The 97816-nt window shown below is 68.2% G+C and carries 103 protein-coding genes and 4 pseudogenes; 49 read left to right on the forward strand and 58 right to left on the reverse strand.

Annotated elements, in window-relative coordinates; all coding sequences use genetic code 11:
• Positions 1–533: 533 nt before the first annotated feature.
• Positions 534–1808: a tyrosine--tRNA ligase gene (gene tyrS, locus B0F77_RS17290; RefSeq protein ID WP_086664026.1), complete on the reverse strand. Its 1275-nt coding sequence runs from the start codon at positions 1806–1808 to the stop codon at positions 534–536.
• A 67-nt stretch (positions 1809–1875) separates the two neighbouring features.
• Between tyrS and B0F77_RS17295 the strand changes: the two genes are divergently transcribed.
• On the forward strand, positions 1876–2313 hold the full coding sequence (locus tag B0F77_RS17295) for a hypothetical protein (RefSeq protein ID WP_086664027.1): 438 nt from the start codon (positions 1876–1878) through the stop codon (positions 2311–2313).
• 11 nt (positions 2314–2324) lie between these two features.
• Positions 2325–3365: a toll/interleukin-1 receptor domain-containing protein gene (locus B0F77_RS17300; protein WP_158102729.1), complete on the forward strand. Its 1041-nt coding sequence runs from the start codon at positions 2325–2327 to the stop codon at positions 3363–3365.
• On the opposite strand, the gene B0F77_RS17305 is transcribed toward B0F77_RS17300, so the two are convergent.
• Genes B0F77_RS17305 through argC form a run of 9 tightly spaced genes read right to left on the reverse strand, consistent with a single transcriptional unit; the run spans position 3357 to position 11237 of the window.
• Positions 3357–3956 (reverse strand): DNA-3-methyladenine glycosylase, encoded by a 600-nt coding sequence (locus B0F77_RS17305; RefSeq protein ID WP_245848334.1) that lies wholly within the window; start codon positions 3954–3956, stop codon positions 3357–3359. The genes B0F77_RS17300 and B0F77_RS17305 overlap by 9 nt on opposite strands.
• Positions 3946–5337 (reverse strand): argininosuccinate lyase, encoded by a 1392-nt coding sequence (gene argH, locus B0F77_RS17310; RefSeq protein ID WP_086663942.1) that lies wholly within the window; start codon positions 5335–5337, stop codon positions 3946–3948. Before argH ends, B0F77_RS17305 begins: the two co-directional genes overlap by 11 nt.
• Before the next feature lie 12 nt (positions 5338–5349).
• Entirely contained in the window at positions 5350–5604 is a 255-nt protein-coding gene (locus B0F77_RS47200; protein WP_245848335.1) for an argininosuccinate synthase, read from the reverse strand.
• 4 nt (positions 5605–5608) lie between these two features.
• Positions 5609–6094, reverse strand: coding sequence for an arginine repressor (locus B0F77_RS17320; protein WP_086663943.1), 486 nt, complete (start codon positions 6092–6094; stop codon positions 5609–5611).
• A complete protein-coding gene (gene argF, locus B0F77_RS17325) occupies positions 6091–7023 on the reverse strand; it encodes an ornithine carbamoyltransferase (protein WP_086663944.1) in 933 nt (310 codons plus the stop codon). Before argF ends, B0F77_RS17320 begins: the two co-directional genes overlap by 4 nt.
• Positions 7020–8177 (reverse strand): acetylornithine transaminase, encoded by a 1158-nt coding sequence (locus B0F77_RS17330; RefSeq protein WP_086663945.1) that lies wholly within the window; start codon positions 8175–8177, stop codon positions 7020–7022. The genes argF and B0F77_RS17330 overlap by 4 nt, the downstream gene beginning before the upstream one ends.
• Positions 8174–9043 carry an acetylglutamate kinase gene (argB, locus tag B0F77_RS17335; RefSeq protein WP_086663946.1) on the reverse strand — a complete coding sequence of 290 codons (870 nt, stop codon included), beginning with the start codon at positions 9041–9043 and terminating at the stop codon, positions 8174–8176. The genes B0F77_RS17330 and argB overlap by 4 nt, the downstream gene beginning before the upstream one ends.
• Positions 9040–10212, reverse strand: coding sequence for a bifunctional glutamate N-acetyltransferase/amino-acid acetyltransferase ArgJ (argJ, locus tag B0F77_RS17340; RefSeq protein WP_086663947.1), 1173 nt, complete (start codon positions 10210–10212; stop codon positions 9040–9042). The genes argB and argJ overlap by 4 nt, the downstream gene beginning before the upstream one ends.
• The gene (gene argC / locus B0F77_RS17345; protein WP_086663948.1) at positions 10209–11237 is read right to left on the reverse strand and encodes an N-acetyl-gamma-glutamyl-phosphate reductase; all 1029 of its coding nucleotides are present in this window, start codon (positions 11235–11237) and stop codon (positions 10209–10211) included. Before argC ends, argJ begins: the two co-directional genes overlap by 4 nt.
• 109 nt (positions 11238–11346) lie before the next feature.
• On the opposite strand from argC, the gene B0F77_RS17350 reads away from it, so the two are divergent.
• The 3 genes from B0F77_RS17350 to B0F77_RS17360 are packed head-to-tail and all read left to right on the forward strand — an operon-like array spanning position 11347 to position 15006.
• The gene (locus B0F77_RS17350; protein ID WP_158102730.1) at positions 11347–12903 is read left to right on the forward strand and encodes a sensor histidine kinase; all 1557 of its coding nucleotides are present in this window, start codon (positions 11347–11349) and stop codon (positions 12901–12903) included.
• On the forward strand, positions 12900–14354 hold the full coding sequence (locus tag B0F77_RS17355; RefSeq protein WP_086663950.1) for a sensor histidine kinase: 1455 nt from the start codon (positions 12900–12902) through the stop codon (positions 14352–14354). Before B0F77_RS17350 ends, B0F77_RS17355 begins: the two co-directional genes overlap by 4 nt.
• 10 nt (positions 14355–14364) lie before the next feature.
• Positions 14365–15006 carry a response regulator gene (locus tag B0F77_RS17360; protein ID WP_086663951.1) on the forward strand — a complete coding sequence of 214 codons (642 nt, stop codon included), beginning with the start codon at positions 14365–14367 and terminating at the stop codon, positions 15004–15006.
• On the opposite strand, the gene sthA is transcribed toward B0F77_RS17360, so the two are convergent.
• A complete protein-coding gene (sthA, locus tag B0F77_RS17365; RefSeq protein WP_086663952.1) occupies positions 15007–16422 on the reverse strand; it encodes a Si-specific NAD(P)(+) transhydrogenase in 1416 nt (471 codons plus the stop codon).
• 83 nt (positions 16423–16505) lie between these two features.
• Here sthA and B0F77_RS17370 point away from each other — a divergent pair, with 83 nt between their 5' ends.
• The gene (locus B0F77_RS17370; protein ID WP_086663953.1) at positions 16506–17549 is read left to right on the forward strand and encodes a 2OG-Fe(II) oxygenase family protein; all 1044 of its coding nucleotides are present in this window, start codon (positions 16506–16508) and stop codon (positions 17547–17549) included.
• Here the strand turns inward: B0F77_RS17370 and B0F77_RS17375 are convergent.
• On the reverse strand, positions 17515–18519 hold the full coding sequence (locus tag B0F77_RS17375; RefSeq protein WP_086663954.1) for a hypothetical protein: 1005 nt from the start codon (positions 18517–18519) through the stop codon (positions 17515–17517). The genes B0F77_RS17370 and B0F77_RS17375 overlap by 35 nt on opposite strands.
• A 144-nt stretch (positions 18520–18663) precedes the next feature.
• On the opposite strand from B0F77_RS17375, the gene B0F77_RS17380 reads away from it, so the two are divergent.
• Positions 18664–19332, forward strand: a complete 669-nt coding sequence (locus tag B0F77_RS17380; protein ID WP_086663955.1) for a DNA alkylation repair protein — start codon at positions 18664–18666, stop codon at positions 19330–19332.
• A 10-nt stretch (positions 19333–19342) separates the two neighbouring features.
• Positions 19343–19906, forward strand: coding sequence for a GNAT family N-acetyltransferase (locus B0F77_RS17385; RefSeq protein WP_086663956.1), 564 nt, complete (start codon positions 19343–19345; stop codon positions 19904–19906).
• Here B0F77_RS17385 and B0F77_RS17390 read toward each other — a convergent pair.
• The gene (locus tag B0F77_RS17390; protein WP_086663957.1) at positions 19875–20369 is read right to left on the reverse strand and encodes a hypothetical protein; all 495 of its coding nucleotides are present in this window, start codon (positions 20367–20369) and stop codon (positions 19875–19877) included. The two genes, B0F77_RS17385 and B0F77_RS17390, sit on opposite strands and share 32 nt — an antisense overlap.
• A 327-nt stretch (positions 20370–20696) precedes the next feature.
• On the opposite strand from B0F77_RS17390, the gene B0F77_RS17395 reads away from it, so the two are divergent.
• Complete coding sequence (locus tag B0F77_RS17395; protein ID WP_143466787.1) at positions 20697–21032, forward strand: hypothetical protein; 336 nt, start codon at positions 20697–20699, stop codon at positions 21030–21032.
• On the opposite strand, the gene B0F77_RS17400 is transcribed toward B0F77_RS17395, so the two are convergent.
• The 5 genes from B0F77_RS17400 to pheS all read right to left on the reverse strand — a co-directional run bounded on the left by B0F77_RS17400 (position 21004) and on the right by pheS (position 26215).
• Positions 21004–21468 carry a hypothetical protein gene (locus tag B0F77_RS17400; RefSeq protein WP_086663959.1) on the reverse strand — a complete coding sequence of 155 codons (465 nt, stop codon included), beginning with the start codon at positions 21466–21468 and terminating at the stop codon, positions 21004–21006. The two genes, B0F77_RS17395 and B0F77_RS17400, sit on opposite strands and share 29 nt — an antisense overlap.
• Complete coding sequence (locus B0F77_RS17405) at positions 21465–21854, reverse strand: hypothetical protein (RefSeq protein ID WP_086663960.1); 390 nt, start codon at positions 21852–21854, stop codon at positions 21465–21467. The genes B0F77_RS17400 and B0F77_RS17405 overlap by 4 nt, the downstream gene beginning before the upstream one ends.
• 3 nt (positions 21855–21857) lie before the next feature.
• The gene (locus B0F77_RS17410) at positions 21858–22298 is read right to left on the reverse strand and encodes a hypothetical protein (RefSeq protein ID WP_086663961.1); all 441 of its coding nucleotides are present in this window, start codon (positions 22296–22298) and stop codon (positions 21858–21860) included.
• A gap of 366 nt (positions 22299–22664) precedes the next feature.
• Positions 22665–25142, reverse strand: coding sequence for a phenylalanine--tRNA ligase subunit beta (gene pheT, locus B0F77_RS17415; RefSeq protein WP_086663962.1), 2478 nt, complete (start codon positions 25140–25142; stop codon positions 22665–22667).
• 5 nt (positions 25143–25147) lie between these two features.
• Positions 25148–26215: a phenylalanine--tRNA ligase subunit alpha gene (gene pheS / locus B0F77_RS17420; protein WP_086663963.1), complete on the reverse strand. Its 1068-nt coding sequence runs from the start codon at positions 26213–26215 to the stop codon at positions 25148–25150.
• 135 nt (positions 26216–26350) lie between these two features.
• Between pheS and B0F77_RS17425 the strand changes: the two genes are divergently transcribed.
• The gene (locus B0F77_RS17425) at positions 26351–28129 is read left to right on the forward strand and encodes an HSP90 family protein (RefSeq protein WP_086664028.1); all 1779 of its coding nucleotides are present in this window, start codon (positions 26351–26353) and stop codon (positions 28127–28129) included.
• Between the two features lies 1 nt (position 28130).
• Positions 28131–30833, forward strand: a complete 2703-nt coding sequence (locus B0F77_RS17430) for a hypothetical protein (RefSeq protein ID WP_086663964.1) — start codon at positions 28131–28133, stop codon at positions 30831–30833.
• On the opposite strand, the gene B0F77_RS17435 is transcribed toward B0F77_RS17430, so the two are convergent.
• Positions 30834–31718 (reverse strand): S41 family peptidase, encoded by an 885-nt coding sequence (locus tag B0F77_RS17435; RefSeq protein ID WP_211293842.1) that lies wholly within the window; start codon positions 31716–31718, stop codon positions 30834–30836. It lies immediately after the preceding gene.
• A gap of 60 nt (positions 31719–31778) precedes the next feature.
• On the opposite strand from B0F77_RS17435, the gene B0F77_RS17440 reads away from it, so the two are divergent.
• Positions 31779–32918, forward strand: coding sequence for a cytochrome P450 (locus B0F77_RS17440; RefSeq protein WP_211293843.1), 1140 nt, complete (start codon positions 31779–31781; stop codon positions 32916–32918).
• Here the strand turns inward: B0F77_RS17440 and B0F77_RS17445 are convergent.
• From B0F77_RS17445 to infC, 4 genes are all read right to left on the reverse strand, one after another.
• Positions 32906–33763, reverse strand: coding sequence for a TrmH family RNA methyltransferase (locus B0F77_RS17445; protein WP_086664029.1), 858 nt, complete (start codon positions 33761–33763; stop codon positions 32906–32908). The two genes, B0F77_RS17440 and B0F77_RS17445, sit on opposite strands and share 13 nt — an antisense overlap.
• The gene (gene rplT, locus B0F77_RS17450; protein ID WP_086663967.1) at positions 33760–34149 is read right to left on the reverse strand and encodes a 50S ribosomal protein L20; all 390 of its coding nucleotides are present in this window, start codon (positions 34147–34149) and stop codon (positions 33760–33762) included. The genes B0F77_RS17445 and rplT overlap by 4 nt, the downstream gene beginning before the upstream one ends.
• 75 nt (positions 34150–34224) lie before the next feature.
• On the reverse strand, positions 34225–34419 hold the full coding sequence (gene rpmI / locus B0F77_RS17455; protein WP_086663968.1) for a 50S ribosomal protein L35: 195 nt from the start codon (positions 34417–34419) through the stop codon (positions 34225–34227).
• A gap of 50 nt (positions 34420–34469) precedes the next feature.
• On the reverse strand, positions 34470–35084 hold the full coding sequence (gene infC / locus B0F77_RS17460; protein ID WP_086663969.1) for a translation initiation factor IF-3: 615 nt from the start codon (positions 35082–35084) through the stop codon (positions 34470–34472).
• Positions 35085–35369: 285 nt separating this feature from the next.
• Between infC and B0F77_RS17465 the strand changes: the two genes are divergently transcribed.
• Positions 35370–35711, forward strand: a complete 342-nt coding sequence (locus B0F77_RS17465; RefSeq protein ID WP_086663970.1) for a DUF1844 domain-containing protein — start codon at positions 35370–35372, stop codon at positions 35709–35711.
• 27 nt (positions 35712–35738) lie between these two features.
• On the opposite strand, the gene B0F77_RS17470 is transcribed toward B0F77_RS17465, so the two are convergent.
• The 6 genes from B0F77_RS17470 to B0F77_RS17495 form a co-directional block, all read right to left on the reverse strand.
• Positions 35739–36395 carry a hypothetical protein gene (locus B0F77_RS17470; RefSeq protein WP_086663971.1) on the reverse strand — a complete coding sequence of 219 codons (657 nt, stop codon included), beginning with the start codon at positions 36393–36395 and terminating at the stop codon, positions 35739–35741.
• Positions 36392–36982 (reverse strand): hypothetical protein, encoded by a 591-nt coding sequence (locus B0F77_RS17475; RefSeq protein WP_086663972.1) that lies wholly within the window; start codon positions 36980–36982, stop codon positions 36392–36394. Before B0F77_RS17475 ends, B0F77_RS17470 begins: the two co-directional genes overlap by 4 nt.
• A gap of 25 nt (positions 36983–37007) precedes the next feature.
• Positions 37008–37568: a hypothetical protein gene (locus B0F77_RS17480; RefSeq protein ID WP_086663973.1), complete on the reverse strand. Its 561-nt coding sequence runs from the start codon at positions 37566–37568 to the stop codon at positions 37008–37010.
• A gap of 103 nt (positions 37569–37671) precedes the next feature.
• Positions 37672–38052 carry a RidA family protein gene (locus tag B0F77_RS17485; RefSeq protein ID WP_030481733.1) on the reverse strand — a complete coding sequence of 127 codons (381 nt, stop codon included), beginning with the start codon at positions 38050–38052 and terminating at the stop codon, positions 37672–37674.
• Positions 38053–38063: 11 nt separating this feature from the next.
• On the reverse strand, positions 38064–38810 hold the full coding sequence (locus tag B0F77_RS17490) for an IclR family transcriptional regulator (protein WP_086663974.1): 747 nt from the start codon (positions 38808–38810) through the stop codon (positions 38064–38066).
• Positions 38810–39775, reverse strand: coding sequence for a sugar kinase (locus B0F77_RS17495; RefSeq protein WP_086663975.1), 966 nt, complete (start codon positions 39773–39775; stop codon positions 38810–38812). Before B0F77_RS17495 ends, B0F77_RS17490 begins: the two co-directional genes overlap by 1 nt.
• A gap of 97 nt (positions 39776–39872) precedes the next feature.
• Here B0F77_RS17495 and B0F77_RS17500 point away from each other — a divergent pair, with 97 nt between their 5' ends.
• The 4 genes from B0F77_RS17500 to B0F77_RS17515 all read left to right on the forward strand — a co-directional run bounded on the left by B0F77_RS17500 (position 39873) and on the right by B0F77_RS17515 (position 46330).
• Positions 39873–41153: an amino acid deaminase gene (locus B0F77_RS17500; protein WP_245848337.1), complete on the forward strand. Its 1281-nt coding sequence runs from the start codon at positions 39873–39875 to the stop codon at positions 41151–41153.
• A 13-nt stretch (positions 41154–41166) separates the two neighbouring features.
• Entirely contained in the window at positions 41167–42750 is a 1584-nt protein-coding gene (locus B0F77_RS17505; RefSeq protein ID WP_086663977.1) for an N-acyl-D-amino-acid deacylase family protein, read from the forward strand.
• Positions 42747–44144, forward strand: a complete 1398-nt coding sequence (locus B0F77_RS17510; protein WP_086663978.1) for a GntP family permease — start codon at positions 42747–42749, stop codon at positions 44142–44144. The genes B0F77_RS17505 and B0F77_RS17510 overlap by 4 nt, the downstream gene beginning before the upstream one ends.
• Before the next feature lie 98 nt (positions 44145–44242).
• Positions 44243–46330, forward strand: a complete 2088-nt coding sequence (locus B0F77_RS17515) for an alpha-galactosidase (RefSeq protein WP_086663979.1) — start codon at positions 44243–44245, stop codon at positions 46328–46330.
• Between the two features lie 59 nt (positions 46331–46389).
• Here the strand turns inward: B0F77_RS17515 and B0F77_RS17520 are convergent, their stop codons facing one another.
• Positions 46390–47547 carry a hypothetical protein gene (locus B0F77_RS17520; protein ID WP_086663980.1) on the reverse strand — a complete coding sequence of 386 codons (1158 nt, stop codon included), beginning with the start codon at positions 47545–47547 and terminating at the stop codon, positions 46390–46392.
• A gap of 72 nt (positions 47548–47619) precedes the next feature.
• Positions 47620–48774 carry an FAD-dependent oxidoreductase gene (locus B0F77_RS17525; RefSeq protein WP_086663981.1) on the reverse strand — a complete coding sequence of 385 codons (1155 nt, stop codon included), beginning with the start codon at positions 48772–48774 and terminating at the stop codon, positions 47620–47622.
• A gap of 75 nt (positions 48775–48849) precedes the next feature.
• Between B0F77_RS17525 and B0F77_RS17530 the strand changes: the two genes are divergently transcribed.
• Genes B0F77_RS17530 through B0F77_RS17545 form a run of 4 tightly spaced genes read left to right on the forward strand, consistent with a single transcriptional unit; the run spans position 48850 to position 53125 of the window.
• Positions 48850–49446, forward strand: a complete 597-nt coding sequence (locus B0F77_RS17530; RefSeq protein WP_086663982.1) for a TetR/AcrR family transcriptional regulator — start codon at positions 48850–48852, stop codon at positions 49444–49446.
• 51 nt (positions 49447–49497) lie between these two features.
• The gene (locus B0F77_RS17535; protein WP_086663983.1) at positions 49498–50751 is read left to right on the forward strand and encodes a hypothetical protein; all 1254 of its coding nucleotides are present in this window, start codon (positions 49498–49500) and stop codon (positions 50749–50751) included.
• The gene (locus B0F77_RS17540; RefSeq protein WP_086663984.1) at positions 50748–51953 is read left to right on the forward strand and encodes a vWA domain-containing protein; all 1206 of its coding nucleotides are present in this window, start codon (positions 50748–50750) and stop codon (positions 51951–51953) included. Before B0F77_RS17535 ends, B0F77_RS17540 begins: the two co-directional genes overlap by 4 nt.
• Positions 51950–53125: a vWA domain-containing protein gene (locus B0F77_RS17545; protein ID WP_086663985.1), complete on the forward strand. Its 1176-nt coding sequence runs from the start codon at positions 51950–51952 to the stop codon at positions 53123–53125. The genes B0F77_RS17540 and B0F77_RS17545 overlap by 4 nt, the downstream gene beginning before the upstream one ends.
• 9 nt (positions 53126–53134) lie before the next feature.
• Here B0F77_RS17545 and B0F77_RS17550 read toward each other — a convergent pair whose 3' ends face one another.
• The 3 genes from B0F77_RS17550 to uvrA form a co-directional block, all read right to left on the reverse strand.
• Positions 53135–53602 carry an SRPBCC family protein gene (locus B0F77_RS17550; RefSeq protein WP_086664030.1) on the reverse strand — a complete coding sequence of 156 codons (468 nt, stop codon included), beginning with the start codon at positions 53600–53602 and terminating at the stop codon, positions 53135–53137.
• A gap of 129 nt (positions 53603–53731) precedes the next feature.
• Complete coding sequence (locus B0F77_RS17555) at positions 53732–53920, reverse strand: hypothetical protein (protein ID WP_086663986.1); 189 nt, start codon at positions 53918–53920, stop codon at positions 53732–53734.
• On the reverse strand, positions 53917–56796 hold the full coding sequence (gene uvrA, locus B0F77_RS17560) for an excinuclease ABC subunit UvrA (protein WP_086663987.1): 2880 nt from the start codon (positions 56794–56796) through the stop codon (positions 53917–53919). Before uvrA ends, B0F77_RS17555 begins: the two co-directional genes overlap by 4 nt.
• 224 nt (positions 56797–57020) lie before the next feature.
• On the opposite strand from uvrA, the gene B0F77_RS17565 reads away from it, so the two are divergent.
• Positions 57021–57773: a maleylpyruvate isomerase family mycothiol-dependent enzyme gene (locus tag B0F77_RS17565; RefSeq protein WP_086663988.1), complete on the forward strand. Its 753-nt coding sequence runs from the start codon at positions 57021–57023 to the stop codon at positions 57771–57773.
• Between the two features lie 47 nt (positions 57774–57820).
• Here the strand turns inward: B0F77_RS17565 and B0F77_RS17570 are convergent.
• Positions 57821–58780, reverse strand: a pseudogene (locus tag B0F77_RS17570) (acyltransferase family protein); the annotation flags it as partial.
• Between the two features lie 138 nt (positions 58781–58918).
• Here B0F77_RS17570 and B0F77_RS17575 point away from each other — a divergent pair.
• The 4 genes and pseudogenes from B0F77_RS17575 to B0F77_RS17590 all read left to right on the forward strand — a co-directional run bounded on the left by B0F77_RS17575 (position 58919) and on the right by B0F77_RS17590 (position 61873).
• A complete protein-coding gene (locus B0F77_RS17575) occupies positions 58919–59596 on the forward strand; it encodes an MBL fold metallo-hydrolase (RefSeq protein ID WP_086663989.1) in 678 nt (225 codons plus the stop codon).
• Positions 59597–59827: 231 nt separating this feature from the next.
• Positions 59828–61078 (forward strand): ATP-binding protein, encoded by a 1251-nt coding sequence (locus tag B0F77_RS17580; RefSeq protein ID WP_086663990.1) that lies wholly within the window; start codon positions 59828–59830, stop codon positions 61076–61078.
• A gap of 35 nt (positions 61079–61113) precedes the next feature.
• A pseudogene (locus B0F77_RS17585) lies at positions 61114–61305 on the forward strand (MBL fold metallo-hydrolase); the annotation flags it as partial.
• Between the two features lie 121 nt (positions 61306–61426).
• Positions 61427–61873 (forward strand): beta family protein, encoded by a 447-nt coding sequence (locus B0F77_RS17590; RefSeq protein WP_086663991.1) that lies wholly within the window; start codon positions 61427–61429, stop codon positions 61871–61873.
• A gap of 116 nt (positions 61874–61989) precedes the next feature.
• Here the strand turns inward: B0F77_RS17590 and B0F77_RS17595 are convergent, their stop codons facing one another.
• Positions 61990–62394, reverse strand: coding sequence for a type II toxin-antitoxin system VapC family toxin (locus tag B0F77_RS17595; protein ID WP_086663992.1), 405 nt, complete (start codon positions 62392–62394; stop codon positions 61990–61992).
• Positions 62387–62665 carry a type II toxin-antitoxin system Phd/YefM family antitoxin gene (locus B0F77_RS17600; RefSeq protein WP_086664031.1) on the reverse strand — a complete coding sequence of 93 codons (279 nt, stop codon included), beginning with the start codon at positions 62663–62665 and terminating at the stop codon, positions 62387–62389. Before B0F77_RS17600 ends, B0F77_RS17595 begins: the two co-directional genes overlap by 8 nt.
• A 61-nt stretch (positions 62666–62726) precedes the next feature.
• On the opposite strand from B0F77_RS17600, the pseudogene B0F77_RS49800 reads away from it, so the two are divergent.
• A pseudogene (locus tag B0F77_RS49800) lies at positions 62727–62834 on the forward strand (MBL fold metallo-hydrolase); the annotation flags it as partial.
• Between the two features lie 4 nt (positions 62835–62838).
• Here the strand turns inward: B0F77_RS49800 and B0F77_RS17610 are convergent.
• Positions 62839–63414 (reverse strand): DUF7711 family protein, encoded by a 576-nt coding sequence (locus B0F77_RS17610; RefSeq protein WP_143466788.1) that lies wholly within the window; start codon positions 63412–63414, stop codon positions 62839–62841.
• Positions 63415–63424: 10 nt separating this feature from the next.
• On the opposite strand from B0F77_RS17610, the gene B0F77_RS50880 reads away from it, so the two are divergent.
• Together B0F77_RS50880 and B0F77_RS49815 are read left to right on the forward strand one after the other, a co-directional pair.
• Positions 63425–64402: an amidase family protein gene (locus B0F77_RS50880; RefSeq protein WP_086663994.1), complete on the forward strand. Its 978-nt coding sequence runs from the start codon at positions 63425–63427 to the stop codon at positions 64400–64402.
• Positions 64403–64444: 42 nt separating this feature from the next.
• On the forward strand, positions 64445–65095 hold the full coding sequence (locus B0F77_RS49815; protein WP_245848338.1) for a hypothetical protein: 651 nt from the start codon (positions 64445–64447) through the stop codon (positions 65093–65095).
• Here B0F77_RS49815 and B0F77_RS17625 read toward each other — a convergent pair.
• Positions 65092–65634, reverse strand: a complete 543-nt coding sequence (locus B0F77_RS17625; protein ID WP_086663995.1) for an NADPH-dependent FMN reductase — start codon at positions 65632–65634, stop codon at positions 65092–65094. The genes B0F77_RS49815 and B0F77_RS17625 overlap by 4 nt on opposite strands.
• Positions 65635–65695: 61 nt before the next feature.
• Between B0F77_RS17625 and B0F77_RS17630 the strand changes: the two genes are divergently transcribed.
• The 3 genes and pseudogenes from B0F77_RS17630 to rnhA all read left to right on the forward strand — a co-directional run.
• Positions 65696–66286 (forward strand): TetR/AcrR family transcriptional regulator, encoded by a 591-nt coding sequence (locus B0F77_RS17630; protein ID WP_086663996.1) that lies wholly within the window; start codon positions 65696–65698, stop codon positions 66284–66286.
• Between the two features lie 4 nt (positions 66287–66290).
• The gene (locus tag B0F77_RS17635) at positions 66291–66668 is read left to right on the forward strand and encodes a DUF1801 domain-containing protein (protein WP_086663997.1); all 378 of its coding nucleotides are present in this window, start codon (positions 66291–66293) and stop codon (positions 66666–66668) included.
• A gap of 11 nt (positions 66669–66679) precedes the next feature.
• A pseudogene (gene rnhA, locus B0F77_RS17640) lies at positions 66680–67117 on the forward strand (ribonuclease HI); the annotation flags it as partial.
• Positions 67118–67367: 250 nt separating this feature from the next.
• Here rnhA and B0F77_RS17645 read toward each other — a convergent pair.
• Both B0F77_RS17645 and B0F77_RS17650 read right to left on the reverse strand, forming a co-directional pair.
• Positions 67368–68159, reverse strand: a complete 792-nt coding sequence (locus B0F77_RS17645) for a helix-turn-helix transcriptional regulator (protein ID WP_086663998.1) — start codon at positions 68157–68159, stop codon at positions 67368–67370.
• Positions 68159–68851, reverse strand: a complete 693-nt coding sequence (locus B0F77_RS17650) for an SDR family NAD(P)-dependent oxidoreductase (RefSeq protein WP_086663999.1) — start codon at positions 68849–68851, stop codon at positions 68159–68161. The genes B0F77_RS17645 and B0F77_RS17650 overlap by 1 nt, the downstream gene beginning before the upstream one ends.
• A gap of 102 nt (positions 68852–68953) precedes the next feature.
• On the opposite strand from B0F77_RS17650, the gene B0F77_RS17655 reads away from it, so the two are divergent.
• The gene (locus B0F77_RS17655) at positions 68954–69367 is read left to right on the forward strand and encodes a PPOX class F420-dependent oxidoreductase (protein WP_086664000.1); all 414 of its coding nucleotides are present in this window, start codon (positions 68954–68956) and stop codon (positions 69365–69367) included.
• Between the two features lie 572 nt (positions 69368–69939).
• Here B0F77_RS17655 and B0F77_RS17660 read toward each other — a convergent pair.
• Positions 69940–71076, reverse strand: coding sequence for an aminotransferase-like domain-containing protein (locus B0F77_RS17660; RefSeq protein WP_086664033.1), 1137 nt, complete (start codon positions 71074–71076; stop codon positions 69940–69942).
• A 74-nt stretch (positions 71077–71150) separates the two neighbouring features.
• Between B0F77_RS17660 and B0F77_RS17665 the strand changes: the two genes are divergently transcribed.
• From B0F77_RS17665 to B0F77_RS17675, 3 genes are read left to right on the forward strand one after another with little or no spacing between them, the layout of a single operon-like run.
• Positions 71151–71606 carry a GyrI-like domain-containing protein gene (locus B0F77_RS17665; RefSeq protein ID WP_086664001.1) on the forward strand — a complete coding sequence of 152 codons (456 nt, stop codon included), beginning with the start codon at positions 71151–71153 and terminating at the stop codon, positions 71604–71606.
• A gap of 37 nt (positions 71607–71643) precedes the next feature.
• Entirely contained in the window at positions 71644–71955 is a 312-nt protein-coding gene (locus tag B0F77_RS17670) for an ArsR/SmtB family transcription factor (protein WP_086664002.1), read from the forward strand.
• A 4-nt stretch (positions 71956–71959) separates the two neighbouring features.
• On the forward strand, positions 71960–72841 hold the full coding sequence (locus B0F77_RS17675; RefSeq protein ID WP_245848340.1) for an SRPBCC domain-containing protein: 882 nt from the start codon (positions 71960–71962) through the stop codon (positions 72839–72841).
• Between the two features lie 127 nt (positions 72842–72968).
• On the opposite strand, the gene B0F77_RS17680 is transcribed toward B0F77_RS17675, so the two are convergent.
• The 4 genes from B0F77_RS17680 to B0F77_RS17695 form a co-directional block, all read right to left on the reverse strand.
• Complete coding sequence (locus B0F77_RS17680; RefSeq protein WP_158102731.1) at positions 72969–74555, reverse strand: TIR domain-containing protein; 1587 nt, start codon at positions 74553–74555, stop codon at positions 72969–72971.
• Between the two features lie 283 nt (positions 74556–74838).
• Positions 74839–75702 (reverse strand): helix-turn-helix domain-containing protein, encoded by an 864-nt coding sequence (locus tag B0F77_RS17685; protein WP_158102732.1) that lies wholly within the window; start codon positions 75700–75702, stop codon positions 74839–74841.
• A gap of 165 nt (positions 75703–75867) precedes the next feature.
• Positions 75868–76050, reverse strand: coding sequence for a DUF397 domain-containing protein (locus B0F77_RS17690; RefSeq protein WP_086664005.1), 183 nt, complete (start codon positions 76048–76050; stop codon positions 75868–75870).
• 156 nt (positions 76051–76206) lie between these two features.
• Entirely contained in the window at positions 76207–77034 is an 828-nt protein-coding gene (locus B0F77_RS17695) for a hypothetical protein (RefSeq protein WP_143466789.1), read from the reverse strand.
• 63 nt (positions 77035–77097) lie between these two features.
• Between B0F77_RS17695 and B0F77_RS17700 the strand changes: the two genes are divergently transcribed.
• Positions 77098–77838 carry a class I SAM-dependent methyltransferase gene (locus B0F77_RS17700; protein WP_086664007.1) on the forward strand — a complete coding sequence of 247 codons (741 nt, stop codon included), beginning with the start codon at positions 77098–77100 and terminating at the stop codon, positions 77836–77838.
• A 3-nt stretch (positions 77839–77841) separates the two neighbouring features.
• On the opposite strand, the gene B0F77_RS17705 is transcribed toward B0F77_RS17700, so the two are convergent.
• Positions 77842–78057 carry a hypothetical protein gene (locus B0F77_RS17705; RefSeq protein WP_086664008.1) on the reverse strand — a complete coding sequence of 72 codons (216 nt, stop codon included), beginning with the start codon at positions 78055–78057 and terminating at the stop codon, positions 77842–77844.
• Positions 78058–78085: 28 nt separating this feature from the next.
• Positions 78086–79147: a DNA polymerase IV gene (locus B0F77_RS17710; RefSeq protein ID WP_086664009.1), complete on the reverse strand. Its 1062-nt coding sequence runs from the start codon at positions 79145–79147 to the stop codon at positions 78086–78088.
• A 10-nt stretch (positions 79148–79157) separates the two neighbouring features.
• Here B0F77_RS17710 and B0F77_RS17715 point away from each other — a divergent pair, with 10 nt between their 5' ends.
• Positions 79158–79604 (forward strand): NUDIX hydrolase, encoded by a 447-nt coding sequence (locus B0F77_RS17715; RefSeq protein ID WP_245848341.1) that lies wholly within the window; start codon positions 79158–79160, stop codon positions 79602–79604.
• Here the strand turns inward: B0F77_RS17715 and B0F77_RS50885 are convergent.
• The 3 genes from B0F77_RS50885 to B0F77_RS17730 form a co-directional block, all read right to left on the reverse strand.
• Positions 79591–80742, reverse strand: coding sequence for an endonuclease (locus B0F77_RS50885; RefSeq protein WP_086664035.1), 1152 nt, complete (start codon positions 80740–80742; stop codon positions 79591–79593). The genes B0F77_RS17715 and B0F77_RS50885 overlap by 14 nt on opposite strands.
• Before the next feature lie 71 nt (positions 80743–80813).
• Positions 80814–81728 carry an NADP-dependent oxidoreductase gene (locus B0F77_RS17725; protein WP_211293845.1) on the reverse strand — a complete coding sequence of 305 codons (915 nt, stop codon included), beginning with the start codon at positions 81726–81728 and terminating at the stop codon, positions 80814–80816.
• A gap of 81 nt (positions 81729–81809) precedes the next feature.
• Positions 81810–82313 (reverse strand): DinB family protein, encoded by a 504-nt coding sequence (locus tag B0F77_RS17730; RefSeq protein WP_086664011.1) that lies wholly within the window; start codon positions 82311–82313, stop codon positions 81810–81812.
• Between the two features lie 55 nt (positions 82314–82368).
• On the opposite strand from B0F77_RS17730, the gene B0F77_RS17735 reads away from it, so the two are divergent.
• From B0F77_RS17735 to B0F77_RS17750, 4 genes are read left to right on the forward strand one after another with little or no spacing between them, the layout of a single operon-like run.
• On the forward strand, positions 82369–83508 hold the full coding sequence (locus B0F77_RS17735; protein WP_245848343.1) for a GNAT family N-acetyltransferase: 1140 nt from the start codon (positions 82369–82371) through the stop codon (positions 83506–83508).
• 58 nt (positions 83509–83566) lie between these two features.
• Complete coding sequence (locus B0F77_RS17740; protein ID WP_086664013.1) at positions 83567–84232, forward strand: YqeB family protein; 666 nt, start codon at positions 83567–83569, stop codon at positions 84230–84232.
• Positions 84220–84816, forward strand: a complete 597-nt coding sequence (locus B0F77_RS17745) for a TetR/AcrR family transcriptional regulator (protein WP_086664014.1) — start codon at positions 84220–84222, stop codon at positions 84814–84816. The genes B0F77_RS17740 and B0F77_RS17745 overlap by 13 nt, the downstream gene beginning before the upstream one ends.
• 4 nt (positions 84817–84820) lie before the next feature.
• On the forward strand, positions 84821–85963 hold the full coding sequence (locus B0F77_RS17750) for a cysteine desulfurase-like protein (protein ID WP_086664037.1): 1143 nt from the start codon (positions 84821–84823) through the stop codon (positions 85961–85963).
• Here the strand turns inward: B0F77_RS17750 and B0F77_RS17755 are convergent.
• Positions 85956–87557 carry a hypothetical protein gene (locus tag B0F77_RS17755; RefSeq protein ID WP_086664015.1) on the reverse strand — a complete coding sequence of 534 codons (1602 nt, stop codon included), beginning with the start codon at positions 87555–87557 and terminating at the stop codon, positions 85956–85958. The genes B0F77_RS17750 and B0F77_RS17755 overlap by 8 nt on opposite strands.
• Before the next feature lie 91 nt (positions 87558–87648).
• Here B0F77_RS17755 and B0F77_RS17760 point away from each other — a divergent pair, with 91 nt between their 5' ends.
• Both B0F77_RS17760 and B0F77_RS17765 read left to right on the forward strand, forming a co-directional pair.
• Positions 87649–87834, forward strand: coding sequence for a hypothetical protein (locus tag B0F77_RS17760; protein WP_086664016.1), 186 nt, complete (start codon positions 87649–87651; stop codon positions 87832–87834).
• Positions 87821–88741, forward strand: a complete 921-nt coding sequence (locus B0F77_RS17765) for a YihY/virulence factor BrkB family protein (RefSeq protein ID WP_245848345.1) — start codon at positions 87821–87823, stop codon at positions 88739–88741. The genes B0F77_RS17760 and B0F77_RS17765 overlap by 14 nt, the downstream gene beginning before the upstream one ends.
• Here the strand turns inward: B0F77_RS17765 and B0F77_RS17770 are convergent.
• The 4 genes from B0F77_RS17770 to B0F77_RS17785 all read right to left on the reverse strand — a co-directional run bounded on the left by B0F77_RS17770 (position 88712) and on the right by B0F77_RS17785 (position 91500).
• Positions 88712–89077, reverse strand: coding sequence for a TolB-like translocation protein (locus B0F77_RS17770; protein ID WP_086664018.1), 366 nt, complete (start codon positions 89075–89077; stop codon positions 88712–88714). The genes B0F77_RS17765 and B0F77_RS17770 overlap by 30 nt on opposite strands.
• Complete coding sequence (locus B0F77_RS17775) at positions 89074–89511, reverse strand: nitroreductase/quinone reductase family protein (RefSeq protein WP_086664019.1); 438 nt, start codon at positions 89509–89511, stop codon at positions 89074–89076. The genes B0F77_RS17770 and B0F77_RS17775 overlap by 4 nt, the downstream gene beginning before the upstream one ends.
• Before the next feature lie 414 nt (positions 89512–89925).
• Positions 89926–90087 (reverse strand): hypothetical protein, encoded by a 162-nt coding sequence (locus tag B0F77_RS47925; protein WP_158102733.1) that lies wholly within the window; start codon positions 90085–90087, stop codon positions 89926–89928.
• Between the two features lie 84 nt (positions 90088–90171).
• Entirely contained in the window at positions 90172–91500 is a 1329-nt protein-coding gene (locus B0F77_RS17785) for a helix-turn-helix domain-containing protein (protein ID WP_086664021.1), read from the reverse strand.
• Between the two features lie 97 nt (positions 91501–91597).
• On the opposite strand from B0F77_RS17785, the gene B0F77_RS17790 reads away from it, so the two are divergent.
• On the forward strand, positions 91598–92353 hold the full coding sequence (locus B0F77_RS17790) for an EI24 domain-containing protein (RefSeq protein ID WP_086664038.1): 756 nt from the start codon (positions 91598–91600) through the stop codon (positions 92351–92353).
• Here the strand turns inward: B0F77_RS17790 and B0F77_RS17795 are convergent.
• Positions 92343–94295, reverse strand: a complete 1953-nt coding sequence (locus B0F77_RS17795) for a beta-propeller domain-containing protein (protein ID WP_086664022.1) — start codon at positions 94293–94295, stop codon at positions 92343–92345. The genes B0F77_RS17790 and B0F77_RS17795 overlap by 11 nt on opposite strands.
• Before the next feature lie 63 nt (positions 94296–94358).
• Positions 94359–95165 carry a S1 family peptidase gene (locus tag B0F77_RS17800; protein WP_086664039.1) on the reverse strand — a complete coding sequence of 269 codons (807 nt, stop codon included), beginning with the start codon at positions 95163–95165 and terminating at the stop codon, positions 94359–94361.
• 170 nt (positions 95166–95335) lie between these two features.
• Here B0F77_RS17800 and B0F77_RS17805 point away from each other — a divergent pair, with 170 nt between their 5' ends.
• The 4 genes from B0F77_RS17805 to B0F77_RS47930 all read left to right on the forward strand — a co-directional run.
• Positions 95336–95710: an FKBP-type peptidyl-prolyl cis-trans isomerase gene (locus B0F77_RS17805; RefSeq protein WP_030466535.1), complete on the forward strand. Its 375-nt coding sequence runs from the start codon at positions 95336–95338 to the stop codon at positions 95708–95710.
• 143 nt (positions 95711–95853) lie between these two features.
• On the forward strand, positions 95854–96381 hold the full coding sequence (locus B0F77_RS17810; RefSeq protein ID WP_086664023.1) for a YbaB/EbfC family nucleoid-associated protein: 528 nt from the start codon (positions 95854–95856) through the stop codon (positions 96379–96381).
• A gap of 35 nt (positions 96382–96416) precedes the next feature.
• Positions 96417–96719, forward strand: a complete 303-nt coding sequence (locus tag B0F77_RS17815; protein ID WP_086664024.1) for a type VII secretion target — start codon at positions 96417–96419, stop codon at positions 96717–96719.
• The coding region (locus B0F77_RS47930) for a WXG100 family type VII secretion target (RefSeq protein ID WP_425435669.1) at positions 96719–97816 on the forward strand (1098 nt) is incomplete at its 3' end. The genes B0F77_RS17815 and B0F77_RS47930, both read left to right, overlap by 1 nt.

The following is a 97816-nucleotide window of genomic DNA, read 5'->3' on the forward strand; positions in this document are numbered from 1 at the left end:
CAATCTATCTACTCAAAGGAATTACCTCGACGAGGAGGTAATTCATATATTACTGGCTGTGTTTCGGCACGCTGTTGAGTTCTCAAAGAACACGCGCACATCATCACGGTCCGCCATGCAGCGGCTCGATCCGAGGCTGTGTCGTACATAAGCTTGTGTTTTGAAACTTCGACGCCCTTGGCCTCTGAGCTCAGACGAGCTACCAGCTGGGTCTTCATCGTTTCGCGGTCACCCACTCTACCACAGTCAGTGGAAGCTTGGTTCGTGACCCTCGTCGCGCTCCGTTCCGGTGTTCCCGGCCCGTTCCGCGCTGACATGGAGAAAGTTACACGCACGCCAACTCAGGGTCAAATCGGGGGCAACCCTGCGCCCCGCGATTAAGAAACCGCAGGTCAGCAGCCCCATACAGGACCCATGGACACGCTATCGCAGGGCCACTACCGCGCACACTGTGACCGCCGTCACTCCAAGAAAGATCGAAGGCCGCCGATCCGCAGCGGGATCGACGGCCTTCAGACACCAGAACGTGCAGGTCAGAGCTCTACCTGGACGCTCGCGTTGTTGCGCTTGCCGCGACGGAGGACCAGCCACTGGCCGTGGAGCAGGTCCGACGCGGCCGGCTTCCACTCCTCGTCGGTCACCTTCGCGTTGTTCACGTAGGCACCGCCCTCGTTCACCGTCCGCCGCGCGGCGCCCCGGCTCTCGGCCAGGCCCGACGCGATCAGCAGGTCGACGATCGTGGGCTCGTCCGCCAGCTTCACCTGGCCCTTGGGCGCCTCGGCGAGTGCCGCCTCCAGCACCGACGCGTCCAGGTCACGCAGTTCGCCCCGGCCGAACAGCGCCGACGACGCGAGGATGACCTGCTGCGTGGCGCGCTCGCCGTGCACCAGGTCGGTGAACTCCTGCGCGAGCCGCTTCTGCGCGGCACGCTGGTGCGGCGCCTCGGCGGTCAGCTTCGCCAGCTCGTCCAACTCCTCCCGCGAGAGGAACGTGAACAGGCGCAGGTAGTTCAGCACCGTGACGTCGTCGACGTTCACGAAGTACTGGTACCAGGCGTACGGCGAGGTCATCTCCGGGTCGAGCCACACGCGCCCGCCACCGGTCGACTTCCCGAACTTGGCGCCTTGGGCGTCGGTCACCAGCGGGCAGGTCAGCGCGTGCACCGCCTTGCCCTCGACCCGGCGCACCAGGTCGACACCGCTGACGATGTTGCCCCACTGGTCCGAGCCGCCGACCTGCAGCGAGGTGCCGTAGCGCCGGTTGAGCTCCAGGTAGTCGTTGGACTGCAGCAGCACGTAGCTGAACTCGGTGTACGACATGCCGTCGGACTCGAGCCTGCGCTTCACCGTCTCCCGCGACAACATCACGTTCATCGAGAAGTGCTTGCCGATGTCGCGCATGAACTCCAACGCGCTGACCTGGGCCGTCCAGTTCAGGTTGTTCTCGACGATCGCACCCGTGGGCGAGTCGTCGAACTCGACGAACCGCTCCAGCTGGCCGCGGATCCGGTCGGCCCACTCGGCGATGGTGTCGAGCGGGTTCAGCGTGCGTTCACCGGTGTCGCGCGGGTCGCCGATCATGCCCGTGGCACCGCCGGCCAGCACGATCGGCCGGTGGCCCGCCATCTGGAAGCGCTTGAGCATGAGCAACGGGACCAGGTTGCCCGCGTGCAACGACGGCGCCGTCGGGTCGAAACCGCAATAGAGGGTGAGCGGACCGGCGTCCAGGTCCTTGCGGAGTGCGTCGAGGTCGGTGGACGTCGCGATCAGGCCGCGCCAGGCCAGTTCGTCAAGGATGTGCTCGCTCACGTCACTCATTGTCGCCTACCAGGTCTAACGGGTTTCGACCCGGTGCCGGTCCGGGTACGTCAACGCCATGACGGAGCCACGTGACGAGTTGCGGCGGCCCACTGAGCGCATGCCGCGCGTGAACGACCCTGTCGTCGAGGAACGCGTTGTGGAAGAGCGCGACGACTACCGCAAGGTGCGGACGGTGCGGACCGTCTGCGCGGTCATCGACATCGTGTGCTGGACGTTCGCCATCGTGCTGTTGGTGCACATCTTCCTGGTGGTGGCGGGCGCGAACGCCGGCAACGGCTTCTTCCAGTTCGTCGCCGGCTGGGCGAGCGGGATCACCCTGGGCCTCGACGGCCTGTTCACCCCGGACAGCCAGGCCGTGGCGGTCCTGTTCAACGAGGGCCTGGCCGCGGCGCTGTGGCTGATCCTCGGCGCGTTGCTGACGAACCTGATCACGCGCCTGGCGCTGCCGGTCGACCACCGGCGTGCCTGGTACCGCCGGTCCGTTCGGCCGTAAAGAATGGCGGGGTGACCGAGTACGAGTTCGACGTCGCCCTGTCGTGCGCCGAGAAGGACCGGGAGCTGGTGCTTCCGGTCCTCCGGTGTTTGAAGGACCTGGACGTCGAGGTCTTCTACGACAAGGAACGCGAGGGCGAGTGGTGGGGCCTCGACCTCGTCGAGTACTTCTCGGAGGCGTACTCCCGCCGCGCGAGGTACGTGCTCGTTTTCACCTCGAAGCACTACGTGGACAAGTGGGCACGACTGCAACGCCGCGTCACGCTTGAACGCGCGTTGGAGCAGCACACCGAGTACATGTTGCCGATCCGCATCGATGACACCCCGGTACCGGGGCTCCCGTCGACCATCGGCTACCTCGACCTGCGCGTGCACGAGCCAGACGTCATCGCGGATGCCGTGGTGCAGAAGCTCGCACAGCACCGTGCGGAGTTCACGGCACAGACACTGATCACGCCCACATCAGTAGCAGCGCTCGCCCGGGAGAAACCGCGCGGGTGGGAGTACCTGCTCTACGTCACCGTTGTCTCGCAAGGACTTGGCGAGCTGGAGTCGAAGTACTGGGAACACTTCCTCCGCTACGCGCCGCGCAACGGGACCGTCGAGCACGGCACCGGGATCACGCTGATCCGGGACCGCAACGTGATGCTGAGCGAGATCATCAAGGTCGCCGTGGAGACGGTGTTCACCGCGGACACCCAGGAGGCCGCGTTCGGAGAGCCGGGGGTGCCGGGCGACCCGGACCGGATCGTGCACCTCGGCGAGCTGTTCGTGCGCACGTTCGACGAGATCCTGGAGTGGGCCCGCGGGATCCACGGGACCAGCTACGCGAGCGAACCCGCGCGGATCGCCGCCCGGCTTCAGGCGCAGTTCGCGGACCAGCAGCTCCGGGCGATGCACGCGGTCGCGTCGGACCTGCGCGAGGTCGCGGACACGTTGGTCGAGCGGTTGACCGCCGGCGAGCAGATCAACATGACGATGCCGCTGGTGTTCGAGGTGGATCCCGAGCTGGAGCGGAAGTTCAAGACGGCGTTGGAGAAGCTCTCACGCTGAGCGGCGCTTGCCGCCTCTCTTGTAGGTCGACACGGCCGGAGAGTCGATCCAGAACCGCCACGGCACGTCCATCGCCACGGCGACACCAACGCGCGGGCCCGAACGGACCGATGTCGCCGGTTCTCCCGCATACAACCGCACGGGCGAGTCAGCCGATGTGAGGTCCACGCCGTTCTGCGAGCGATCCAGCCCGAGGACCTTGCACAGCCGTGCGGGTCCTTTGGCCAGTTCGGCGGCAGAACGCGAGGCCGGGCGTCGAGAGAACGCGACGTCCTCACCGGCCACGACCTCACCGGCGCGCAGCAGCACGGCGCCAGGAACGCCGTCGGTCAAAGACACGACGTTGGCGCAGAAGTGCATGCCGTAGACGAAGTAGACGTACAGGTGACCGGCCGGGCCGAACATCACCTCGTTGCGCGGGGTCATGCCGCGGTAGCAGTGGGACGCCGGGTCGTCGCCGCCCCGGTACGCCTCCACCTCGACGATGCGCACGCGCACGTCGTCGGCTTCCAGGAACGAGCCGAGGAGGAGCTGGGCCGCGTCGACCGGGTCGACCGCCAGCTCCTCCCTGGTCAGCAGCCTAGAACTCACGCGCGGCAGCAGCCTTGGCGACGAGTGCGTCCAGTTGCTCGCGAACGCGTGAAGGAGCCGTACCGCCGTGTGCGTTGCGCGAAGCGATAGAGCCCTCGACGGTCAGTACCGAGCGCACCTCAGGGGTCAGCGCAGGCGAGATGTCGGCGAACTCGGCGTCGGTCAGCTCTTCCAGGCCCACGCCGCGGGACTCGGCGGCACGCACGCACGCACCGGCGGCCTCGTGCGCCACGCGGAACGGAACACCTTGGCGCACAAGCCATTCCGCGATGTCGGTGGCCAGTGTGAACCCGGCGGGAGCCAACGAGGCCATGCGCTCGACGTCGAACTTCAACGTCGCCACCATGCCCGCGAAGGCCGGCAGCAGGAGCTCCAGCTGCTCGACCGAGTCGAACAGCGGCTCCTTGTCCTCCTGCAGGTCGCGGTTGTAGGCCAGCGGCTGGGCCTTCAACGTCGCCAGCAGACCCGCGAGGTTGCCGATCAGGCGGCCCGACTTGCCCCGCGCGAGCTCGGCGACGTCCGGGTTCTTCTTCTGCGGCATGATCGAGCTGCCGGTCGACCACGCGTCGTCCAGCACCGCGAAGCGGAACTCGGCGGTGGTCCAGATGATGACCTCTTCGGCGATGCGCGAGAGGTTCACGCTGATCATCGCCAACACGAACGCGATCTCGGCGGCGAAGTCACGGGACGCGGTGCCGTCGATGGAGTTCTCGACCGGCGCGTAGAAGCCCAGGTCGGCGGCCACCTTCGCGGGGTCGAGGCCGAGCGACGAACCGGCCAGCGCGCCCGAGCCGTACGGGGAGAACGCGGCGCGCTTGTCCCAGTCGTGCAGGCGGTCGACGTCCCGCAGCAACGCGTGCGCGTGTGCCAGCAGGTGGTGGGACAGCAGCACGGGCTGTGCGGACTGCAGGTGCGTGCGACCCGGCATGACCGCACCGAAGTTCGACTCCGACTGCGCTGCGAGAGCGTCCACGACGTCCAGCACACCCGCGGCGACACGGCGTGCGCCGTCACGCAGCCACATGCGGAACAGCGTCGCCACCTGGTCGTTGCGGGAACGGCCGGCGCGCAGCTTGCCGCCCAGCTCGGTGCCCGCGCGGTCGATCAGGCCGCGCTCCAACGCCGTGTGGACGTCCTCGTCCTCCAGCACCGGGGTGAAGGCACCGGACTCGACGTCGGCCAGCAGCTCGTCCAACGCCTTCTGCATGCCGGCCAGCTCGTCGTCCGACAGCAGACCCGCCGCGTGCAGCACACGGGCGTGCGCGCGCGAGCCGGCGATGTCGTACGGCGCGAGCCGCCAGTCGAAGTGCGTCGACAGCGACAACCGGGCCATCGCCTCGGCCGGTCCCGACTCGAACCGGCCACCCCACAAAGAACTCATTGCACGCAACTCTCAGCTAGCGAAGTCGTAAAGCGATTCTTCCGAACGGGCGACGAGACCCACGACGCGCCCCTCGTACAGCGCGACGTCGACCTCGCCGTGGCCCGACGGCAAAGCCATCCGCGCCACCCGCACGGCGACCGAGCCCAGGCTCGACCGCACCACACCGGCGCGGAAGTTGATCTCACGGACCGCCTCGGCCACGGAGACGGTCTCGCCGTCCACCGCGACCGGCACCCCCGCGTCGAACGTCAGGACAACGTGCACGGGCTCATTCATCGACGGAGCCAGAGGACAGGGCGGCGATCCGCTCGGCGAGCTCGGCGCCGGTCATCGGCTCGCGGGCCACGACCAGGATCGTGTCGTCGCCCGCGATCGTGCCGACGACCTCGTGCAACGCGGCGCGGTCCAGTGCGGAGGCCAGGAACTGCGCCGCACCGGGAGGCGTGCGCAGGACGGCGAGGTTGGCCGACGAGTCCGTCGAGACCAGCAGCTCGCCGAGCACGCGCGCCAGCCGGGTGGTGCCGCCCTGGACGCCACGCACGGGGCTGCCGTCCTCGGGGATCACGTAGATCGGCGCACCGCCGTCGGGACCGCGCAGCTTCACCGCGCCGAGCTCGTCCAGGTCGCGCGACAACGTGGCCTGGGTGACCTCGATGCCTTCCGCGGCGAGGAGTTTCGCGAGCTCGGACTGGCTGCGGATGACGAGCTGGCTGACCATCTCGACGATGCGGCCTTGACGGGCGGTGCGGGTCATGACGACTGCTCCAGCAACCACACGAGCAACGCCTTCTGCGCGTGCAGACGGTTTTCGGCTTCCTGCCACACGAGCGACTGCGGTCCGTCGAGCACCTCGTCCGTGATCTCCCAACCGCGGTGTGCCGGCAGGCAGTGCAGCACGGTCGAATCAGGCTTTCCGGTCGCCTCCAGCAACGAGGCGTTCACCTGGTACGGGCGGAACGGACCGACGCGGTCCTTGCCGTCGTTCTCCTGGCCCATCGACGTCCACGTGTCGGTGACCAGCACGTCCGCGCCGTCGACCGACTCACGCGGGTCGGTGATCAACGCGACCGAACCACCGGTCTCGGCAGCGCGCTTCTTGGCGTCTTCGAGGAACTGTGGGTTCGGCACGAAAGAAGCCGGTGCACCGATGCGAACGTGCATACCGGCCGTGGCACCACCCAGCAGCAGCGAGTGCGCCATGTTGTTGGCGCCGTCGCCCAGGTAGGTCAGCGTCAGACCGGCCAGACGACCATAACGGCGGCGAATCGTCTGCAGGTCGGCGAGCACCTGGCACGGATGGAACTCGTCGGTCAGCGCGTTCACCACGGGAATCCGCGAGACGGAAGCCATCGCTTCCATGCGCGCCTGGGCGAACGTCCGCCACACCACGGCGTCGACGTACCCGGACAGGATGCGCGAGGTGTCCTCGATGGTCTCCTCGCGGCCCAGCTGCATCGAGCGGCCGTCGATGATCACCGGGTTGCCACCGAGCTGCGCGATGCCGACCTCGAACGACAGCCGGGTGCGCGTCGAGTTCTTCTCGAAGATCACCGCGACGGACTTGGGGCCCGCCAACGGCTTCGCGGTGAACCGGTCCGCCTTGTAGACGTCCGCGAGGTCCAGGACCGCCGTCTGCTCGGCGGGGGTCAGGTCGTCGTCGCGGAGGAAGTGCCTGGGGCTCATGCCTGCTCCTCAAAGAACGTCGGGAGCGCGGCCACGAACGCCTGCGCGTCGGATTCGTCCAGCACCAGCGGCGGCGCCAGGCGGATGACGTCCGGCTGGATGGGGTTGATCAGGTAACCGGCCTTCTGCGCGGCCGCCGCGGCCTTCGCCGAGACCGCCTCGCGCAGCATGATGCCGAGCAGCAGGCCGGCTCCCCGCACTCCGGAGATCGCCGGGTGGTGCAGAGCCTCCACCCCGGCCGCGATCTCCTTGCCCACGGACGAGGCGTGCTCCAGCAGGCCTTCCGCGGCGATCGTGTCGAGCACCGCGAGCGCGGCCGCGCAGCACACGGGGTTGCCACCGAACGTGGTGCCGTGGTGTCCGGGCTGGAACAGGTCCGCCGCCGCACCGAACCCGATGGTCGCGCCCAGCGGCAGACCGCCACCGATGCCCTTGGCCAGCGTCATGACGTCCGGCACGATCCCGGCCTGCTGGAACGCGAACCACGTGCCGAGCCGGCCGATACCGGTCTGCACCTCGTCCAGGATGAACAACGCGCCGTGCTCGGCCGTGATCCGGCGAGCCTCCTGCAGGTAGCCCTCCGGCGGCATGACGACGCCCTGCTCGCCCTGGATCGGCTCGACGATGAACGCCGCCGTGTCGTCGTCGATCGCCGCTTCCAACGCCGCGACGTCACCGAACGGGATGTGCGAAACCCCGGGCACCAACGGTTCGAACGGCGTCTTCTTGCCGGGCTGACCGGTCAGCGACAGCGCGCCCATCGTGCGGCCGTGGAAGCCGCCGTTGGTCGCCACGATCTTGGTGCGGCCGGTGCGGCGCGACATCTTCAACGCCGCTTCGTTCGCCTCGGCACCCGAGTTGCAGAAGAACACCTTGCCCGGCACACCGCACAGGTCGAGCAGCCGCTCGGCCAGCGCCAGCGCGGGCTCGTTCACGTAGAGGTTCGAGGTGTGGCCGATCTTCGAGATCTGCGCGGTCACCGCCTCGACGATCTTCGGGTGCGCGTGCCCCAGGGCGTTGACCGCGATGCCGGTCAGCAGGTCGAGGTAGCGTTTGCCGTCGGTGTCCCAGACGTAGGCGCCCTCGCCGCGTGCCAGCGCCAGCTGAGGTGTGCCGTAGTTGTCCATCATGGACTGTTGCCACCGCGAGGTCATTTGTCCCCCAAGACCATCGTTCCGACACCTTCAGTGGTGAACACTTCGAGCAACACGCTGTGGGCCAGCCGGCCGTCGATCACGTGCGCCTGCGGGACCCCGCCGCGCACCGCCCGCAGGCAGGCCTCCATCTTCGGCACCATGCCGCTTTCCAGGTCCGGCAGGATCTTCTCCAGCTCGGAAGCGCGGATCTGGTGCAGCAGCGACGACTTGTCCGGCCAGTTCGAGTACAGGCCTTCGACGTCGGTCAGCACGACGAGCTTCTCCGCGCCGAGAGCGACCGCGAGAGCGCCGGCGGCCGTGTCCGCGTTCACGTTGTGCGGCACGCCGTTGATGTCCGGCGCGACCGACGACACGACCGGAATACGGCCCGCACGAACGATGTCGAGCACCGCGTCCGGGTTGACCTCGGTGATGTCGCCGACGAGACCGATGTCGACCTCTTCACCGTCCACGATCGCGCCGCGGCGGGTCGCCGTGAACAGGTGGGCGTCCTCGCCGGAAATGCCGACGGCGTAAGGACCGTGCTGGTTGATCAGGCCGACGAGCTCCCGCCCGACCTGGCCGACCAGGACCATCCGCACGACGTCCATGGCTTCCGGCGTCGTGACGCGCAGGCCGCCGCGGAACTCGCTGTGGATGCCGAGCTTGTCCAGCATCGACTTGATCTGCGGTCCGCCGCCGTGCACGACGACGGGGCGCAGGCCGCACAGCCGCAGGAACACCATGTCCTCGGCGAACGCCTTCTTCAGCTCATCGTCGACCATGGCGTTGCCGCCGTACTTGACGACCACGAGCGCGCCGCGGAAACGCTCCAGCCACGGCAGCGCTTCGACGAGGACTGCCGCCTTTTCTTGTGCGTTCATGAGGAGTAAGCGCTGTTCTCTTCGACGTAGTCGTGGGACAGGTCCGTGGTGAGCACGGTGGCTTCGGCCTCGCCGACGTTGAGGTCGATGACGATCTCGATGTCACGGCCGGAGAGGTCGGCTTCGCTGCGGTCGCGGTCGCGGGTTCCGTTGCGGTACAGCGAAACGCCGTTGATCAGGATCTGCAGCACGTCCGGGTCGATCTCGGCGTCCGCGCGGCCCAGCGCCATCGCGATGCGGCCCCAGTTCGGGTCGCTGCCGAACAACGCGGTCTTCACCAGGTTGTCCTCGGCGACCGTCCGTCCGATCAGGACGGCCTCGGCATCGGTCGCGGCCTGCTTGACGATGATGCTGATTTCCTTCGTCACACCCTCGGCATCGCCCTGGAGCTGCTTGACCAGGTCGGCGGAGACCTCGGTCAGCACCGCGACGAAGTCCTCGAACGAGGGCTCGACACCCGACGCACCGGAAGCCAGAACCAGCACCGTGTCGTTGGTGGACGTGCCGCCGTCGACGTCGAGCCGGTCGAACGTGCGGCCCGTCGCGGTGCGCAGCGCCTTGTCCAGGGCGTCGCCGGAGATCTTGGCGTCGGTCGTGATGACCGACAGCATCGTGGCCATGTTCGGCGCGAGCATGCCCGCGCCCTTCACGAACCCGCCGACGGACCAGCCCTGCTCGGACGCCTGCCACGACTGCTTGGGGCGGCTGTCGGTGGTCATGACGCCGGTGGCGGCGTTGAGACCGGCCTCGACGGAGGAGTCCAGCTCCTTCGCGGCGTTCTCGATCCCGGCCAGCACCTTGTCCATCGGCAGGCGCTCACCGATCAGGCCGGTGGAGCACACCGCGACGTCGACGGCGCCGGTGCCGAGCACCTCGGCGACCTTCTCCGCGGTGGCGTGCGTGTCCTGGAAACCCTCGGGGCCGGTGCACGCGTTGGCACCGCCGGAGTTGAGCACGACCGCGGTGAGGCGTCGGGACTGGATCACCTGCTGCGACCACAACACCGGCGCGGCCTTCACCTTGTTCGTGGTGAAGACGCCCGCGGCGGCATCGGAAGGCCCGTCGTTGACGACGAGCGTGAGATCGAGAGCGCCGGATTCTTTGATCCCGGCGGCGATCCCGGCGGCCCGGAAGCCCTGGGGTCCGGTGACGCCCTTGTTGCGGTTCACGGAGCGACTCCAACGGTCGAGAGGCCGGTCGTTTCCGGCAGTCCGAGAGCGAGGTTCATGCACTGGACAGCGGCACCCGCGGTGCCCTTGGCCAGGTTGTCGACGGCGGCCACGACCACGAGCCGGCCCAGGTCGGAGTCGACGGTGACTTGCATCTGGACGGCGTTCGAACCGAGAACCGCGTTCGTCGTCGGCCAGAATCCTTCGGGCAGGAGGTGCACGAACGGCTCGTTCGCGTACGCCTTCTCGTAGGCCTCGCGAACGTTTGCAGTGTCCTTCAAAGCAGCTGTGTTCAGAGTCGCCGTGCAGGTCGCGAGGATGCCCCGGGACATCGGCGCGAGCACCGGCGTGAAGCTGACCTTGATCGGACGGCCCGCCGCGGCGCTGAGGTTCTGGGTGATCTCCGGGGTGTGCCGGTGGGCGCCACCGACGCCGTACGCGCTGGCCGAGCCCATGACCTCGGAGCCGAGCAGGTTCGGCTTCAGCGACTTGCCGGCGCCGGACGTGCCCGACACGGCGACGATGACGACCTCGTCCTCGATGAGGTCCACGGCCGGTGCGAGCGCCAAAGAAGAGACAGTCGGGTAGCAGCCCGGAACGGCGACCCGGCGTGCACCGACGAGTCTGTCCCGCTGGTTGGGAAGCTCCGGCAGCCCGTACGGCCAGGTCCCCGCGTGCTCGCCGCCGTACCACCGCGTCCAGTCGTCGGCGCTGGTCAGCCGGTGGTCGGCACCGCAGTCGATCACCACGGTGTCGTCCCCGAGTTGCCCGGCCAGCTCGGCTGAGTGACCGTGGGGAAGTGCGAGGAAGACCACGTCGTGCCCCTTGAGGGTCTCGACTGTGGTGTCTTGGAGCTGACGGTCCGCGAGCGGCAGGAGGTGCGGCTGGTGCTTGAGCAGCTGGTCGCCGGCGCTGCTGTGCGCCGTCAGCGCGCCGATCTCGACGTCCGGATGGGCCAGTAGCAGGCGGAGCAGCTCGCCACCCGCGTATCCGCTGGCGCCCGCGACCGCGATCCTCACTGTCATACGCATGATTATGCACGGTCATGCAAACCCACTCAACTGGAATGCGCACGCGGGGAGCTTTCGTTCGCTCTCACCGCACGCGGGGGCCCCGCGTGCGGTGAGAACATGCATGGCCACTTGGCTGGCGATGCGGGCCAGGTGGCGCTGGGAGGGGCGGCGGGGGTCGGCCATGATGATCAGCGTGAACGTGAAGGTGCGCGACGGGCTCTGGGCGGTCGGCGCCCTCCTGTTGGCGCTGGTGACGGTGGTGGCACCGCTCGGCAGGCCGATCCACTGGTGGCTGATCGTGGCCTCCGCGGTGTGGGCCGCGGCGCTGGTGCCGATCAGCGCGCGGTACCCGCGATGGGCGATCGTGCTCACAGCTCCCCTGAACGCGGTCAACAACCTGCTCGCGATCGCCCCGACCTCGCTCGTGATCTTCCGTGCCGCCCGGTCCGTGCGCTCGCAGGGACAGCTGTGGGCGTTGATCGGCGTCACCGCGGTGCTGCAGGCGGCGTTCGGCGCTCTGCACGCGTGGCGGGCCGGGGACAGCTCCTTCGAGTACCTGATCGGGACCGGGTTCACCGTGGTGTTCCTGCTGATCTTTCCCGCGGTGGCCGGTGCGCTGGTCGGGCGGCGCAAGCCGTTGACGCAGGTCTTGATGGAACGCAACGACTACTTGGAACACACACGGTTGTTGACCGCGAACACCGCCAGGTCCGCCACGCGCGCACACATCGCGAGCGAGATGCACGACATGCTCAGCCACCGGCTCCGACAGCTGAGCGCGCACGCGGGCGCATTGGAGCGGTCTGCCGCCGAGCAAGCCCCGGAGCTGCGCGAACAGGTCGAGTTGATCCGCAAGACGTCTGCCGTCGCGATCGACGAACTGCGCGAGATCCTCGGGGTGCTCGGAACGATCGAGGCCAGTGAGGACGCCGGTACGCGCACCGACGTCGAACGGCTCGTGGCTGCGTCTGCTGCTGCGGGCGTGTCCGTTGTTTTGACGTGGACCGGTGACGATCTGGCTGACGCCGACGCACGGCTGAGGAGAGCAGTGCACCGGGTCGTGCGTGAAGCACTCACGAACGTGCACAAGCACGCGCCGTCCGCACAAACGCGCGTGTCGGTGGTCGTCGCCGAACGCGTGGTCGTCGAGGTGGTCAACGGCCCCAGCGGCGAGCCGAGGGGTGGCGGTACCCGGCGCGGGCTCATCGGGCTGGAGGAACGGGTCGAGCTGATCGGTGGGTCGTTCAGCGCCGGACCGGACGCCGGCGGGTTCCGGGTCACGGCCGACCTGCCGGCGCACCCGGTGGTGCCGGAGGAGACGGGCGCGGCGAGTGCCGTGACGGAGGCGCCGCCACCGATCACCGCCGAGATCCTGACCGTGCCGCGCGTGGTCGGCAGCGGCTGCCTCGCCACGCTGTCCGTCGTCCCGGCGCTCGGCACCGCGTTCGTCCTGCTCATCGTCGCGATCTTCAGCAGGACCGAGATGAGCCGGCCGGAGTTCGACGCGTTCCAGGTGTCGGTCGCGCACGAGGAGGAAGTCACCGAGACGTTCGGGTTCGGCGTGCCCTCGGACAACGCGGGGTGCTTCCGCTATCACGTGCGCGCCGAAGCCGGCGACTTCGAGCTGTGCTTCGACCGGAAGGGTGTGCTGACCACGAAGAGGGAGCTGGCCCGGTGAGGCACTTCTGGACCGTGCTCGCGTTCCTGGTCGGCCTGGTGCCGCTGATCGCCCCGCTCGCACCGGTGCCGCACACGTTGCTGATCATCGCGTCGGCGCTGTGGATCGCGGCTCTCGTGCAGGTCGCCTCGCGCAGACCCGAGTGGGCGCTGTTGCTCACCGCGCCGCTGTTCGCGGTCAACAACCTGTGGGCGATGGCCACCACCGCGTTCGTCGTGTTCGCCGCGTCCCGGCGCATCCCCCGGCTCGGCCGGCTGTGGGTGTTGCTCGGCGTTACGACGTTGCTGCAAGCCGGCTTCAGCCTGTTCCAGATCGACCAGTCCACCTCGCTGTGGGAGGGCCTGGTCGGCGGCATCCTGGGATCCGCGTTCTTCGTGGTCTTCCCTGCCGTCTCCGGCATGCTGCTCGGCCGCCGCAAGCCGATGGTCCATCTGCTGCAGGAACGCAACGAGTACCTGGAGCGCGCCCGTGCCCTGACCGCCGCGTCGGCCCGTTCCGAGGAACGCGCGCACATCGCGGGCGAGATGCACGACATGCTCGGCCACCGGCTCAGCCTGATCTCCATCCACGCCGGCGCGTTGGAACTGGCCACCGCTTCCCGAGCACCTCAGTTGCACGAACAGGCCGAGCTGATCCGCACCACGTCGTCACTCGCGATGGCGGAACTGCGCGAGATCCTCGGCGTGCTGCGGACCAGCCCGGAACCCGAGTCGCTCGACGAGGACACCGGCACCCGCTCCGACATCGCCGCGCTGGTCGAAGGTTCCTCCGCCTCGCTCGACTGGTCCGGCGACGACCTGCACGGCGCCGATCCGCGAACCCGGCGCGCGGTGCAGCGAGTGGTCCGCGAGGCGTTGACCAACGTGCGCAAGCACGCCCCTGCAGCCTGCACGCGCGTGCAGGTCGCGGTCCAGAACGGACGAGTACGAATCCAGGTGTTGAACGGACCGTCTGTGTCGACTCCGGGCAAGGGCGCTCGGCGGGGTCTGATCGGTTTGGAGGAACGCGTCGGCCTGCTCGGCGGCTCGTTCAGCGCGGGCCAGCCGATCGAGGGCGGCTTCCGGGTGGCGGCGGACGTGCCGCTGCACCCGTCGGCCGCACCTGTCGCCGAGGTCGCGGAGGTGCCACCGCCACTCGCGGCCGAGATCCTGACCGTGCCGCGCGTTGTGGGCGGCGGGTGCCTCGGGCTGTTGGCGTTGCTGCCGATCGTCGGTGCGTTGATCGTGCTGCTGCTGTTCGCGTTGCTCAACCCGACGCAGATGAACGCGCCGTACTTCGACTCATTGAAGGTGGGCGTCACCTCGGAGGAGGAGATCATGGAGCAGTTCGGGGTCGGGCAGCTCGGGGTCGACGGGTGCTCGCGGTTCCAGACTTCGCACAACGCCGAACTGTCCTACAAGCTGTGTTTCCGAGACGGCAAGCTGCACTCGAAGGAGCAGGAGCGCCCGTAGGCTGCGGTGCGTGATCCGAGTCCTCATCGCCGACGACGAGACGCTGATGCGTGCCGGCATCCGGTTGATCCTGGAGAACGACCCGGAGATCACCGTGGTCGCCGAGGCCGGTGACGGCAAGCAGGCCGTCGAGCTCACCCGGCAGCACACCGTCGACGTGGCCCTGCTCGACATCCGCATGCCCGGCGGCGACGGTCTCAAGGCCGCCGAGCAGATCGCCAAGACCGCCAACGTCGTCATGCTCACGACGTTCGGCGAGGACTCCTACGTGGCGCAGGCGATGAAGGTCGGCGCGACCGGGTTCCTGCTCAAGGACACGCCGCCGCAGGAGCTGATCAACGCGGTGCGCAAGGCGGCCAACGGTGAACCGATCCTCGCACCGCAGATCACCAAGCGCCTGATCGAACGCCACCTCACCGCCCCTGACGACGGCTCGGCGGCGCGCCAGAAGATCGACGCGCTCACCGACACCGAACGCAAGGTGCTCAGGCTCGTGGGCGAGGGGCTGTCCAACACCGAGATCGGTGAGCAGCTCTACCTGGCGACCGGCACGGTGAAGGCGCACATCAGCCGGATCCTGCCCAAGCTGGGGTGCGCCAACCGCGTGCAGGCCGCCATCGTGGCCCACGACGCCGGGCTCACGCGGTCGTGATCACCGCGTCGTGAAGCGGTCCAGGGCGCGGATCTTGTTGGTGGCGTCCAGTGCCGCGACCTTGTAGGCCTCGGACAGCGTCGGGTAGTTGAAGACCGTGTCGACCAGGTAGTCGACCGTGCCGCCACAGCCCATGACGGCCTGGCCGATGTGCACCAGGTCCGTCGCGCCCGTGCCGAACACGTGCACGCCGAGGATCTTGCGGTCCACAGTGGACACCAGCAGCTTCAGCATGCCGTACGCGTCGCCGACGATCTGGCCGCGGGCCAGTTCGCGGTAGCGGGAAATGCCGACCTCGTAAGGAACAGCGGACGAGGTGAGCTCGGCTTCCGTCGCCCCGCAGTACGAGATCTCCGGGATCGTGTAGATGCCGATCGGCTGCAGCGCGGTCAGTTCGTGCACCGGCTCGCCGAACGCGTGGTACGCGGCCAGCCGGCCCTGGTCCATCGACGTCGCGGCGAGCGCCGGGAAACCGATCACGTCGCCGACGGCGTAGATGTGTTCGACCGGCGTGCGGTAGTGCTCGTCGACGGACAGCCGGCCGCGGTTGTCCGACTCCAGGCCGGCGGCGGCCAGGTCGAGCTTCTCGGTCGTGCCCTGGCGGCCAGCCGAGTACATGACGGCGGCGGCCGGGATGCGCTTGCCGGACGCCAGCGTCGTCACCGTGCCGCCGTCGGACACCTGGACGTTCACGACCTTCTCGCCGAAGCGGAACGTGACGGCCTGGTCGCGCAGGTGGAACTTCAGCGACTCCACGATCTCCGGGTCGCAGAAGTCGAGCATCTTCTCGCGCTGCTCCACGACGGTGACGCGGGTGCCGAGCGCGGCGAACATCGACGCGTACTCGATGCCGATCACCCCGGCACCGACCACGACCAGCGACGACGGGATCTCCTGGAGGGCGAAGACCTCGTCCGAGTCGAGGATCCGCTCCTCGTCGAAGTCCACCACGGACGGGCGCGCGGGCGTCGTGCCGGTCGCGATCACGATGAACTCGCCGGTGATCCTGGTGTGGTCGCCGCGGTGACTTCCTTCCACCGCAACGGTGTGCTCGTCGACGAACCGGCCGAAGCCGTTCAGCAGGTCGATGCCGTTGCGGTGCAGCTGGGCCCGGACGACCTGGACCTCGCGTCCGATCACGTGCTGCGTGCGGGCCATCAGATCGGTGATCGTGATGTCCTGCTTGACGCGGTAGCTCGCGCCGTACAGCTCGCGCTGGCTCATGCCGGTCAGGAACATGACGGCTTCGCGCAGCGTCTTCGACGGGATGGTGCCCGTGTTCGCGCAGACGCCGCCGACCATCTCCTGCTTGTCGATGATCGCTACTCGCTTGCCCAGTTTCGCACCCGCGATCGCCGCCTTCTGGCCACCAGGGCCAGAGCCGATGACGATCAGGTCGTAGTCGTACGGCGTCATGGTCAGCAGCCTACCGAGACGGATTCGATTCCACCTGTGAAAGAAAAATGAACCCGGCCAACGAAATGTTCGTTCGTTGGGCCATGACCGAACTTCGCACCTTCCGTCTGCCCGAGACCGTCAGCGGTTCGGACGACGACGTCGAGCTCGGCCGCCGGCTGATCGCAGCCTGGCAGGCCGACGGGATTCTGCAGATCGCGACCGACGCGACGCAGGACCGCACGACAGCGGCCGCCATGGCGGCCAGCAGAAGGTTCTTCCACGGTTTGTCCATCGAGGAGAAGTCACGCCTCGTGAGCGACCTGACCTACGCCGGTTACATCGCGTCCGGAGAAGAGGTCACCGACGGCATCGCGGACTATTCGGAGATCTTCACCGTCTGCGAGGACGTGCCGCTCGACGACTCCCGCGTCGTCGACAAGTGGCCGTGCCACGGGCCCGTGCCGTGGCCGGACGACCTCTACCGCGACGCCATGCGCGAGTTCATGGTGATGCTCGGCGAGTCCGGCGAGAAGATCCTCAAGCTCACCGCACTGGGCTTCGGGCTCGACCTCGACACGTTCACCAGGCTCACCGCCGACGGCTGGCACCACATGCGGGTGCTCCGCTTCCCCACCAGGTCCGAGACCGTCGACCGCGGCATCGGCGCCCACACCGACTACGGCATGCTCGTCCTGGCCGCGCAGGACGACGTCGGCGGGCTCTACGTCCGTCCGCCGATCGAGGGCGAGGAACGGCCGCGCAACTGGCTCCCGGACGAGTCCGCCGCCGGGTGCTTCCAGGACGCGGCCGGCTGGACCTTCGTCGAACCGGTCGAGCACGTCTTCACCGTGTTCCCCGGCGACATCCTGCAGTTCCTCACCGGCGGCAAGCTGCTTTCCACGCCGCACAAGGTGCTGCTGAACAACCGCGAGCGGTTCACGATGGCGTACTTCCACGAGCCGAACTTCGAGGCGACCATGCGCCCGTTGGACGATCCGCACGGTGACGACACCATTCACTACGGCACGCACTTCACCAACATGTTCATGCGCTGCTATCCCGATCGCGTCACGACGCAGCGGATCTTCGAGGAGGACCGGCTGACCGTGCTCAGCGAACTCCGGTCTGGGGTTCGTCACTCCTGAACGGCACGATCAGGTCGATCAGGCGGGCCGTGGCGCGGTACTCCGCGACGCGGTCCGCGAACGGCCGTTGCACGATCTTCCGCACGGAGTCCTTCGACAGCCGCTCGTAGGCCGGAACGGTGTCGTTGCTGAGGAAGTCCCACCGCGCCACGCGATCCGCGTAGTTGAACGCGGGCAACGGACCGCCGAACAGCGGCCGGTACCGCGCCGGAGTCCTCCCGCCCGGCACCGGCATCGGTCCGGCCACCGTGATCGCGTACGTGACGATCTCGCCGGGCGGCAGCAACCGGCCGCGCATCCGGTCGAACTGCTCGGCGATCACCAGGTTCTGCTCGCGCGACGAGAACTCCATGACGGCCTGCCCCGGATCCGCCCACGCCGCGGTCGTGGCCGGGTCGATGATCCCCGCGTCGCGCATCTCCTCCACGGCCTTGATCCCACCGTGCAGGTAGGCGGCGTGCATCGCGCCGAGGTCCATGAAGATGTGCTTCTGCATGGACATCAGCATCGACGAGAACCAGCGCAGCTCCGGCACCGAGCCGAGGTCGAGCATGCCGGCGGCGAACGCGGGCGCGCCGATGTTCGCGAAACCCATCCACCGCAACGTGTCCGGGTTCTGCAGGTAGAGCTTCGCGTAGAAGTCGTAGACGCCGAAGATCGTCGCGCGGTTGGCCTCGGCGGAGCGCTGCGGGTCCCACTCGGACAACCGCACGCCGGCGTCCTCGGCGGCGCGGACTATCCAGTACTGCCACAGCAAGGCTCTGAACCTGGTCGGCGCGACGCCTTTGCCGCGGTGACGGGTCAGCGCGGCCTCGAGCACGGCGCGGTCGTACGGCAGGTCGGGGTGCACCCCACCCCGCTCCTCACCGTTCCCGTTGGACAGCGGCAGATCCAGGTAGTCCACCGTGTCCGCCTTGGTGGCACCCATGCTGGTGAGCACGAGTACCGCCACAACCATGAGCACACGCATAAAAGCGAATCGTAGTGCGCGAAAGCGGCGATTTCGTTCACAGTCACGTCTGGACAAGCAACGTTTTGGGTGTTGGTCAGCACTTTCGAGGTCGATGGGCCATCAATCTCAACCGCCTACTCCTTATGGCTATACCGTGCAGGAGTGACTCTTGAGGTTCCCTTGATCCAGGCGGTCCGGGCAGGCCTGGAAGAACTCGCGGATCCGGTGAAAGCGCTGGAGATGCAGGCGTACATGAAGTCCGACATGCCGTTCCTGGGAGTGCAGAAACCCGGACGGGTGACCCTGCTGCGGTCTTTGCCCCGCTTCGACGACCGCGACGAGTGGTTCGATGCCGTCCAAACGTTGTGGCGCGAAGCAACATATCGGGAAGAGCGATACGTCGCGTTGTCGTTGAGCGGGGACAAGCGATTTCAGTCCGTTCAACTGATGCCCTGGTTCGACGAGATGATCGTGACCGGCGCGTGGTGGGACTTCGTGGACGAGATCGCGTCGAGGCTGGTCGGGCCGTTGCTGCGGTCTTCGCCCGAGGTGATCAGGCCGGTGATGCTCAAGTGGTCGACCGACGAGGACAGGTGGCGGCGGCGGACGTCGATCATCTGCCAGCTCGGATCGAAGGGCGCGACCGACGTGGAGCTGCTGACCGCGTGCGTCGACGCCAACGTGGACGATCGCGACTTCTTCCTGCGCAAGGGGATCGGGTGGGCGCTGCGGGAGTTCGCGAAGACCGAGCCCGGGTGGGTGCGGGCGTTCGTCGAGGCTCGGCCGGGGCTGTCGCCGTTGTCACGGCGCGAGGCCCTCAAGCACCTCTAGTGTTGATCACATGCTGGGGAAGCACGTACGACTGGAGCCGCTGTCGCTGGAGCACGCCGGGGAACTGTTCGAGGTCACCCGTGACCCGGACATCTGGACCTGGCTGCTGAACCGTCAGCCCGAGACCGTCGACGACATGCGCGCGTGGATCGACCAGGCGCTGGCCACGCGGGAGGCGTTCGCGCAGATCGAGGTCGCCACCGGACGTGTCGTGGGCACGACGTCGTTCTACGAGGTGGTGCCGGAGCACCGGAGGCTGGTGATCGGCTACACGATCGTCGGCAGCGCGTGGCACGGCACGGCGATCAACCCGGAGGCCAAGCTGCTGTTGCTGTCCGAGGCGTTCGACGTGCGCGGCGCGCTGCGGGTGGGCTGGTACACCGACGCGTCGAACGTCCGCTCGCAACGGGCGATCGAGAAGCTCGGTGCGTCGAAGGACGGGGTGCTGCGCGCGCACGTCACGCGGCCGGACGGATCCCAGCGCGACACGGTCGTCTATTCGATGGTTCCGGCGGAATGGCCCGCGGCGCGCGAACGGCTCGTCAGCCGTGTTTCGCGCGACCCGAATACGTGAGCGGGAAGACGAGTTCGGCGCACGCGGCCGGCACGTCCGTGGAGACCTGGACCTTCATGGTCACCTCGACCGCGCCTCCGGCGGGGATCTCCACGATGTTCGTGAGCGGCACGACGCTCAGCACGCCTGCCGGGCAGCCCGCGACGCGCTGCTGGGTGGCGTCGAGCGGCTGGCCGGGCACCGCGGACAGGCTCTCGACGATGATGTCGACGGGGTTCGGGTTGGACAGCCGGACCTTGCGCTCGCCCTCGGCACCCGGTGTGAGTTCCACGGGCGCGCCGGAGATGTCGTTGATCTCGAACGGCTTGAGCTGCATGCCAGACTCGCCGCTGCTCACCGAATACGCCATCGCCGGCAGTTCCGGCTTGGGCCACGTGAGGTGCATGGCCGCCACGACAGCCGCGCCGAGCATGAGGATCGTCAACGACACGGCGATCTCAAGGCGCGGACCCAGACTACGCATGGCGCAACTCTCCAGAGTTGTTGCTCCAGGCGGTGGGTTCGCCTCTAGCTCCCCACCGGACCGGCGACCAACTCGCCCGGTGGTTCATCGCTTCGCCCCTCGGCCCTAGCGGGCCGCGCCGCCAATCTTGGAGAAGCTTCACGTGCTGCGCAAGCGTCCTACGGGCGCCGATTTCCCCTTGTAATGAGGGACTTTTGGCACCTTGACAGCTACGCAGGGCTACCACCTGCTGGTTTGATCCCAAATCCCGATCTGCGGGACTCGACCGATCGAATGAACTTTCAAGAACAATCTATCTGAGTGTGACTAGTCGACCAGCTGCCGACCGTGGCCTGGACCCGTACTCGGTTGATCGAGTCCGGCACTGAGTACGTCAGAGCGGACGTCGTGCCGCTGTTGCCGTACGGCGCACCGGCCCCGCTTCCCTGTTGCCACAATACTGTGTACATAGAGGCGCCCGGCACCGGCTCCCACTTCACGACCGTCGGCGTGCCCTTCACGCAGGAAGTGATCACCAACGCCTGGACGGTTCCCGCCTTCGCGTTGGCGGTTCCGGGCGAGCGCGCCTCCCAGGCCGCCGAGGCGGGCTGCGCCGCGAGCAGGCACAACACCGCCGTGGCGACCACGACCCGGCTCATGCTCCGGTCCCGCTCGCGATCGTGACGACGACCGGCACGTCGATCGTCGCGCCCTGGCAGGAGTTCGGGGCGGTCAACGCCATCGAGACGCTGAACGCGATGGGCACCGCGGCGCTGTTGGCGGCCAGCTGGGTGCCGGGGAACCGCTCGGTGAACGAGACACCGCAGGTGCCCGCGCCGTTCGGCGCGATCGACATGACCGTCACCGGGTAGGGGTTGGGGTTCGACACCTGGACGACGGCGTTGCCGGTGCCGCCGGGGTAGAGGGTGCCGGTGGTGACCGCGCCGCCGGTCACCACCGGAGCCAGTGCGGTGCCCGCCTTGGTGGTGGCACTGCCGGTACCGGAGCTCGTCCAGGCCGCGTAGGCGACGCCCGAACCGAGCGCGGCCGTCATGACCGCGAAGACGATGACGCCACGGCGGACGTACCGCCGGCGGACGAGTTCCCTGAAGCTGATCATGGCTTGATGGCCGTTCCCGAGTAGGTGAGGGCGAAGACGAGGTTCTTGCAGGTGTCCGGGGCGGTGCGGGCCATCCGGACGGTGAGGTTCACGTCGGCGGCGCCGCTGCGGGCAACGAGGACCGGCGCTGCGAGGGCGTCCACGGTCACCGCGTTCGCCGGGCAGTTCGGGGAGGGCCGCCCGACCGAGGTATCGAGCCGGGTGACCTTGATGTCCTGGCTGTTGGGGTTGGTGACCCGCACCTTGCGGGTCACCGTCCCACCGGGGACCAACCCCGTCACCGCGCCGACGTCCGCGATCGTGAACGCCTTGGCCGGGTTGTCCGCCGCGCTGGACACGGGCGAGAGCACCAGCAGCGCAGCGAGCACGATCAGGGCGCGGCGCATGGCTCAGGCGGCCGAGATCAGCGAAGCGGTCAGCGGCAGCGTGAAGCTCTGGCCCTGGCACGCGTCCGCGGCGTCGGCGTTCATGGTCGCCTGCAGCACGTAGGTGCCGGTCTGGCCCGCCAGGATCGTGCCGTCCGGGTTGGACACGGCCGCGCTGGTGACGGTGCCGGCGGCGCAGGCGCCGACGAGAGCCGACGAACCGGCGCTGATCGAGGTGACCTTGGCCGGGTAACCGTTCGGGTTGTTGATCGTCACCGAGAAGCTGACGGTGTGGCCGGGGTACAGACCGCCCGCGCCGGCGACCGGGTCGATCGTCGAGTTGAGGCTCGTGGTGGAGGCGACGGAACCGTTACCGGCCCCGGTGCTCGACCACGCGGCGTAGGCGACGCCTCCGCCGACGGCCAGGACGGCGACTGCTGCGATGACTGCGGTGCGCTTGCGCATCTGGTTCTCCTGGGGTGGTGCTCGGTGGGTACGGCACCAAGTTTGGAGAACCTTCAATCACTACACAGCGTGCACAAGACACCAGAAGAGGGACCCTGGCGGCACTGTTGTCAACCGGCATGGATCGGTTATTCGCGTACGCGGACTGCAGGTCAGGGCGTTCCTTACGCAAAACGGCCCAAGATTCTCGAAGAACCTCAGGCCTCACCCAGTGTAACAGCTCAGACGCGGAACGGTACCCAAACGACATTTGTCGCGGCTTCTGTATCAGACTGCGCCCCGGCAAACGGAACCGCAAGCAAGAGTGCGCGAAACGACAACGGCGGCCACGACGAATTACCCGTCGTGACCGCCGTCATCGAGCAATCAGGCGCGCAGAGCAGCGCCCAGGCGTTCACCTGCGACCGCCACGGCCGCGTCACGGGCCGCCGTCGCCTCTTCGACCGTCAGCGTGCGGTCCGGCGCGCGGAAGCGCAGCGAGTACGCGAGCGACTTCTTGCCCTCGCCCACCTGCTCACCCGTGTAGACGTCGAACAGGCGGATGTCCTCGAGCAGTTCGCCCGCGGACCCGCCGAGCACCTCGGACACCGACTGCACCGGCACGGAGGCGTCGACGACGAGCGCGACGTCCAGCAGCACCGGCGGGTAGGCCGACACCATCGGGGCCGGGCGGTGGTCGTCCAGCGGCAACGCGTCCAGGTCGAGCTCGAACGCCACGGTCCGCTTGGGCAGGCCCAGCGCCTCGACCACCTTCGGGTGCAGCTCACCGGCGTGACCGACGGGCCAGTCGCCCACGCGCAGTTCGGCACAACGACCGGGGTGCCACGGCAGCAGGTCCGAAGCCACGACGCGCAGCTGCACGCCGTACGCCTGGCCGACCCGGCGCGCCGCCTCGACGGCGTCCGACCAGTCGGCGATGCGGCCCTTGCCCCACCAGCCCGCGAGCTCGCGGTGACCGGTCAGCACGCCGGCGACGTGCAGCGGCTGCTGCGGCAGCGCGGCGAGCATCGAGGCGACCTCGGCCTCGGTGGGCCGGCGGTCGACGCCCAGCGAAGGCACCGGAACCTGTTGCGCGCGCGGCAAAGTCACCTGCGCGATGTTGTACAGCGCGACGTCGCGAGCACCGCGGGCCAGGTTGCGCTGCAACGTCTCCAGCAGGCCCGGCAGCAGGGTGGTGGCGAGGACGTTCTTGTCCGCCTCCAACGGGTTCAGCACGCCGACCGTGTTGCGGCGGACGTCGTCAGCGGCAAGCCCGAAGCTGTCGAACACCGACGGGTCGATGAACGGGAACGGCTTGACCTCGACGAAACCGTCCTCGGCCAGGGTGCGCCACACCGTGCGGCGGCGACGCTGCTGCTCGGTCAGGCCGCGACCGGCGGGCGCAGGCGGCAGCACCGAGGGGATCGTGTCGTACCCCTCCAGCCGCAGCACCTCCTCCACCAGGTCCGCGGGCTGCACGAGGTCCGCGCGCCACGTCGGCGGCACGGCCGTGACGATCGTCTGGCCCTCCTCCGAGGTGGTCACGGAGACCTGGCAGCCGATCTGGCCGAGCCGGCGGGCGGTGACGCCACGCGCGTAGCGGACACCGGCGATGCGGTCCGGCAGGTCGATCGGCATCGACACCGGCTCCGGCAGCGCGGGCGCGCCGACGTCGGTGCGGCCCGGCTTGATCTGGCCCTCGGCGTAGTGGTTGAGCAGCTTGGCGGCCCGCTCCAGCGCCACCGGTGCGAGTGCCGGGTCGACCGTGCGCTCGAACCGCTTCGCGGCCTCGGACGGCAGCTTGTGCCGGCGGACCGTGCGCGCGATGGACGCCGGGTCCCAGTTCGCCGCCTCCAGCAGGATGTCCGAGGACGAGTCCTGGACCTCCGTGGACGCGCCGCCCATGACACCGGCCAGGGAGATCACGCCGGAGTCGTCCGAGATGACGATGTCGTCGGTGTCGAGAGCGCGCACCGAGTCGTCCAGCGTCGTGAGCTTCTCCCCCGCCAGCGCACGGCGAACCGTCAGCGCGCCGGAGAGCGAGGACGCGTCGAACGCGTGCAGCGGCTGGCCCAGTTCGAGCATCACGTAGTTCGTGACGTCGACCGGCAGCGAGATCGAGCGCATGCCCGCGAGCATCAGGCGGCGGCGCATCCACCACGGCGTGGGCGCGGTCGGGTCGACACCGGTGACCCGGCGCGCGACGAACCGCGAGCAGCCGGTGCGGTCCTCGATGTGGACCGGCCACGCCTCGCCCTCGGGCTCCGGGATCTCGATGACACCGGGGTCGCCGAACGGCACGTCCAGCGCGCACGCGATCTCACGGGCCAGGCCGCGGACCGAGAACGCGTAGCCGCGGTCCGGGGTCGGCGCGAGCTCGATGACGCTGTCGTTCAGCCCGAGCAGCTCCATGGCGTCGTCGCCGGGCTGCGCGGTGCCGGTGGGCAGCACGAGGATGCCGGAGTGGTCGTCGCCGATGCCGAGCTCGTCGGCGGCGCAGATCATGCCCTGCGACACGCGGCCGTACGTCTTGCGCTCGGAGATCGTGAAGCCACCCGGCAGCACGGCGCCGGGCAGCGCGACGACGACCGAGTCGCCCTCGACGAAGTTCGTGGCACCGCAGATGATCTGGTTGGTCTGCTCGGGACCGACCTCGACCTTGCAGTAGCGGATCGGCTTCTTGAACTCGGTGAGCTCCTCGATCTCGACGACGCGACCGGCGACGATCGGGCCGGTCACGGGACCGAGCGGGCTCACCTCCTCGACCTCGATGCCGATGCGGGTGAACGCCTCGGCGAGCTCGTCGGGCGTGGGGACTTCGTCGAAACCGAGGTGTTCGACCAGCCAGCTGACCGGGACGCGCATCCGGATCAGGCCTCCGTTCCGAAAGGCTGGGTGAAGCGGACGTCGCCCTCGACCATGTCGCGCATGTCGGGCAGACCGTTGCGGAACTGCAGGGTGCGCTCGAGGCCCATGCCGAACGCGAAGCCGGAGTAGACGTCCGGGTCGACGCCGCAGGCGCGCAGCACGTTGGGGTTGACCATGCCGCAGCCGCCCCACTCGACCCAGCCGGCGCCGCCCTTCTTCTCCGGGAACCACACGTCGACCTCGGCCGACGGCTCGGTGAAGGGGAAGAACGACGGGCGCAGGCGGGTCTTCGAGTCCTCGCCGAACATCGAACGCGCGAAGGCGTCCAGGGTGCCCTTGAGGTGGCCCATGGTCAGGCCCTTGTCGACCGCGAGACCCTCGACCTGGTGGAACACCGGGGTGTGGGTCGCGTCGAGCTCGTCGGTGCGGAACGTGCGGCCGGGGCACACGACGTACACCGGCAGCTCGCGGTCCAGCAGCGTGCGGGCCTGCACGGGCGAGGTGTGCGTGCGCAGGACGAGCGCGGAGTCGGACGGCGCGATGTAGAAGGTGTCCTGCATCGAGCGGGCCGGGTGGTCCTTGCCGAAGTTCAACGCGTCGAAGTTGAACCACTCGGTCTCGAGCTCGGGGCCCTCGGCGATCTCGTAGCCCATGGCCACGAAGACGTCGCCGATGCGCTCGGCGAGCGTCGTGATCGGGTGGCGCGCGCCGCGCGGGAAGCGGTCCCAGGGCAGCGTGACATCGACGGACTCCTCGCGCAGCACCCGCTCGTCGCGCTCGACCTGGAGCACGGCGTGGCGCTCGTCGAACGCCGTCTTGATCGCGGACTGCGCCTCGTTGACCCGCTTGCCGGCCTCGGCCTTCGCCTTGGGAGGCAGTGCACCGATCTCGCGGCGGGCCAGCAGCACGGGCGACCGGTCGCCGAGGTGGCCAGGCTTGACCGAGGCGAGCGCCTCGAGGTCGGCAGCTCCGGCGAACGCCTCGCGCGCTTTCTGCACGGCCGCGTCGAGGTGCTCGGCCGACAGCGCCGCGACCTCCTTGGGGTCGTACGGGTCGTTGGCTCCGGACATGGTTGGTGGACAGCTCCCGTCGCGGACTGCTGATAAAGAACAGGCCGATCCTAGTGGGTGGCGTGTTGACCTCTCCCGGACGTTCCGTTAAAGAGCGGCACTGGCCCCTTATGCGTCCCTAGGATGGGCGGCATCATGTCGCACACCTTCCGCGTCGACCTGCGCGGCATCATCGACCTGCTCAGCCACCACCTGTACAGCAGCCCGCGCGTCTACGTGCGAGAACTGCTGCAGAACGCCGTAGACGCGATCACGGCGCGGCGTGAGCTCGACCCGTCGTGCCCGGCCGAGGTCACGATCACCTGCGGCGCCACGCTGTCGATCACCGACACCGGCGTGGGTCTCACCGAGGCAGAGGTGCACGAGCTGCTGTCGACGCTCGGACGCACGTCGAAACGCGATGACCTGGGGTTTGCCCGCGAGGGGTTCCTCGGCCAGTTCGGCGTCGGCATGCTGTCGTGCTTCCTCGTCGCTTCTTCAGTGACAGTCATCACCCGGTCCGCGCGCGGCGGTCCGGCGGTGCGCTGGGAAGCGGATTCCTCCGGTAACTACACCGTGTCCGAAGTGGACGCGGTGGACACCGGGGACGGTGTGCCGGTCGGTACGACGGTGGTGCTGACCGCGTCACGCGGCAGCGAGCACTGGCTCGAAGCGGACGTCGTGCGGCCGTTGGTGAGCGACTACGGCGACCTGCTCCCGGCGGTCGTGACCCTGGACGGCGCGGCGGTGACCCGTGGCGAACGGCCGTGGGACAGCGCCGATGACGGGGAGGACGCGGATCTCACCGAGTACTGCGAGCAGATCTTCGGGTTCAAGCCGTTCGAGGCGATCCCGATCGAGGTCGAGGCGGCGGGGCTGACCGGCGTCGCGTTCGTGCTGCCGGAGGGCGTGCACCCCGGGACGCGGCAGACGCACCGGGTGTACCTGAAGCGGATGCTCGTCGGGGACAACGTCGAGGGCCTGCTCCCGGACTGGGCGTACTTCGTGCGGTGCGTGGTCGACGCGTCCGCGATCCGGCCGACGGCGTCGCGCGAGTCGCTGTACCAGGACGAGATGCTGCTGGCGGTGCGCGAGGAGCTGGGCGAGCAGATCCGCGACTGGCTGATCCGGCTGGACGCGATCGAACCGCGCCGCGCCGGTGAGCTGCTGGCCGCGCACCACCTGGGCATCAAGTCGCTGGCCCGGTCCGACGACGAGATGCTGCGGCTGGTCGAGCGCTGGCTGCCGTTCGAGACGACGGACGGCGCGGTGCCGTTGCGGCAGTTCAAGCGCAAGCACGGCGCGATCCTCTACATCCCGGACGTCGACGAGTTCCACCAGCTGGCGCCGGTCGCGGCCGCGCAGGGCCTCGGGCTCGTGAACGCCGGCTACGCCTACGACATGGAGCTGCTGAACCGGCTGAGCGCTTTGGACGGTCCCGCCGTCGCACGCCGGGTGGCGCCCTCCGAACTGCTGGCGGCGCTGGCCGACCCGGAACCGGACATCGAGACGGCGTTGCGGCTGCGGCTGGCCGAGGGCGCGGCGGCGCTGGACCGGCACGACTGCGACGCGGTGATCCGCGACTTCGACCCGGTCTCGTTGCCCGCGCTGCTGATCAGCAACGCCGAGCAGCAGCGCAAGCTCGACACCGAGCAGACCGCGGAAGAGGTGGCGGACCCGTTGTGGACGGAGCTGCTGGGCCAGCTCACGGCTGGCTCCGACTCGTCGCGGCCAGAGCAGCTGGTGCTGAACTGCCGCAACCCGCTCGTGCAGCGACTGGCCAGGCTGACCGACCCGGCGCTGGTGGAGCTCACGCTCGAATCTCTTTACGTGCACGCCGTTCTGCAGGCGCGGCGGGCGATGCGACCGAAGGACACGGCGGCGCTGAACCGCTCGTTCCTGGAACTTCTCGACCGCGCCGTTGGGGGCAAGTGACATGGCCGACTTCACCGCCGAGGACGCCGAACGGGCGTTCCTCGAGGCCTACAACATGCCGACCGGCATGCCGAAGCACGAGGCGCTGGAACGGGCCGCGCGCATGTCCGACGCGCTCGGGCACCTGCCGCTCGGGGTGTCGTGCCGGATCGCGTTGATCGACTCGGCGTACTACCTGTCGCGCTACGACCTGATGCTGGCGCCGTTCGCGTGGGTGCGGGCCGCCGAGGAGAAGGACCCCGAGGCGTTCAACGAATACGAGATCCACTCGCTGAACTGGTCGCACAAGTGGGTCGCGACGGGACTGCGCCGGGACCCGCGGTTCTCGCTGGAGCAGTTGCAGGCGGTGATCGGGCAGCTCGCCGACCGCTACGGGCGGCTCGGGTTCTCGGCGCAGCCGGTGCACGGTGCGCGCGCCGAGCACGCCTACCACGTCGGTGACATGGTCGGGCTCGCCGAGCACCTCGGGAAGTACCTGGCCACCGAGTCCGGGCCGATGGCGGACTGCGACGCGTGCGTGGTCGAGGAGCAGGTCTGGATGCTGGCGCGGCTGGGCCGGCACCAGGAAGCCGCCGCGCACGGCTGGGAAGGCCTGTCCGGCAACACGAAGTGCGCCACGCAGCCGCAGGGCATCCTGTCCGCGCTGCTGTGGCCGTTGCTGGAGATCGGCGACACCGAACGCGCGGCGCACGCGCACACGACCGCGTACCGGTTGATCAAAGAAGACGAGATCACCTCGTACGTGCACGAGCACATCCGGTTCTGCGCGCTGACGGGCAACCTCGCGCGCGGCGAGGAGATCCTGCGCCGGTCGCTGCACAAGGTGAAGGGCGAACAGCTGCCGGCCGACGAGATGTCGTTCGCGGAGTGCGCTTCCGTTCTGTTGAAACGACTTCCGGCCGACACGGTGTTCGAGGTGCCCGCGGTCGGAACGCGGACGGCGGCCGAGTTGCTCGACCGGTTGTCGAAGCGGGCGTTGCAGCTGGCGAGGCAGTTCGACGAGCGCAACGGCACGTCCGCGTGGCTCGACCGGGTGTCGAAGTCGTTGGAGCAGGCCGACTACCCGCACGTCGAGCTGGCCGTTCCGACCGCGCCGGTGGCCGCTCCCGCCGAGGAGTCCGTCGTGTTCGGCGACCCGGTGGAGATCGCCCAGGCGATGGTGACGCTGTACGACCAGGGCGACTTCGTGAAGGCGCGCCGGATGCTCGACTCGCTGCCCGCGGACATGGACCCGTTGCTGCCGCCCGATCTCGCGGCACACGCGAGCATCCGGCGGATGACGACGGGGCTCGTGCCGTTCGACTCCTCGGTGTTCGAGGAGCTGCTCGCGGCACTGCCCGCCGATCTCGCGCTGCGCTACCGGGTGCGGCTGGCGATGGGGATGGAGAACGGCCTGGAGATCGCCGAGCGGTGCCTGGCCGAGGCCGAGAGCGACTACACCCGCACGGTCGCGGCGTTGGTGCTGGCCGAACTGCTGGACGACGCGCACGCCCACGAGCGGGCCTCCGAGATGATCGCACTGGCGTCCTCTTTGGATGTTGCGGAGCTGCGCGGCCGGGTGCTGGTCGAGGCGGCGGAACACCGTGCGCGGCAACAGGATCTCGACGGCGCGTACAGCGACGTCAAGGCGGCGATGGCGCGCGAGCTGCCGCCGAGCGCGCGGTTCGAAGGCTTCCGGCTCCAGCTGCGGCTGGAAACGGTGCTGGGCCGCGTTTCCGAGGCGATGGCGACGGCCCGTGCGTTCGTGGCGGCGTTCCCGCTGCCCGAGTCCGCCGAGGCGCGCTGGTACCAGGTGGCGTCGATCCAGGAACTGGACCAGGAGGGCGCGTGCCTGGGCGACCTGCGCGAGGCCGTGGCGATCTCGCGCACGCACCTGTCCCCCGGCCACACCGCCCACTTCTGCTTCGCGCTGAGCGGCGGTTACGTGCAGACGGACCGGTTCGTCGAGGCCGCCGAGGTGCTGGAGGAGTCGCTGCGGCTGCTGCAGGACGGCCAGGAGGACCTGCGGCTGCAGGTGGTGTTCCGGCTCGGGCAGGTGTGCCGCAAGCTGGGCGAGCTTCCGGCCGCCGAGCGGTACCTGCGGGAGGCGTCCGAACTGCTGCCGCCCGAGGAGGCAGGGCGCCGGGCGTTCCTGCTGGACGCGCTGGCGTCGGTGCAGGGCCGGCTCGACAAGCACGACGAGGCCACGGCTTCCTGGCGCGCGGCCGCCGCGTTGTGGCAGCAGGAGGGCAACGTCTCCGAGGCGATCGGCTCGTTGATCGAGCTGGCCTCGAACCTGCCGGACGACGAGGTCGTCGAGACCCGCGCGGCGGTCGACGAGGCCGAGGCGTTGCTGCCGACGCTGGACGATCCGACGGAAGTCACGCGACGCCAGGCGGAGATCGTCGCGATCCGCGCGTGGGTGCACGGCCAGGCAGGTGAGTTCGCGCTGGCGATGAAGCACTACCGCGACGCCGAGGCGCTGGTGGTGTCGCTGGGCGACGAGAACTGGCGGGTGTTCGTCGTGCTGCGGGCCGCCCAGGTGCTGCTGGGCGCGGACGACGCCGAGGGCGCGGAGGCGGAGGCGCGCCGGGCGGCATCGCTGCTGCCCGACGACGTTCAGGTCGCGAACGTGCTGTCGGTGCTCTCGGAGGCGTTGCGGCGGCAGAACAAGCCGGGCGGCACCGATCCGCTGGTGCGCGAGCTGACCGCCCGGCTGGACTGATCAGTCGTTCGAGGTCGCCTTCTGGTAGGCGACCTCGAACGCCTCGTCCGCGGGAACCGCGATGTGCGGGACCACCCCGACGCCTTCCCAGTTGGTGCCGGAGATCGGGTTGATCGCACGGCCGTTGGGGATCGACGACTTGAGGTGCGGGCCGACCCGGTAGCGCTCGCCGGGGTGGGCGCCACCCTTCGTGGTCTCGCCGATGAGGGTGGCGCGCTTGTTCTGCTGCAGGTTGTAGCTCAGTTCCTCCGCCCCGGAGAACGTGCGGCCGCTGGTGAGGACGTACACCGGCTTCGTGCCGCCGAACTTCGGGCCCGGCACGTGCGGCAGCGTCCAGTACTGCTGCGTGGAGTCGTCCGGACGGTTGTAGATGTCGTTGAGGTGCACCTTTTCGTCGAACAGATAGCTGCAGATCAGCGCGACCGTGTTGGGGTCGCCGCCGCCGTTCTTGCGCAGGTCGATGATCAACGCGTCGGTGTGCGCGATGAGGTTCATCGCGGCGGTGACGGCGGGCGTGGCGATTTCGGCGTCGTGCAACAGGCTCAGCTCCAGCAGGCCGACGTTGCCTTCCAGCCGCTCGATCTTCCTGATGCCGAACGCGTCGAGCTCGGCCTCCTTCCGGTAGGCCACCGGGTCCCAGGCCGTTTCCTGGTCCGTCTCGGGGACCTCGGCCTCGCTGTAGAGCAGGCGGAGGTGCTTGTCCCCGTTGACACTCTGCAGATCCGCGGTGACTCGGGCCGCGAACTCCTCGTCGGTGGAGGCGTCGGCGTACGCGCCCTCCTCCAGACGGGTGCGCAGGACCTTCGTGATCTCGTTGGCCGTGTCCGGAAAGACGTAGTAGGAAGCGAGCTGGGAGCAGAGAAGTTCGATCTCGGGTTCGCGCACCGGCCCACGATACGAGACGCACGCCGAACCGCATGCGCTTTTTCGGCGTGGGTACTGGATGTGCACCCTGACTGGCAGTTCGACCACATCGACCCGTTGCTGGCCAACCCTTTGAACGAGGTACTGGCCGGCTTGCGCGCACAGTGTCCTGTCGTGCATTCCACCCGGCACGGCGGGTTCACGGCCGCACTCACCTACGACACGATCAAGCAGATCCTCGGCGACCACGCCACCTACAGCTCGATCGACGGCATCGCCATCCCGCGGCTGACGATGACCGGCAAGCCTCCCGTCGACTTCGACCCGCCGCTGCACACCATGTACCGCAAGATCCTGCAGCGGCACTTCACCCGTACCGCCGTGGCGCGCTACGACAACACCTTGCGCACATTGGTCCGGCATCGGATCAAGGAGCTGGTGGTGAAGGGTGACGTGGACCTGGTGCCGTCGCTCGCGCACTACCTGCCGCCGGCCGCGATCGCGTTGATCCTCGGCATGCCACCCGAGGACGGATCGTTCTTCCTCGGCTGGCTGGACAGGTTGTTCCTGGCCGCGCGCACCGGTTCGCGGGAGGACGGCGACCTGGCCCTGCTGGAGTTCAAGGGCTACATCGCCGATCAACTCGAACGGCAGCGGGCAGCCGGGGCGGACACGGTGGCGCTGGCGATCGCGGAGGGCACCGTGGCCGGACGGCCGCTGACGCCGCAGGAGCAGATCGGGATGTTCGTGTTCCTGATCATCGCCGGCCACGAGACGACCGTGCACGGACTCAGCACGATGCTCTACTTCCTGGCGACCGTGGACGGGTTGCGTGCGCGGGTGGCCGAGGAGCCCTCGTTGATCCCGCGAATGGTCGAGGAGTGCCTGCGGATCGAGTCACCGGTGGTGGGAATCGCACGGACCAGACTGCCCGACGGAAGGCGGGTCCTCGCGGTGCTGAACGCGGCCAACCACGACCCGGCGGTGTTCGAGGCACCCGAGGAGTTCCGATGCGAGCGCGACCGGAACCCGCACCTGGCGTTCGGGTACGGCGTGCATCGGTGCGTGGGCGAACACCTGGCGTTGCTGGAGATGCGGATCGTCGCGGAGGAGGTGCTCAGCCTGATGCCGGACTACCGGTTCGCGCCGGACTTCCGTCCACAGTGGAGCGGCGGGAAGATGACCCGGGGCATCGAGTCACTTCCCGTTCAGCTGCGCTGATCCCGCGCCGAGGCGTAGAGGCAGACCGCGGCGGCCGTCGCGAGGTTCAGGCTCTCGGCGGCCCCGTACAGCGGCACCTTCAGCGAGGTGTCGAGGGAGGCGACCACGTCGTCGGGCAGGCCGTGGGCCTCGCTGCCGAACACCCACGCGGTGGGCTGCCGCAGATCGCCCTTGGCGGAGGCCTCCACGAGGTCGTCCCGCGCGTACCCGTCGGCGGCCACGAGCTTCAGGCCGGCCTGGCGACAGGCGGCGAAAACCTCTGCGGCGTCGCGGGATCGTGCGATCGGCAGGTGGAACAGCGAGCCGGTGGAGGCGCGCACGCACTTGCCGTTGTGCGGGTCGACCGTGTCGCCCGCGAAGATCACCGCGTCGGCTCCGGCCGCGTCGGCCACGCGCGTGACGGTGCCCGCGTTGCCGGGGTCCGAGACGCCGTAGAGGACGGCGACGAGGCGTGGGCTGCCGGCGAGAGCCTGGTCCAGAGGCTGCGGCACGCCGTCGCAGACCGCGACGAGCCCTTGGGGCGTCACGGTTTCCGACAGCGAGGCGGCTGCCTTGTCGGTGACCTCGCTGATCCGGATGCCCCTGTCCGAGGCGGTCTGGAGCAGTTCGGCGTTGCGTTCCGCGGCCGTCGCCGTGACGAAGAGCTCGTGCACCTCACCGTTCTTCCAGGCGAGTGCCTCACGGACGGCCTGAGCTCCCTCGACGAGGAAGCGGCCGGCCTTGTCACGGCCCTGGCGACGGGTCAGGTGCCGAGCAGCAACGACCCGAGGCGTCCGTTCGGTGAACGGATCTGCCTCGGGTCGCCTGCCTGCTCGGTGAGCGCTGTCGCGAGAGTGCTGGCTCAGGCCTGGTCCCCGGCCGGAGCGTTCACGTCGGCCGGCAGCGCGCCACGGGCGATCTCGACGAGAGCCGAGAAGGCGTTGGCGTCGTGCACCGCGAGGTCCGCGAGGATCTTGCGGTCGACCTCGACACCACCCAGGCGAAGGCCCTGGATGAGACGGTTGTAGGTCATACCGTTCGCGCGGGCAGCGGCGTTGATCCGCTGGATCCACAGCTTGCGGAAGTCGCCCTTGCGCGCACGCCGGTCGCGGTACGCGTAGTTGAGCGAGTGGAGCACCTGCTCCTTGGCCTTGCGGTACAGCCTCGAGCGCTGACCGCGGTAGCCGCTGGCCAGCTCAAGGGTGGTACGACGCTTCTTCTGGGCGTTTACAGCCCGCTTGACGCGTGCCACGGGTCCATCCTGTCGATCTCATGGGGGGAAGGGTCGGGGCCTTCCCCCGAATTAGCTAGGGGGTGTCGAAGCGGGTCAGAGACCGAGCAGCTTCTTGATGCGCGGGGCGTCGTTCTCCGACACGACCGCGGTGCCGCTCATGCGACGCGTCACCTTGCTGGACTTCTTCTCCAGGATGTGGCGCTTGCCGGCCTTCTCCCGGAGGATCTTGCCGCTGCCGGTGACCTTGAAGCGCTTCGAGGTCCCGCTGTGCGTCTTGTTCTTCGGCATTTCCGTCCTCGTCTCGTGCTACCCACCGGGTCGGGGGCGGGGTATGCGTCCTATTCGGCGGCTTCGGCGGCGTCGTCACCTTCGACGACGTCGTCCTGGTCCTGCTTGACCGGACGCGGCTTGATGTTCTTGTGCGGCGCCAACACCATGATCATGTTGCGGCCGTCCTGCTTCGGGTTGGACTCGACGAAGCCCAGCTCCGCGACGTCCTCCGCCAGCTTCTGCAGCAACCGGTAACCGAGCTCCGGGCGCGACTGCTCGCGGCCGCGGAACATGATGGTCACCTTGACCTTGTTCCCGTGCGACAGGAAGCGGGCCACGTGGCCCTTCTTCGTCTGGTAGTCGTGCGGGTCGATCTTCGGCCGGAGCTTCTGCTCCTTGATCACGGTCAGCTGCTGGTTACGGCGAGACTCACGAGCCTTCTGGGCGGTCTCGTACTTGAACTTGCCGTAGTCCATGAGCTTGCATACCGGAGGTCGAGCCTGCGCGGCGACCTCGACGAGGTCCAGATCCGCTTCCTGCGCGAGTCGGAGTGCGTCCTCGATGCGAACGATCCCGACCTGCTCGCCGTTCGGCCCGACCAGACGGACCTCAGGCACGCGGATGCGGTCGTTGATGCGCGGCTCGGTGCTCACAGGAGCACCTCGGTTCGAGGGACTTGTCATTCACGTCCTTTAAGACTCGTTTGCGCCAAAGACAAGAGCCCCGTCGTCGATGTCGACGACAGGGCCCGCTTCCGACCGATCACCAACCTGACTCGAAGGCACCCGTGTGCCCTGTGTCAGGAGGACCGGACCCGGCCACCTCTTGAGGCGGTGAACGCGGGTGGGAGCGGGGCTCCACTTGCCGCTCTCGCACTAACGAGAGCTGGTCGCGTCGGAAATACTAGCAGACGAGCTTGTCAACCCCCGAATCGAGGCGGTGTGTCGCCCGCTTGCTTGAATGTCGGGGTGACCGATCCGCTTGAAGACAGTGTCCGTGACCTCGGGGATGTGCCGAGCATCGAGGTCATCAGCCGGGCAGCGGTGATGCTGCTGTCCGCCTCCGCCGAACGCCTCGGCCTCGCGGACCCGGACCCCGACAACTCCCCTCGCCGCGACCTCGACGAGGCCCGCCGCCTGATCACCGGCCTGGCCGGCCTGGTCACCGCGACGTCGGAGTACCTCGGCCCGCACGCCGCACCGCTGAAGGACGGCCTGCAGTCGGTGCAGCGCGCGTTCCGCGAGGCCTCCGCCGTCCCGGACGAGCCCGGCCAGGGTCCCGGCGAGAAGTTCACCGGTCCCGTCTACTGATCGGCCCCGGCTACTGGTCGGCCCCGGTTACTGGTCGGCCCTGACCACGACCGGCTCCCACGGCTCCGCCCTGATCTGGAACACCGCGCTCGCCCGTTGCCCGGTGGCGGCCCGGAAGGTGACGGCGGAGCCGTTGTGGAGCGGGCCGACGTCCAGGTGTTCGGCCGGGGGCTCGTCGTGCTGCGAGAGCCCGAGCACCCGGCTGCCGGGCACCACCGACACCGTGAGCTGTTCGATGACCGCCGGCCCGCCGAAGTAGCTGAGCCGGAACTCGTCGGGCGCGCCGGGCGTGATCGCGAACGTCGGCATGCCCCGGCGGCTGCGCTCGGCGGCGAGGAAATCGGTGAGCTCGTTGATCTGCTGCGTCGCCTGCTGAGCGCTGAACTGCGCCTCGTCCGCCAGCATCCGTGCCGCCGTGGCCGCCTCCTGGGCTTCCAGCGCGGCTTTCTGTCCTTCCAGAACGGCTTTGCGGGCGTCCTCGGTCGCCGTCTTGGACTGCAGCGCGCTGGCCGTCGCCTGCTCGACGGCCTTGCGCGCGGCCTGGGCCTCCTCCTGCGACCTGCGCGCGGCCTCCTGAGCCTCACGAGCCGCCGCCTGGGCGTTCTTCGCTTCACGCGCCTGCCACAACGCGATGGCCGTCGCACACATCGCCACGACGGCGGCGATCACCGAGAGCGCGATCATGCCCGCACCCCCAGCGCCGCGAGCTGCCTGCGTGCCAGCTCGTCGATGACGTCCGTGTCACCCGTGCGCCAGCCCACCGCGGGATCGTTGGGGAACTTCGCGAGATCCTTGGGCTTCAGACTGGTAAGCGCTCTCAGGGCGAGCAGATCGGGCTTGTCGCGGAGTTTCGCGGTGTTGCCGGCCTTGAGCGCGTACCGCAGCCGCAACGGCAGCCAGGTGATCAGCAGGAACAGCACCGGAATCGTGACGAGCGCCACGGCGAGCCAGAACGCGGTGTCCTGCACCACGCCGATCTGGGCGTTGCCCACCCCGATGAGCGTCTCGCCGGCCTTGGTGCCGTTGCCGAGCGCCCCGGACAGGTCGTCGCCCACGAACGGCACGCCCTTGGCCTTGCCAGCGGCGTTGGTGAAGACGTCGCGGATGTCACCGCCCGCGTTGACCAGCCCGTCCCCCGGCGCTCTGAGTTCCAGCACCCAGTCGTGGGCGGTGGTCGCCACCCAGATCCAGAGGGCCACCCACCCCACGGCGAGGAGGTCGGCGATCAGCTGACGCGTGAGCCTGACAGGTCTGTCCGCGTACCACTTCATGAAGCGGATGCTGCCACGTGACCCATCACCCGTCGATGATCACCTCGGCGGAACCGAGCATCGCGCGCGCCCAGGCCGTGCCGTCCTGCCGGCCGATCCAGCCCCCGTACAGCAACGAGTACCGCCGGTTCCGGTCTCCCCAGAACTCGTTGACCCTGGCCAGCGCGTCCTGGCGGGCAAGTCCAAGATTTTCCAGTGCCGCCGCGGTTTCGGCCATGACCCGCCGCTGTTCTTCGTTGCAGGAGTACAAGTACTCGGTGGGCTTGGTGCTCAGCACCAGCAACGGCCGCGGGTCGTCCTCGAACCCGTCCGGCACACCCTGGAACGTCACGCTCGTCGTCACCGGCACCACACCGTCGTGCGGCTCGGAGATGGCGAACAGCGCGGTGACCGAGCCGTTGACCGCGAGGCACGCTCGTGCGTAAACCATCGACATACCCAGCAGTTCGGCCAGGTCGTCACCGCGGAAGTCGCGGTCGGGCCGCAACGGCACGAGCGCGGCGAGGTCCGGTGGCAGCGCGGGTTCGCCGGGCCTGATCGCGTGCAGCGCCGCCCGCATCCGGGCGTTGGCCTTCTCGGAGATCAACCTTGTCCTCCAAGTGCGAAGGGCGTGCCTCCGTTCAGAGGCACGCCCAAGCAAAACATCCTTCGAACGCGGTCCGCGCGCTGAGTTCCGTTCAGCAGACCGGTCAGTCGACGACGGCCAGCGCGTCGATCTCCACCAGCAGGCCGGCCGGGAGTCCGACGTAGACGGTCGTGCGGGCGGGGGCGGGGTCCGTGACGAACTCGCCGTAGACCTCGTTCAGTTCCGCGAAGTGCGCGGTGTCGGTGAGGTAGACGCGGATCATCACCACGTCGTCGATGGACGCGCCACCGGCGGCGAGCACCGCGTGGAGGTTCGCGAACGTCTGGCGGGTCTGCTCGGCGACGGTGGTACCGACGATCTCGCCGGACTTCGGGTCGAACGCGACCTGACCGGCCACCTGCAGGATGTTGCCCTTGCGCACACCCTGCGAGAAACGGGCCACCGGCTGCGGCGCGTCGGCGGTCTTGATCTCAACCTTGGACAACGGAATTCCCCTTATCTTGGAACGTAACCGCACTCGACGGAGGCAGCTTCGGCGGTGGCGAGCAGGTCGGGCAGGTGGGCCAGGAGCCCGTCGAAGTCGAGCAGCACCTTGGGCACCGACATCGACACGGCGGCGAGCACCTCACCCCGCGCGCCCTTGATCGGGGCGGCGATGCAGTGGATGAAGTCCTCGTGCTCGGCGTTGTCGACCGCGTAACCGTTGGCGCGCACCCGCTCCAGCTCGGCCAGGTACGCCGTCGGGCCGATGATGGTGTTCGCCGTCAGCCTCGGGAACTCCATCGTCGACAAAACCTTCTGCAGCGCGACCGGGGCCAGGTCCGCCAGCAGGATCTTCGCCACGGCCGTGCAGTGCAACGGCGCGCGGCGGCCGATGCGCGAGTACATCCGCATCTGGTGCGTCGACTCGTACTTGTCGATGTAGATCACCTCACCGTCCTCATAGGACGCGAGGTGGATGGTGTACCCCAGGCGTGAGTTCAGATCGCGCAACGCCGGTTCGGCCGATCGCCGGACGTCGCGTTCCTCCAGCGCGCGGTTGGCGAGGTCGAACAACGCGGTGCCGAGCCGGTAGTGGTGCACGCCGTCGCGCTGCACGAAGCGGTGCGACTCCAAAGTGCGCAACAACCGGAGCGTCGTCGACTTGTGCACGCCGATCACGCCGGACAGCTCGTCCAGCGTCTTCGGGCCCGTCGCGAGCTGGCTCACCAGTGTGAGCGCGCGGTCGAGGCTCTGGCTCATTAGTCCTCCAGGCGGGCGGACGCCCAGGTCTGCGGGTCGGCGTGCAGCAGCGGAATCGTCACGTCGTCCGGCAAAGGATCTCCGACGTCCTCGGCGGTGAGCAAAGCGGAGGCCGCCTGCAGGTGCCCGGCGCGCAGCCGGACCGACGGGGTCTCCCCGGCGAGCGTCGCCGCGAGGAACCCGGCCGCGAACGCGTCGCCCGCGCCGACCGGTTCCACGACCTCGACCTTCAGCGCCGGTTCGAAGTACGACGAACCGCCTTCGAGCAACGTGGCACCGTCCGCGCCCTGCTTGACCACCAGCGACGCCGGGCCGGGCAGCAACGCGCGCAGGCGTTGCGGATCACCCGTGCCCCAGACCAGTTCGGCCTCGTCGGACCCCGCCAGCACCACGTCGGCCAGGTCCGCGAGCTCCCGCAGCACGCGCGGGTCGCGGTCGGCCCAGAGCGCGGGCCGCCAGTTCAGGTCGAAGGAGATTCGAAAACCGTGTCGCGGCCGGCGCAGCAGTTCACGCATCAGCGCGAGGCACGAATCGGACAGAGCGGGCGTGATGCCGCTGACGTGCACCAGCTTCACCTCGCCGAGGCCGAGCCGGTCGATCATCTCCAGCCCCATGCCGGACGCCGCCGAGCCGCGCCGGTAGTAGCGGACGGGGCTGCCGTGCGGTGAGGCCTCCTTGACGTACAACCCGGTCGGCCGGGTCGCGTCGATCCGCACCCGCGAGACGTCGACGCCGAAGCCGCCCACGGTGTCGAGCACCGCCAGCCCGAACGAGTCGTCGCCGACCGCGCTGACCCACGACGACCGCACGCCGAGGCGGACCAGATGCATGGCGACGTTGGACTCGGCGCCCCCGACGGCCCGGTGCCAGGTGCGCACCAGATGCACGGGACCGGGTTCAGCCGGAACCATCATCACCATGGTCTCGCCGAGACACACGACACCGCCGACGTGTTCGAACCGCATGCGTGCTCCAGAGGTGTTCGTTGACGGCGGCGCACCCGAATGCTACACACTCCAGCATCACATCGCGCAATGGGAGTTGCAAAATATGCAACATCTGATGGACATGGACCTCTCAGCCGTCGCGGACATCCGTTCCGAACGGATCAGCTGGCGGTTCAAGGGCCTGCCGTCGAGCACGTTCGGCTCGACCATCGGCGAGGTCGCCGACCAGCGGCTGGACCTCTTCGCCGACGAGTTCGTCGGCCCGCTCGTCGTGCTGGACGCGGACGCGTTGACGCACAACCTGACGACGATGTCCAAGTGGTGTGACAACCACGGCGTCAAGCTGGCACCGCACGGCAAGACGACGATGGCACCGCAGCTGTTCCAGCGGCAGATCGAGCACGGCGTCTGGGGCATCACCGCGGCCAACGCCTCGCAGCTGCGGGTGTACCGCGCGTTCGGCGTCAGCCGGATCCTGCTGGCGAACCAGCTGCTCGACCCCGGCGCGCTGCGCTGGCTCGTCGGCGAACTGGACCGCGACCCTGCCTTCGAGTTCAGCTGCTGGGCCGACTCCGAGGCCGGTGTCACGCTGCTGAGCGAGACGCTGCGGGAACTCCAGGCGTCCCGCCCGGTCGACGTGCTGGTCGAGCTCGGCGCTCCCGGCGGACGCACCGGCGCCCGCGACCTGGAGACCGCGCTGACCGTGGCTCACGCGATCGACCAGAGCCCCGTGCTGCGACTGGCCGGCGCCAGCGGTTACGAGGGCGCGCTGGCGCACGACGCGTCCGAGTCGTCGCAGGCCGTGGTGGACCGGTACCTGGCAGACCTGCGGACGTTGGTGCTGCGGATGGCCGACGCCGGATTGCTCGACGAGCTGGACTCGGCGATCGTCACCGCCGGTGGCAGCGCGTACTTCGACCAGGTGGCGGCGACGCTGTCCCAGCCGTGGCCGGTGCCGGTCACCCCAGTGCTGCGCAGCGGCGCATACATCACGCACGACGACGGCTTCTACCGCGGGATCTCGCCGTTCTCGCGGATCGAGGGCGTGGAGCCGTTCCGCTCGGCTTTGCGCGCGTGGGCCCAGGTGACGTCACGGCCGCAGCGCGATCTGGCGTTGCTGACGATCGGCAAGCGCGACGCGTCGTTCGACGAAGGCCTGCCGGAGCCGCAGCTGGTGCGCCGGCACGACGGCGCGGTCGCCCCGCTGACCCAGGCCCGCGTGTCGGCGATGAACGACCAGCACGCGTTCCTCCAGCTCGGGCCCGAGTCCACGGTCCGGGTCGGCGACTGGGTCGGGCTGGGTTTGTCCCACCCCTGCACGGTGTTCGACAAGTGGCAGCTCATCCCGGTCGTCGAGGGCACGACCGTGGTCGACCTCATTCGCACCTACTTTTGATCGGAGTGCACCGATGGACGACGTCGTCCTGCGCGGACCGCTGATCGCAGACGGCACGGGCACACCCGCCTACCGCGCGGATGTGTCGATCAAGGACGGCGTCATCTCGGCGATCGGCCCCGGGCTGAGCGCCACGCGGTCGATCGACGCGGACGGGCTGGTGCTCGCGCCGGGGTTCATCGACATGCATTCGCACTCGGACCTGCGGATCCTCGCCGAACCGGACCACTTCGCGAAGGTCTCGCAGGGCGTCACGACCGAGGTGCTCGGCCAGGACGGGCTGTCGTACGCGCCGGTGAACGACGAGGTGCTCGCGACGTTGCGCGGTCAGCTCGCCGGGTGGAACGACGACCCGCCTGGCTTCGACTGGAACTGGCGCTCGGTCGGCCAGTACCTCGACCGGCTCGACCAGGGCATCGCGGTGAACGCCGCGTACCTGGTGCCGCAGGGGACGTTGCGGATGCTGGCGGTCGGGTGGGACGACCGGCCGGCGACCGACGCCGAGATGCTCGTCATGAAGAACAAGCTGGCGAAGTCGTTGGTGGAGGGCGCGTTCGGCATGTCGTCCGGGCTCACCTACACGCCGGGCATGTACGCGGACACGTCCGAACTGGTGCAGCTGTGCGAGGTCGTCGGGAACTTCGGCGGCTTCTACAGCCCGCACCACCGCAGCTACGGCGCGGGCGCGTTGGAGGCGTACGCCGAGATGGTGGACGTGTCGAAGAGATCCGGCTGTCCGTTGCACCTCGCGCACGCCACGATGAACTTCCCGGTCAACAAGGGTCGTGCACCGGAACTGCTGGCACTGCTGGACGACGCGATCGCCCAGGGCGCCGACATCTCGCTGGACACCTACCCGTACCTGCCGGGCGCGACGTACCTGAGCGCGCTGCTGCCGTCGTGGGCGACGGAAGGCGGGCCGGAGCGGGCGCTGGCGCGGTTGTCCGATGTGGACACCCGCGAACGCATCCGTGAGGAGATCGAGGAGATCGGTTCCGACGGGTGCCACGGCGTACCGGTCGACTGGGACTCCATCGAGATCAACGGTGTGCGCAACGACCGCAACGCGCACCTGGTCGGCGCCAGCGTCCACGCGTCCGCGGTGCGTCTGGGACGCGCGCCGGCCGAGCTGTACTTCGACGTGTTGGTCGACGAACGCCTGGGTACGTCGTGCCTCATGCATGTGGGCCACGAGGAGAACGTGCAGGCGATCATGAAACATCCGGCGCACACGGGCGGCAGCGACGGCCTGCTCGTCGGTGACCGGCCGCACCCGCGCGCGTGGGGCACGTTCCCCCGCTACTTCGCGCGCTACGTCCGCGAGCTGGGCGTGCTGAGCCTGGAGGAGTGCGTCGAGCACCTCACCGGCCGGGCCGCCAAACGTTTGCGGCTCACCGACCGGGGTCTGGTCCGCGAGGGCTACGCGGCCGACCTGGTGCTGTTCGACGCCTCGACGATCGCCGACACGGCGACGTTCGACCAGCCCCGGCAGCAGGCCGCCGGCATCCCGTACGTGTTCTGCAACGGGGTACCGGTGATCGACGACGGAACCGCCACCGGCGCATTGCCAGGCCATTCACTCAGGAGCCGCCCGTGATCAACTGGTTGCAACACTCGACACCCGGTCTGCTGACCCTCGCGGTAGTCAGCATCGCGGTGCTGCTGCTCCTCATCATCAGGTTCAAGGTCGAGCCGTTCATCGCGCTGCTCGTCGTCGCCCTCGGGGTGGCGCTGGCCGCGGGCGTGCCGACGGAGACGCTGGTCGGTTCGGCGCAGAAGGCCTCGGACTCGTTGCTGGAGAAGGGCTTCGGCGGCATCCTCGGGCACATCACCGCGATCATCGGTCTCGGTACGCTGCTCGGCGCGATCCTCGAGGCGTCCGGCGGCGCGCAGGTGCTGATGGACAAGCTGATGAGCGCGTTCGGCGAGAAGCGCGCGCCGGTCGCGATCGGCCTCGCCGGTCTCATCTTCGGTGTGCCGGTCTTCTTCGACATCGGCATCTTCGTGCTGGCACCGCTGGTCTACGTGGCGGCCAAGCGCAGCGGCAAGTCGATCGTGCTGTTCAGCATGCCGTTGCTCGCGGGTCTGTCGGTCATGCACGCGTTCATGCCACCGCACCCCGGTCCGGTCGCCGCGGCCGGTCTGCTGAAGGTCGGGCTCGGCTGGATCATCATCATGGGTCTCGCGGTGGCGATCCCGTCGTGGTTCGTCGGCGGTGTCCTGTACTCGTACTGGATCGGCAAGCGCATCAACGTGCCGGTGCCGGAGGAGATGCTGGTCGCGGCCGAGCAGGCCAAGGCGGAGAACGGTGACCGCGAGCCGCCCTCGCTCGGGCTGGTGCTCTCGATCATCGGCCTACCGCTGGTGCTGATCCTGGCCGGCACGTTCGGCTCGATCCTGCTGCAGAAGGGATCGCGGCCGTACTCGATCGCCACGTTCTTCGGCACCCCCGCCGTGGCGCTGACGATCGCCGTGCTGCTCGCGTTCTGGCTGCTGGGTTTCCGGCGCGGCATGACGCGGGACAAGATCGGCGAGATGGCGGGCGCGTCGCTGCGACCGGTCGCGATGATCCTGCTCGTGGTCGGTGCCGGTGGCTTCTTCGGTGCCGTGCTGGCCGCGACCGGCATCGGCAAGACCCTGGCCGGCGAACTTTCGGACCTCGGCCTGCCGGTGATCGCGCTGTCCTACGTGATCAGCTGCGTCATCCGGATCGCGCAGGGTTCGGCGACGGTCGCGATCGTCACGACCGCGGGGATCGTGGCACCGGTGCTGGCGGACCTGAACTACTCGCAGCCGCAGCTCGCCCTGATCGTGATGGCGATCGCGTCCGGTTCGATCATCGCCTCGCACGTCAACGACGGCGGGTTCTGGATCGTGTCCCGCTACTTCGGGCTCTCGGTGAAGGAAACACTGCAGTCTTGGACGGTGCTGGAGACCATCCTGTCGGTGGTCGGTTTCGTGGTCGCGGCACTGCTCAGCCTGGTCGTCTAATCAGACACAACTCAACAAGTTCGAACGCTTGACAACGCAGGCCCCGCGTTTGAGGATCGGCGCATTGTTCATTTGTGTTCGATGTGGACGGGGCTCGCATGAGCAGCAATGAGGTCGTGCACCTGCACGACGACACCTCCAGCGTGGTGATCGACGTGAGGGGCACGGGGTTGCCCGTCGTCACGCACTGGGGGCGCACGCTCGGCGACGTCGGCCAGGACGCCCTGCGCACCCTGGCCGACGTGGTGACGGGAACCGTCCCCAACAGCTCACCCGACCACCCGGTCGTGGTCGCGCTGCTGCCCGAGGCGGGCGCGGGCCACTCCGGCCGTCCTGGCCTGCGCGGGCACCGCGGCGGCGAGCACTTCGCGCCCGCGCTCGCGGTGACGTCGTCCTCGGCCGAGGACTCGGTCTTCCGTTACGTGGCCGAGGATCCGGCGGCCGAGCTGACCGTGACCGGTGTGGTGGAACTGGCCTCGTCCGGGATGCTCCGGGTGCGGCACACCGTGCGCAACGACGGCTCGACGCCGTATGCGTTGGAGGGACTGGAAACCGCGCTGCCGGCGCCTGCCCACGCCACCGAACTGCTCGACTTCACGGGCCGGTGGGCTCGCGAACGTTCGCCGCAGCGGCACCCGTTCAACTACGGCTCCTGGGTCCGCGAGAACCGCCGCGGCCGCACCGGGCCCGACGCGACCATCGGGCTGCTCGCCGGGACGCCGGGGTTCTCGTTCCGCTCCGGTGAGGTGTGGGCGCTGCACGTCGCGTGGAGCGGCAACCACGTGACGTACGCGGAGAGCTTCCCCGACTCGACGCCCGTGCTGGGCGGCGGAGAGCTGTTGCTGCCGGGCGAGATCGTGCTGGCGCCCGGCGAGACCTACGAGCAGCCGTGGCTGTACGCGGCCTACTCCGCTGAGGGCATCGACGGCATCAGCGCGGCTTTCCACCGTCAGCTGCGCGAGCGAACGCTCCGGCCTCGCCCGGTCGTGCTCAACACGTGGGAAGCTGTCTACTTCGACCACGACCTCGCGCGGCTGAAGTCGCTGGCCGACACCGCCGCCGCCATGGGCGTCGAACGGTTCGTGCTCGACGACGGCTGGTTCCGCCACCGTCGCGACGACACGGCGGGCCTCGGCGACTGGTACGTGGACGACACCGTGTGGCCCGACGGCCTGACCCCGCTGATCGAGCACGTCCGTTCGCTCGGCATGGAGTTCGGGCTGTGGTTCGAGCCCGAGATGATCAACACGGACTCGGATCTGTACCGCGCCCACCCGGACTGGGTGCTCGGCCCCCGTTCCGGCGTGCTGCCGCCGTCGTGGCGCAACCAGCAGGTGCTGAACATCGCGCACCCCGAGGCTTACGCGTACATCCTCGACCGCGTCTCGTCCGTGTTGTCCGACAACGACATCGCGTTCGTGAAGTGGGACCACAACCGCGACCTGATCGGCTCGCGGGTGCACGACCAGACCGCCGCGTTCTACCGGCTGCTGGACGAACTGCGGCTGCGCCACCCGCACGTGGAGATCGAAAGTTGCTCGTCCGGCGGCTCCCGGATCGACCTCGGCGTGCTGTCGCGCACCGACCGCGTGTGGACCTCCGACTGCAACGACGCCCTGGAACGCCAGCTGATCCAGCGGTGGACCGGCCTGTTCCTGCCGCCGGAACTGATGGGCGCGCACGTCGGCCCGACGCACTCGCACACCACGGGCCGCACGCACGACCTGTCGTTCCGGGTGGCGACGGCGTTGTTCGGGCACTTCGGCATCGAGTGGGACATCAACTCGGCGACCGAGGCCGAGCGCGGGGGTCTGCAGGCCGCGATCGAGTACTACAAGGACGTGCGTTCCTTGGTGCACAGCGGTGTCTCGGTGCGCTCCGACCACCCGGACCCGGCCGCCTGGGTGCACGGCGTGGTCGCGGCCGATCGGTCCGAGGCGCTGTTCTGCTACGCGCAGATCGCGACTTCGGTGCAGCACAAGCCGGTTCGGGTGCGCTTCCCCGGCCTCGATCCCGCACGCACGTACCAGCTGACGTTCGACGCGCCCGCCGGTCTGCCGAGGCTGATCGGGCGGGACGACAAGAAGTGGGAACCGGTCTCGTTGCCCGGCTCGGTGCTCGGTGACGTCGGGATCCAGCTCCCGGTGCTGGAACCGGAGCAGGCGATCCTCCTCCGCCTCCGCTAGAAACGATGAAGGGACCCTTCATCCACCTGACGTGGAGGAAGGGTCCCTTCATCTCCCTCTTACCGGCCGGCGCGACTTCCGTCGGCCTTCGTAGCCCACCACTTGCCACCAACGCCCTGCCCGTTGGCGTCACCGCAGACCTTGTCACCTGAGAAGAGGTACTGCGGCGATCCGGCAATGGTGAGCTGTTTCTTCCCGTCCCGCTCGATCGTCCCGACGAGCGAGGCATCCACGCCCTGCACCTGGAAACCCTCGCTGACGTAAGCGGGCGGCCATTGCACCGCGCACTCGCCGGAACAGTTGCTCGTGGGCGGGTCCGCGGAGTCGTTGTCGAACCGGTAGAGCGTCATGCCGTCGGAGTCGGTGGCGATGACACCGAGGTCGGCGACGGTCGCGCTGGTGAGCGCGATGGCCTTGTTCTGCTGGGCTTTCTTGCCGTCGGTCGCCGTGGCGAACCACTTCGGCACCGTGACGCCCTTGGCCTCACCGGGTTTGGTGTCGTTCTTGAACGTGTACTGCGGCCAGTTCGCGACCGTGAGCTGCTTCTTGCCGTCCTTGCGGGTGACCGTGCCGAGCAGCTTCGGGTCGATGCCCTTCACCCGCGGTGTGTCGCCCTCCACGTACACCGGCGGCCAGGACTCGACACAGCCACCGTCGCAATTGGACACTGAGGGCTGCGCCGTGTCGCCGTCGAACCGGTAGAGCGTGAGGCCGGCGTTGTTGGTCAGCACGGCACCAAGGCCGGCGATGACTCCCGTGCGGGCGGCGAGCTGGGTGCGTTCGCCGCTCTTGCCGGTGGCGAACCACTTTCCCTGCAGGCCCTGCCCCTTGGTCTCACCGGGCTTGCCGTCCTTGGCGAACCGGTACTGCGGCATGCCGTCGACGGTCAGCTGACGGCTGCCGTCCTTGCGCACGATGCTGCCGACCTTGTCGACGCCCTCGACCGTGAAGTTCTCGTCCGCGACGGTGGCCGGAGGCCAGGCCGCCGCGCATTCACCGTCGCAAGTGGACTCGTTCGGCTTGTCATTGTCGAAGCGGTAGAGGGTGAAGCCCTTGACGTCGGTGACGACCGGGCCGAGGTCGGCGATCTCGGCGATCTTCAGCGCCACAACGCTTTCCTGCTGCTGTTGCGCAACCGGCTTGCTCTCCGGCGTGCCCGTGCACGCGGTCAGCGAGACCAACCCCATCACGACGACCGCAACGCCCTTGCGGATCATCTTCAACCTCCTGGCTCGTGCCCTCCAACGCCCCACACACGCAGAGCGAGCCAGATCGGTTCAAACTGATTTTCAGAACATTGCGCGTTTCAGCGCGGGCACGGCGGCGGCCGTCCGGAGCACCGTGCGGAACAGCGTTCGCGAGACCGGGCTTCCCTCCGCGAACTGCCTGGCCGCGCGCAACGAGTCGCGCACCGCCGCGAAGCCGTAGTCGTACATCTCGGCCTCGTACCGTGCGATGGCGTCACCACCTTCGGCGATGCACCGCGCGAGCAGCTGTGCGTCCCGCAACGCGATGTTCGCCCCGATACCGCGCATCGGCGTCATCGCGTGGATGGCGTCACCGAGCAACGTGACGTTCGTGCTCTCCCATCGCTCGATGGGCTTCGACGACCTGATGCGCCACTGACTGATCGTGTCGGGATGTGACAACTCGACGACCCGGCGCAGGTCGGGGCTCCATCCGGCGATCCGTCGGAGCACCTCTGCCTGCAGCCCGTTGCGCACGTCGAGGTCGTTGGCCGCGTACCCCCACATCAGGTACGGGCGGACGTTGTCGAACAGCACGCCGTCGTCGTCCGAGTACCCCAGACCGTCGTGCGCCACCAGGAACATGCCGCACCTGCTGGTCGGGATGATCGAGTTGGCCCTGATGAGCAGACTCCGCGGAATCCAGTCGTGTTCGTCGAGGAGGAGCTTCCCCGCGATCGCGGTGATCCCGACCTCTTCCGTGCCCGCGTGCGGCAGGTACTGCCGGCGGACGCGCGACCGGATGCCGTCCGCGCCGACGAGCACGTCGCACTCGGCGGTCGTGCCGTCCTCGAAGTGCAGCGTGATGCCTCTGCCGTTGTGTTCGTAGCGCTCGAACCGCTTGCCGAACTGCACGTCCAGCCCGTCGAGCAGCACCTGCCGAAGCGTGATCCGGCTGGCCGAGTAGTGCTTCTCCTCCTCCGGATCGAGCACGAGCAAAGGCTTGAGCTGTTCCGTTAAGAACCCAAATCCGTTGTCGCTCGATCCCGCGCTCTGCTCGAATCGAGCCCAGTTCGCCGCGGGCAGACACTCCCGCAGCGCAGCGGCACCGTGCGGGTTGATGTGCACCCGGTACCCCTGCAGGCGGTCCGTGCGCGAGAGCTCGCGCTCGTACACCGCCACGTCCACGCCGGCCTCGCGCAACCCGTGCGCCAGACACAGCCCGCCGATTCCCCCACCCACCACTGCGATTCTCATGCCGCCAAGTTTCAACCGTGCGGTTGATTAAGTCAACCCGCTGGTTGAAAACAGCCCGTCGGCTACCGTGAGGCCGTGGATCAACGCCGCTCTCCCAGCGCTTCGGAACGCAAGCGCGACCCGGAACGCACGCGGGCCCGCATCATCGAGGCAGCCGCGGCGGAGTTCGGCGCTCACGGCTACGCGGCGACGCGCACGACGGACATCGCGGCGCGGGCTGGCGTGAACAAGCAGCTGATCTCGTACTACTTCGGCGGCAAAGAGGGCCTGTACAAGGAACTCGCGACGAGCTGGCACAGCTCCGCGGCCGAGATGGCGAGCCCCGAGCAGCCGCTGGACAAGGTGCTCGCGAGCTTCGTGGCGACCGCGCTCACCGATCAGGGCCGCCTGTGGGCGTGGTCGAACCTGGCAGGCGACAGCCCGCCCACCGACGAGGCGTTCCTGCGCGCCCAGGTCGACCAGCTGCGGGAACGTCAGGCCGCCGGCGAAGTCCCCGCGGACCTGGACCCGGGCTTTCTGCTGCTGGCGTTGATGGCGGCGGCCGCGGCGCCGTTGACCCTGCGGCACACGGCGGGCCAGATCACCGGCGAGGACCCCGCCACGCCCGAGTTCGCCGAGAAGTACGCGGCCCAGCTGGCGTTGCTGGTGCGGCACCTGTCCGGCCAAACCTGATTTCTTTTCGTTTCAAAGTTCCTTTCGGTCCGAGCTCGCTACCTTGCGTCCATGGACGAGATCAGGCTGTCCGTCACCGCGGCGAACGAGCTGTCGCCGACGGCGTCCGATGCGATCCAGAAGGCGCACGGAGAACTCGGCGAGCCGGCCGGGGACGCCAAGTACACGGTGCATTTGGGCAAGGCCAAGGGTGTCATCGTCGGTGACAACGCGCGCCAGTGGAACACGTTCTGGGAACTCCCGAAGAGCGTGCGCCGGCTGCTGATCGTCCTGCTCGTCGCCGTGCTGGTGGTGGGCAGCACCTTCGTCGTCATCCGCTGGGTCGTCCCGATGTTCGCGCCCATCTACAAGACGACGTTCCTGATCGACGCGGCCGATGGCGATCTGGCGAGCGTGGTCGGTGCGCTGACCACGGTCGTCGGCAACTCCGGCGAGCACGACTCCCAGGCGTTGCGCAGCTTCGGCGGCGACTGCGGTTCGGACGGCAACACCACGCAGCTCGTCGGGTTCGGCACCGGCAACCGGCAGGAGATCGCCGACGCCGCCCGCTCGGTGCGGCAGGGTGCGAAAGCCACGTTGCAGCGCGGAATCGTCGAGGCGGTCAGCGACTTCGCGACTCCGTTGGCGCTGAAGGCCAGGCAGGTCAACCGGATCATCGTGGTGACCAGGCACGGCAAGGACGCGTGCGACCCCGACAGCGAGTTCGTCGAGTCGCAGATCCGCGACCGGGTCGCGGCGGCCGGCCTGACCATCGAGTTCCGGTTCATCGGCTACCAGGTCGACAAAGACGACAACGACCGGCTGACGGAGCTGGCCACGAAGCTCAAAACGCAGGAACCGACGTTCACGGACTCGCCGGAGCAACTGAAGCGTTTCCTCGCCTGGTTCACCACCATCGAGCCGGTGCTGCGATCCTCGCAGTCGGTCGTGAACGTGCTGAACCCGACCGTCGAGAAGCTCAACTCGACCACCGACGCGATCAAGAAGGGCCGGTTCGACCTCGCCGACGGCGCGCTGGCCGAGGCCAGGAGCGCCGTCGTCGACATCGAGATCGAGGACCTCGACGGCCGGACCAGCTCGGCGGACGCCGTCCGGTTGCGGGACATGGCGGTCCGGTTGCGCACGTTGCAGGCCGCGGTGATCGAGGCAGCGGAGAAGTTGCTCGACACGGCTCGTTCGGGGCGGAACCTGACGGAACCGCTCGCCGTCTACTCCAAGGCCGCCGACGCCTACAACGCCGTGGCGGGGGAGATGACGGACGCGCTGACAAAGCTGCGCGCGCAGGGCCCAGGGGGAACAGGATGAAACGCTGGTTGCTGGTGGCGGGCGCCGTCGTACTGGTGCTGGGACTGGTGACCGGTGGGCTGTGGGTGTTCCTGACCCCGCAGCACCGCACGACATTCCTCGTCGACGCCTCGGAGTCCTCGGGAGACTTCCGCGAGGTGGCGGACGCGGTCGGGGCCGCGGCGTCGAACATGTCCGCCGACGACTCGCTGGCGCTGCGCCGGTTCGGTGGCGCCTGCGACTCCTCGAACACCTCCGAGCTGGTCACGCCGGGCACCGGGCAGGCGGCCAAGATCGGTGACGCGGCCCGCGCGATCTCCCCGAGCGGCAAGGCAACGCTGCTCAGCGGCATCCTCGCGGCGATCGACGACTTCGCACGCACCTACCCGTTCCGCGGTTCCGCGACCAACCAGGTGGTGGTCGTCGCACGTGGCGGCGCCGACGCCTGCGGCAAGAGCGCCGACGAGGTCCGCGCGATCATCGGCGAGCACACCGCACGAGCGGGCGTGAAGATCGACTTCCGGTTCGTCGGCCACCGGCTGACCGCCGAGCAGGCCAAGGTCCTCACCCAGATCGCGGCAGCGTCCGACGCGCAGCCACCACGCCTCACCAAGACCTCGGACGAGCTCGTGACCACGATGAAGGAGGTGTCGGTCCCGTCCGAACTGGCGGTCAAGGAGGTGAAGACGTCTCCGTGCGACGCGGTGACGCCGGAGACGCTGATGGCCGCGCATCCGTTGGGAAGCAACGCACAGCACAAGGCGTACTACTTCGACATCAACTGCCAGCAGGACCGCTACGTGTTCGCGAAGGCGCAGACGGAACCGCAGTACACGGACACCCTGTTCCTGGTGTTCGAGAGGAAGGACGAGTCCTGGCAGTACCTCACGTCGGGAACCGAACTGCCGTGCGGGTCGGTGCCGAAGGAGGTGTGGACGACGTGGAAGTTCCCGTGCATCTTCGAGCCCGTCGTCTGCCGTGACGGCGCGCTGAAGGTGACGGACCTGAACGGTGTCGGGTGTCCGGCGGCCATCGACATCGCGGACCGCTACAAGGCGGCGATCGACGGCCAGCAGGCAGCGGGCCAGGGCACGTTCTGGCGGTCCGGCGAGTGGTCTTGCTCCTGGCCGTACGAGGAAGGCCTGGCGCACTCCCAGGTCCCGCTGAAATGCGTGCGCACGACCGACAACATGGTCGTTCAGCTGGGCGACTACCAGCGATGAAACGCCGACTGCTGACCGGGATCGCGGTCGTCGTGACGCTCGGGCTGATCGCCGGCGGCGTCATCGTGCACCTGACTCCCGACCACCGCACGCTGTTCCTGGTCGACGCCTCCGACTCGCCGGACTTCCGCGAGGTGGCGGACGCCGTCGGTGCCGCGGCCTCGAACATGCCGGGCGACGATTCGCTGGCGCTGCGGCGGTTCGGTGGCGAGTGCGACTCCTCGAACACCGCCGAGTTGGTCACGCCGGGCACCGGGCACGCAACCAAGATCGGCGACGCGGCGCGGTCGATCACCCCAGGCGGCAGGGCGACGTTGCTCAGCGGGATTCTCGCGGCGATCGACGACTTCGCGCACGTCTACCCGTTCCGTGGCTCGGTGACGAATCGCGTGGTGGTGGTCGCCCGCAACGGCGCCGACGCGTGTGGCAAAAGCGCCGACGAGGTCCGCGCGATCATCAAGCAGCACACCGGCAAGGCGGGTGTGAAGATCGACTTTCGGTTCGTCGGCCACCGGTTGACGCCGGAGCAGGTCAAGGTCCTCACCGACATCGCCGCCGCGTCCGACGCCCAGACCCCGCGCCTCACCAGGACTTCCGACGAACTCGTCACGACGATGAAGGAGGTCTCGGTTCCCGCCGACCTGGTGGCGCAGGAGGTGAAACCGCTCAAGGCCTGCGAGCTGGTGACCCTGGAGGGACTCGAAGCCGCGTATCCGTTCAAACCTCAGCGCTTGCTCGGTTTCAAGTGCTACCAAGATCGCTACCTGCTCGCCCACGCGGAGATCACGCATCCCAGCCTCGTCGTGCAACACCCCGAGGGAGTCCCTGTCCTCTTCGAATTCAGGGATCAGGGGTGGCAGTACGTGGTGGCCACCCTGGAACCGCCTTGCGGCAAGGCGCCTCCTGAGGCGTGGAAACAATGGGGTGTGCGCTGCACACCCGACCCGGTCGTCTGCCGGGAAGGTCAGGACAAGGTGGTCGACATGACTGGAGTGGGCTGTCCTGCCGCCATCGACATCGCAGACCGCTACCTCGCGGCGATCAAGGCCCAGCAGACCCAGGATTCGATGCTGTGGTGGGACACCGGTGAGTGGGTCTGCTTGAGGTCCTCCCCTCTTCCGCTCCACTGCACGCGGTGGGCCGACAACATGACCGTGTACATCGGCGGCTAGCGAAGCTGGTCAGGCCTCGCGGCGGCTGGCCGTCTTGGCTTCGAGGACCTGTTTCAGGCCCTTGAGGCCGCCGCGCATCATCATGTCGTGGTTGCCGCGGAAGAACGGCTTCGCGATCAGCACCAGACGCCGGAGCAGGGCCTTGTTGACCACTACCTCCTGGTCGAACACCAGGTCCGTGCCGCCGTCCCGGCCGATGATCTCCCAGCTCGCGTAGCCCTCGAGGTCACCGGACAGCGTGGCGCGCAGAAGACCGGCCTGCTGGTTCCTGATGCTGTGCCTGACCTGCACGACGAGGTCGAACGGCAGGAACGAGCGACACCGGAGTTCGCCGCTCTCGTCGTCGATCTTCGTGGCTTTCCGGATCTCGGGCCACCACAGCGGGTAGTTCGCGATGTCGGACAGCACCTCGTACACATCGGACGGACACGCGTCGACGTGCCACACGCTGCGGAAGCGATAGCGGTTGAGTGACACGGCCGCCATCATCCCGGATAGCTCGTTCGAGTGACAGGTTCTCGACAAAAGTCACAAGAGGCCGGGAATTCCTCACGGAGTGTCATGCGGCTCAAGTGAGGCTTGAGCGTCTCACCAGGCCGTCCGTGTTCACTTGCCGCTGAGACGCGGGAACCGTTCCAAGGCTCGCAACCAGCCGACAGCCACGACGCGACGGAACGACAGCTCCGACGCGTCGAGCACCTCTACGAGGTTGATGGGGTACGCCGCCAGGGGCTCACCACGCGACGCCTGCAGAGCGCGTTCGCGCAGGGCCAGGGCGTCGAGTGGAATCATCACCCGGCCGCTGACACCTCCTCGTTCTCGAGCACCTGCAGCAGGAACTGCCCCGTGTAGCTCTTCTCGACCTCGGAGACCTGCTCGGGTGTGCCCTCTGCCACGACCATACCGCCGCCGGAGCCCCCTTCGGGACCCATGTCGACGATCCAGTCGGACGTCTTGATGACGTCGAGGTTGTGCTCGATCACGATGACGGTGTTGCCCTTGTCCACCAGGCCGTTGATCACGCCCAGCAGCTTGCGGATGTCCTCGAAGTGCAGGCCAGTGGTCGGCTCGTCGAGGATGTAGACGGTCTTGCCGGTCGACCGCTTCTGCAGCTCCGACGCGAGCTTCACGCGCTGCGCCTCACCACCGGACAGCGTCGGCGCCGGCTGGCCCAGCCGCACGTAGCCGAGACCGACGTCGACCAGCGTGCGCAGGTGGCGGTGGATGGCGTTGATCGGCTCGAAGAACGTGGCCGCTTCCTCGATCGGCATGTCGAGGACCTCGGAGATCGTCTTGCCCTTGTAGTGCACTTCCAGCGTCTCGCGGTTGTACCGCGCGCCCTTGCACACCTCGCAGGGGACATAGACGTCCGGGAGGAAGTTCATCTCGATCTTGATCGTGCCGTCGCCGGCGCACGCCTCGCAGCGGCCGCCCTTGACGTTGAACGAGAAGCGGCCCGGCTGGTAACCGCGGACCTTCGCCTCCGTGGTCGCCGCGAACAGCTTGCGGACGTGGTCGAACACGCCCGTGTAGGTGGCCGGGTTCGACCGCGGGGTGCGGCCGATCGGCGACTGGTCGACGCGCACGAGCTTGTCGACCTCGTTCAGGCCGTTGATCCGGGTGTGCCTGCCGGGCACCTGGCGCGCGCCGTTGAGCTTGTTCGCGAGCACGGTGGCCAGGATGTCGTTGACCAGCGTCGACTTGCCGGAACCGGACACGCCGGTGACCGCGGTGAGCGTGCCGAGCGGGAACGACACGTCGATGCCGCGCAGGTTGTGCTCGCGTGCGCCGACGACCGTCAGCTGCCGCTTCTTGTCGATCTTGCGGCGCTTCGCGGGCATCGGGATCGACTTGCGGCCCGACAGGTACGCGCCGGTGATCGACTCCTTGTTCGTCAGCAGCTTCTTGTACGGGCCGCTGTGCACGACCTTGCCGCCGTGCTCACCGGCACCGGGGCCGATGTCGACGACCCAGTCCGAGTTGCGGATCGTGTCCTCGTCGTGCTCGACGACGATCAGCGTGTTGCCCAGGTTGCGCAACCTCGTGAGCGTCTCGATCAGCCGGTGGTTGTCGCGCTGGTGCAGGCCGATCGACGGCTCGTCCAGCACGTACAGCACGCCGACCAGGCCGGAGCCGATCTGCGTGGCGAGCCGGATGCGCTGCGCCTCGCCACCGGACAGGGTGCCGGAGGCGCGGTCGAGCGACAGGTAGTCGAGGCCGACGTCGAGCAGGAAGTGCAGGCGGGCCTGGATCTCCTTGAGCACCGCGCCCGCGATCATCGACTCGCGCTTGCCGAGCTTGAGGCCGTCGAGGAAGTCGGAGCACTCCGAGACGCTCATCGCGCAGACCTCGGCGATGGACCTGTCGCCCTTTTTGCCGTGGTGCAGCGTGACGGCGAGGATCTCGGGTTTGAGGCGGGTGCCGGCACACGCGGGGCACGGGACCTCGCGCATGTAGCCCTCGTACTTCTCCCGCATGTACTCGGACTCGGTCTGCTCCTGACGCCGTTCGAGGAACGGGATCACGCCCTCGTAGTTGGCGTAGTAGGAGCGCTCACGGCCGTAGCGGTTCTTGTACCGGACGTGCACCTGCTCGTCGATGCCGTGCAGGATCGCCTTCTGCGCCTTCGCGGGCAGCAGCCGCCACTGCTGGTCCATGCGGAAGCCGATGGTCTCGCCCAGCGACTGCAGCAGCCGGGTGAAGTACTCGGCGGTCTGGCCGCCGGCCCACGGCGCGATGGCGCCCTCTTCGAGCGTCATCTCGTCGTCCGGCACGACGAGCTCCGGGTCGACCTCCTTGCGCACGCCGATGCCCGTGCAGACCACGCACGCGCCGTACGGCGAGTTGAAGGAGAACGACCGCGGCTCGAGGTCCTCGATCGCGAGCGGGTGGCCGTTGGGACACGCCAGGTTCTCGGAGAAGCCCCTGATCCGCTTCGGATCCGTCTCCGGGAGGTCCACGAACTCCAGCTCGACCAGGCCGTCGGCGAGCCGCAGCGCCGTCTCGACCGAGTCCGTCAGGCGCTGCTTGGACGACGCCTTGACGCTCAGCCGGTCGATGACGACCGCGATGTGGTGCTTCTCCTGCTTCTTGAGCTTGGGCACCTCGCCCAGCGCGTGGACGACGCCGTCGACCTTCGCGCGCGAGTAGCCCTGCGACTGCAGGTTCTGGAAGAGGTCGAGGTACTCGCCCTTGCGCCCGCGGATGACCGGCGCGAGCACCTGGAACTTGGTGCCCTGCTCCATCGCGAGCACCTGGTCGACGATCTCCTGCGGCGTCTGCTTGCCGATCGCCTCGCCGCACTGCGGGCAGTGCGGCTTGCCGGCGCGCGCGTAGAGCAGGCGCAGGTAGTCGTAGACCTCGGTGATGGTGCCGACGGTCGACCGCGGGTTGCGGCTGGTCGACTTCTGGTCGATCGACACCGCGGGCGAGAGGCCCTCGATGAAGTCGACGTCGGGCTTGTCCATCTGCCCGAGGAACTGGCGCGCGTACGCCGAGAGCGACTCCACGTAGCGCCGCTGGCCCTCCGCGAAGATCGTGTCGAAAGCCAGGCTCGACTTGCCGGAGCCGGACAGCCCCGTGAAGACGATCAGGCTGTCCCGCGGCAGGTCGATATCCACGCCGCGCAGGTTGTGCTCGCGGGCGCCGCGAACAACAAGACGGTCTGCCACTGGGGTCCCTTCGGCTGCGGTCGGCGGGTCACTCACGCCACACTCTTCCGAACAAGCGTTCGAAGACTACTAGCATCGTTTTGGAGGCTGCGACCGACCCGCCGACCATGCTAGGGCCCACCCCTGACAAAAACGGTTCTGGCCGCTGTCGCATTCCCCTGAACTGGGTTTACTCATAGGCTGGTCACTTCGATCAGAGCCTCAACGTCGGGGAGAGGCAGCACATGACCTACACACCGTCCACGCAGCACACGTCCGTACCTGCACCACGAGGTGTGCCCGACCGGCACATCAACGCGGTGCGCCAGGCGACGGACGTGCTGTACGAGACCGTCGAGGAGCTGGACGAGGCCGCGATGCGCGGCGCGAGCCTGCTGCCCGGCTGGTCCCGCGGACACGTCGTCACCCACCTCGCGCGCAACGCCGACGCGCTGGTGAACCTGCTCACCTGGGCCAAGACCGGGGTCGAGCACCAGGCGTACGCCTCACGCGCGGACCGCGACGCGGACATCGAGGAGGGCTCGCGCCGCATCCTGCAGGTGATCAAGGCCGATCTCGACTCCGCGTGCCTGCGGTTCGACGCCGCGTGCCGCGAGTTCCCCGCGCACGCGTGGCACTCGGAGGTCACGGCGCCCAAGGGCCAGTCGATCCCGGCGTCCACCGTGCCGCTGTTCCGCCTGCGCGAGATCTGGATCCACCTCATCGACCTGAACGCCGGTGTCGGGTTCGACGACCTGCCCGCCGACTTCGTGGACGAGTTCCTCGACGACGCCGTGGAGCAGTTCGAGGGCAGGGTCGACCCGTTCAGCATCGAGGTGACCCTGCCCGACGGCACTCAGCGCATCTGGACCGTCAACGGACCGGCCAGCCGCAACTCGGTGAGCGGGTCGGCGAGCGCCGTCCTGGGGTGGCTGACCGGCAGGACCGACGGCTCCGACCTGCGCGGTGAGCTGCCGGAACTGCCCGACTGGATCTGAGTCAGCAACCGGTACGCGGGCCGTTCGACGAACTTCGTCATCAGCCAGCCGAGCACCAGTGCCGAGGTGACGAACCCGGCGAGCAGCCACCAGGACCGCAGCCCAACGGCGTGCATGCGGTCCATCACCACGGTGCCGATCTGCTGGTGCACGAGATAGACCCCGTACGAGATGCCGGCGAGCCACGTGATCGGCTTGGCGATCGGCTTGAAGAACAGCCAATCGGGTCCCGCGGCCGCCGCGCACACCATCAGCAGCAACACGGCGAAGCCGAGCGTCGAACCGTACTCGGTCGTGTGAATCGCTTGCGCTATCAGCGCAGCGCCGAGCAGCGCGACCAGATGCGGTGTCTTCAAGCGGTGTTTCGACCACAGCCAGATGGCAATACCTGCGGCGAACAGTTGAGCCCGGTGGAGCGCGAACCCGTTGTAGATCACGAAGAGTGTGTGTGAGTGATCGAGCAACGGCCGTAGCAGCAGCGGCGTGATGATGAGCGCCCACAGGAAGAAGCGGAGCTTCGTGCCCCTCAGGCGCTTCACGAGCACCGCACCGGCGATGAACGCCGCGATCTGCACCGGCACGGTCCAGTAGGCGAAGTCGACGATGTTGACGTCCGGGAACCACTGGTTGATCAGCAGCAGGTTGTAGACGACGTCCCTTCCGTCGAGCTGACTCCAGCCCTCCGGCGCGATCCACCGCTGCACGGCGTAGGTGAGCAGCACCGCCGCCATGTACGCCGGCAACAGGCGCGCGAGTCTTCTCCACAGGAACTGCCCCGGCTTGCCGCTGTTGAGCGACGCGCAGGCGAAGAAGGCGGAGACGACCATCAGCATGCTGGCGCCCATCGACATCGGGAACGTGAACGGCAGCGGCCCGAGATCGGGGTGGCTGCTGATGCTCGTAAGCGTGGCGTGGTGGAGCAACACGCACCCGATGGCGACGACGCGGAGGACGTCCCAGCTGACCCTGCGGGCCGTGCGGGGCTTTTGTCGTTGCGCTGGAATCACGAGAGGCGGGGACCTGTTCGTTGATGCTTTCGGCGTACTCGGAGGTCGAAGCTTGATCCTTACTTACCCTATGAGTGAGACCTGTATGCAACCTGAAGGTGTGCGTCTCGCCGCATCGAGCGACTACCGTCTGCCACCGTGGACGTACTCGAGAACTACACCGGTCACGTCGATCCAGAGGGCCCAGCCGCCCGTCGCACCCTGGACGCGCTGACCATCACGAAGATCTCCGTCGGACCGATGGACAACAACGCCTACCTGCTGGTTTGCCGGTCCACGAACGAGGCGCTGCTCATCGACGCGGCCAACGACTACGAGCGCCTGTCCGACCTGTTCGGCCACATCCCGAACCGCCCGCGGCTGCGCACGATCGTGACGACGCACCAGCACGCCGATCACTGGCAGGCACTCGGCGCCCTGGCCGGCGCCCACGGCTCGAACACCGTCGCGCACGAACTGGACGCCGCCGTCCTCCCCGTCCCACCGGACGTACTGGTGGAGCACGGCGACACCATTCACGTGGGCGAAGTCCCGTTGTCGATCATCCACCTGCGCGGCCACACCCCAGGTTCGATCGCCGTCGTCTACGACGACCCGAACGGCCACCCGCACCTCTTCACCGGAGATTCACTCTTTCCGGGGGGTGTGGGGAAGACCACGTCGGCCGACAACTTCGCCTCGCTGATCAACGACGTCGAGGACCGCCTGTTCGCCGTCCTGCCCGACGACACCTGGTTCTACCCAGGCCACGGCGACGACTCGACGCTGGGCAAGGAGCGCCCCTCGCTCGCGGAGTGGCGCGCCCGCGGCTGGTGACCTGATCGGGACCGCGTACCCACCCAGGCGGCCACACGGCGAATCCAGGATCAGAGCAGTTCGAGATCCATGCGCCCTTCGGACAGGCTGGACGCTTCGCAGGAGTTCCACCGAGCGAGCGTCCAGCCCGCCATCACTGTGCGTCCAGACGACCACGCGAGCACCGTCCAGATAACCACGTGAGCACCGTCCAGATGACCACTGATCTTGCTTGTACGGCAGACTGGATCCATGTCTGTCGCGCCCCGCCTGGTCCCCCGCCGCGCCGAATCGCTGGTTCATGAGGCGCTTGAGGACACACGCGTTGTTCTTGTCAACGGTGCTCGACAGGTGGGTAAGAGCACGCTGACCAGGCTCGCCACCGATAGTCAGCCCACAGTGCTACGCCTTCTCGACGATCCGGCAACGCTGCTTGCCGCCAAGGAGGATCCCACCGGATTCGTCGAGCACGACAGTCTCATGGTCATCGACGAGATCCAGCTGGTTCCAGAGCTTCTACAGCCGATCAAGGTGTCTGTGGATCTGGATCCCACCCCAGGCCGCTACCTCCTGACGGGCTCATCACGAATCTTGGCCATGCGAACTCTCCCGGACGCACTGCCCGGACGCATGGAGGTGATCGAGCTCTGGCCGTTCTCCCAAGGAGAGATGCACGGATCTCCTGACCGATTCGTAGATGCCGCGTTCCGACATGGCCCTCAGATCGACCACTCCTCAGAGTTGCGCCGCCGCGACTACCTCGAACGCCTCGTTGTCGGCGGCTTCCCAGAAGCGACGCGTCGCACTCCGCGCCGCCGCACGGCCTTCTTCGACTCATACCTGTCGACCTTGATCGAACGTGACGTACTGGAACTGGCCAGCATCGAGCGCCAAGGCGACTTGCTCAAACTGATAGCCCTGCTGGCCGGACGTGCGGGAGGCCTACTGGAGCCGACAGTTCTTGCCTCTCAGTCTGGTATCCCTCGAACGACCCTGATTCGCTATCTGGAGTTGTTGGCGTCGGTCTTTCTCATCAAGAGCATCCCCGCCTGGTCGTCCGGCCAGACACGCCGCGCCGTGGGCACGCCGAAACTTGCGTTCGTGGACACCGGGATTGCTTGTCACCTCATCGGTCAAGACCCTGTGCGACTCGGTGAGCCAGGCGGCGCCGCAGGATCGATGATGGAGAACTTCGTCGTCATGGAACTCGCTCGCCAACTCACATGGTCCGAGGAGCGTGGACGGCTATATCACTACCGCACCAAGGAAAAGCAGGAGGTTGATGCCGTCATCGAGACACCAGACGGCCGAGTGATCGGGGTCGAGGTCAAAGCGGGGGCGACAGTGCGTGCCGAGGACCTCGCTGGCTTGCGGAACCTGGCCAACCATTTGGGAGATCGGTTCGTCGCCGGGTATGTGCTCTACGCCGGCCAACAGACCTTGTCATTCGGAGAGAAGATCAAGGCCCTGCCACTTGACGCGCTCTGGCACTTGGCCCCATAGGTCGTGCGGATGGGAGCGATGTTCACCGCTGGTGTGATTTATTCTTTCCGGGGGGTGTGGGGAAGACCACGTCGGCCGACAACTTCGCCTCGCTGATCAACGACGTCGAGGACCGCCTGTTCGCCGTCCTGCCCGACGACACCTGGTTCTACCCAGGCCACGGCGACGACTCGACGCTCGGCAAGGAGCGCCCCTCGCTCGCGGAGTGGCGCGCCCGCGGCTGGTGAGCCTCGCGGAGCAACGCACTGCGGCTGGTGACCCACCGCAGTGCGTCTTCATGCCTGGCCGGAGTCGAGAGCCGCGCTGAGTTCACTCGTCCAGCGGGCCACAGGTAGTTCGCGACCACGCATGATCGAAGTCCTCGAGCTGGCCACCCTGCGAACGGACATGGCGATGTCGTTCAGGCCGTTGGTCGTGGTCAAGAGCAGGATGGGCGAGTTCGAAGCTCTCCGCCACCTCGTCGATCGAGGCGTCGCCACACCGAGGATCCTCGTCGAACTGCTCGATTCCATCCAGTGGGAAGACCGAGGGCAACTCCTGCAGGCGCTGGTCAAGGCCGCGACGCAGATGGCAGCCCGGCAACAACCGCGTGCAGGCGAAGCGTTCGGTGAGCTGGCCGGCGAACTCGTGGCGCGACCGGAGTTCGCCGGAAGCAACTTCTCGTGGGGAGACGGTGAACTGGCGAGATGCCGAAGTGGCCGCGGTCGAGCCGCGAGCAGCGTGTCTCGCTGGGTCGCTTACGCCACCTCACACCACCTCGAACACGTGGCACAACGAGGGACATCTGGGCTGTGAAGCACACTCCGCTGCTCGAGCCGGTCCCGGCGATCAGTCCGGCCGGGCGCCCAGCACAGTTCCGGTCTCCCTCGCTGAACTCAAGCGCTCATCACCGATGGACTCGGTCGAGGACGTCAGACCTCGATGATCCTCACCATGTCGTCCAGGCCTTTGAAGTCTTCGGCGTTCCGCGTATAAAGCGGCAGACCACGCGATGAAGCCACGGCCGCGATCATCAGGTCCATCCGCCGAGGCTTCGGATTTCGGTTCGCCGCCATGGTGAGCGCAACCAGCGTGCCGTATCGGGCGGCTGCCTGACTGTCGAAGGGCAGCGGCTCGAAGTCCGCAATCGCCGCACCGAGCTTCTCAGTGCGTGCAGCCCTGGACGCCGCGTCCGTGGCCATCGCCACCCCCTGATGCAACTCAGCCATCGTGACCGCTGTGAGCTCAGGTATCTCCGGCAGAACAGCCGGGTCCAGAAGGCCGAGGTCGATGTAAGCGCAAGTGTCGAGCACCCCGGATTCGGGACGCTCAGCCACGGCTGCGCTCCCACGGATCGAAGTCGCCTACACGGTCCTCGTCGCCGAAGAACTCATCGGCTTCCTGGCGCATGCGGGAGTGATCGACACGGGGCAGCGCCCTGTGTCGATCGACGAGCTGCTCGGCTGTCAGTCGACGGCGACGGGGCAGGGGCCGGACTTCGGCAATCTCAACGCCATTCCGCGTCACGTGGTAAGTCTCGCCCGCCTCCACCGCGTCCATGACTGCGGCGGAGTGGTTGCGGAACTCTCGCTGACTGATGACCTTCACATAGCCGATTGTAGCCCTGTGTAGCACCCTGCGCTACACAGCGCCGTGGAGGACCGCCTGTTTCGCCGTCCTGCCCGACGACACCTGGTTCTACCCAGGCCACGGCGACGACTCGACACTCGGCAAGAAGCGCCCCTCGCTCGCGGAGTGGCGCGCCCGCGGCTGGTGACGCGCTACGCGTCCAGGAGGTCCAGGTAGCCCGTGGTCGTGCGCCACAGGACGTCCGAGTACGGGGTGAGCTTGCCGGGGCTCCAGCGGCGGTCGGTGTAGGCCTGGTTGGCCAGCCGCAACGCCCGCAGGCTCACCTCCAGCTCGTCCCGCACCCGCTTCGCCAGCTCCTCCGGCGACGGCGCGGCCTGACGCACCAGCTCAGCCGTGCCGTCGCTGACCGCCACGAGGGCTTCCTCGTTGACGCCGTCGGCCGCGCTCCAGATCAGCGCGGGCCGCTCGATCCGGTGGTTCCACACGGGTGCGTCCTTGGAGCGCCACCGCGCGTCGAACGGGTTGCGGGACAGCCGCGTCGAGTTCGCCCAGTGCTCGGCGCCGACCGGCTCGGTGAGCCACGGCACCTCGTCCACCGGCAGGTCCGTGACCAGCGCGACCTCGATCATGTCAAGATCTTTCGGCACGTCCAGCAGATCGCCGAAGACACACAGCTCGACCACCTGGAACCGGAAGAACGAGGCCGGCAGCTCGCCGCACTTCTCGGCGAGCTCGGCCAGGTGGTGCACAGCGCGAGTCCATTTCACGAGGTGGATCATGCCTGACCTGGTCGTCGAAGCCCTGGCCAGGCTGGCTCGGGTCGAGCCCGTGCTGTGCGCGTTCCACGAGGTCTTCAGCTCGTTCGCGCCGGTGGACCCGTCGCTGCCGCTCGCCGGCATGCCGATCGCGGTGAAGCGAGGCGAACGCCGTAGCCACCGTGACGCACTGATGGCGCTCGGCTGTGTCCCCATCGGTCTGACCACCACGCCCGATGGCACCACTCCCTGGCAGACGTGGGGCCGCAACTCTCGCGGCGTCACACGCAACCCATGGAACCTCGACCGCACGTCCGGCGGTTCGTCCGCGGGCTCCGCCGTGGCCGTTGCGGCCGGGATCGTGCCTCTCGCGACCGGCGTCGACGGCGCGGGTTCGATCCGCATCCCGGCCGCGTGGTGCGGCGTGCTGGGCCTGAAGACCACGTCGTCGGAACGGGCCGCGGTCGGTGTGTTCACCCGTGACCCGAACCTGCTCGCGATCTACCTGGGCACGTCCGAAGTCAGCTCGCCGACCGCCGTCTGGTCCTCCGACCTGGGGTTCGCGACCGTGGACGACGAGCAGGCCGAGATCGCCTGGCGGGCCGCGGCTCCACTGCGGCCACGGCCCGTCGACCTGGTCCTGAGCGACCCCGCGGAGGACTGGTTCGCCGGCCGCTGCGGGCGCAATCCGGCGCTGGACGAGGTGTTCGAGACCGCGGACCTGTTGCTCACCCCGACCGCGCCCGGCCCGCCACACGGCCACGACGGGCCGGGCGCGCGCATCAACACGTCTCTGACCTGGGCGTTCAACCTCAGTGGGCATCCGGCGATCAGCATTCCGGCCGGCTTCGACTCCGCAGGGCTGCCGGTCGGGCTGCAGGCCGTGGCGCGGCACGGACGGGAGGCGGACCTGGTCGCCGCCGCCCGAGCCGTTCTGGACAACGTTCTGGACGCCCAGCGTCACCCGATCGTGTGTTTTGAGCCCAATCCACCTCGCTGACCCGAGCACGTGCGGTGTCCTCGTCGCCCGAGGAGGTGACCGATGGCTCGACGAATCGGTGGTGCCGGAGGCGGATCGGATCCCGGTGCGGGCAAGGCGGGCGCGGTGGTGGCAGCGGGAGTACTGGCGATGTCGGTTGCCGCGGGCAGCGGTGGACTGTCGCTGGGAGGCGGCGCGACCTCGGTCGAGTCCGTCGGAACGAACCTCACCAGAGCGAAGTCCGAGGGCAGGAAGTCCGCCCGCAACGGCGACGCGGATGGCGCGTGGCGTCAGGTGCGGATGCGCACGCTCAAGCGCACGGCCAAACCAGCTCTGGAGTGTCTCTCGCACTCGTTCGGCCAGGTGCGGGATCACTTCGTGCGCAACCCGTGCAAGTCGCTCGACCGCACGTTGTTCGCGATCGGCGACGACCAGGGCAACGTCGCGGTCGTGTCCGTGGCGTGGGTCGGCTTCCGCAACCGCAGCGACGCCGGTGAGTTCAAGAAGCTGATCGACGTGCACGGCACGGGCGACATCACCCCGCTCGCCACCCCTCTGCTCGACCTGGCGGACATCAGGTTCACCGGCCTGCACTACGCGTCCCGGCCGGACGGCAGCACCGTCGTGATCGCCGAGACGGAGTCCGCGTCCGGCCAGGTCAGCGGCGAGGTGCTGGACGCGGCGGCCGACATGGCGAGCTGGCTGCCGCGTTAGGCCGCCACCGCGCGCAGCGACCTCAGTGCCGACGCCCACGCCACCAGTTCGTCGAGCATGGCGTTGAGCTCCTCGTGCTGCTGCAGACCTTCCTGCAGTTCACCGCGCCCCAACGCGACCTGAGTGCGCACGGTCGCCACCTTGAGTTCCGCCAGCACCAGCCTCAGTTGCTCGACGGCGCGCAGACCGCCGGTGCCACCGAGGCCCACGAACCCGGCTGCCTTGTCGTTCCACTCCGCGTACAGGTAGTCGAGCGCGTTCTTCAGTGCGGCCGAGAACGAGTGGTTGTACTCGGGCGTGACGAACACGAAGCCGTCGTACGGCGCGATGAGCGACGCCCAAGCGCGTGTGTGTGCGTGGGCGTACTCGCCGAAGATCGCGGGCACGGGCTCGTCGAGCAACGGCAGGTTCACCTCCGCCAGGTCGATGAGCTCGAACGACGCGTCGGAACGGGCGTTGGCGACGTTCAGAACCCACTGCGCCACGGCCTCGGAACGGCGGCCAGGACGCGTGCTCCCCAAGATCACTGCGATTCGCATGCCGCCAAAGTACAACGGTCGTGGTACTTAGTGCAACGATCGTTGTACTAAGATCGGGGTCATGCGACCGGACAAGCGGCAGGCGATCCTGCGCGGGGCGTTGAGCGTGTTCGCGCGGGACGGGTACTCGCGGGCGAGCATCGACACCATCGCGAAGGAGGCGGAGGTCTCGACGCGCACGCTGTACAACCACTTCGCGGACAAGGCCGACCTCTTCCGCAACGTCATCCAGGTCAGCGCCGGCACGGCCGCCCAGGACCAGATCGCGATCATCGAGCGGCACTTCCACAAGGTCACGGACCTGGAGCAGGACCTCGTCGCGTTCGGCAGGGCCATGAGCGCCGAACTGGGGAACGCCGAGCACTTCGCGCTGGTGCGGCAGATCAACGCCGAGCTCGGCCACATCCCCGCCGAGGCGATCGAGGCGTGGCAGGAGACGGGGCCGCGCAAGGTCAGGCGAGCCCTCGCGGACGAGCTCGAGAAGCTGGGCTTCAAGGATCCGCGGCGGGCGGCGGTCCACCTGATGTTGCTCACGATGACCGGCGACCCCAGCATCAGGGGGACGCGTCCGGACGAGGACGACCTCGTGGCGGGCGTGCGGGTGTTTTTGCACGGACACGATGTCGAGAACACGGGAAGCGCTGCGACATAGGGCTATGGACACCCGCATCGACGACTACATCGCCGGGCTGCCGGACTGGCAGCAGGACATCTGCCGCGAGGTCCGCAGGCTCGTTCACGAGGCCGACCCGGACGTCGAGGAGACGATCAAGTTCACGAACCGGCCGTACTTCGTGCTGGACGGCAACATCTGCGCGTTGCTCGGCACGAAGGACCACGTGAACGTGATGCTGTACGACAAGGCGATCGTGCCGGACCCGCAGAACATCATCACCAGCGGCCACGGCAACAAGACGGCGCGCATGATCTCCGTGTACCGCGACCAGCCGATCAACGCGCCGGCGCTCGTCGAGATGTTCCGCCACATCATCGCGAACAACCGCCAGCGGAGGAGTGTCAGACCCCGTCGGTAGCCTCATGTCGCATGGAGGTCGAGATCTACACCGACGGTGCATGCAGCCCCAATCCCGGTCCGGGGGGCTGGGGCGCTGTGTTGCGCTACGGCGAGCACGAGAAAGACATGCACGGCGGTGACATCGGCCCTACGACGAACAACCGCATGGAACTGATGGCGCCCATCATGGCGTTGGAGAGCCTCACGCGATCATCCACCGTGAAGCTCTACACAGACAGCACCTACGTCCGCAACGGAATCACCTCATGGGTGCACGGGTGGAAGGCGAACGGCTGGCTCACGAAAGCGCGTGAGCCGGTCAAGAACGCCGACCTGTGGCGCCGCCTGGAAGAAGCTGCCAACAGGCACGAGGTGGAGTGGCACTGGGTCAAGGGCCATGCGGGCCACCCTGAGAACGAGCGCGCGGACCGGTTGGCCGTGCGCGGAGTGGAGGAGGTGACGGGGCGGGAGATCACGCAGCCCCAAGCAAAACCGAAGAAGGCGGCCAAGCCGAAGCAACAGCGCGAACTGAGCGGCGAACCGTGTGGCGCGCCCACGAAGAAGGGCACGCCGTGTCCGATCACCGCGGGAGCGAACGGCCTCTGTCACGTGCACGACCCAGCACTGCAGTGCGGTGCCCTCACGAAGAAGGGCGCGCCCTGCACGATCGCGACCGGCGGCGGACGGTGCGAGTACCACCAGGATTCGCTGGAGTTGTTCACGTGACGGCGAGGGAGGCCAGCAGTCGCAGGGCCTCCTCCGACGGGCTGCCGGGCGCGGCCACGTAGGTCACCAGCACCTGTCCCGCGTCCGAGGTCAACGGCTCCGCGGCCAGTTCCAGCGGCCCGAGCTGAGGATGGGTCATGCGCTTGAACATCGGCCCCCGCTCGCGCACCGGATGCTCGGCCCACAGCGCGCGGAACAGCGGCGACACCTCGGACAGCTCCTCGACCAGCGCGCGCAGCGCCGGGTCGTCGGGGTGCACGCCGTAGTCCGCCCGCAGGTAGCCGACGTTCTCGCGCGCGCAGTCCGTCCAGCCGACGAACAGCTCCTGCGCGGCCGGGTCGGTGAACATGTACCGCACCATGTTCGGCTGCTCGCGGAAGTCGGTGACGAGGGCCGCGGCCAGCGGGTTCCACGCGAGCACGTCGAGCCGCCGGCCGAGGACCATCGCGGGCACGCCCTGCAGCGCGTTGAGCAGCCAGCGCAACGCCGGCCGCACCTCCTCCGACGGCGCCCCCACCCGCGTGGGCCGCGCCAGCCGGTAAAGGTGCGTGCGCTCGGCCCCGTCCAGGCCGAGTGCCTGCGCCAACGCGTCCAGGATCGAGTCGGACGCGTTGGAGGCGCGCCCCTGTTCCATGCGCGTGTAGTAGTCGACGCTGATACCGGCCAGCTGCGCCAGCTCCTCGCGGCGCAGCCCTGGCACGCGCCGCCGGGACGCCCGTTCCGGCGGATCCAGTGCTGCCCGCCGGGCGCGCAGAAACTCCCCCAACTCGCTCACGCCACCCATCATGCCGGGATCGCCCCCACCAGGCCGCCGTCGACCACGAAGTCCTGCCCCGTGACGTAGCCCGCGCGGTCGGAGAGGAGGAACGCCACCACGTGCGCCACGTCCTCCGGCACACCGAGCCGTCCCATCGGCACCTGACGCCGGTACGGCTCGTCGTCCTCCACGTTGTCGCGGAACATGTCCGTCGCGATGTACCCAGGACTCACCGTGTTGACCCGGACGCCGGGCATCTCCGCACCGAGTGTGCGCGCCAGGCTGTGCACCGCCGCCTTGCTCGCCGTGTAGAGCGACGCGCCGGGCAGCCCCCGGTGCACCGTCCACGACGCGTTGATCACCACCGACGCGCCGGGCTTCAAGCGCGCCCGCTGCACCGTGAAGTACACGCCCTTGAAGTTCGTGGCCAGCACCCGGTCCACGTCCTCCTCGGTGACCTTCCCGAACTCGGTGAACACCCCGATCCCGGCGTTCGCGAAGACGCCGTCGACCTCGCCCACCTGCTCCATCAACGCCTCGACGTCAGCCAGCTTCGACACGTCCGCCGCCACGGTCTCCACGCCGAGTTCCTTGCGCGCCAACGCCAACCGCTCCTCCGAGCGCCCGGCCAGCACCACCCGCCCGCCTTCCTCGACCAGCACCCGCGCCGTCGCCAGCCCGATGCCACTACCGCCACCCGTGATCAGAAACGTCTTCATGGCTCAAAGCCTCTGCCGTCTCCGCGCCCCGAACCAGACCCGCCGTTTCCTGGGTCTGCCAAGACCAGGCTGACCCGCCCGAACCGGCGTAGCGTCCCCTGCATGCTTCCCGAATCCGCCAGGGCAGTGCTGGAGTCCAACGCGCTGGCCCACCTCGTGACGCTCGGTCAGGACGGCGCGCCCCAGGTGACCATCGTCTGGGTGGGCCTGGACGGCGACGAGATCGTCTCCGGCCATCTCGCCCAGCACCAGAAGGTCCGCAACATCCGCAACGACAGCCGCGTCGTGCTGTCCATCGAGACCCCGAACATCAACGAGTACGGCCTGCAGGAGTACCTGGTCGTCTACGGCACCGCGCGCATCACCGAGGGCGGGGCGCCGGAACTGCTCCAACGCCTCGCGCACACCTACCTCGGCCCGGACGTGAAGTTCCCGCCGATGGACAACCCGCCTCCCGGCTTCGTCACGCGCATCAAGGTCGACCGCGTGGCCGGCGTCGGCCCCTGGGCGTCATAGGAGCTCGTAGCAGGAGTGGACAGCGGGCCGAACTGCCCAGCGCGGGCCGGCTTCGTCGTGGACTTCCAGGCTGAAGCGTCGGCTCGGTGGCTCGCCCGCTCAGCTAACGCCGCGTTCGCGGTCGTCGTAGGTGAACCGGCCTCACGCAGAGCAGTCGTGGCGCCGTGCCACAACGGGGTGCCGTCGTCGCGGGATCCGCCGGCAACGTCGAAGCGACGACTCAGCCGCCGACTGCGGCGTAGCCCGCACATTCGCCTGCAGGGCACTGACGCGCCGCCGCGCACGCTTACGCAGGGGTACCCCTGAACTGGGAACCCCTACATCTCAACGTACTCACGGGGTCTGACACTTCTTCGCGATCACGGCAGAGCACCTCGTCCGGCCGAGGTTCAGCCGCACACGTTGCCACGATCCCGCGATGCACGGCAGCCGCCGCAGCCAGACCAACCCGGACAAGCGCTCAGCGGCGCCACCAGAGCACAGCTGGGCATGCTCACGCAGGGGTACCCCCGAATCGGGAACCCCTGCGTTTCAACGTACTCACGGGGTCTGACACTCTCCGGCGAGCAGGCTCACCGGAGCACCTTCGCCAGCCGCGCCATGCCTTCCGCGATCTCCGCGGGCGTGTTAGTGGTGAAGGACATCCGGAACGTCGCGTGGTCCGGCGAGGTCGCGAAGAACGGTGCGCCAGGCACGAAGGCGACGTCGTGCGCCAGCGCTTCCTTCAGCAACACCGCGCTGTCCACCTCGCCCGGCAACCGCAGCCACACGAACATGCCGCCGTCCGGATCCGACCACGTCGTGCCATCGGGAACGGTATGAGGCAGCGCGGCGATCATCGCATCGCGACGCGCACCGTACTCGACGCACAGCCGGGCAACGTGAGCGTCGAGATCGTTGCGCGTCAGGTACTCCGCGGCCGCGGCCTGGTCCACTGTGGACGTGTGCAGGTCGGCCGCCTGCTTCACGATCACCAGGGTGCGGAGCAGGTCCGCGGGCGCCCGCAGCCAGCCGAGCCGCATGCCGGGAGCGCCGATCTTCGAGAAGCCGCCCAGGTAAATGGTTCTGTCGCTGATGGATGCCAGCGGGGCGACTGCGGATCCCCGGTAGCGGAGCTCGCCGTACGGGTCGTCCTCGACGATCCAGAAGTCGTGCGCGGAGGCCAGCTCGGCGATCTCGGCGCGACGCGAGGCGGACAAGGTGCGGCCGGTCGGGTTCGCGAACGTCGGCACCAGGTACAGCAAGGACGGCTTTTCGGTGGCTAGAACGGATCGCAACGACTCGGGATCCAGGCCGTCGGCGTCGCCGGCGACGGGCACGATGCGGGCGCCGGTCATCTGGAAGCACTGCAGCGCGGCCAGATACGTCGGTTCTTCCACCGCCACGACGGCGCCGGGCTCCAGAAGTGCCGTGGCCACCAGGGTCAGGGCCTGCTGGGAGCCGGTGGTGATCAGAACGTCCGAAGTGGGCAGTCCACGGCCGGTCAGCCGGGAGGAAACCAAGTCGCGCAGGGCCGGATTTCCTTCTGTGGGGGCGTATTGCAGCACTGAGCGGTCCCGCAACGCGGTGTCGTAGGCGGCGCGCAGACCGTCCAGGTCGAACAGTTCGGGGGCGGGAAGTCCGCCCGCGAAGGAAATCACCTCGGGACGGGAGGTCAGCGCGAGCAGGTCGCGCACCGGAGAGCTGGCCACGGAGAGGGTGCGATGCATGAACTTCACGTTAATCGCGACGGGTTCCAGTCGAACGCGGATTTTCTGTCAGGGGTCCTGACTAGCTTGGAGACATGGACATCGAGACACGTGCAGCGCAGCCCTACGCCGCCGTCAGGGCCACGGTGACGACCGAGACGTTCGCCAAGATCGCCGACCGGTTGCCCGAGGTCATGCAGTGGCTGGCCGATCGCGAGTTACCGATCCTCGGCGCGCCCTTCTTCCGGTACTTACGCGTGACCGGCGAGGAGTTCGAGGTGGAGGCCGCGATCCCCACCGTCGCCGAGGTGCCCGGCGACGGCGACGTCTTCACCGCGACGCTGCCCGCCGGTCAGTACGTGGTCGCGCTCCACGAGGGCAGTCCGGACGGGCTGGCCGCCGTCACCGAGCGGCTCCTCGCCCACAGCCTGCGGTTCGACCGCGACGGCGACCGCTGGGGCGCCCGGCTGGAGACGTTCTTCACCGACCCCGCGGTCGAGCCCGACCCGGCCAAGTGGACGACGGAGGTGGCCATCAGGCTCGCCGACTGAGTTCGCGCTTATATGCCGAACGAGCTATATTACTAGCATGGCATCTACATTCGCCGTGCTGGCGGATCCGAGTCGCCGGGAGATCCTCGACCTGCTGCGTGAACGCGAGCGGCCGGTCGGCTACCTCGTCGACCGGCTGACGCTGACCCAGCCGACCGTCTCGAAGCACCTCAAGGTGTTGCGCGAGGCCGGTCTGGTCGAGGTGCGCACGGACGCCCAACGGCGCTGGTACCGGCTTTCCCCCGGCCCGCTGGAGGAGATCGACGCCTGGCTCGCGCCCTACCGGCGGATGTGGGAGAAGAGCCTGGACGCGCTCGAACGACGACTCGACGAGATCGAAGGGGACTGAACCAGTGGACGCCGAACTGCGGATGATCGAGGGCAAGCCCGTGCTGCGCTTCGAGCGCAGGCTGCGGCACTCACCGGAGAAGGTCTGGCGGGTGGTCACCGAACCGGCCGAGATGAAGCACTGGTTCCCGGCCGAGGTCGAGATCGACGGCCAGAAGATGCGCTTCACGTTCCCGGAGTCGGCACCCGTCGACGCGGACGGCGGCGAGGGCGAGCTGCTCGAGTCCGACCCGCCGAAGGTCTTCGCCTTCCGCTGGATCAACGACGTGCTGCGCTTCGAGATCCTGCCGCGCGAGGACGGCTGCCTGCTGGTGTTCACCGCGGTGGTCACCAACAAGCTGTCCGTCGGTCGCGACGCCCCAGGCTGGACCACCTGCCTGGACGCACTGGTCGCCCACGCGGACGGCACGAAGTTCGAACCGCCGACGGACTGGCTGTCGCTCATCGAGCACTACATCGCGAAGTTCGGCCTCGACGAGGGCACCGACGAGCCCGCGGGCGTGCGATTCGTGCGCGATCTGGTCTGGAAACCGCTCGACGCCGTCTGGGAGCTGCTCACCGAAGGCACCGAGGACGCCGTGCCGGTCCGCGCCGCACATCCCGGTATCCAGCCGGGCAGGGTCACCCGGTCCGAGGCGCCGCGCCTGCTGGAGTACGAGTGGCTGCGGGACGGCGCACCGCAGGGCGTCGTGCGCTGGGAGTTCGACCACGTGCCGCTGCAGGGCACCACGGTCACGCTGGTCCAGGAGAACGCGCACGGCCCCGAGGCGCTCGCGGCCTGGCACGTGCACCTGGAGCTGTTCTTCGCGGCCACGCAGGGCGAGATCCGCGGCCCGTGGCCGGCGGAACGGGAGGAGGAACTGGTCAAGCGCTACGCCGAGCGTTGACTCCCCACCAGTGCGGGTCCGCGTGTCGAACGCGTGGTTCACCAACCGCCGCAACACGGACGGCAGCGAGTTCACAGCGACTCGCAACCCGGACGCGGCCGTCGCGCAACGGCCGCGTCAGCGGGTGTCACTCGTGCTGCACGCGGTCGACGAGGCAAGCCCAGTCCGGCGCGGAACGGCGGCCGAGCCGCTTCGCCGACCGGTGCTCGTGCTCGAGGACGGCCAGCCGCCGGTCCCGCGCGTCCGGTGCCAGGTCTTCGAGCCGCAGGATGTCGGCTGTCGAGAGGCGGAAGCTGACGAGCTTCGTCGAGTCGGTCTTCGCGATCGTCCACCAGCACGTCGCCGCCGCGTACTCGCAGCCGAGCCCGCGGAACTGGTCCTCGGCGTCGAGGAGGTCCTGCAGTGCTTCGGCCTTGTCCCGAGTGGCGAGCAGCAGGTCGGCGCGCACCTGCCTGGATCTGGCGACCACCTCGGGGAAGTCCGCGGTGGCGATGACCTCGGTGACGAACTCCTTGCCCTCGTTGTACTTCCGGGCGGCGAGGGACAGTCTCGCCTGCAGGACGGTGAGCCACTGGTACGGCTCGGTGCCGGGCGTCAGCAGTCCTTCAGCCAGCTGCGCGCGCTCCCACGCGGCCGTGAGCTCCTGGCGTTCTCGCGTCATCTCGTACCGCAGCAGCCGCTTTTCCGCGTCGAGCGAGGCGCACACCCCGACCTCCTCGCTCGTCGGACCGCAGATGGAGCGGAACAGCGTGGTCGCGAGGATCACCAGATGCTCGCAGTTGCGCAGGTAGAACTCGCGGTCGTACGGCAGCGCTTCCGCCGCCATGTGCAGGAAGACCCGCGCGTGGGCACGTTGCCCGCGGGCCGCCGTGTACAGGTCGCGGTACTTCTTCGCGATCTGCGTTCCCTCCTCGGCCACCGAGGCCGCCTGGCTGAAACGGTGCTCCCGCAACAGATGCCACGCCTGCCCCGAGACGAGGATCTTCGCCTTCAGCGTCCCCTCGCCCTTCAATGGCAACGTTGACGAGAGCGTCTTCAGGCACACCTCGGACAACCGGCTCACCAGCCGCACGTCGCCGTGCGCCTTGGCCACGCCCACGACCGAGTCGAACGCCCTGGCGAGTTCCAGATCCCCCTCGCCGTGCTCCACCAGATCGTGCGCAAGCCGGTAGGCCTGCACGGAGGACGGCCGGCTGGCCTCCAAGCCGGCCAGCATCATCCGGGTCTGGTGGAACCCCTCCGATTCGAAGTGCATCACGCCACCCCCGTTCCCCACCTCGAGCGCACCGAGACTACGCACCAGGTCCTCCTCTCCGTTGCGGGTGCTGGGATCGAAACGGTGGATCACCAGCTGCTGCAGGACGGACGGCAACGCGTTCGCGTCGATCTCCGGCGGCACCACCGGTAACACCGCGCAGCCGTGCGCGCCGCCGTGGTGGTAGATCTTGTGCCGCACCAGACCCGCTTCGTAGCGCACTCCCCTGCGCTCGACGAAGTCGTTGGACAGCAACGCTTTCAGGTAGTCGTCCGATACGATGACCAGAACCGTCCGGTCGCGGACGGCGGTCTCCATCCAGGCCGGAATGGACAGCGGGTGGATGATGGTGAGATCGCCGTCCCAGAGCACGTCGAAACCCCTGGCCCGCAACGCCTCCACCACCACCGAAGCCGCAGGGCCTCCATCGCTACTGCTGTAGCTAACGAATATGGCCATCGCAGCAACCCTTCCCGGCATGACTCACGAGGGGCTGGACGCGATCTCTGATGACGCTGAACATGGTGGGCCTCCTGCGGGTGCGGTCGCTCACCGGTCCGACTGGACCGGTGCGGCGAGGACCAATCACCCGAACGGGACCTGGATGGCGGCACTCATCAGGGTTCGAACGTCATACGCTGACGGACGGCGACATCGCCTCGCCTCATGGGACTTGGGGTTCGGTTGTGGGTTGCCATCGGACGGGTGGCTGTTGGCGCAGCCACCCGCCCGGCCTTGCGAATCAGGAACCTCCCAGCTCTGCAAGTCGTCGGTCGATCACCTTCGGGGTCTCACTGGCCGGCAACGCGAAGCGCTCCAGCTGGAGGAAGTAGTTCAGGTACTCCTTGAGCTCCGGCCCCGACGTCATCAGCTCGTCGCGGCCAGGATGTTCGAGCAGCAACGCGAAGTCCTCTTCGTCCTCGGAGAACTCGAGGACCGAGAACGAGCCCTTCATCGCCGGGTGGATGCCGGCCGAGAACGGCACGATCTGCACCGTCACGTGGTCCAGCGCCGTGACGTCCTTGATCCGCTGCAACTGCCTGCGGAGCACGCCCTCGGTGCCGATGACCCGGTGCAGGACCGACTCGTCGAGGATGATGAAGATCTCGGGCCCGTCCGGGTCCAGCACGGCCTGGCGGTGCATGCGGACCTCGACACCGCGTTCGACGACCTCATCCGGGTTCCCGAAGCTCTTGACCAGCGCGTGCGCGTAGTCCGGCGTCTGCAGCAGTCCGGAGACGACGTTGAGCTGAAGCTGCCGGATGCGGATGGCAGCGGTCTCCAGTTCGACGAACTTGGCGAACTGCTCACTGAACGAGCCTCGGTACTTCTCCATCCACGCCGACTTCGACTGCCGGATCGCCCTGGTCATCCCCACCATCTCGGCAACACGGGCGTCGTCCCGCACGCCGTAATGGAAGAGAAGTGCCTGAACGTCGGTGACGGAGATCTTGTTCTCCCCCTTTTCAATCCTGATCAGTTTCGAAACGGACCAGTCCATCGCTTCCGCGACAGCCTGCTGACTGAGACCGAGTCCGTCCCGCGTCTGCCTCAGCTCCGTGAGCAGTCGCTTCTGCAGAACGACGGGACTTTCCTTGCGGGGCAACACCCCTCCTCCCTCAATCTGCTAGGTAGCAGAATGGTAGCGCCCAATTGGAGGGGTTCCACAATGGTTGTCCACCAATTGACCAATTTCAGAGGGAGAGATACCAGTTGGAGGGGTGGCTGATCAAATCCAGCCACCCCTCCAGATGTCACCTGGTCAGTCAGATCAAGTGCAGACGAAGACCACGAACGCACGCCAGCCGGCCGCCGCGATCCAGAGCTGTGGGCCGGTGCGGTTCTTGGAGTCCCTGATCCTCACTACACGGCTGTCACCAGCGCATTCGACACAGTCGGCGCCGCCGCTACTGCCGCTGTACGAGCTGCGCTTCCACCTGAGCTCCGCCGCCATCGTCGACCTCCCGGCATGATCCCCGACCCGACAAGGCCAGCCCCGAGCCTAGGTGCGCCAAGTTGATCGAGACACCGCCAGAGGTGCGCCACCCGATGGTCAGAAAGGTGTCATTTCAAGGACACGCAAGCAGAAACCTGTTGGTACGACATGGAATCAGAGCGTGGCGAAGCGGTCAACACCCACGCCGGTGATCAGCAGGCGCTCCTTGCGGTTGCCCGTCAGCCGTTGCGTCCAGTCGACGAACCCACCGTCGCCGATTTCCACGCCACCGCGAAAAACCTTGAAGCACAAGCCCTTGTAGTACCCGGTGCGCCGCGACGGGTCAGGCGGCAACGAACCACGCAGCACCCCGAACCGCGGATCCAGCACAGTCACACGGATCTCAACGTCCCCGCAAGCCTCGCGCAGGAGCGCGACGTGCTCGGTGAAGTGCTGACGTTCAAAGGAAAGCGACCCGCGATCCCGCCCGGCAGACACGGCGGCGAACAACGTGAAGTGCGCGAACCTCCCCGCACCACTGAACAACTGCGCCCTCACCACGCGCTGCACCGCCGCGAGTCGCACGTCGTCCGGTCCGGACTGCCTGCGCAGAGCGGCTTCCAGCGCCAGCGCGTTGGTCGGATCCGCCGCGACCTCGGTGCCGCGAACGGTCGACAGCACGTTGTTCTGGTCCTGCTCGGCCACAACCGAACACGTCCCCAGCGGCGCCACGGGTGCGAGGCCCAGCACGGAGAACGACGGCGGCAACGCGCCCAGCAGCCGGTCCTCCGCCGCCCGCAACACCCCGAACGGCACCTCGGCGGGCGCCACGAACCGGTCGGAACGGTACTGCCGCAACACATCCGGCCCGGACAACGCACCCGCGCGCCGGCGCGTCAACGCGAGCAGCAAGGACGTGAGGTCGCTGCCCGGCAACGCGGCGAGCCGCTCCAGCGCCTCCTCGCCGCCCAACGACCGCAACACGCGCGTCAAGACACCCATGCCCACCATGATCCGCGTAACGGCCAACGGATTTCCGCAGTCGCGTGACTAGGGTCAAAGACCATGACCGATCCTCAAGCGATGCGAGAGGGCGAGTTGTGGGGCCGCAGGGCCGCGCAACGAGCCGCACTCGGCGCCAAGATGTCCACGCCCGCCTGGAAGACCGCCATCGAGCGCACCGGGATCACGACCGGCACCACGGTGCTCGACCTGGCCTGCGGCAGCGGCGAGTTCTGCGCCCTGGCAACGGAAGCGGGCGCGCACGCCACCGGAATCGACGCGTCGCACACCATGATCGAGCTGGCTCGCCAGGCCGCGCCACAAGCCGAGTTCCACGTCCGGACGCTGGGCGACCTGCCTTGGCAGGACGACACCTTCGACGTCGTGACGGCGTTCAACGCGCTGTTCTTCGCGGCTGATCCCGAGGAGGCGTTCGCCGAGGCGGTCCGGGTCAGCAGGAGCCACGTGGTCGTGTGCGACTGGCACCCCGAACACCCGAGCGACATCCTCACCATCGGGTGGGCCGTCCGCGGCCGTAGCGGACGCCGGCACGCGAAGACGCCGGAGCCGAGCGAGAAACTCACGATCGACATTCCCCAGGAGCATCCCGACGAGGCGACGATGCTGCGTGCCTTCCTGAGCACAGGCGGCTACCAGCGCATGATCGAGAGCGAGGGTGAAGAAAGTGTGGCGGCGAAGATCAGGGCCGCGGCAGAACCGTTCCGAACCCCAGACGGTCGCTATCGGCTGACCAACAAGTACCTGATGTCGGTCTTCCGCAAGAACGAGATCCCCAGAAAGTAGAAATCAGGCCGCGGCGAGGATCTCGTAGCCGGCCGTGGTGAGGGCTGCGGGGCCGGCAGTGGTGCTGATCAGGCCCGCAGAGGTCAGGCGCAGGCCGACGAACTGGTCGGCGCAGCACAGGCCGTCGACGAGCAGGAAGCTCCCGGAGATCTCGCAACGGCCGTCGGCAACGGCTCTGAGAACTGCGCGGTCGCGGTGTGTGAGCGATGAGGTGGTCATCTTCTTCTCCTAGCGGTAAAGCGTCTACTTACTGATACGTCGAAGAAGAAGGCTTCGGTTCGACATCATCGCAAGAGAATTCTGCGCGTACCCCCAGAAGACGTACGGCGCGGCCGTGTTCGAAGCGGTCCAGCACCACCAGCGCGGCCGCGGCCAGCTCGTCCGCGGAGGACGTCGGCGCAGGCAGCTTCATCGCGCGCACCTTCGTGAAGAACGGCACGAAGCGCACTTTCACGCCCACGCGCACGGCCGGTCGGCCCTCGGCGACCACGTCGACGGCGACCTGGTGGGCCAGCGCCACGACCTCACGCCGGATGTCCTCCAGCGAGGCGAGGTCCTGCTGGAAGGTCTTCTCGTGCGAACGTGACTTGATCACCCACGGTGTCGCACTCACGACCGTGTCGCCCGCACCGAGCGCCACGGTCCGGAAGTAGGGGCCCATCCGCGGGCCGAAGCGGGCGGCCAGGGCGTCCGCGGAGGCGGAAGCCAGGTCCGCGACCGTCAGCAGACCCAGCTCGGCCAGTTTGCGCTCGGTCTTCGCGCCGATGCCCCACAGCGCGGACGTCGGCCGGTGGCCCATCACCTCGGCCCAGTTCGCGCGGGTCAGCTCGAACACGCCGGCGGGCTTGCCGAACTCGGTCGCGATCTTGGCGCGCAGCTTGTTGTCGCCGATGCCCACCGAGCAGTGCAGCCCGGTCTCCGTCAGCACAGCGGCCTGCAGCGACCGAGCCAGCTCGAACGGATCGTCCACGGTGGCGCCCACGAACGCCTCGTCCCAGCCCATCACCTCGACGACGACCGGGAACGACCGCAGCACGGCCATCACGTCGGCCGACGCCGCCTCGTACAGGGCGTGGTCGGCGGGCAGGAAGATCGCGTCCGGCAGCTTCTTGAACGCGGTCCGCAGCGGCATGCCGGAGTGCACGCCGAACTCCCGTGCCTCGTAGGACGCCGTGGCCACGACGGCGCGCTCGGTCGGGTCGCCGTTGCCGCCCACCACCACGGGCTTGCCGCGCAACGACGGATCGCGCAGCACCTCGACCGCCGCGATGAACTGGTCGAGGTCCACGTGCAGGACCCAGTCCGCCATGCTGGACAGTATGAAACGGTCGGCCGGAATCCTGCTGTTCAGACGAACCACCCAGCTCGAGGTGCTGCTGGGGCACATGGGCGGCCCGTTCTGGGCCCGCAAGGACGCCGGCGCGTGGTCCGTGCCGAAGGGCGAGTACACCGACGACGAGACGCCTGAGCAGGCCGCGCGGCGTGAGTTCGAGGAAGAACTCGGGCTGCCGGTACCGGCGGGCGAGCTCGTTCCGCTCGGCGAGGCCAAGGGCTCCGGCAAGGTCATCACGGTGTGGGCGCTCGAGGGCGACCTCGACCCCGAGGCGGTCACGCCCGGCACGTTCGAGCTGGAGTGGCCGCCGAAGTCCGGTCAGCGCAAGACGTTCCCCGAGGTCGACCGGGTGCAGTGGTTCGGCGTGGAAGAGGCGAGCACGAAGATCGTCTCCGCGCAACGCCCCTTCCTCGAACGCCTTACGGCCAGATAGCCGCGACCCACTCCGGGTGGTCGATGAACGGGTTGCGGTTGTGCTGGTAGTTGCTGTCGATCAGGTCGTTGCGCTTCTTCTCGAAGTCGCTCGGCGGGTCGTCCTGGCTCCACTGCTTCAGGACCGAGAGCTTGCCCATGTACGGCGCGGTGCCGTTGTTGACCGAGTTGTTGAGCTCCAGGTTCGGGAAGCCGTCGGTGCCCTCGTAGCGCACGGCCATGTAGAAGATCATGCGTGCGACGTCGCCCTTCACGTCGGCGCGCGGCTCGAACGAGTCGCCGTCGTACTTGCTGTCCGGCGCCTCCGGAACCTGGGAGCCGCCCATGTCGAAGTCCAGGTTGCCGCGGGTCGCGTTCACGTTCACGTCCTCCGGCCTCAGGTGGTGGAGGTCGGTGCCGGGACCGGTGGCCGTGCCGAAGTCACCGTGCGACTTGGCCCAGACGTGCTCGCGGTTCCAGTTGTCGTTGCCGCCACCGTTCAGGGACTTCGCCCGCGAGATGCCGCTGTACAGCAGGATCACGTTGTTCGAGTTCTTCGGATCCTCGTCGGTGACCTTCAGCGCGTTCCAGACCGCGTCGTAGCTGAGCTTGGTCTGGTTCTTGATGATCCCGTTCAAGGCCGACTTCAACGTCGCGCCGGACTTGCCACAAGCGTTCTGGTAGTAGCCGTCGCAGGTCGTAGGCGGTGTCGAGGTAGGCGGTGTCGAAGTAGGTGGCGGTGTTGTGGTGGTGGCGAACGCGAACGCCGTGGACGAGGTCAGACCGGGGTGCGAGAAGTACGCGCTCAACGTGCCCGTCACGTCGATCTGCCTGCCCAGCAGCGACGGGTTGGACTTCATGCCCCACGACGCCCGGAACGTCGACGAGATCTGCACGTAGAGCATGCTCGACGTGTTGGTCTCGGACGCCGAGTCGGCGAGCGCCAGTGCGTAGTCGTTCGGATAACCCGAACGTAGGACGGTGGTCGTGGCCGTGGGCTGACCGACGACGTAGCCCCGAACGGTGTTCGACGTCCCGTTCTGCGTCGCGATCGCGTCGGCAACGGTGAACTGATCTGCTGCGACAGCGGCGGTCGACCCGTACAGGCCGACCGCCGCCAGCAAACCGACGACTAAAGCGAGTGGACTCCACCGCGCCATGAGCACTCCCCGATCGTGTGAATGTTGTGCACACGATCAGCGGAGATGGTCAACGCGCGGTAAACGCAATGTCACGGCACAAGGACGACCTTGCCCGTGGTCCTCCTCGACTCGACCAGCTCGTGCGCCTTCGCGGCGTCCGCGAGCGGCACCGCGTGGTCGATCTGCACCCTGAGCTGCGGCAACAGTGCCAGGTCGGCACCGGACGCGGAGAGGCTGCCGAAGAGCTCGAACCGGATGCCGAGGTCCACAGCTCGGTCAACGTCAAAACCCGGGTTGCCCGGAATGATCGACACGAGCACGCCGCCGGGCTTGATCACCTTGGCGGACCGCTCGGCGTACTCCCCGCCGATCGCGTCGAACACGACGTCCACCGGCTCGATCTCGGTGAAGTCCTGGTGCCGGTAGTCGATGACCTCGTCCACACCGAGCGAGCGCAGGAAGTCGTGCTTGGCCGCCGACGCCGTCCCGATCACGTACGCGCCACGCGCCTTGGCGATCTGCACCGCGACGTGCCCGACACCGCCCGCCGCCGCGTGGATGAGCACGCGCTGACCAGCGGAAACCTGACCGCGGCCGACGAGCGCCTGCCACGCCGTCAGCGCCACCATCGGCACCGCGCCCGCCTGCTCGACAGTCAGCCACGACGGCCGCGCAGCCACGTTGGAGGCGTTCACCGCGACATACTCGGCGTAGCCGCCACCCGCACCGGGGAACGGCAGCAGCCCGTAGACCTCGTCACCGGTCGCGAACCCCTCCACGCCCTCACCGAGTTGCTCGACGGTGCCCGCGACGTCCCAGCCCAGCGTGAACGGCGGCTCACCGAGCGCGGGGAACCCGCCGCCGCGGATGTAGGTGTCGACCGGGTTCACGCCCGCCGCACCCACCTTGACCAGCACCTGACCCGGTCCGGGCACTGGCTTCGCCACCTCCGCGACCTCCAGCACGGACGCGTCGCCAACGGTCTTCTGCGTGATGACTCGCATGATGATGATCCCCTCGATGTTCTCGACGGACACCATCTTGCAGTTAGCGCCAACTTCTAGAAAGTAGGCACTTCTTGGTAACTAACTCTCCCTCAGATACAGATCCCGGAGCAACGCGATCTCCGCGCAGTGGTGGATCACCTCCCGGTTGATGTGCAGCACCAGGGTCGCCATCGGTTCCTCGGCGAACGGTCCCTCGGCCGGACCGACCGGGAGCGAGAGGTCGGCCGTGCGCGCGCCGGCCATCCACGCCGCGTAGGCGTCGTCCAGCTGCTTCAGCGCGTCATCAGCGGTCATCGCGTACTGCCACGTCGCGTGATCAGCCGGCGGGCCGCCGAAGTGCGAAGCCGTGCGCATGGCGAACACGCCGACGATGATGTGCGCCATCCGCCACGCGATCGTGGTGACCGGCGTCGGTTCCGGCGCCGGGTACTGCCAGTCGATCGTGTTGTCCCGGCGGATCGTCCACACGTCGGGCACGGGCTCCCAGAAGTACTCCTCGTCGGTCAGCCCCTCCAGCCGCGGCCGCGCCTGCACCTTCCAGTGGAAGTCGAGCTGGTCTGTCAACTGCTTGTTCCAGTCCATGCCCTCGACGGTAAATCCGTTTGCGGACAACCACTGCCCTGGAAACACTCGGCCGGTGGAGATACGCACATCGCGCCCAGAAGACGTGGACCAGGTCGCGAAGCTCATCGTCTCGCGGATGGACCCGAGCGACGGCGTCGACGCGCGGCTGCTGATGACGGACCAGGACGCGGGCTGCGAGTGGGTCGCGGTCGCCGCCGACGGTGACCGGATCGTCTCCACGGCGACGTTGATGGACGAGACCGTGACGCTCGCCGGCGTCGACATCCCCGCCGGCCAGGTCGAACAGGTCGCCACCGATGTCGAGCACGAGGGCAAAGGCCTGGTGCGGCAGCTGATGGGCTGGGCGCACGACCGGTCCGCCGAGCGCGGTCACCTGCTCCAGATCATGATCGGCATCCCGTACTTCTACCGCCAGTTCGGCTACACCTACTCGATCCCGGTCAAGCAGACCAGGGCGCTCGCGACGTTGCCCGAACCCGTCGCGGGACACACACTCCGCCGCGCCGCCGAGGCGGACATCCCTGTCCTGCAACGCTTTCAGGACGACGCCCAGCAAGCCGCGGACCTGCGCATGGGTCACACCACGCCGTGCTGGCGCTGGCTGATCAACCGCACCGGCTCGACCACGTGGGTCGTCGAACGCGACGGCGTCCCGGTCGCCACCGGCCGCAGCACGCCGCCGGAAGAGGGCGACGTCGTGCTGGGCGAGATCGCCGGAGACGACCACGGCGTCACGGCGTTGCTGCGGCTGGTGAATCCGGCCCAGGTCGTCGAACGGCTACCGGTGCTGGAGCGGTTCCTCGCACCGCGCCGCCCCGGCCTGGAGCAGTACCTGGTCCGCATCCCGGACGTCCCCGCTCTGTTCGAACACCTGCGCCCGGTCTTCACGAAACGCCTGCGGGGCCACGAACCCACCGACGTGCTGCTCGGCTTCTACCGCACGCACGTCCGCTTCCGCTGGGACGGCGAGGTGATCGGCCCGTACGAGTGGGGCGGCACGATGACGGGCCCTGGCGAGGAAGGCGGGGCCGGCATCGCACCGGACCTCCTCGCACCGCTGTTGTTCGGTCCGCACGGCATCGACGGACTGCGCCGCTGGTACACCGACGTCTACCCCGGCCCGCACTTCGACCTGATGAACGCGCTGTTCCCACCGGTCACGAGCGACCTGCTGACGTTCTACCTGCCGTAGTAGTCCCCTGACGCGTTCCGTGCTAATAAACCGAGCGCTCGGTCTAGTATTGGGGCGCATGACGACTGTGCAGGAGAGCGCGGCGGTCCGGTACGGCATCTGGGTGCTGTGCCCGGTGCTGGGAGCCGCCGCGGTGTGGGGGCTCAAGCTGGCAGCCGGGTGGATCACGACCTTGGGGTGGTTCCCGTTCCAGGGCGTGTTCGAGCTGGTCACGGACATTCCCGAACCGTGGGTGACGGTCGCGGCGCTCGCGATCGGCGCCGTCGGCGGCGGTGTGCTCGCGTTGCTCTGGGCGGCCGAGATGCTGTTCGTCGAGATCTCGCACGACCGGGTCACGCTCAGGAAGGACGACAAGACGTTCGACTTCGCCCGCAACGAGGTCGAGTCGGCGTTCGCGGACGGCAAGCAGCTCGTCCTGCTGTCGCCGAGCGGCGCCGAACTGGTCCGCGAGACCTCCGATCTCAGCAGGACCAAGCTCGAACAGGCTTTCACCGGCCAGGGGTACCGCTGGCACGCCGCCGACCCGTTCGCGAACGAGTTCCGGCTGTGGGTCGAGCACGCGCCGGAGCTGCCAGCGGACGTGAACGCGCTGTTCACGGCCCGCAGGAAGGCCATCGCGAAGTACGAGCACGAGGAGGCCGCAGAATTGGGGCGGGAGATCCGCAAACGCGGGGTCTACGTCAGGGACCAGAAAAAGAGGCAGTACTACAGGTGCGAACGGTAGATCCGGCCAAGCACGCCGCGAAGAAGAGACACATCACCGACACCGCGGCCGGCCTGTTCGCGGCAAAGGGCTTCGACCGGACGACCGTCGCCGAGATCTGCAAGGCCGCCGACATCAGCACCGGCAGCCTGTTCCACTACTTCCCCACCAAGCGGGCGATCTTCCGCGAGATCTTCGAGCAGGACGGCGCCGACAACGCGGCGATGTTCGCCAGGGCCCGCGAGCTCAGCCCGTGGGACGGCGTGCTGATGATGGTCGACCACCTGTGCGTGCCCGCGCTGGACCGGTCCGTGGCCGGGCTGGTGCTGGAGGTGGTGACGCAGGCCAGCCGCGATCCGGAACTGTGGGAGCTGGTCGGCCGCAACGAGCAGGTGGTCCGCGACGAGCTGGCCGTTCTGCTGCAGCGGGCACACGACGCCGGCCAGATCGCGCTCCCGGTGGACGCCCGGACGGCGGCGACGTGGGCGCAGGGACTGGTCGACGGCCTGTTCGGCAGGCTGATCGACCCGGACTTCGACGCGACCGGACAGGTGAGCACCCTCCGGTTGATCCTTTCCCGATTCGTGGGTGCTCAAGCACCATGAGGTCATGGCTTACGACGTCGCCGCGGTCCGCGCCCACTTCCCGGCGTTGCGCGAGGGTGCCGCGCACTTCGACGGACCCGGCGGCGCGCAGGTGCCCGACGTCGTCGGCGACGCGGTCAGGGAGACGCTGACCTCGGCGATCGCGAACCGCGGCAGCGTGACGGCCGCCGAACGCCGGGCCGAGGAGATCGTCCGGACCGCGCGCCGGACGATGAGCGAGTTCCTCAACGCGGGCAGCATCGTGTTCGGCCGCAGCATGACCCAGCTGACCTACGACTTCGCCCGCACGCTGTCGAAGAACTGGCGGCCGGGCGACGAGATCATCGTGACCAGGATCGACCACGACGCGAACATCCGGCCGTGGGTGCAGGCGGCAGAGGCGGCCAGGGCCACGGTGCGCTGGGCGCCGTTCGACCGGACGACCGGCGAGCTGCCCGTCGAGTCGGTGACGAAGCTGCTGTCGGACCGCACCCGCGTCGTGGCGATCACGGCGGCGTCGAACCTGCTCGGCACCCGTCCGGACGTGGCGGAGATCGCGCGGGCGGCGCACGAGATGGCGGCGTTCGTCTACGTCGACGGCGTGCACTACACAGCGCACGTGCCGGTCGACGTCGAGGCGATGGACGCGGACTTCTTCGTGTGCTCGCCGTACAAGTTCCTCGGCCCGCACCTCGGCGTGCTGGCGGCCGCACCGGAGCTGCTGGAGACGCTGCGACCGGACAAGCTGCTGCCGTCGACGAACGCCGTGCCGGAACGGTTCGAGCTGGGCACGCTGCCCTACGAGCTGCTGGCCGGGACGACCGCGGCGGTGGAGTTCATGCGCGGGCTGGACGGGCTGGAGGAGCACGAACAGGGGTTGCGCCACCAGCTGGAGTCCGGGCTGCAGGAGCTGGGCGTGCGCGTCTACAGCAAGGCCTCGCAACGGACCCCGACCGTGCTGTTCTCCGTCGACGGGCTCGACCCGGCCGAGGTGTACCGCAGGCTCGGCGCTGAGGGCGTGAACGCGCCCGCAGGCCACTTCTACGCGATCGAGTGCTCGCGGTGGCTCGGGCTGGGCGACAAGGGCGCGGTGCGGGCGGGCATCGCGCCGTACACCGACGAGTCCGATGTGGACCGTCTGCTCAAGGCCGTGGCCCGGCTCAGATGAACAGGATCAGGCCGAGGTAGATCAGTCCGACCACCACGCCGATGTTGAGCCGGCGGGTCACGCGTTCGCCGGTGTGGTCGGCGATCAACGACCGGGCGCGGGCCCACATCAGCTTCTCGCCCGCCCTCTCGTCCGGCAGGTGCGGAGTCGTGATCACGTCGCCGTGCGGGCCGAACGCGAGCATGAGCTGCGGACCGGATCGACGGACTCCGTGCAGCTGCGACCACGGCACGCGATAGGTCCACACGCCCGTGTAGAGGAACACGGCTGTGTGGTCGAGCCGCATCAACGGCTGGAACCTGTTCACCGCGGAGAGCAGGAACTGCCCGCCGATCAGACCGAGCAGGATCAGGCTCGGGTAGTACTTCATCGCGATCAACGCACCGGCCGCGGCCAGCAGGAACACCACGCCCTCCGTGCGCCGCCGATCACCCGGCCACATCGCGTGCGGCAGCTCGACCGGCGTGCCCGCGGTGACCGGTTCGCCCGGCAGGTGTGCACTGTGGACGGTGTGCCGCGGACGCACCCGGCTGAGCGTGCTGGTCGCGACCACCTCGCCCTCGACCAGCAGCGCGACCTGACCGCCGTGGTGCCACTCCCCCGCGACCAGCACCTCCGCCGGGTCGAGCTGCATCGGCGGGTCCTCCTCGCCGCGCCACACCCGGCCGAACTGCTCGGTGTCGTGGTAGAGCGGCTCCTCCAGCCCGAGATCGGCGAGCGTGGTGACGGTGGCGATGTCCTGCTTGTTGTGCCGCAACAGGATCCGGCGCGGGCCGATCGGGTGCGCCTGCAGCCGGATCGCCTTGACCGGACCCGTCCACAGCGCGCGGCGGCGGCGTTCCCGCACGGCCAGCACGATCGCGAGGAACACGGTCGCGCCGCCGAGCGTCAGCCACCACGTGACGTCGTCGGGTTCGTTGACCATCCGCACCCAGGCGCCGTCCGCGAACACCGGCACGGTGTCGCCGACGTGGTACGTCTCCGGTGCGAGCGGCTCGAACGCGGTGCGCTGCCGGTCCGGCAGCTCCACCCACACCTCGTAGGTGTTCTTGATCTCGACGACCTCGGCCTCGACCCGGCTGGCCTTCGCGACGTGCTGCTCGATCTCGCTGTTGGAGAGGTCGTACTGCACGAACGTCAGGAACCCGAAGACCACCAGCAGCACGGCGATGATGCGGAGAACTCCGCGCGGCGGCGGCATGTCCGGCAACGAAACGATCGTCGCACCCGCTGCCTCGTGCTGATCGACACGTGACCTGATGGTCCACGCCGCCACCAGCGCACACGCACCGGCGTGCAGACCGAACGCGAGGTTCGCCACCGCACTGCCGTCAAGCACGATGTCCAGCACACCGAACAACACGCCCATTGCGCAGCCGGTGAGGACACGGCCGAACATCAACAGCAACGGTGTGGCGAGCAGCGGCACCACGGCGAGAGAGAACAGCGGGTCCGGGACGCACGGCTGTGCGGTTGTGCACGGTGTCTCGTTCGCGCTCGCCGCGAAGTAGAAAGCGACGATCCAGCCACCGACGAGCCCGACCTTGGTCACCCACCACGGAACCGCGGCCGCCTGCCACCGCTGGACGTTCATGTGCGGATCATGGCACGACCATTGCTCCGAACGGTGTGATTCCCGGCTAACGAAGTGGGTATCCGCAGGTCACTTCACTGAGGAGGTACACGTGCTGGCAATCATCGCTGCGGTGGCGTTCGGCCTCGCCCTGCTGTTCGACCTCGCGGACGTGTCGCTCGGGAGCGCGATCACCACTGGCACCCTCGTCACGCTCGGGTTGCTGCTCCTCGCGCTGCACCTGGCCGGTGTCGGCACCGGTAGCCGTTCGTGGAGCTGGCGCCGTGCCCGCAGGTAAGACGGTCGACCGCCCCACCAAGTTGTCCAAGGGCGCTTGGTGGGGCGTTCTCAAACGGACGGTCAAGGAGTTCAACGACGACAACCTGACGGACTGGGCCGGTGCGCTCACCTACTACGCGGTGCTGTCGTTGTTCCCCGGTCTCATCGTGCTGACGTCCGTGCTCGCGCTGCTCGGCGACACGACGACGCAGGAGCTGCTGAAGTACGTCGACCAGGTCGCCCCCGGTGAGGCGGGCGAGCTGGTGAAGTCGTCCATCGGCGAGCTGCGGAAGGGCCAGAGCACCGCCGGACTGCTCGGCATCATCGCTCTGCTGACCGCGTTCTGGACGGCGTCGGGCTACCTCGGCGCGTTCATGCGCGCGTGCAACGCCGTGTACGACGTCGAAGAAGGCCGGCCGTTCTGGAAGACGGTGCCGTTGCGGCTGCTGTTGACGCTGGGGTCGGTGGTGCTGGTGTCGCTCACGCTGGGCGCGCTCGTGCTGACCGGCGGCGTCGCGGACACGGTCGGCAACGCGATCGGGCTCGGCGACACGGTCGTCACCGTGTGGGACATCGTGAAGTGGCCGGTCATCCTGCTGTTGGTGAGCCTCGCGTTCGCGGTGCTGTACTGGGCGGCGCCGAACGTCCGGCAGCCCGGCTTCCGCTGGGTCACCCCCGGCAGCCTGCTCGCGATCGTGCTGTGGGCGCTCGCGACCGTCGGTTTCGCGATCTACGTGGCGAACTTCGCCTCCTACAACAAGACCTACGGCTCGCTCGGTGGCGTCATCGTCTTCCTGGTGTGGCTGTGGATCTCGAACATCGCCGTGCTGCTCGGCGCCGAGTTCGACGCGGAACTGGAGCGCGGCCGCCGGCTCGCGCAGGGCGAGCAGGACGCCTCACCCGAGCCGCGTGATCTCCCCGGGTAGCTCGGCCTCGACCGCGATCCACTTGCCGTCCGGCCCGGCCTCGATGCGCTCGCTCGTGTCGCCGGGCACCAGCACCCACAACTGGTCCTTCGTGGACAGCCACACCACGCCGATGCCGTCGGCGCGTGAACTCGTGGCGTACTCGTAAGACTTGCGGAACACGTCACCGCCGTCGCGGTCGGTCACCCACACCTCGCTCGCGCTCTCGGCGTGCGCGATGAACTTCCCGCTCGGTGACGCCTTGGGCGCGCCGGGCCGGGCGAACCGGTCCTCGCGGTCGCTGCCGCAGCCGGTGAGGACGAGGAGGAGGGCGGCCAGTGCCGCCAACAGCCTCATGTCAGCTCGAAAACGGGATAGTCGCCGGCCCTGGCCAGCAGCGTTTCCAGCGGTGTCGAGGCGTCCAAGCCGGGGAAGAACTGCTTGACCTGCGAGTGCCAGCGCCGCAGGTAGGCCTGGATGATCACCGGCTTGGCCTCGTCCGGCAGCTCGACCGCCTGGAAGGTCTGGACGAACTTGCCGCGCCGCAACTCACCGGACCTGACCACGCGCAGGTTGCGGACCCACTGCGTGGTGCCGCGCGGCGCGAGCAGGTAACGGGTGCCGTCGAGGTCCAGCAGGTTCACCGGCGTGCTGTACCACCTGCCGCTCTTGCGGCCTTGCACGGACAGGGTGCGCATGCCCTTGGGCCCCACCCCGAGCTTCACGAGACCGCCAACGAGCTTGTTCGCGAACCGCTCGAACCCGGTGGGACGAGAATTGCCGTGCGTCATACCGCCAAAGGTAGCCAGCTTGATCGTCCGGGTGGGACGTTCCCGCGGACTTTTACGACTCTGTGCCCCGACCGGGATCTCGCGTTGAGGAGCACAGGCTTCAGGCACCGCGCAACGGGCGGGTGCGGTCGCTGCCGAACTGGCGTCACCAGTCCTGGGCGCCTAGTTCCCCAGAACGTGGCATCGGGACGCGAAACAAACAACCCACGCACGGCATACCGGATGGTTGCGCGAGCAGTTCGGCCTCACCGCGGTGGATGAGTTCGCCGCAGTACGCGGTGAGCGCGTGCGGCGTGTGGTCGTCGTCATCGGGCATGGGTACGAGGTGGCACGTGCGTTGTGTCTCTCCTACGACACCCGCACGCTTGCGGACCAGCAATACCGGCATGCGCGCTCCCGTTCGTTCTTGAGTGCTCATGCCTTCACCTCGGCGTCGTCCACCACACACACGACGGCGTGTGTGGTGGCGTAGAACCTGAGCCGGTATGGGCCCGAGTTCCGCTCTGCCACCGCCGCGCAGAACTTCTCGGCGCTGACCTCGTCCGATCGCGGCGTTCGTTCGGCTAGGTCGATCACACCTAGATCGTGCGGGCCGCAGGAGGAAATCGGGAGGGTTACAGACGATTTACAGCTCTCGTATGCGGAACTCGCATACGCGGCTCAACGCAGGTGGGTGACCTCGGCGGCGAGTTCGGCGATCGCCGGCGACGCGGCCCACGGGTCGAGCTTGTCCAGCTCGTTCACGATCAGCTGCGAGCCCGTGGCGCGGGCCAGGTCGAGCGCCGCGAACCCGAAGTTGACGGCCTGTTCCACGTCGCCGCTGGCCGCGTACGCGTAGGCGAGCCTGGCCGTGTGGACGCCCTGCTCCCACTGGCAGATGCCGCCCCACCTGGGCATGAGGTCCGTGTAGGCGGTGATGGCGTGCCGGTGGTCGGCGAGGTCGACCATGCTGGCGGCGCGCTGCATCTGCACGTGCAGCTCGGTGAAGCAGTAGCCGATGGAGTACTCGTCGGTCTGCGACCGTTGCGCGGCGAGCACCAGCGACTGCGAGAGGTCGAACCGCGGCATGCACGCGTCCTGGCCCGCCCGCGCGAGACCGCGGGCCTCCTGCCGCAACGCCATCGCGCGCACGATCGGGCTCAGCCCGGTCTCGCGCTGGGCGGCGCGGGCCAGGCCGATGACGCGGTCGTCGTCGCCCTCGACCTCGGCGAGCTGGCTCATCCGCACGTAGCAGTACGCGACGACGTCCCGGTCGTCCGCCGCCTGGCCTTGTTCGAGAGCGCGCGACGTCCATGCGCCCGCACCGCGCAAGTCGCCTGTCTCCTCGTGCAGCCAGCCGTAGAACTCGGCGTACATCGCGCCCGTGCCGAGCAACCTCCGACGGACGTCGCCACGCGCGTTGCGGCGCAGTACGTCGATGAAGTCGTACATGCTGCGCACGGCGGGCATGAGCGCACCGGTGCCGCGCCAGTTGTGCGCGTCGTTGACGATCCTGCGCAGCACGAGAAGCTGGCTCACGGCGTCGTCGGCCAACGCGCCGCTGCCGTTCGCCGCACCGAAGACCGCGGAGGCGCACAACGCCATCAGCGCCTTGCCCTCCATGCCCACGACCAGGTCTTTCGCCACCGCGTCCAGCCCGCCGGCACCGAGCCTGCGCGCCTCGCCCGACCGCATCGGCACCGTGCGGTCGATCAGCCCGAGCAGATGTGCGGGAATGCCGAGCAGTTGCTGGAGCGTGCGCAGGACGCGCATGTCGTAGGCGATGTTGCTGCCGGCCTCCAGGCGGGAGATCGCCGACTGGGAGAACCCCGCGAGAGTGCCCAGCTCGTCCTGACGCAGGCCGTGCGCCTTGCGCGCGATCGCGACCACGGCGCCGGGAGACTCCGCGGCGACCGCGTCCTGCACTTCCCGCGACTCCCAGACGGCGGGCGGCAGCATCGGCAGCGGCCCGTCCGGGACGACGACGGCGTTCTTAGCTGGGTTGCTCAACCTCAACGCCTCCCACACTCAGCTCGCCATCATGCCGGTCCCCGCGATTTCGCTCCACCTCGTCTCCCGAGGAGCCCGCACCGACTATCCTGCGCGCGTGATCAAGGACTTCGGGGCCGGCGTCGCTCTGCTGCTGCGCGGGTTCAGGCTGGTGTTCAGCTCGCCCAAGCGCGTGCTCGTCGGAGCGCTGCCCGCGGTCATCACCGCGGTGTTGATGATCACCGGCTGGGTGCTGCTGTTCCTGTACATCGACTCGATCGCCGACTGGCTCACCGGGTTCGCGGACTCGTGGAGCGACACCTGGCAGAGCGTCGTCGAGGTCGCGGTCGGAATTTCGGTGATCGCGGTGGTCCTCGGCCTGAGCGTGCTGCTGTTCACCGCGATCACGCTCATGGTCGGCGGCCCGTTCTACGAGTACATCGCCGAGGAGGTCGAGGACGAGCTCGGCGGCGTGCCCGAGGCCGAGCAGGTCGGCTGGTGGCGCGGGTTCCTGGTGGGGCTGCGCGGCACGCTGCTGCTGGTCGGCGTCTCGATCCTGTTCGCGATCCCGTTGTTCTTCTGCGGGTTCATCCCGGTCGTCGGGCAGACCGTGGTGCCGGTCCTGGCCGTGTGCATCAACGGCTACCTGCTCGGGATCGAGCTGACCGGCATCCCGTTCACGCGCCGCGGTCGTTCGTTCAAGCAGCGCAGGAAGATCCTCGCGACCCGGCGGTCGATGGTGCTCGGGTTCGCCGTGCCCGCCTACCTGCTGTGCCTGATCCCGCTGGCCGCGATCATCGTCATCCCGGCGGCGATGGCAGGCGGCACGGTGCTCGCGCACCGCCTGCTCAACGGGGACCGCGCTACTGCGTGAACGGCAGCCAGGCCTGCTGCGCCAGGCCGTTGCGCGCGTTGACCTGCACGCCCGCCGTGGAGATCGACCACAGCTGGTCGCCGATCACCATCGTGCGCCTGGCACCGCCGCCGTAGTTCTGGCTGGACGGTTCGACGATCTTGCCGGTCTCGCGCACCTGGTTGCCCTCGACCCTCAGCACCAGCGAGGCGACCTCGTAGTTCGTCTTGTACTGCGACACCGGGACGACGAGCGTGCCGTCCTGGGGCCAGTACAGGAACGCGTGCGGGTCGAACTGGGCCTCGGAGTTCGAGTTCGGCAGGTGGTACTGGGCGAGCCGTTGCGGTGACGCGGGGTTGCTCACGTCGAACAACGACACCTGCGTGCCGGTGGTGCGGCCCTGATCGGTCGCCTCCTGGCCGACCCCGATCAGCTTGCCGTCGCCGGCGGGGTGCAGGTAGGCGGAGAAGCCGTTGATCTTCAGCTCGCCCATCACCCTGGGCTGCCCGGGATCGCTCAGGTCCAGCGTGTAGAGCGGGTCGGTCTGCCGGAACGTGACGACGTAACCCATCTTGCCGATGAACCGCACGCTGTAGATGCGCTCACCCTTGCCGAGACCGCCGGTCTGACCGACCTTGGTCAGCTCGTTTCCGTTGCGGCGCAAAGTGGTGACGAAGCTTTCCGACGGTTGCTGTTGCTGCGGCGGCGCGATATCGCCCATGCGCCAGCAACAACGCGTCTCCGTTCCCGTTGTCGTGGCCACGCGGAGAACGCCGTCGTGCTCGGACAACGAGTACTGGTTCAGCAGCGTGCCACCGACATCGCCGGACGCGACGTGCTTGGGCGGGCCGGACTGGCTGATGTCGAACTGGTGGATGGCGGTGGTGATCGGCCGCTGCGCCGGTGGTTTGCCGGGGAGTTCGGGCAGCAGGCGGTGGTCGTCGGCGATGTAGAGGCTGCGGTCGGTGCCGTAGACGGTGTCGCCGTCGGCCACGATCGAGACCGGCTGGCCGGTGCCGAGCTGACCGGACAGCTCGAACGTGAGCACGGTCAGCATCGACGCCGCCGAGTGCACGACGGGGTGGCTGACGTTCGCGCAGTCGACGAGGCTGCCGCTCGACCTGGCGCCGTTCTGGTTCAGCTCGTAGCGCGGCAGCCACGTGCCGATCGGCTCGCTCTGCAGGATCTCCTTGTTGCGCCGCGACGCTCCCGCTTCGTTGATCGTCTCGTCCGGGTAGACCCACGGCATGCGGGGCTGCGAGCGGACGACGACGCGGGCGGTGCCGCCGATCTGGCGGGCGTCGAGGTAGAAGCCGTCGGTCTTGAGGCTGCCGATCTCCTTGAGCGCCTTGAGATCGACGAGGACCAGCTCGGTGCCGGACTCGGCGACGTACGGGCGGTCGGGCGGGAGCACGGGCTTTTCCATGATCGGGCCCTGGTTCTCCGCGACCACCAGCGCGCGGTCACCGGAGACCAGCAGCTGGCTCGCGTGCCGCTGGCCGAGATCGACGGTGCCGGTGATGCTCCTGCTCGCCACGTCGATCACGCGCAGCTTGCCGTCCGCGATGGAGAAGACGCGTTTTCCGTCCGTCTTCACGATGTCCGGCTCGTCGACGCCCTGCTCGTGGACGTTCGTCGTCGAGTGCTCCTGCTGCTGTTCTGGCGGCGTGGCGGCCCTCGCGTCGGGCATGGCCTTCGGCGCGACACCCGCGCTGTTGTCCGTCGCCATGCCTTCGGCGTACATGATGGGACGGCCCCCGAGGCCGTACGCGCTGACGTACGGCGCCATGGCGTTGCGCAGCTCGGTCAGTGCGTTGTCGCACGAGTCGAACGCGACCAGACGCACCGGCCCGTAGTCCACGATCGGTGGTGGCGTGAGGGTTTCGTCCCTCACCGCGGAGCTCACACTCACTCCGGCGACGACCAGCACGGCGGCGCCGGCCAACAGCTTTCTGCCGTTCATGCCACCAGGACGTAAGCAAGGCCGGGAAGGGTTGCGCGCCCTTCCCGGCCTTGTTCTCAGTTGTTACAGCTGTGCCTGGATCTGCGTCGCGTAGGTCGAGACGCGGGTGTAGACGCCGGGGATGCCGGGGTCGGCGCAGCCATCGCCCCACGACGTGATGCCGATCAGCTTGCCACCGGCCACGAGCGGGCCACCGGAGTCGCCCTGGCAGGTGTCGGTGCCGCCCTGGGTGTATCCGGCGCACACCATGGCCGTGGCGATGAAGCGGCTGCCGTAGGCGCTGGCGCAGGTGGAGTTGCTGGTCAGCGGCACGGTGGCCTTGAGCAGGTAGCGCGAGGCCGAACCGCCGGACGAGGTGTCACCCCAGCCGAGGATCGTCGAGCTGGTGCCCGCCGCGTACAGCCCGGTGTCCGCGCTCGTCGCGAACTTGATCGGGGTCTGCGACAGGTTGCGGTCGAGCGTGAGCACCGACACGTCGTAGCCGCGGGTCACGTCGGTGTAGCTCGGGTGGATCCAGATCTTCGTGACGCGGGCGACGGTGCCCGCGGTGGAGTTCTTGTCGTCCCGGCCGGCCACGACGCGGACCGCGGAGGCGGAGTCGCCCACGGTGCAGTGCGCGGCGGTGACGACCTTGTTGGGAGCGACGAGCGTGCCACCGCAGTACTGGAAGCCGCTGCTGGTCGCGAGGTAGACGACCCAGGGGTAGGTGGACGTGCTCGCGCGCGTGCCGCCCACGACCTGGGTCCCGAACTCACCGTCGGTGGTCGGGGTTGGAGCTGCTTCGGCCACGCTGACGCACGCCATCGACAGCGTCGCCGCTGCCAGTGCCGCACCCAGCCATGACCGGAGGCGGTGCAGGGTTGCCGCCATGATCATCTCCTTGTTCGGTTGTGTCCCCCGGTTGCAGGGCCGGAGGTTGTTTACAGATCAACAGAGGATTTCGAGACGGGCAAGGGCTGGTCCGCGTAGGCCATTCGGCCGCGCCCACACGCGCGTGATTGGATCGAGCGCGAACAATCCCGTTCCGAGAGGAAGTTGTGATGGCCCCCACGAAGCCTGAGGTCGACCCGCACGACGGCCCGGCGCCCGCCGACCTGCTGATCGAGGACATCACCGTTGGCGACGGTGCGGAGGCCACGGCCGGTCAGTTCGTGTCCGTGCACTACGTCGGCGTCTCGCACTCGACCGGCGAGCAGTTCGACGCGTCCTGGGACCGCGGCGAGGCGTTCCAGTTCCCGCTCGGCGGCGGCCGCGTCATCGCCGGCTGGGACCAGGGTGTTCAGGGCATGAAGGTCGGCGGCCGCCGCAAGCTGGTCATCCCGCCGCACCTGGGCTACGGCGCGCGCGGCGCCGGCGGCGTGATCAAGCCCAACGAGACGCTGATCTTCGTCGTCGACCTGCTGGGCGTGAACTAGTCCACATGACTTGACGGCGTCCCACTGCTCCGATCGGTGGGACGCCGTTGGTCTGCACGGCCGATTTGACCCGTGGGCGGAACGAGATCGGATCCGGCTGCGTCATCCTTTGAGTCCGCTGCCGCTGTGGGAGGGAATAACCGGTGCCCGAGGACATCGCCGGGTCCGAGCAGATGCTCGCGAACTGGAACCAGAACATCCAGGAACGCGCCGCGCGCTATCAGGAGATGGCGACGCGCGTGCAGGGGATGACGATCTCCGAGCGCTCGCCGGACGGTTCCATCGAGATCCTGGTCGGGTCCAACGGGATCCTGCAGAACCTCGTGATCAACGAGTCGGCCGCCGGCAAGCGCATGTCCGAGATCAGCGGCGAGATCATGAAGCTGCTGCAGCGCGCGCAGTCCCGGATTCCCGAACTGCTGCAGGAAGCCATGGCCGAGACCATCGGCACGCAGGACGAGACGGCCAACGTGTTGTTCAACGAGGCCAAGAAGAACTTCCCGGCACCGCCCGCGGAAGAGGCCGGTCGCACGCCGTACGACCGCAACGAGATGAACTTCCGAGTCGAGGACGACGCGCCGCCTCCCCCGAGGCCGGCCGCGCCGCCGCCGCCTCGCCGCCGTCCCCCGTCGGACGACGACGACTTCGGCGGAGAGTCCGTGCTCTCCTGATCTTTCTGTCCGCTGCTCGAACTTGAGGGGGCTCGATGTCTTCCGGTTTCCACGTCACGTCGGACGTGTTGGAAGCGCACGCCAAGGCCCTGGAGGGCCTGCACGGGCGGTTGCAGGGAGCGCTGGACGCGGCGAACACCGTGTCGATGCCGACCGACGCGTACGGGATCATCTGCCAGCCGTTCCGCATGTTGCTCGACCCCGTTGAGCAGTGGGGCATGAACGCGTTGAAGGGCGTCGCCGAGGCGATGGACAACACCGCGAAGAAGGTCACCGAGACCGCGAAGCACTACCAAGAGGTCGAGGACCAGATCACCAAGTCGCTGAAGGGCTTCTGATGTCCACACCGAACCCGTTGGTGGCACAGGCCCCGGCAGCGCCGTCCGGTTTCTTCAACGCCGGCACCGGTGACAACGGCTGGGCGACCGGTTTCTCCATCGCCGACTCCGCGGTCGACGCCTACAAGGGCATCTCCGAGGGCAGCTGGATCGAGGGCGGCCTCGGCGTCGTCGGTCTCGTGGCGGACGCCGCCTCGATGGCGATCGACCCGTTCGGCACCCTGCTGTCCTCCGCGGCCTCGTTCCTGATGGAGCACATGCAGCCGTTGAAGGAGGCGCTGGACTGGCTGGCGGGCGACCCGCCGGTGATCCAGTCGTACTCCACGACGTGGGGCAACGTCTCGGCCGAGCTCGGAAAGGTCGCCGCGGACTACAAGGCCGCCGTCGACCAGACCGCGTCGTGGTCGGGCGCCGCCGGTGACGCCTACCGCAAGGCCGCGGGCGAGCAGCTGGACGCGCTGTCCGGCGCCGCCTCCACCGCGGGTTCGGTCGGCACCGTGGTCGGCGTGATGGGCATGGTCGTCGGGTTCGTGCGCGAGATGGTGCGCGACCTGATCGCCGACTTGGTCGCGAAGCTGATCACGTGGGTCCTCGAAGCCGTCTTCACGCTGGGCTTCGGCACGCCGGTGATCGTCGCGCAGGCCGTCACCGCGATCTCCAAGTGGGCCACCAGGATCGGCGAGCTGATCCAGAAGCTCATCAAGACCATCAAGAAGGTCTCGCCGCTGCTGGGCAAGCTGGTCGAGATCTTCACGAAGATCATGAAGGTCGTCGGCAAGCTGGTCGGCAAGGTGACCGGCCTCGACGTGATCTCCACGAAGTCCATCAAGCCCGGCGGCCTGTTCCACCGCACCGACGCGCCGGACCTCTCGCCTTCTGGCGGGCACGGCTCGCCTTCGTCTTCGTCCTCCCCGGACAGCTCGCCTTCGTCCACTCCGGACAGCTCGTCGCCGTCGTCCTCCCCCGACAGCTCTCCGTCGTCGCCGTCCTCTCCGGACAGCTCTCCGTCTTCGCCGTCCTCGTCGTCGCCCTCTTCGCCTTCGTCGACGCCGGACGCGCCAAGTCCTTCCCGGACACCGGACAGCTCGTCGCCGTCG

The organism is Lentzea kentuckyensis, from assembly GCF_002150765.1.
Classification (GTDB): domain Bacteria; phylum Actinomycetota; class Actinomycetes; order Mycobacteriales; family Pseudonocardiaceae; genus Lentzea; species Lentzea kentuckyensis.

Bases quoted from the DNA above. Each gene is read 5' to 3' on its own strand.
- B0F77_RS17660 (WP_086664033.1), bottom strand. From the start codon at position 71,076: ATGCATCGCACCCTCTCCGTGGCCAGCTCTCCGGTGCGCGACCTGCTC.
- B0F77_RS17655 (WP_086664000.1), top strand. From the start codon at position 68,954: ATGCTTCCCGAATCCGCCAGGGCAGTGCTGGAGTCCAACGCGCTGGCC.
- B0F77_RS17730 (WP_086664011.1), bottom strand. From the start codon at position 82,313: ATGGACTGGAACAAGCAGTTGACAGACCAGCTCGACTTCCACTGGAAG.
- B0F77_RS17725 (WP_211293845.1), bottom strand. From the start codon at position 81,728: ATGCGAGTCATCACGCAGAAGACCGTTGGCGACGCGTCCGTGCTGGAG.
- B0F77_RS17670 (WP_086664002.1), top strand. From the start codon at position 71,644: ATGGCATCTACATTCGCCGTGCTGGCGGATCCGAGTCGCCGGGAGATC.
- B0F77_RS17715 (WP_245848341.1), top strand. From the start codon at position 79,158: ATGAAACGGTCGGCCGGAATCCTGCTGTTCAGACGAACCACCCAGCTC.
- B0F77_RS17425 (WP_086664028.1), top strand. From the start codon at position 26,351: ATGTCGCACACCTTCCGCGTCGACCTGCGCGGCATCATCGACCTGCTC.
- B0F77_RS17430 (WP_086663964.1), top strand. From the start codon at position 28,131: ATGGCCGACTTCACCGCCGAGGACGCCGAACGGGCGTTCCTCGAGGCC.
- B0F77_RS17400 (WP_086663959.1), bottom strand. From the start codon at position 21,468: ATGATCAGCTTCAGGGAACTCGTCCGCCGGCGGTACGTCCGCCGTGGC.
- B0F77_RS50885 (WP_086664035.1), bottom strand. From the start codon at position 80,742: ATGGCGCGGTGGAGTCCACTCGCTTTAGTCGTCGGTTTGCTGGCGGCG.
- B0F77_RS17350 (WP_158102730.1), top strand. From the start codon at position 11,347: ATGGCCACTTGGCTGGCGATGCGGGCCAGGTGGCGCTGGGAGGGGCGG.
- argC (WP_086663948.1), bottom strand. From the start codon at position 11,237: ATGACAGTGAGGATCGCGGTCGCGGGCGCCAGCGGATACGCGGGTGGC.
- B0F77_RS17680 (WP_158102731.1), bottom strand. From the start codon at position 74,555: ATGGCCATATTCGTTAGCTACAGCAGTAGCGATGGAGGCCCTGCGGCT.
- rpmI (WP_086663968.1), bottom strand. From the start codon at position 34,419: ATGCCGAAGAACAAGACGCACAGCGGGACCTCGAAGCGCTTCAAGGTC.
- B0F77_RS17700 (WP_086664007.1), top strand. From the start codon at position 77,098: ATGACCGATCCTCAAGCGATGCGAGAGGGCGAGTTGTGGGGCCGCAGG.
- B0F77_RS17505 (WP_086663977.1), top strand. From the start codon at position 41,167: ATGGACGACGTCGTCCTGCGCGGACCGCTGATCGCAGACGGCACGGGC.
- infC (WP_086663969.1), bottom strand. From the start codon at position 35,084: ATGACAAGTCCCTCGAACCGAGGTGCTCCTGTGAGCACCGAGCCGCGC.
- B0F77_RS17770 (WP_086664018.1), bottom strand. From the start codon at position 89,077: ATGAGGCTGTTGGCGGCACTGGCCGCCCTCCTCCTCGTCCTCACCGGC.
- B0F77_RS17650 (WP_086663999.1), bottom strand. From the start codon at position 68,851: ATGAAGACGTTTCTGATCACGGGTGGCGGTAGTGGCATCGGGCTGGCG.
- B0F77_RS49815 (WP_245848338.1), top strand. From the start codon at position 64,445: ATGGCTCGACGAATCGGTGGTGCCGGAGGCGGATCGGATCCCGGTGCG.
- argH (WP_086663942.1), bottom strand. From the start codon at position 5,337: ATGAGTTCTTTGTGGGGTGGCCGGTTCGAGTCGGGACCGGCCGAGGCG.
- B0F77_RS17405 (WP_086663960.1), bottom strand. From the start codon at position 21,854: ATGCGCCGCGCCCTGATCGTGCTCGCTGCGCTGCTGGTGCTCTCGCCC.
- B0F77_RS17525 (WP_086663981.1), bottom strand. From the start codon at position 48,774: ATGAGAATCGCAGTGGTGGGTGGGGGAATCGGCGGGCTGTGTCTGGCG.
- B0F77_RS17295 (WP_086664027.1), top strand. From the start codon at position 1,876: ATGACGGAGCCACGTGACGAGTTGCGGCGGCCCACTGAGCGCATGCCG.
- B0F77_RS17330 (WP_086663945.1), bottom strand. From the start codon at position 8,177: ATGACCTCGCGGTGGCAACAGTCCATGATGGACAACTACGGCACACCT.
- B0F77_RS17740 (WP_086664013.1), top strand. From the start codon at position 83,567: ATGACGACTGTGCAGGAGAGCGCGGCGGTCCGGTACGGCATCTGGGTG.
- B0F77_RS17690 (WP_086664005.1), bottom strand. From the start codon at position 76,050: ATGGCGGCGGAGCTCAGGTGGAAGCGCAGCTCGTACAGCGGCAGTAGC.
- B0F77_RS17565 (WP_086663988.1), top strand. From the start codon at position 57,021: ATGACCTACACACCGTCCACGCAGCACACGTCCGTACCTGCACCACGA.
- B0F77_RS17490 (WP_086663974.1), bottom strand. From the start codon at position 38,810: ATGAGCCAGAGCCTCGACCGCGCGCTCACACTGGTGAGCCAGCTCGCG.
- B0F77_RS17535 (WP_086663983.1), top strand. From the start codon at position 49,498: ATGGACGAGATCAGGCTGTCCGTCACCGCGGCGAACGAGCTGTCGCCG.
- B0F77_RS17410 (WP_086663961.1), bottom strand. From the start codon at position 22,298: ATGCGCAAGCGCACCGCAGTCATCGCAGCAGTCGCCGTCCTGGCCGTC.
- B0F77_RS17805 (WP_030466535.1), top strand. From the start codon at position 95,336: ATGGCCCCCACGAAGCCTGAGGTCGACCCGCACGACGGCCCGGCGCCC.
- B0F77_RS17695 (WP_143466789.1), bottom strand. From the start codon at position 77,034: ATGGGTGTCTTGACGCGCGTGTTGCGGTCGTTGGGCGGCGAGGAGGCG.
- B0F77_RS17705 (WP_086664008.1), bottom strand. From the start codon at position 78,057: ATGACCACCTCATCGCTCACACACCGCGACCGCGCAGTTCTCAGAGCC.
- B0F77_RS17580 (WP_086663990.1), top strand. From the start codon at position 59,828: ATGTCTGTCGCGCCCCGCCTGGTCCCCCGCCGCGCCGAATCGCTGGTT.
- B0F77_RS17630 (WP_086663996.1), top strand. From the start codon at position 65,696: ATGCGACCGGACAAGCGGCAGGCGATCCTGCGCGGGGCGTTGAGCGTG.
- B0F77_RS17540 (WP_086663984.1), top strand. From the start codon at position 50,748: ATGAAACGCTGGTTGCTGGTGGCGGGCGCCGTCGTACTGGTGCTGGGA.
- pheS (WP_086663963.1), bottom strand. From the start codon at position 26,215: ATGTCCGGAGCCAACGACCCGTACGACCCCAAGGAGGTCGCGGCGCTG.
- B0F77_RS17800 (WP_086664039.1), bottom strand. From the start codon at position 95,165: ATGGCGGCAACCCTGCACCGCCTCCGGTCATGGCTGGGTGCGGCACTG.
- B0F77_RS17750 (WP_086664037.1), top strand. From the start codon at position 84,821: ATGGCTTACGACGTCGCCGCGGTCCGCGCCCACTTCCCGGCGTTGCGC.
- B0F77_RS17385 (WP_086663956.1), top strand. From the start codon at position 19,343: ATGCTGGGGAAGCACGTACGACTGGAGCCGCTGTCGCTGGAGCACGCC.
- B0F77_RS17775 (WP_086664019.1), bottom strand. From the start codon at position 89,511: ATGACGCACGGCAATTCTCGTCCCACCGGGTTCGAGCGGTTCGCGAAC.
- argB (WP_086663946.1), bottom strand. From the start codon at position 9,043: ATGAACGCACAAGAAAAGGCGGCAGTCCTCGTCGAAGCGCTGCCGTGG.
- B0F77_RS17515 (WP_086663979.1), top strand. From the start codon at position 44,243: ATGAGCAGCAATGAGGTCGTGCACCTGCACGACGACACCTCCAGCGTG.
- B0F77_RS17470 (WP_086663971.1), bottom strand. From the start codon at position 36,395: ATGATCGCGCTCTCGGTGATCGCCGCCGTCGTGGCGATGTGTGCGACG.
- B0F77_RS17495 (WP_086663975.1), bottom strand. From the start codon at position 39,775: ATGCGGTTCGAACACGTCGGCGGTGTCGTGTGTCTCGGCGAGACCATG.
- B0F77_RS17625 (WP_086663995.1), bottom strand. From the start codon at position 65,634: ATGCGAATCGCAGTGATCTTGGGGAGCACGCGTCCTGGCCGCCGTTCC.
- B0F77_RS17590 (WP_086663991.1), top strand. From the start codon at position 61,427: ATGATCGAAGTCCTCGAGCTGGCCACCCTGCGAACGGACATGGCGATG.
- B0F77_RS17375 (WP_086663954.1), bottom strand. From the start codon at position 18,519: ATGCGTGTGCTCATGGTTGTGGCGGTACTCGTGCTCACCAGCATGGGT.
- B0F77_RS17520 (WP_086663980.1), bottom strand. From the start codon at position 47,547: ATGATCCGCAAGGGCGTTGCGGTCGTCGTGATGGGGTTGGTCTCGCTG.
- B0F77_RS17390 (WP_086663957.1), bottom strand. From the start codon at position 20,369: ATGCGTAGTCTGGGTCCGCGCCTTGAGATCGCCGTGTCGTTGACGATC.
- argF (WP_086663944.1), bottom strand. From the start codon at position 7,023: ATGAGCCCCAGGCACTTCCTCCGCGACGACGACCTGACCCCCGCCGAG.
- B0F77_RS17795 (WP_086664022.1), bottom strand. From the start codon at position 94,295: ATGAACGGCAGAAAGCTGTTGGCCGGCGCCGCCGTGCTGGTCGTCGCC.
- pheT (WP_086663962.1), bottom strand. From the start codon at position 25,142: ATGCGCGTCCCGGTCAGCTGGCTGGTCGAACACCTCGGTTTCGACGAA.
- B0F77_RS17665 (WP_086664001.1), top strand. From the start codon at position 71,151: ATGGACATCGAGACACGTGCAGCGCAGCCCTACGCCGCCGTCAGGGCC.
- B0F77_RS17635 (WP_086663997.1), top strand. From the start codon at position 66,291: ATGGACACCCGCATCGACGACTACATCGCCGGGCTGCCGGACTGGCAG.
- B0F77_RS17475 (WP_086663972.1), bottom strand. From the start codon at position 36,982: ATGAAGTGGTACGCGGACAGACCTGTCAGGCTCACGCGTCAGCTGATC.
- sthA (WP_086663952.1), bottom strand. From the start codon at position 16,422: ATGACGCCGTACGACTACGACCTGATCGTCATCGGCTCTGGCCCTGGT.
- B0F77_RS17645 (WP_086663998.1), bottom strand. From the start codon at position 68,159: ATGGGTGGCGTGAGCGAGTTGGGGGAGTTTCTGCGCGCCCGGCGGGCA.
- B0F77_RS50880 (WP_086663994.1), top strand. From the start codon at position 63,425: ATGCCTGACCTGGTCGTCGAAGCCCTGGCCAGGCTGGCTCGGGTCGAG.
- B0F77_RS17320 (WP_086663943.1), bottom strand. From the start codon at position 6,094: ATGACCCGCACCGCCCGTCAAGGCCGCATCGTCGAGATGGTCAGCCAG.
- B0F77_RS17545 (WP_086663985.1), top strand. From the start codon at position 51,950: ATGAAACGCCGACTGCTGACCGGGATCGCGGTCGTCGTGACGCTCGGG.
- B0F77_RS17710 (WP_086664009.1), bottom strand. From the start codon at position 79,147: ATGGCGGACTGGGTCCTGCACGTGGACCTCGACCAGTTCATCGCGGCG.
- B0F77_RS17370 (WP_086663953.1), top strand. From the start codon at position 16,506: ATGACCGAACTTCGCACCTTCCGTCTGCCCGAGACCGTCAGCGGTTCG.
- B0F77_RS17815 (WP_086664024.1), top strand. From the start codon at position 96,417: ATGTCTTCCGGTTTCCACGTCACGTCGGACGTGTTGGAAGCGCACGCC.
- B0F77_RS17500 (WP_245848337.1), top strand. From the start codon at position 39,873: ATGGACATGGACCTCTCAGCCGTCGCGGACATCCGTTCCGAACGGATC.
- B0F77_RS17755 (WP_086664015.1), bottom strand. From the start codon at position 87,557: ATGAACGTCCAGCGGTGGCAGGCGGCCGCGGTTCCGTGGTGGGTGACC.